Here is a 115,343-nt window from a genome sequence, read left to right on the forward strand (position 1 = left end):
GCGGATCTCCTCCTCGCCCTCGTCCTTCTTCATCAGCAGCACGGCCGCGCCGCCGAGGAAGAGCACGCCCGTGAGCGCGTGCACGATCTGCTGCGGCAGCAGCGTGAGGACGCTGCCGGCGGCCACGGCGAGCGCGACGTGCACGGCGAACGCGGCGGCGACTCCGGCGAAGACGTACGAGGCGCGGTAGCGAGTGCCGAGGACGAGTCCGGCGAGCGCGGTCTTGTCGGGGAGTTCGGCGAGAAAGACGACGCCGAAGACGAGCGCCGTGACACTGAAGCTGATCAAGGTTCCTCAATCGGTCGGGCCGCCCCACCGAGAGAAATCATCCGCTGTCGCGACACCTCGGCACGGCAGCACACGGTCGGCCCGCGCCGGGCGGCACGGACGGTGCACTGCTTGCCGAAGGTCTCGCTGGCGTGGCCCCGGTCATCGGGACCCGCCTCCGGGCGCCGGCTCAGACGAGCTGAGCAGTATGTCGACGGTCCGGCGAAGAGCTACTCCCCTTCTGCGGGGTCCATGGTACGCGGAGCGGCGTCACGGCCCGGGGGCGGGGGCCGACACGGCCCCAGGCCCTGCGGGCCTGAAAGGCGACGGGGCCGCGGCGGACGGAAAGCACGGGGCGCAGCGCCCCGGCCTCTCAGGGGCGCGGGGAACTGCGCGACCAGCCCCCACCGGACCCGCACCCGCCGACGCACGCGCACCCCCGCGTCATCAGGCGCCCGGCCGCAATCACGCCCGTACCAATCACGCCCGCACCCCTTGTCGTGTCATGCGCACGTCATTAACTTCTCACCCGACGCACATCCGCCGGTAACCCCGCGACGCGACCCTTCAAGCGCTCGCATCGCTCGCTCCCCAACACCCCCGGCTCCACAAGGAGTTCACATGCGCAAGTTCTACGCGCGTCGACGAGTCAGCATACTCGCGGCGCTCAGCGGACTGATAGCCTCCGCCGCGCTCTTCAACGCCCCCACGGCCTCCGCCGCCCTCCCCACCCCCGTCAGCGCCGCCACCGCCCGCTCCTACCTCGCCACCCTCACCGTGGCGACCGAGGACCGCACCGGTTACAACCGGGACCTGTTCAACCACTGGATCACCATCAGCGGCACCTGCAACACCCGCGAGACGGTCCTCAAGCGCGACGGCACGAACGTCGTCACCGACTCCGCCTGCGCCTCCACCAGCGGCAGTTGGTACTCCCCGTACGACGGCGCCACCTGGACGCTCGCCTCCGACCTGGACATCGACCACCTCGTGCCGCTGGCAGAGGCCTGGGACTCCGGCGCCGACAGCTGGAGCAGCGCCACCCGTCAGGCCTTCGCCAACGACCTCACCCGCCCGCAGCTCATCGCGGTCACCGACAACGTGAACCAGGCGAAGGGCGACCAGGACCCCGCCACCTGGATGCCGTCGCGCACGGCCTACCGCTGCACGTACGTCCGTGCCTGGGTCCACGTGAAGTACTACTACGACCTCTCGGTCGACTCCGCCGAGAAGAGTGCCCTGACCAACTACCTGGCGAGCTGCTGACACTCACGCGAGAAAGTGGTCCGGAACCTCCCCTTTCCCCTCCGTCGTTCCGTACCGTACGGGGCGACGGAGGAAGGTGATCGCTCATGGCGGGGCTGCGTCTGGGACCACTGCTGAGATATGTGGACGGCTCGTCCGCGACCGTCTGGGTCGAGGCGAGCCGTCCCTGCGTCGCCGAGGTGCGCTGCGCCGGCGGCGGGCGCGGCGAGGCCCGCACCTTCCAGATCGCCGGCCACCACTACGCGCTGGTCCCGGTGACAGGGCTCGCGCCGGGCACGGTCTCGGCGTACGAGGTGCTCCTCGACGGCACGCCCGTGTGGCCCCTGCCCGACTCCCCGCACCCGCCCTCCGAGATCCGCACCCCCGCCGAGGGCGACACCGTCCGGGTCGCCTTCGGCTCCTGCCGCTGGGCCGCCCCGCCCGCCGGGGAGCCGGACCCGGTGGGGCCGGACGCCCTCGACACGCTGGCCGCCCGACTGGCCGCCGAACCGGGCGCGGAGCGCCCCGACGTCCTGCTGCTCCTCGGCGACCAGGTGTACGCGGACGAGACCTCCGACGCCACCCGCCGCTGGCTCGCCGCCCGCCGCGACCTCGCCGACACGCCGGGCGACCAGGTGGCGGACTACGAGGAGTACACCCACCTCTACTACGAGTCCTGGCTCGACCCCGAGATCCGCTGGCTGCTCTCCACCGTCCCCAGCTGCATGATCTTCGACGACCACGACGTCATCGACGACTGGAACACCAGCGAGGCGTGGCTCGCCGACATGCGGGCCACGCCCTGGTGGCGCGAGCGGATCCTGAGCGGTCTGATGTCGTACTGGGTCCACCAGCACCTCGGCAACCTCTCCCCCGCCGAACTGGCCACCGACCCGGTCCACGCCGCCGTACGAGCCACCCCCGACGGTACGGACGCGCTGCGCGCCCACGCTGCCGAGGCCGACCGGGACCCGGCCTCGGTCCGTTGGAGCTACCGGCGGGACTTCGGCCGTGTACGGGTGCTGATGCTCGACTCCCGGGGGGCGCGCGTGCTCGACGAGGGCAACCGCTCGATGCTGAACCCCGGCGAGGCGCGGTGGTTGCGGGACCAGGCGCTGGACGCGCGCGGCTCGTACGACCACCTCCTCATCGGCACCTCGCTGCCCTGGCTACTGCCCCACCTCGTGCACGACGCCGAGTCCTGGAGCGCCGCGCTCTGCCGGGGCGAACGCGGGGACCGCTGGGCGCGGCTCGGGGAGAAGCTGCGCCGGGGCGCCGACCTGGAGCACTGGGCGGCCTTCCCCGCCTCCTTCGAGGCCCTGACCCGGCTGATCGCCGAGACGGGCGGCGGCGCCGACGCCCCGGCGACCGTCCTGGTGCTCTCCGGGGACGTGCACCACGCGTACATCGCCGAACCCTCGTGGCCCGAGGACGAGTCGGGCGGGGCCCGGGGCCCCGACGCCCGGGTGCTCCAGCTCACCTGCTCCCCCGTGCACAACTCCATCCCGCTCTCGATAAAGCTCGGCTTCCGCTTCGGCTGGAGCGGGACGGGGCGGGCGCTCGGCCGGTGGTTCGGGCGGCACGGGCGAGGCGAGCGGCCCTCCATCGACTGGCGCAAGGCGGGCGGCCCGTGGTTCGGCAACCACCTCATGACGCTGACTCTGGACGGCCGTTCGGCGCGTCTGCGACTGGACCGCGCACGGATCCGGCGGGGCGGCAAGGCGCACCTCGAAACGGCGTCCGAGTCGGTACTCACCCCCTAATCCACCTATTGCGCACGGTTGTTGCCCCTGTTGTCCGAGATGCTCGTGAGGCATCCCACACCTGGCGCCCCCGATGAGCCGCAAGGCCCTGTTCCCGTCGCGTACGACGGCATGATGAGGCGGACCGTCCGCTTACCGGCGGGCGGTCCGCCGCACCGCGCCCCACGATGCGCCCCACACGCACGGGAGTTAGTCCTTTGTCCGAACGGCCAGGGATCAGTGACATCGGCATCGCCCTAGTCGGAGCCGGCCCGCGCGGCACCAGCGTCCTGGAACGCCTCTGTGCCTCCGCCCCCGAACTGCTCCGCCCCGGCACCCGTCTGACCGTCCATGTCGTCGACCCCGCCCCGCCGGGCCCCGGCCAGGTCTGGCGCACCGACCAGTCCCCCCACCTGCTGATGAACACCGTGGCGTCCCAGGTCACGCTCTTCACCGACGACAGCGTGGACTGTTCGGGCCCGATACGCCGGGGCCCGAGCCTGTACGAGTGGGCGAGCGGGGGAGCCGGGGAGCCGGGCGGGGCCGGGGAGCCGGGCGGGTTGCGGCCCGGCGAATTGGGGCCGGACGACTATCCGACGCGGGCCCAGTACGGCCGCTACCTGGAGTGGGTCTTCGCCGAGGTGGTGCGTGGCGCGCCGCCCGGGATACGCGTCGAGGTCCACGGCACCCGTGCGGTCCGCCTCGACGAGACCCCCGACGGCGGCCAGCGGCTCACGCTCGCCACCGGCCGCGCCCTCACCGGCCTCGCCGCCGTGGTCCTCACCCAGGGCCACCTCCCCACCCGACCCGACCGGACCGAACGGGACCTGGCCGAGTACGCCGCCCGCCACGGCCTGCGCCACTTCCCGCCCGCCAACCCGGCCGACCTCGACCTCTCCTCGGTCGCCCCCGGCGAACCCGTCCTCCTGCGCGGTCTGGGCCTCAACTTCTTCGACCACATGGCCCTGTTGACGACCGGGCGGGGCGGTCGCTTCGTATACGACCCGGCGACGAAGGGCCTGCGGTACGAGCCGTCCGGCCGGGAGCCCCGGCTGTACGCCGGCTCCCGCCGAGGCGTCCCGTACCAGGCGCGCGGCGACAACGCGAAGGGCCCCTACGGCCGCCACACCCCGCTCGTACTGACCCCGGAAGTCATCGCGGCGTTCCGCAAACGCGCCGACTCCGGCGAGGCACCGGACTTCCTGACGGAGATATGGCCCCTGGTCGCGAAGGAGGTGGAAACGGTCTACTACGAGACCCTGCGCGGCGGTCCGGCGTACGGGCCGCTTCCCGTGCCCTGCTGCGATCTCCTCGGCGGAGCCGCCTCCTTCCGTGACCGTTTCCTCGCCGCTCCCCACCGCTCCCCCCAAGAGGCCGCCGTACTCGACGAGTTCGGGATCGCGGAGGCGGACCGGTGGTCGTGGGAGCGGGTGTCGCGGCCGTACGCGGGGCGGGAGTTCACCAGCCCGGCGGACTGGCGGGGCTGGCTGCTGGAGTATCTGCGGGAGGACGCCGCCGAGGCCGCCCTCGGGAACGTCGAGGGCCCGGTGAAGGCCGCGCTGGACGTGCTCCGGGACCTGCGCAACGAACTGCGGCTGATCGTGGACCACGGCGGACTGGCGGGCGCGTCGCGCCGGGAGCACCTGGACCGCTGGTACACGCCCCTGAACGCGTTCCTGTCGATCGGCCCGCCCCGCAGCCGTATCGAGGAGATGTCCGCGCTGATCGAGGCGGGCATCCTGACCGTGCTGGGCCCACGGTTGGAGGTGTGCCCGCAGGACGGCGTCTGGCGGGCGCACTCGCCCGACGTGCCAGGGTCGGCGGTCCGCGTCACGACGGTCGTCGAGGCGCGCCTCCCGGAGCCGGACCTGCGCAGGACCGCCGACGAGTTGCTCGCCGGCCTGCTGGCGACGGGAGCTTGCCGTCCGCACCGGGTGGACGGCTACGAGACGGGAGGGCTGGACGTCACGCCTCGCCCGTACAACCTGATCGACCGTCAGAACATGGTCCACACAAAGCGGTTCGCGTTCGGCGTCCCGACGGAGGGCGTGCACTGGGTCACGGCGGCGGGGGCCCGACCAGGAGTGGATTCGGTCACACTTTCGGATGCGGACGCCGTGGCGCGAGCGGCTCTACGTGCGACGACACCCGCGCCGGCTCCCCAAGCGCAGGTAAAGAGGTGGCCAGATGTTGAACTTGCAAGCATCGATTAGGTCTGCCTAACGTTGATGACTCACCGGTAATAACCGTCCCCATCGGTCCCACGAGGACCGGGTCACTACCGAAGGAGTCCCCCACCATGACCGGACGCCTCAACAGCGCCCAGCCATACGCCCTCGGTCTCTTCCGCATCGTCGTCGGCCTGCTCTTCGCCAGTCACGGAGCCAAATCCCTCTTCGGCATCCTGGGCGGCGCGGACGGACAGGGCGGCACAGTCGCCGCCGGCACCTGGCCCGGCTGGTACGCGGCCGTCATCCAACTCGTCGGCGGCACCCTGGTACTTCTCGGTCTCGGCACCCGCGTCGCGGCGTTCATCGCCTCGGGCTCCATGGCCTACGCGTACTTCAAGGTCCACCAGCCCGAGGCCCTGTGGCCGCTCGAGAACGGCGGCGAACTCGCGGCCTTCTTCTGCTGGGCCCTGTTCCTGCTGGTCTTCACCGGCTCCGGAGCGCTCGGCCTGGACCAGCTCTTCTCCAAGCGCCAGGCCGCGTCCGCGGACAGGACCTCCACGAACAAGGCCACTGTGACGGCCTGACACACACCGGCGGCCGGCCGCCGCCCTCCTCCTCCCCCTCCCCCGGGGCTCCCCAACAGTCCGAATGAACACGCCATGACGGACACATGAGCCCCTGTGAGCCGTCTGACATACCCGGGGCGTACGCTGTTCGGCTGTCACGGGTCGCCGTGACGCCGGGGGAAAACAGGAGAGTGCTCGGTGCTTGAGAGTCTGGGTTGGCTGGCCGCCGGCCCATGGATCTACGCCGTGGTGGGCGCGTCCATCGTGCTGGACGTGTTCCTCCCGGTCCTCCCGAGCGGTGTCCTGGTCGTCGCGGTGGCCACGGCAGCCGCGGCGGAGACGGCGGCCGGCGCGATGGCCCGCGAGGTCCCCGACATCCTGGTGCTGATGCTCTCGGCGGCGACCGCGTCCGTGCTCGGTGACCTGGTCGCCTACCGGCTCGCCTGGCGCGGCAGCGCACGCCTCGACCGCGCCATCGCCCGCTCGCGCCGTCTGACCACCGCGCAGGAACGTCTCGGCGCCGCGCTCGTCCGTGGTGGCGGGCTCCTGGTCGTCGTCGCCCGCTTCGCCCCCGCCGGCCGCTCGGTCGTCTCCCTCGGCGCGGGCGCCGCGCGCCACCGCGCCCGCGACTTCCTCCCCTGGTCCGCCCTCGCGGGCATCGCCTGGGCCGCCTACAGCGTCGCCCTCGGCTATTTCGGCGCGCAGTGGCTCGGCCCCACGTGGCTCGCGACGGCGGTGTCCCTGGCCGCGCTCTTCGGCGCGGGCGCGGCGGCGGGGTACGTCATGCGCCGCCCCGGCCGACCGGTCCGCCCGGCCCCATGATCAACCGCGGGTCCGGTGGGGGCGGGTCGCGCAGCTCCCCCGCGCCCCTGAAAAGCAGGGGCTGCGCCCCGTGCATTTCGCGCCTGAATGGCCGAAGGCCTTCAAGGGGCGCGGGGAACTGCGCGAGAAGCCCCCACCGAACGGACGCCTGGGGGTCAAAGGGGCGCAGCCCCTTGGTGGGGGCACCTCCCGCTCGCGCGCAGCCGAGAGTGGGAGAGGGACGGGTAGGGGCGGCGGGGGCGAAAAACTACCCGGCCCGCCGCGCGGCTCCCCGCACCTCCAACCCGGCCAACAACTCAGCCGTGGCCTCCGCGATCACCTCCACCGCTCGGTCGAAAACCTCACGATTGTGCGCGGCGGGCGCGCGGAACCCGGAGACCTTCCGGACGTACTGCAGGGCGGCGGCCCTGATGTCGTCCTCGGTGGCCTCTTCGGGAAGGACGGGCGGTCGAAGCGTCTTGATACTGCGGCACATGCCCCCAGTCTCCCGCGTACCCCCGCCCAACCCCAGCCCACGAAGACAGCAGGTCACCAGCGCCTTCACCCAAACCCAAGCAACTCCTTGGGCATCAGCAAGTTCCCCCGAGGATTGACTGCACCTTCCCCCCTTGTGATCATCACCGAAGCCGGCTCGACCCACCCGGCGGAAACGAGGGGACGATGACGAAGGAACGGCTCACGGTGGCGGTGCTGGGCCCCGGCGGCGTGGGCGGACTGCTCGCCGCCCTGCTGGCCCGCGCCGGCCACCGCGTGATCTGCCTGGCCGGCGAAGGGACCGCCGAGACCCTGGAGAAGGACGGCATCCAGGTCAGGAGCGGCCGCTTCGGCGACTTCACCGCCCACGTGGAGACCGCGCCCGAGCTCCACGAAGAGGTCGACGCGGCCCTGATCACCGTCAAGCACACCACCCTGGCGGCCGCACTGGACCGCCTCCCGGCAGCCTCCCTGACCCCCGACACCCTGGTCGTGCCGTTCCTGAACGGCGTGGAACACCCGGCACACCTCCGCACCCACTACGGCGACGCCGTGTCCGTCGCCCCCGCCACCATCCGCGTCGAGTCGACCCGCGTCGCCCCCGGCGTCATCGAACACGGCAGCCCGTTCGCCGAGGTCGACCTGACCGGCGACGGCGTCCCGCGCGACCGCCTCAACTCCCTTGCCGGGGCCCTGGAATGGGCGGGCGTGGGCACCCGCGTCCTCCCGGACGAGACGGCCGTGCTGTGGGCGAAGATGTCCTTCCTGGCCCCGTTCGCCCTGCTGACGACCCGCCACGCCCTGCCCCTCGGCGAGATCCGCACCCGCCACCGCGAGGAGCTGACCGCCCTGGTCGAGGAGACGGCCTCGGTCGCCACGGCGGCCGGCGCCCCCGTCGACCCGGCCGAGACCCTCCGCCGCTACGACGCCTTCCCACCCGCCACCAAGTCGTCCATGCAACGCGACGCCGAGGCCGGCCGCCCCCTCGAACTGGACGCGATCGGCGGCGCGTTGCTCCGTACGGCCGAACGCCACGGCGTACCGGTGCCGGTGGCGACGGATGTGGTGGAGGGGCTGCGGACGTCGGAGGAGCGGCGCACGGCCGGGGAACCCCGACAAGCGGGCCACTGAGCGGGCGAAGCTCCCCAGCGGACCGCTGAACAACGAAGTGCCCCGACCGGCGAACCACCGAACGGACGCCCCGCCAGCCGGAGCCCGGCCGGAACCCGAACCGGAACCCGGCCGGACCGGCGCCTCACCCCTCGACCGCCCGCACCCCGCCCCCCACCCGCACCGCGTGCCGCGCCACCGTGTCGGCGAAGGCGCGGGCCGGTGGTGACAGGGCGTCCCAGCGCCGTACGGCCCACCCGACGGTGAGCGGGGGCAGGTCGGGGACCGGGACGAAGCGGAGCCCGGGGTGGCCGGGGCCCGTCCAGCCCGGGAGCGCGGGGACCACGGCGTGGCCGACGCCGAGCTCGGCGAGCAGGATGGCGGTGTCCCAGTCGGCGACCCCGGCCCCGGAGGAGCTGACGGAGATGCCCAACTCCCGGTAGGCGGCGCTGAGATGGGCGTAGGAGGTGGAGTTCTCCGGCAGCCCGATCAGCCGCATCCCGTCCAGCTCGCGGCCCTCCACCCGCTCCCGCCCGGCGAGTTCGTCGTCGGCGCGCACGGCGAGCACCCAGGGCAGCTCCGCCACGGCCCGCTGTTCGATGCCCCGGACGGCGGGCCCCAGGGTCAGCCAGGAGAGGTCGAGGTCCCGGGAGGGGTCGGCCAGCGCGTCACAGCACCCGGCGCTCGACCGCACGGTCTGGAACTCCAGGCCCACGTCCGGGTACGAGCGCCGGAAGTCGACGATGCCCTGCGTCATGAAGTGCCGCACGGTCGTGCCGCCGGTGGCGATCCGTACGACGCCGCCGTCACCGCGCACCATCTCGGCCAGTCGGCGCAGCGCCAGGTCGAGCCCGGTGATGCCCTCGGCGGCCGCCTCCTGGAGGACCCGGCCGGCCCGGGTGGGCACGACACCGCGGGCCTGCCGCTCCACGAGACCGACCCCGACCTCCCGCTCCAGCCGTCGCACGTGCTGGCTCACCGCCGACTGGGTGCACCCGAGCTCCCGGGCCACCGCGCTGAGGCTTCCGGCCCGGCAGACGGCGACGAAGACACGCAGATCATCGAGGGTCATGACGTGGACGATACCCAAGGTCGAGCTTGGGTTCAGGGGCCCATCCCTCCCGAATCTCTCCCTCCGCAAAATGCCGGAAGGAACTCGCATCCCAAATTCGAACAGGCGTACCATTGCCGTGTGGCTAAGACCTATGACTTCCCAGACGACCTTCTCGCCGGTCAGGAGGAGCTGCATCAGGTCCGGGCCGAGCTCCTGGCACTGCTGAAGCGGCTGCCCTGGTCGGTCGAGCCCCTGGACGGTTTCAGCGACGACAACGGCTGGCGCAAGGTCGAACGCCCCGCGTCCCCGGGCTGGACGCCCGACGAGCAGGCAGAGGTCGAGAAGCTCCGCGAGCGCGAGCGGGAACTGGCGGTCTTCGTCAGCTGCCACCGCTTCTGGTCGGAGGTCGCCACGGAGGAGAGGGTCGAGGCCCGCACCCACCTCAAGCACGCACGGGACTCCTGAGGCACCCGGGCCCCGGAAAACACGAGGACCCCGGCCGTTCACGGCCGGGGTCCTCGTCTCGGTGGGCATGGACGGTTTCGAACCGCCGACATCCTGCTTGTAAGGCAGGCGCTCTACCCCTGAGCTACACGCCCGAGTACGAGTCGACAGCCTACATTGCCCAAGGGCGTGCCCAGCAAACCCGTATCGGGGCCGTCTCGGGGGTTACCCCCACCCCTCATCCGGGAGTGACCCGGATCCCCTGGAACTCCCTTGCTCCGTACGGTCGAAGGACAGCCGAGGACCAGCCCAGGGGAGATCGCCATGACACGCACCGCACGCACCGCACGCCCGGTTCGTAGGACTCGTACGGCTCGTACGGCTCGCCGGAACCATGCGGGTGTGGGGGCGGTCGCCGGTCTCGCCGTCGTGCTCATGGCGTCCGTCGCCGGGTGCGGGGCGGACGCCGGGGAGGACCGGGACCCGGAGCACCGGAGCTTCGCCCTGGCGGGCCGGACGCTCACCGTCGACTCGGACGACTCCGCGCTCGAACTCGTCGCGGCGGACGTGGACGAGGTGGAGGTGACCCGGTGGTTCGAGGGGCGGGTCATGGTCGGCGGGAAACCCCGGGTGACCTGGGAGATGGAGGACGACCGGCTGGAGCTGCGGCTGAAGTGCGACGGTCTGGTCGCCGACTGCGCGGCCAGGCACCGGATCGAGGTTCCGCGCGGGGTCGCGGTCGCCGTGCGCAGCGACGACGGGAGTGTGACCGCGAAGGGGTTCGCCGAGTCTCTGGAGGTCCGGTCGGCCGACGGTGCCGTGCGGGTCGGCGACACCTCCGGGCCGCTGGAGCTGCACACCGACGACGCCTCCGTGCGGGCGCTCGGGGTCGCGTCGCGGAGCGTCAGGGTGAGCACACAGGACGGTTCGGTCAAGCTCGAACTCGGGGTCGTACCGGACCTGGTGGAGTCCCGCAGCGACGACGGTTCGATCAGCATCGGGCTGCCGCGCGACACGTCGTACCGGATCGAGACCGGGAGCGACGACGGCTCCGTGGACGTCTCGGTGCCCCGTGACCAGGGCAGCTCTCATGTGGTGACCGCCCACACCCAGGACGGTTCCGTGACGGTCCGAGGCGTCGACTGACGGGCGGCCGTCAACCTCGAACCGCTCGGCCCGTGTTTTCGTCCTTGACCGGTGGGAGAATGGCACCGGTCAGGGTGGATGACAGCACGGGAGAGGGAAGTGACGGCGACACCAGCAGAGCCGTACACACCGTTTGTGCCGAGCGCACGACAACCCCGGAGCGGTGCACCACGACCGGCCACCGACCCGGCCGCCGCCCCCGCACCCCCACCATCGGCCCCCAGCACCGGCTCCGCCTGCGACGGGCCCGCGCCGCGTTCAACGCCCACTCCCCCGCCGCCGCCCTCCGGCAGCCCCGCACCCAGGCCCTCCGACGGCCCCCCGTCGCAGGCGACGGTCCCGGCCGGGCGGGGGCGCTCCCGGCGGCGGTCGGCCGTCCGGGACGGTGCCGTGCTGCTCGCCCTTCCCCTCGTCGCCGTCCTCGTGCTGCCCGCGGCGTTCGCCGGGGGCGGGACGCGGCGGTGGTTCGGGGGGCGGGCCGAGGGACAGCGAGCGGAGGCACAGGCGGCGAAGGACGCGGCGGCGGCCGCGTTCTACGAGCTGGACACCGCGCAGCGGGATCTGCGGATCTCCATAGAGACGATCACGGCGGTGGACGACTCCCCGGGCGCCCGCCGCGCGGCCGAGGGCTTCGAGGCGCTGGGGCGGCGGATCGACGAGGTCAGCCACCAGTACATCAACGCCGTCGACGCCCATGACCTGGACCGCGACGACCTGGAGGCGTCCGCGGCCGCCCGGGCCCGCACCGAGCTGACGGCCGCCAGGACCGAGCTGGACCGGGTCAAGCAGGAGCTGGAGCGGTTCGCCCAGGGGCTCGGGCCGCTGCTCGGCAAGGCCGAGACCCAGCTGGCCCGCCTGGCCCCGGCGGTGGAGCGCGCCCGGCAGGGTCTGCTCGCCGCCTCCAACGCGTTGGACACCGCACGGGGTTCGGGGCTGAAGGCCGACGATCTCGCCGCCCGCCTCGCGGCGCTCGCCCCCGAGCTGACCAAGCTCAACCAGGGAGCGGGGCAGCACGGCGTCCGGGAGACGCTGGAGCGGGCCGACCGGGTCGTGCGCGAGGCGGAGGCGGTGCGCGCGGAGGCCGAGCGGCTGCCGGAGAGGGCCGCCGAGATCGACCACCGGCTCGTGTCGCTGCGTACCCGCGCGGAGGCGCTGGGCACCCGGGCCGAGCAGGTGCCGCAGGTGCTGAGCGAGCTGCGGCGGCGGTTCGTGGCGGCCTGCTGGCAGGACCTCCAGCAGGTGCCGGACCAGGCCGCGCGGGACGTGGAGCAGGCCCAGCTGAGGCTGCGCGAGGCACGGGCCGCGCGGGACGCCCAGCGCTGGCCGGACGCGACCTCGCTGCTGTCGACCGTGCGGGCGCTGCTGAACCACACCGACGAGGCGGTCTCGGCCGCCGGGGACCGGTTGCGGCGGCTGAACGCCGTGCAGAAGGACTCCCAGCAGGAGATCGACCGGACCCGGTTCGCGATCCGGGACGCGCAGCGGCTGGCCATGGCCGGGCGGTCGACGCCGGATCCGCGGCACGCTCGCCCGCTGGACGACTCCGTGGCACGGCTGGACCGGGCGATCGCCACGCTGGAGGGACGGCACCCGGACTACTGGCACTTCCTGACCGAGACCGAGGCCGTGCGGCAGGCCGTGGCGCGGGTCGTGGACCAGATCCGCAAGGAGCGCGGCGCGGGCGCGATCTGAGACCCCCGCGCTGAGACTCCCGCCCCCGCCCACCCCTGCCGGGACCGAGACGACCCGGGACCGGGACGACCCGGGACCGGGACCCGAGCGGAACCGGGGACCGGGGCACTGGGTTGCCCGGCGGAGCCGCCCGGCGGATGCTGAAGGGGTACGCAGGCCTCCGCGCACGCCCGATGGGAGGCGGACATGGCCACGCACGCCACGCACACACTGCGTCCGGGCAAGGGTCGGCACGCGGGTTCCAAGCGGCGGATCAGGATCGACGAGCACCTGCCCGTCGACCACCGCCTCAGCAGGGTGTACCGGATCGGGGCGGGCCTGATGGGCCTGTTCCTGCTCGTCTTCGGCATCTTCGGGCTCATCGACAAGGTGGGCTGGTTCGACACGAACGGCGACGAGGTCGTGGGGCTGAGCACCAACGGCACGCTGAGCGTCCTGTCGATCGCCGTGGGCCTGCTGCTGCTCGTCGGCATGGTGATCGGCGGCAACTTCGCCTCCACGCTGAACATGACCCTGGGCGTCCTGTTCATCCTGAGCGGCTTCGCGAACATGGCCCTGCTGGACACCGACTCCAACTTCCTGGCGTTCCGCATCCAGAACGTGCTGTTCAGCTTTGTCGTCGGGATTCTGCTGATGACGTTCGGGATGTACGGCAGGGTCGGCACGGCGCTGCCGCACGACAACCCGTACTGGCGGGCCCGGCACCCGGAGGAGGCGGAGCGCGAGACGCGGCGGAGGGCTGGCGTGGGGATGGCCAAGCTGGAACGGGCCGACGCCCTCCCCGACGCCGCGGCGGAGACCGGATCGGACTCGGCCACGGACGGGAAGGGCGCCGGCTGAGGCACCGTGAGGGCTGGGCTCAGGTGCGGTACGCGTAGTAGTTCGCGCCCGGGTACGAGGCGATGATGCTCGCGACCGAACGGCGGTAGGTGTCCGCGTCGTGGTACGTCAGGTACGGGACACCGCTGGAGCTGCGGTAGGTCGTCATCATGGAGTGGTCCTTGGACCCGTCCCTGTTGAAGTCGACCTGGAGCACGTCGCCGATGTCCATCTGGTAGACGTTGGCGAGCGGCGTGGTGCGCTTGGCGGTCTGGGTGAACCAGGACCACTCGTTCACGCCGATCCAGGCGTCCGCGGTGCCGTTGGAGGCGTAGTACCAGGTGTCGTACTCCTCCGGCGTGACCGTGGAGATCTGCTTCCAGCCGCCCGCCAGGAGGCCCTGGCTGAGGTAGTTGGTGCAGTCGCCGCCGGCCGCGTTGTACTTGCGGTACGCCGGGTTGTAGTTCCTCCAGTACTGCTCGGTGTACGTGGCCATCGCCCTGTAGTTGTAGGCGCCGCCCGTGAGCGTCTTCGGCTTGGCCACCGGGTTGGGCGTGGTGGCCGCCTTGGGCGCCTGGATGATGGCCATCGGCGTACGGCTGAGCTTGGTGTCCGCGGTCGCGGCGGCGGGCTCGTTGATCCGCGGGGCGCCGCCGTCCGTGGAGCGCATCGCGGTGAGCTGCCAGGTGCCGTTCGCCTGGGCGGTGAAGGTGAGCACGTGGTGCGCGTCGAAGCCCGTGGAGGCGGGCTCGTCGCCGCGTATCTTCTTGTACTTCAGGGTCGTGGTCTCGGTGACCTTGACCGTAGCCTTCTTGCCCTTGACCTTGGCGCTGTCGACGGTGACCTTCGTGTCGGCCGAGGTGTAGGCCTCGCCCAGGGACGCCAGGCGGGACTTGGTGCCCTTCAGGGCGGACAGCTTGCCGTCCTCGGCCTTCTTCTGGCCGGTGGACAGCTGCACGCCGCCGGTCGGCTTCAGCGACTTGCGCGCGGCCTTGCTGCCGAGCAGCACGGCCGTACGGTCGGTGAGCACGTTGTCCGCGACGCGACCGAAGGCGTCCTTGGTCGCCTTCGTGACCTTGGGTGTCGACGCGGCGGCGTTGGCCGCGGCGACGGGCAGCAGCGCGGAGGCCACGACGGCCGCCGCGAGAGTCGAGCCTGCGAGGCTCAACGTCCTTGATCTCACTGGGAATCTCCTTGACCCCGAGTTGGTCGTACCCCGGGCTCGAATCTTTACATGCCCCCCTCAAGCAAAGTGAGGTCGGGGAGTGTAACAAGTGAGCAACATGGGTATCTGTGGGGCTATTTCACGACCGATGCCCAGTCGGCCGGGGCCTGAGCGGGGTCGAGTCCGCGCAGGTTCGCCAGGGTCTGGGGCGACTGGACGTCCATCCAGTCGGCGAGCTCGTCGAAGGACACGCACTTCACGTCCTTCTTCACGCACACGGTCTTGATGACCTCGTCCACGGCGTTCATGTAGATGCCGCCGTTCCACTGCTCGAAGTGGTTGCCGATGAGCAGGGGCGCCCGGCTGCCGTAGTACACGCGGTTGAAGCCGGCCATGTAGGTGTCGATGGTCTCCTGCTGCCAGGTCGGGTACATGGCCGGATCACCGTCGGTCTTGCCCTCGGACTGGTTGTAGAGGAAGTTGAAGTCCATCGACAGGGCCTGGTACTCGTCGTTGAACGGGAGCATCTGCAGCGGGAAGTCCCAGACGCCGTTCTTCTTGCTGGGCCACACCTGGAAGGCGCCCGGGGAGCTGGCGTCGTAGCGGTAGCCGAAGTCCTTGACGGCCTTCAGGAGGTTGTCCTGGCCCTCCAGGCAGGGCGCGCGGCCGCCCTTGACGGCGTCGACGGTGAAGGGCAGCGGGTCGAGGTCGGTGGCGCCGGTGTTGGTCTTCCAGTTGGCGAGAAAGGAGTTGAACTCCTTGATCTCCTGCTTCCACTCCGCGACGCTCCAGTCGCCGCCGCCCTTGTCCCCGCAGAAGTGGCCGTTGAAGTGGGTGCCTATCTCGTTGCCCTCCTTCCACGCCTCGCCGAGCTCCGTCAGGGTGGTGCGGATGTGCTCGTCGGTGGGGTAGCTGATCGCGGCGGCGCCCTTGTCGTGCTGGGGCGGGTCGTAGAGGTCCCGCTTCTCCTTGGGCAGCAGATAGATGCCGGTGAGGAAGAACGTCATGTGCGCGTCGTACTTCTTCGCCATCTCGCGGTAGTGCTCGAAGAGGTTGTCGTCGCCCGCCAGCGCGCCGTCCCAGGAGAAGACGACGAACTGCGGCGGCTTCTCGCCCTTCTTGAGCGGCACGGCCTTCAACCGGCCTTTCTGCGGGCCGGTGTAGGAGGTGGAGCCGTCACCGATGACCTTGGTCTTGCCGTCCCAGACGAATTCCTTCTTGGTGGCCCCCTTGTCGCTGCCGCCGCCGGCCGACGAAGCGGTCGGCGCGGTGTCGGCCGACCGGTTCAGCACCAGGTAGCCGCCGACCAGAGAGGCCACCACGAGGAGCGCCGCCACCGTCAGGAACTGCGGACGGGTGGTGCGGCGCTGCGGGCGCGCCTTGCGACGGCGGCCCTTGTGCGGCTTGCTGCCAGACTTCATGTACGGCTCATTCTGCGAGGGTGGCGGGTGCGGTTGCTCATCGGTGGTCAGCCGATCCTCATCGCACTGGACCAGATGTCGTAGGGGACCCCGGCGTTGGGTGTTCCGGCGATCCCGTCGAGCGGCAGCGGCTCCAGGCTCTTGGCCAGGTCGATGCGGTAGACGACGACGGCGGTCGACACCGCGTCGGCCGTTCCGACGTACCAGGCGGCCTTGTCGTCCTGGGTGGTCCCGCCCTTGGCGGCCACCTCGAAGGAGGCGGCACCGGGCGAGTCGGGGTGGGCGGTGCGGTAGGCGTCGGTGAGCGCCGAGGTGACCTCGGCGGCCACCTTGCCGCTCATCGCGCGCTTCGGCTTCGGTTTGTTCAGGGCGACCTTGGACCCGTTGTGCGTCACCTTCCGCACGGAGTACGGCTCGGTGTGCTTGCCCAGCGCGGCGAAGGTGCTGTAGCCGCTGGCCATACGGATCGCGCTGGGCGTGGCGCTGCCCACGGACAGCGCCGGCACCTGCGCGCCGAAGCTGGAGGAGAGCAGTCCGGCCGCCTCGGCGGTGCCGCGCACCTTGGCCAGGCCGGTGTCCATGCCGAGCTGCATGAACGGGGTGTTCACCGACCGGACGAGCGCGTCGTGCAGGGTGATCGGGCCCCAGGACTTCTTGCCGTCGTTACGGGCGGAGACCTGGTCGCCGTCGCGGTCCCAGTAGGGCCCCTCGGGGGTGGTCACCGGCACGGCGTTGTTGCCGTCGTAGATCGTCTGCGGGGTGACAGGTGTAGCCCCGCCGCCGCGCTCCTTGACGACACCGTGTTCCAGCCCCGCCGCGTAGACGAAGGGGAGGAAGGCCGAGCCGGCCGGGACGGTGGTCGCGTTCGACTCGTTGAAGCCCTGTCTGCGGTGGTCGGGGCCGCCGTAGACGGCGAGGATCCTGCCGTCGGCGGCGACCGAGGAGGCGCCGAAGTGCGCGGTCCGCGCCTTCTTCGGGTTGTCCTCGCGGACTTCCTTGCGGGCCTTGGTGACGGCGTCGGTCAGCTCGTTCTGCCGGTCCTTGTCGAAGGTGGTGTAGATCTGGTACCCACCCCGGTCGAACTCCTGATCGGTGAGGTTCGCCGCCTTCTTCGCGTACTGGGAGGCCAGCTGCACCAGGTAGTCGCTCTGCTTACCGGTGTCGTACTGGCTCGACTGTTCGATCGGCTCGGGAAACTTCGTGTACTTGGCGCGCTCGGCCTCGGAGAGCTTGCCGATGGCGACCATCCGGTCCAGGATCCACTCCCAGCGCACGACCGCCCGTTCCCGGTTGGCCTTGCTCAGGGTGGGGTCGTAGAGGCCCGCGCCCTTGAGGAGGGAGGCGAGAACCGCGGCCTCGCTGACGTTCAGCTCGCTGACGTCCTTGCCGTAGTACGCCTGGGAGGCGCGCTGGATGCCGTAGGTGCCGCGGCCGAACCAGCTGGTGTTGAGGTAACCCTCCAGGATCTCGTCCTTGCTCATCTGGTTGTCGAGCTTGAGGGCGAGCAGCGCCTCGTCGAACTTGCGGCCGAGCGAGCGGTCCTGGGTCAGATAGACGTTCTTGACGTACTGCTGGGTGATGGTCGAGCCGCCCTGGGTGTCGCCCTCGCCGACGGTGCGCACCAGGGCGCGGGTGATGCCGCTCAGGGAGATGCCGGGGTCGGAGTAGAAGCTCGCGTTCTCCGCCGCGAGGACCGCCCAGCGCACGTCCTGGGGGACGTCCTTCAGGGGCATCGCCTGGCGTCGGACCCAGCCCGTACGGGCCATGGGGGTGCCGTCGGACCAGAAGTACACGTTGTCCTGCTGGGTGGCGAAGGTGTTGAGGTCCTCCGGTATGTCCGTGGCGGCGTAGGCGACGGACAGGAACATGCCGCTGACGCCCACGGCCAGTCCCGCGGCCCCCAGCGACTGCCGCCAGGACGGCACCCAGCGGCGCCAGTCGGCACGGCCCGGACGGGGGTACTGCGGACGCATCCGGCGGGCGAAGGGCGCGAACGGGGCCAGTCGCGCGCCGGCGACCGCGGTGAATCTGGCCAGAACCGACGGCCTGGGCGCCTTGCGTCTGCCGCGTCTGCCCGACGCCGACGGCTCCTGCGGGAGGTCGAACGTCCCCGGCTCCAGCACCCGCAGCTGCATGGTCTCGTCCGCCGGGGCCGGCGGGAGCTTCAGCTGCATGGTGAGGTCGGACTCCTCCGGCACCCCCTCCTCCTGCCCCTTCCCCCTGCTAGCCACGGCGGGCTCCCGTACGCGGACGGCCCGAGCGGTGCCCAGCAATTATTCGGCGGTGCGCGGCAACCTTCCGCCCGCGCACGGCGACTATCCGACCGGGACACGTGTCTCCCGATCGACCAAGGACAGCGGTCATGACTGTCCCCCCTCCCCACTTGGCACCGCCGCGTGGATGGTCACGGCCGCCACACCCGCGGCAGTGGCCCCCTGTTCCCCCGGCCTCCCGGTCTCCACACAGCGACCACAAATTATCAGTCACTTTCACAAACGCTTCTGTCAGGAGCGTGAAAATTTGGCCAGTGTGACCGACCAGGCAGAACGCGGCCCCCTTGCCGCCCCCCGCACTCCCGTTAGCCTGACCCCATGCCTCGCTACGAATACCGCTGCCGGACCTGCGGCGACACCTTCGAACTGAGCCGCCCGATGGCCGAGTCCTCCGCCCCTGCGGACTGCCCCGAGGGCCACTCCGACACGGTCAAACTGCTGTCGACGGTCGCCGTCGGAGGGTCGGCCGCCATGTCCGCCCCTGCGCCCCGGGCGGGCGGCGGTGGTGGTGGTGGTGGTGGTGGTGGTGGCGGCGGGTGCTGCGGTGGCGGCTGCTGCGGTTGATCAACACACCTCGATCAACGGAACCCGCCCCTCGGACGTTCACCCACGCCTCAGGCTCCCTTCAGCTTCGTTCGCCTAGCGTGCCCCCATGACAGCCATGCAAGCGGAGTCGATGAGCGGCGCACCCCTGTGGATCATCGGTCTGATGGATCTGCTGGGGGCGCCGGGCGCGGGCCTCGCCGTCGCGCTGGAGAACCTCTTCCCGCCGATCCCCAGCGAGGTCATTCTCCCCCTCGCCGGCTTCGCCGCGAGCACCGGGCAGATGAACCTCTTCGCCGCCCTGCTGTGGACCACCGCGGGCTCCGTGGTCGGCGCCCTCGCCCTCTACGGCGTCGGCGCCCTGCTCGGCCGCGACCGCACGGTCGCCATCGCCGCGAAGCTCCCCCTGGTCAAGGTATCGGACATCGAGAAGACAGAAGCCTGGTTCCTGAAACACGGCACCAAGGCGATCTTCTTCGGCCGGATGATCCCGGTCTTCCGCAGCCTGATCTCGGTCCCGGCCGGCGTGGAACGCATGCCCCTGCCCGTCTTCACCCTGCTGACCACCCTGGGCAGCGCCATCTGGAACACGGTCTTCGTCCTGGCCGGCTACTTCCTGGGCGCCAACTGGACAGAGGTCACGGCGATCGTCTCGACGTACTCGAAGATCGTCCTCGCCGGAGCGGCCCTGGCCCTGCTGACCTTCATCCTCCTCCGCTTCCTGAAGAGGTCACGCAACAGCAGCCCTGAAGGGGCGCGGGGCGCTGACATATGCGGCTCCGCCGCGCGGGCGCGACAAGCCACAGCGGACCGGCAGCCAGCATCGCACCGCACCCCCACCCCCTGACCGGAACGAGCCGCTCACCCGCGCGGAGCGCCCCGCGAGGCCCGCAAGAACTCCCGAAGAATCCGCTCCCCGGCCAGCACCCCTCGCTCGGGCAGCGCACTCACCCCCGGGCCCACGAACCCCGCCTCCGCCAGCTCCCCGTGCCCGGGCCGCCAGGCCCGGTCCACCGCGAGCAACAGATCGGCGTCGAGCAGGGAGTCCCCCGCGGCCAAGGTCAGCTCGGCCCCCGTCCGCCGGGCGACCTCCCTCATCGCCGCCGACTTGGTGAGCGGCTTCGGCACGGCGTAGAGCTTGCGTCCCTGGAGCGAGACGGTCCACCCGCGGTTCTCGGCCCAGACCGCGAGCTCCTTCACCCACTCCTCGGGGAGCAGCTCACGCTCGACGACGAGATAGACGAACAGCTCCTCGGCGACGCGGTGCTTGCGCACCCACGTCGGGTGCGCCGTGGCCGCCAGATGGTCCCGCACCTCGGCGAGCGGCGCGCACTCCTCGGCGAGCCGGGCCGTCACCCGCTCGTGCCAGGCGACGTCCGTGACGCCGTCCACCAGCAGATGCCCGCCGTTGGCGCAGATCGCGTACGTCGGCTCCGGACCCGGCAGACTGATCCGCTGGTACTGCTTGCGCGTCCGGGTCGTGGTCGGCACGAACACCGCCGTGTCGCCCAGCTCGGCCAGCAGCCCCGCGGCCGTCTCCGTCATGTACGACAGCGGCTTGCTCTCGTGCACCTCGACGGTGAGCAGCCGGGGCGCCCGCGCGTCCGGCATGGTCAGCGCGAGCGCGGCGGAGGAGTAGATGAGCGTACGGTCCAGATCGCTCGCGACGAGAACCCTGGGGCCCGGCATCAGACCGCCACCGCCTTGCCGTCGGCGCCGGTGGCGCCCCGCGTGAACTTCGGGTGGATCAACCCCACGCATGTGTACGGCAGTTCGGCCACCTCTTCCACCGGTACCCCTCTCTGTTCGGCGAGCAGACGTACGTGGTCGAGGTCCGCGCCCGCCCCGGCCCGCGCGAGGATCTTCCACGGTACCCGGCGCAGCAGCACCCGAGTGGTCTCTCCGACACCGGGCTTGACCAGGTTCACGTCGTGGATCCCGTACTCCTCGCTGATCCGCTCGACGGCCGCCCAGCCCTCCCAGGTGGGGGTGCGGTCGGCGGCGAGCAGTTCCTTGGTCCGGACGTCGACCGCGTCCTCGACGTCCGGGAAGCGGGCGGCCACGGCGTCCAGGAAGTCCACCGACACATCGACGCCGGCCAGCTCCCGGTAGAACTTGGCGCCGTGGAAGTCGTCGGGCCCGACGAGGTCCGCGCGCAGCACGGTCCGTGAGATCAGCCCGGAGACGGTGGAGTTGAGGCAGGCGGAGGGGATCAGGAAGTCCTCCCGGGTGCCGTACGTCCGCACGCACGAGCCCGGGTCGGCGAGGACGGCGATCTCGGGGTCGAACCCGGTGATCCCGTCGGACGCCTCGAACTCCTCGATCGCGGCGGCGAGTTCCCGGGTGATCGCGCCCTTGCCGGTCCAGCCGTCGACGAACACGACGTCGGCGGGGTCGTGGCGGTCGGCGAGCCAGCGCAGCGCGTTGGCGTCGATACCGCGGCCCCGCACGATGGACACGGCGTAGTGCGGCACCTCGATGTCGTGGCGGTGCCGCGCCCAACGCCGCATCAGCACGCCCACGGGCGTCCCGGCACGGGCCAGCGACACCAGGACGGGCCGCGCCGACCGCTCGGCCAGCACGGTCTCGGTCACCACGCCCACCGCGACGGCGATGCGCTCGGCGGACGTGTCGAGCGCGCTGTGGAAGAGGGCCTGGTACTGCTCGCTCGGCTGGTACTCGACCGGCAGGGACTCGGCGTAGTGCGCGCCCCCGCTCTGGATGGCCTCCTCCCGCTCCTCGGTGGGCGCCTCCAGCGTCACGTCCGAGAGGTCCTGGAGCAGCCAGCCCACCTCGTCGGCGGCGTAGGAGGAGAAGTCGGGGCCGCGGAGGGGCTCGGAGAGCATGGCTGGCCTTTCGGGAAGGTGCGGGGTCGGGGGCGCCGGCACGGTCGACGGGACGTACGACGGGACCACGGCGAGGAGTACGCCGGGCACGTGGGCGGCGAGGGTGGCCAGCAGGCCGTCGTCGGCGTGCAGCGCGGCCGTGTCGGCGGCCGAGTCGACGACCGCGACCACCGTGTCGAAGCCGCCGCCGGCCACGTTGTAGGCGTACCGCTCCCCCGGCCCGTCCGCCGGGTCGTCGTGGGCCGGGAAGACGAGGCGGCTGCGTATCGCGTAGCCAGGGTCGTCGACGGCGAGGACAGGCGACCGCGTGGTGGTGGAGAAGCGTATCTCCAGCTCTTCCCCGGCCGACTTCTCCAGCTCCCGGGCGAGCGCCAGCGGGGCGTACATCAGCTCCTCGAAACCGAGCACCAGCACTCGGCGGGCCCCCGGGGGCAGGGCCTCGGCGATGCGCGCGGCCATGGCGGGCAACGCGCTCTCCAGCCGTGCGCGATGCGCGGGGGTGAAGCCGTGCCGCCCCCCGTCGGGCACCCCGGCGGGCCAGCCCAACTCGACCCGCGGGACCCCGGCCGCCGAAGTCCCGGCCGCACCGGCACCCCCCGGCGCCGATCCTTCATGTTCCGCCACGAGCGCCTGGCCCTTGGCCAGCACCCCCTCCGGCAGCCGTACGGTTCCTTTCGCCGCGGTCACCAGGTCGACGCGCGCCCCGATCTCCCGGGCGAACGCGGCCAGCCGTCCCTGGTCGTCGGCCGACCGCATGTCGACCAGCGCCACCACGACGTACCGCTCCCGCGGATACCGCTCGTGCAGTGCGCGGATGGTGTTGAGGACCGTGTTCCCGGTCGAGAACTCGTCGTCGACGAGCACCAGCGGCCCCGGCCCCGCGAGCAGGGCGGGGTCCTCCGGCAGCAGCAGGTGCGAGGTGGCGTGGGAGTGGGACTCCTCGAAGCCCCCGGCCTGGGCGACCCCCTCGACGGGACGCCGGGTGGAGTGGAGGTAGGGCGCCTCGCCCACCCCGTCCGCGACGGAGTGTCCGAGCCCGGTGGCGGTCTCGGCGTACCCGAGGACGACCGCGGCCCGCGCCCCGTCCTCCCCCAGCAGCTGTCGCACCCGGCGGCCCAGCGCGAACCCGTGCCCGTGGACGACGGCCGGGGACTGCGGCACATGCTTGCCGAGGACGTTCGACACCAGCAGATGCGCCCGCTTGGGATTGCGCCGCAACGCGAGCCCCAGGAGCCCGGTCAGCTCCTCGTCCCCGACCAGTTCGACCCCGAGCCGTTCACGGACCCAGGCCCCGGACCAGACTCCGCCACGGGCCCCGGTCGTGTCGTTCGCTGCGTTGTTCATCGATTCCTTAGTCGGTACGGCGGTCGGTACGGCGCATGGAGTGGGCGGGCGAGTGCGGGTCAGTCGGGCAGGCCCGCGGCCAGCAGGTCCACGAACCCGATGTCCTCGTTGGCGACACCGAACACCTCGGCACGCTGCAGAACCCTTTCCGCCCAGGCGCGGTGCGGCTTGACCTCGTTCATCTTGTTCCGGGAGGCCGAGCGCAGGACACCGCCGCCGCCCCGCTCGGGCCGCAGGATGTCCTGGGCGTCGCCGTACTCCTCGTGGCTGACCACGGACAGGGCGTGCACCGGCAGCACGTGCGAGGGGTGGATGCAGGTCTTGCCGAGCAACCCGTTGGCGTGGTCCAGGGAGATCTCCCGGAGCAGACCGTCCAGCGAGTGCTCGATCAGCGACTCACGCAGCTCCACGGCCCGGTTCGCCAGGAAGGGGCTGGTGCGCAGCTGCGGCTTGAACATCCGCTCCTGGACCCGGAAGTACTCCCACACCGGCCCGGTCACCGTGAACCCGGTGCCGTCGGCGCGGCCGAGCACGTTCACCACGTCGGCGATCACGGAGGCCACGATCTGGACGTCGTACGCGGTCATGTCCGGTGCCCGGCGCAGCGCGTAGGAGGAGCAGAAGTCGGTGACGCCCAGACGCAGCGCGAGGACGCGGTCGCGGTACTTGTCGACGGTGTGGGCGATGCCCTGGAGCGCCTCTACGCGCGTCTCCCGGTACATCAGCTCGGGCGATTCGAGAACCGGCATCCCGAACAGCCGCCGCCCGCTCGCGGCCTCGGCGGCGGTGAGCGCCTCCAGGAAGGCCACGCCCCGTTCCTCGGTGAACTTGGGGAACACGAAACCGGACAGCAGCCGTACGGCCGGGCCGAACCGGCTGACCAGGTCGGGTATCTGCTCGGGGAGGCGGACTCTGATGAAGAGCAGCGGAAGCTCGACGTCCGGCCGGGCGGCGAGGTCGGTGAACTGCCGGACGAGGTTCTCCTCGGCGCCCACGACCTCGGCGTCGTCGATGGAGTCCTCCAGGCAGAGCACCATGGAGACCACACCGCGCCCGGCCTGCTTGACGATGTCGTCGGCGAGCCGCTCCCGGGTCGCCGGGCTGTAGAGCGTGGCACCGAGCGCGGCGGCGAGCACCCGGGCCGGGGAGTCGGCGTCGAAGACGCCGGGCTCCCGGTAGAACAGACGCCGCCGCTCCTCAGGGGCTATGTGCCCGAAATGACGCATGTGGTTCCCCCGTGCTTGCTCGGCATCCGGTCACGATCGTGGCCGGTAATAGTACGTACAAATGTGTGACATCAGTTCCCGCCGGTCGTGAAGTTCTGGTAACCCGGCGGTGTCGGGCGCTGGACGTTCTCGTCGGCGGTTCGCCGCCCCCGCGTTGTCGTGATCAGGACCGAGAGGGCAGGATGACCGCATGACGCACGCGATGCTGAAGGGGTCGAACGTCCCCGTAGAAGCCACGGCGGTCCGCGCCGTGCTGCGCTGGGCGCCGGGGCAGGACGCCCCGGACGTCGACGCCTCGGCGCTGCTCCTCGGCCCCGACGGCCGCGTACGGTCCGACGAGGACTTCGTCTTCTACAACCAGCCACGCCATCCCTCGGGCAAGGTGTGGCGACTCGGCAAAAAGCGTGTGGCCGAAGGCCTCACCGACACCATCCAGACCGATCTGGCCGGTGTCGAGTCCGCCGTCGGCCAGATTCTCCTCGTGGCCTCCGCCGACGACGCCTCCGGGCAGCCCGTCCCCTTCGGCCGCGTACGGTCCCTGCGCATTCTGCTGTACGACGCCACCGTCGCGGACGCCGAACCGCTGGCGTATTTCGACATCAAGCCGGAGACCGGCGACGAGACCGCCCTGATCTGCGGTGAGCTCTACCGCCGGGGCGGCGGCTGGAAGTTCCGTGCCCTGGGCGAGGGCTACACCAACGGCCTCCAGGGCCTCGCCATGGACTTCGGCATCTCGGTCGACGAGTCGGAGGCGGCGGCCGCGACGGCCGACGAGGACGCCACGACCCAGACCCCGGCCCCGGAGATCTCGGCCCCGCTGCCCCCGGAGCAGCCCCCGACGGGCGTTCCGTCCCAGCCCGCGTACGGCTACCCCCCGGCGGCCCCGACCCAGCTGTCGGCCTACGGCTACCCCCACCCGCAGCCGACGCCCGCCACCACCAACGGCCCGGCCTACGGCTACCCGCAGCCCACGGCGGCGGCCCTGGACCCGAACTTCCGCCTGCCCCCGCAGGGCCCTCAGTTCATCGGCCGCTGAGGGATCACCGCCGAGGGGCGCGGGGAACTGCGCGCCTCGGCCCCCGTCAGCGCTCCGCCTTGGTCTTGTAGCCCCGCCCCCACTGCAGCCCCCACCCGTACAACCGGTCGAGCTCGGCCTGGAAGCCGTAGACGAACTTCACCTCCCGGCGCACGGTGATCTCGCCCTTGACGTTCTCGATCATCACCACCGCACAGGACCGGGCCTGCGGATGCCGCTCGTCCAGGCCTATCTCGATCCGCGGCCCGTTGCTCGGGTACAGCGTCACGATCGCGTGCGTACGGTCGAAGGCCGGCGTCTGGTCGTAGATGTAGACGAAGACCAGCATCCGCTTGAACTGGTCCCGGTGGTCCAGGTTGATGTACATCGTCTCGCCGGACCCGGAGCCGAACCGGTCGTCCCCGCTGAGCCGCATGTAGGGCGCCTCGTTGATGTCGCCGAGGAAGCCGCCCAGGGGCTGGACGACCCCCTTGGTCCCGTCGGCCAGTTCGTAGAGGCAGCCGAGGTCGAGGTCGACGTTCACCATGCTCTGGCTGTGCGCCTGCACCTCCTCCGGCCTGAGGGCCTTGAAGGGGTGCCGCAGCACGCTCTGGCGCTTGGGCGCGCCGATGTCGGAGGTCCGCATCCGCCAGGACAGGTTGACCCGCAGATGGCCGGCGGCCGCGTTCTGCTTGGAGAGGGACACCTTCTGGTGCCGCTTGGTCAGCTCGATCGCGTTGGTCGCCGCGTTGCCCGCGTCGAACTCCGAGGCCCGCCCGCGCCACAGGTTGTCCAGAAAACTCATGCCCGCCCCACACCTGCCGTGTCGTCGCGTCAACCACCGACGGGGCGGCCGACGAGGACGCATCCTCGTCGGCCGCCCCGCTCAGAGCCTGCCCTCACCGCACGGGTGATCACACCCCGGAGGAGACCTCCGCCTTGTCGGCGGCGTCAGCTTTTCCCTCTTCGGCCGCCAGCGCCTTGTTGCGGCGGACGGAGGACCAGAAGGACCAGGCGATCAGGATGACACCGACGGAACCGGTGATGAACTCGTTGATCTCGTACTGGATGGTGACGAGGAGGATCGCGGCGAGCGCGCCGATCGCGTAGTGCGCGCCGTGCTCCAGGTAGACGTAGTCGTCGAGGGTGCCCTGGCGGACCAGGTACACGGTCAGCGACCGGACGTACATCGCGCCGACACCGAGGCCCAGCGCCATCAGGACGATGTCGTTGGTGATGGCGAAGGCACCGATCACGCCGTCGAAGGAGAAGGACGCGTCCAGGACCTCCAGGTAGAGGAACATGAAGAACGCGGCCTTGCCGGCGAGGGCGACGGCCGAACGCGGCTTGCCGGTGCGGGCCGCCTCTTCCTCCTCCTCGTGCTCGCGCTCCTCGTCCTCCTCCAGCTTGTTCTCGAAGTAGCCGGAGAGACCACCGACGATCAGGTAGGTGATGAGGCCCGCGAGGCCGGAGATCAGGACCGTCTGCGCCTTGTCGGCATGGGTGCCGCCGTGCTGGTGGGCGTGGGTCGCGAAGGTCATCGAGGTGATCAGCAGGACGATCATCGCGATGCAGGCCGACAGCATGTCGATCTTGCCGAGCTTGGACAGCGGGCGCTCCAGCCAGCCCAGCCACTTGATGTCCCGGTCCTCGAAGATGAAGTCCAGGAAGATCATCAGCAGGAACATACCGCCGAAGGCCGCGATCGACGGGTGCGCGTCGGTCACGTACTGCTGGTACTGGTCCTTGTCGGTCAGCGCCAGGTCGACGGCCTCGATCGGCCCGAGCTTGGCGCTGATGGCGACGATGACGACGGGGAAGATCAGCCGCATACCGAAGACGGCGATCAGGATGCCGATGGTGAGGAAGATCTTCTGCCAGAAGGCATTCATCTTCTTCACGATCCCGGCGTTGACCACCGCGTTGTCGAACGACAGCGAGATCTCCAGGACGCAGAGGATCGCGACGAGCCCGAGAGCCGTCCATCCGTCGTAGAGAACCGCTGCGACCAAGCCGAGCGCGGTGACCGCGAACGACCAGCCGAAGGTTTTCAGAACCACTGGCTACCCAATCGTGTGTGTACGGGGTTCCCCCGCGCCGCGCGCGGCTTTACGAAACTTTGAACCCGAAGTCTAGTCGGGTACCCCTCGCACCCCACACGGCCCCGGCTTTTGCGCATATAGCGCTACGAGACGTTCACCCCGAAGTCGAGGGCGATGCCCCGCAGGCCGGACGCGTACCCCTGTCCCACCGCGCGGAACTTCCACTCGCCGCCGTAGCGGTAGACCTCGCCGAAGATCATCGCGGTCTCGGTGGAGGCGTCCTCGGAGAGGTCGTAGCGGGCGAGTTCTTGGCCGTCGGCCTGGTTGACCACGCGGATGAAGGCGTTGCTGACCTGCCCGAAGGCCTGGCCGCGGTTCTCGGCGTCATGGATGGAGACCGGGAAGACGATCTTGTCGACGCTGGCCGGCACCCGGGAGAGGTCGATGATCAGCGACTCGTCGTCACCGTCGCCCTCACCGGTGAGGTTGTCGCCGGTGTGCTCGACCGAGCCGTCCGGGCTCTTGAGGTTGTTGTAGAAGACGAACCACTCGTCCCCCAGCACCCGGCCGCCCTGGCACAGCAGCGCGCTGGCGTCGAGGTCGAAGGGGGCTCCGGTGGTGGTCCGGACGTCCCAGCCGAGCCCGACCAACACTTGTGTGAGGTTCGGCGCGGCCTTGGAGAGGGAGACATTGCCTCCCTTGGCGAGTGTGACGCCCATGGTGCTGGTCCTCCCCGATTTTCGAGCTGCAGTTGCTCAACTGTTCAGTTGTCGCGTACGCGCGGGCCGCCCGCCCTCGTCGTACGAGCGCGTCCGGCGCCGCGGTCGGTGTCGACTGCGGCGCCGGACGTGGTGAGTCTGTGGCGCACGGGGATCTTCCCCCGTGCGTCTGTGGCGCACGGGGGTCTTCCCCCGTGACTCAGACGTTCACACCGAAGTCCTGGGCGATACCGCGCAGGCCCGAGGCGTAGCCCTGGCCGATGGCACGGAACTTCCACTCGGCGCCGTGCCGGTAGAGCTCGCCGAAGACCATGGCGGTCTCGGTGGAGGCGTCCTCGGAGAGGTCGTAGCGGGCGATCTCCGCCTCGCCCGCCTGGTTCACCACGCGGATGAAGGCGTTGCGGACCTGGCCGAAGGACTGCTGACGGTTCTCGGCGTCGTAGATCGAGACCGGGAAGACGATCTTCTCGATCTCGGCCGGGACGGTCGCGAGGTTGACCTTGATCTGCTCGTCGTCGCCCTCGCCCTCACCGGTGAGGTTGTCGCCGGTGTGCTCGACCGAGCCGTCCGGGCTCTTCAGGTTGTTGAAGAAGATGAAGTTGGCGTCGCTGCTGACCTTGCCCGACGCGTCGAGCAGCAGGGCACTGGCGTCCAGGTCGAAGTCGGTGCCGGTCGTGGTACGGATGTCCCACCCCAGTCCGATGATGACCGCGGTCAGGCCCGGCGCCTCCTTGGTCAGCGATACGTTGCCGCCCTTGCTGAGGCTGACTCCCACGAAGTCCTCCGTTTGGTTTCAGGGGCGGGGAGCCCCTGCGTTGCGTCTGTGTCGGATCAACGTGTCGATCCTAGTGACGGGTTCCCGTTCCCCGCAGGGTGTGGAACCGAAGAATCACAGGGTGTCGAGGGCCGCGAGGTACTCGTTCAGGTCGCGGGCGTCGGGCAGGGCGTTGACGACCGACCAGCGGACGAGGCCCTCCTTGTCGACGATGAACGTGCCGCGCACCGCGCAGCCCTTGTCCGCGTCGAAGACGCCGTACGCCCGGGAGACCTCGCCGTGCGGCCAGAAGTCCGACAGCAGCGGGTACTCCAGGCCCTCCTGCTCGGCGAAGACCCGCAGGGTGTGGATGGAGTCGTTCGACACGGCCAGCAGCTGCACGTCGTCGTTGACGAACTTCGGCAGGTTGTCCCGCAGCTCGCACAACTCGCCCGTGCACACCCCGGTGAACGCGAACGGGTAGAAGAGCACCACCACGTTCTTCTCGCCCCGGAAGTCCGAGAGCCGCACGGTGGCGCCGTGATTGTCCTTGAGCTCGAAATCGGGGGCCTTGTCACCGACCTGGATCGCCATGATCTACCTGAGTCCCTTCATGGACTGTTCGGGTGACCCAGCCTACGCACGGGAAACGAGGCGCCCCTGGAGGGGTGGCCCCGAAGGGGCCCGCCTCCAGGGGCGCGGGGAACTGCGCGACAAGCCACGACGAACCCGCCGCCGCCGTCACACAGAACCCACCGAGCTCTCAGGCGAACCTGCCGAGCCCAAAGCGGCAGCGTCTACCTCTTGCCGGACTTCGCCGCCTTCGGCGTGACCAGCCGGCTTCCGCTCCAGTCCTTGCCCACGCTGACACTCTTCGACGCGGACAACCCCGCAGTCGTCGCGGCCTCCGAAATGTCGCTGGGCTCCACATAGCCGTCCCGCCCGGTCTTGGGCGTCAGCAGCAGGATCGAGCCACCTTCCTCGATGTACGTGGTGGCGTCCACCAGCACATCCGTCAGGTCGCCGTCGTCGTCTCGGAACCACAGCACGACGGCATCGGCCACGTCGTCGTAGTCCTCGTCGACGAGCTCACTGCCTACGACTTCCTCGATGGACTCGCGGAGCTCCTGGTCGACATCGTCGTCGTAGCCGATCTCCTGGACCACCTGCTCGGGCTGGAACCCCAGCCTCGCGGCAGGGTTCGTCCGCTCCTCCGCGTGGTCCGCGGTCGCGCTCACGGGTTGCCTCCTGATCATGTTCGGGTGGGGTCGCCCCCTGGGGAATCAGCCACGCGCGTGCGCGAAGCATTGGCCGTAGTCCACACGGGCGGGGCGGATCGCGCAAGTACCCAGCCTCGGAGACCGCCGAAACGGTGACGATCCGGGCCGTGTCACCGCAACTCTCTACGCGGATTCACGGCTTCACGTGACACACGCCACACCGTTCTGCCCTTTTTGCGCGTTCGGCAACCATCCGGGGGTACGAGCATCGAATACCTTTACTACCTTTGTCGAGCCAGTGACCGCCCTGGTTACCTCTCGGTAGAGATGACGTTTGCGTTCCCGAGGTACACGATGGGGGGCGGTGCAGGCACCTAGAGAACCCCCAGAAGAACCCCTGCGGAACCCCCAGAAGAACCATTGAAGAGCGGCCCTCTGACAGCTAAGGAACAGCGTGGCTTCCGGATCCGATCGCAATCCGATCATCATTGGCGGCCTTCCGAGTCAGGTCCCTGACTTCGATCCCGAGGAGACCCAGGAGTGGCTCGACTCGCTCGACGCCGCCGTGGACGAGCGCGGCCGTGAGCGCGCGCGCTACCTGATGCTCCGGCTCATCGAGCGGGCCCGCGAGAAGCGCGTGGCCGTGCCCGAGATGCGCAGCACGGACTACGTCAACACCATCCCGACCAAGGCCGAGCCGTTCTTCCCCGGCAACGAGGAGATCGAGCGGAAGATCCTCAACGCGACCCGCTGGAACGCCGCCGTGATGGTCTCGCGCGCCCAGCGGCCCGGGATCGGCGTCGGTGGTCACATCGCGACCTTCGCGTCCTCCGCCTCCCTCTACGACGTGGGCTTCAACCACTTCTTCCGCGGCAAGGACGAGGGCGACGGCGGCGACCAGATCTTCTTCCAGGGCCACGCCTCCCCCGGCATCTACGCCCGCGCCTATCTGCTGGACCGGCTCGACGACCAGCAGCTGGACGCGTTCCGCCAGGAGAAGTCCAAGGCGCCGTACGGCCTGTCCAGCTACCCGCACCCGCGCCTGATGCCGGACTTCTGGGAGTTCCCGACCGTGTCCATGGGCCTCGGCCCGCTGGGCGCGATCTTCCAGGCGCGGATGAACCGCTACATGGAGGCGCGCGGGATCGCGGACACCTCCAAGTCGCACGTCTGGGCCTTCCTCGGCGACGGCGAGATGGACGAGCCGGAGTCGCTCGGCCAGCTCACCCTCGCCGCGCGCGAGGGCCTCGACAACCTGACGTTCGTCGTGAACTGCAACCTCCAGCGCCTCGACGGCCCGGTGCGCGGCAACGGCAAGGTCATCCAGGAGCTGGAGTCGGTCTTCCGGGGCGCCGGCTGGAACGTGATCAAGCTCGTCTGGGACCGCTCCTGGGACCCGCTGCTCGCGCAGGACCGCGACGGTGTGCTGGTCAACCGGATGAACACCACGCCGGACGGCCAGTACCAGACGTACGCCACGGAGACCGGGGCGTACATCCGCGACCACTTCTTCGGTGACGACCACCGGCTGCGCGCGATGGTCGAGAACATGACCGACGACCAGATCCTGCACCTGGGCCGCGGCGGTCACGACCACCGCAAGATCTACGCGGCGTACAAGGCGGCCTACGAGCACAAGGGCCAGCCGACGGTCATCCTGGCGAAGACGGTCAAGGGCTGGACCCTGGGCCCGAACTTCGAGGGCCGCAACGCCACGCACCAGATGAAGAAGCTGACGGTCGACGACCTCAAGCGCTTCCGCGACCGGCTGCACCTGCCGATCTCCGACAAGGAGCTGGAGAGCGGCGCCCCGCCGTACTACCACCCCGGGCGGGACTCCGAGGAGATCCAGTACATGCACGACCGCCGCAAGGGGCTCGGCGGGTACGTCCCGACGCGCATCGTGCGGGCGAAGCCGCTGGCACTGCCGGAGGAGAAGACGTACGCGAGTGTGAAGAAGGGCTCCGGTCAGCAGTCGATCGCCACCACCATGGCGTTCGTCCGACTGCTGAAGGACCTCATGCGGGACAAGGAGATCGGCAAGCGGTTCGTACTGATCGCGCCCGACGAGTACCGCACCTTCGGTATGGACTCGTTCTTCCCGAGCGCGAAGATCTACAACCCGCTCGGCCAGCAGTACGAGGCGGTCGACCGCGATCTGCTGCTCGCGTACAAGGAGTCCCCGACCGGGCAGATGCTGCACGACGGCATCTCGGAGGCGGGCTGCACGGCCTCGCTGATCGCCGCCGGTTCGGCGTACGCCACGCACGGCGAACCGCTCATCCCGGTCTACGTCTTCTACTCGATGTTCGGTTTCCAGCGCACCGGTGACCAGTTCTGGCAGATGTCCGACCAGCTGGCCCGTGGTTTCGTCCTGGGCGCGACCGCCGGCCGTACGACCCTGACCGGTGAGGGGCTGCAGCACGCGGACGGGCACTCGCAGCTGCTGGCGTCCACCAACCCGGGCTGTGTCGCCTACGACCCGGCGTTCGGGTACGAGATCGCGCACATCGTGAAGGACGGTCTGCGCCGGATGTACGGCGAGACCGCGGACGGCAAGCCGGGCGAGGACGTCTTCTACTACCTCACCGTCTACAACGAGCCGATCCAGCACCCGGCCGAGCCGGCGGACGTGGACGTCGAGGGCATCCTCAAGGGCATCCACCGCTACCGGGCCGGCGAGGCGGGCTCGATCCCCGCGCAGATCATCGCCTCCGGTGTCGCGGTGCCGTGGGCGGTCGAGGCGCAGGCGATCCTCGCCGCCGACTGGAACGTGAAGGCGGACGTCTGGTCGGCGACCTCCTGGAACGAGCTGCGCCGTGACGCGGTCGAGGTGGAGCGGCACAACCTGCTGCACCCCGAGGAGGAGCAGCAGGTCCCGTACGTGACGCGGAAGCTGAGCGGCGCCGAGGGGCCGTTCGTGGCCGTCTCCGACTGGATGCGGTCGGTGCCGGACCAGATCTCGCGCTGGGTGCCGGGCACGTACCAGTCGCTGGGCGCGGACGGCTTCGGCTTCGCGGACACCCGGGGCGCGGCCCGGCGCTTCTTCCACATCGACGCGCAGTCGATCGTGGTCGCCGTGCTGACCGAACTGGCGCGTGAGGGCAAGGTGGACCGCTCGGTGCTGAAGCAGGCCATCGACCGCTACCAGCTGCTCGACGTGGCGGCGGCGGACCCGGGGGCCGCGGGCGGCGACGCCTAGCCGCCGCGCTCGGCCGACCTGTTCAGAACGGCCGACGGTGTCAAGGGGTGGTGAACCGGTGGGTTCACCACCCCTTCACGTTTCCTACGATGCGGACATGAAGCAGCGATCGGTCTCGGCACAGGTCCGTTGGGAACAGAACACACAGCGTCCGCTGTTCGGCCTGGCCCTGGCGTTCGCCGTCGCGTACGCCGTGCCGATCGTGCGGCCGGACGCGAGCGACCAGGTGGAGTGGTGGTGCGAGGCCGTCGAGTGGGTCGTGTGGGGCGCCTTCGCGCTCGACTACCTGATCCGGCTGACGCTCGCCGAACACCGCCGGGAGTTCGTCCGGACACGGTGGCTGGACCTGGCGGCCGTGGTGCTGCCGATGATCCAGCCGCTGCGGCTGCTGCGGGTGGTGGCGACACTGCTGCTGGTCGGGCAGCGGGCGCGGATGGCCTCGCAGATAAGGCTCACGACGTATGTCGGCGGGGCGGTCGTCGGGCTGCTGATGTTCGGGTCGCTGGCGGTGCTGTCCGTGGAACGGGAGGCGCCCGGCGGGAACATCCACACCCTGGACGACGCGGTGTGGTGGTCGTTCACGACGATGACGACCGTGGGGTACGGGGACCACGCGCCGACGACCGGGCTGGGGCGGGTGCTGGCGGTCGGGCTGATGCTGTCCGGGATCGCGCTGCTGGGTGTGGTGACCGCGAACATCGCGGCGTGGTTCATAGCTCGGTTCGAGAAGGACGACGCGGAGGAGCGGCGCCAGACGGCCGCGATAGCGGAACTGGCCGAGGAGGTTCGGCTGCTGCGGGCGGAGGTGGCGTCGTTGAAGTCTGTTGAAGGGGTGCCTGAGCAGCGCCGGTGAGAGTGGGCGGTGCCGGTTGCGTCGGCGGGTACGGGTGGGTGGGCCGCACGGTCAGACGAGACCCGTTCCCGGCCCTGTCACGCCCGCCAGCCAGATGATCGCCAGGATCGTGTCGATCGCACCCAGAACGACCGCGATGATCGCGGGAACGGGGCGGGCGCCGGACCAGGTGCGGTTCATGGCCAGCCAGCCGCAGAGGACCGCCACGGGTCCCAGGACGATGCCCAGGACGAAGAATCCGGCGACGGCGCAGATGACTCCGATGATCCCGAGGGTCGCGCGATCCGGCCCGCTCCGTGACCACGTCCGGCCACGTGAGCGAGGGTGCCTGCGCGAACTGTGTCCGAAGCCCGCCATAGTCAACAACTCCCTGAACCTCGCGGTCAGTTCGAGTACGAGATGGCGAGTACCCCGGCGGAGTGGTTGAAACCGGCGAAGTTGGCGGAGCCGCCTGCGCGCGCTGCCCCCCTCCGGCAGCGCGCCGCAGACCCCCGGATCGCTCCGCGGTCGAACGACTATGCCGTGCGGAGGACTTGACCCACTGTGACCTGCGGCGCGCACCGGGTGGAAGCGATCTTCAGCGTTGTCACCCTGATAGGCGAACGCGGGCGGAAACCCGCGCGTGAAGCAGCGGCGGAGCTGTTAGATGTGCGCCGCTCCGGCACCCGCCTCGGCGTTCGCGCCGCGCTTGGTCAGGAACGCCACGAGGACGGCGACCGCGGCCACCCCGGCGGCGACCAGGGACGCCAGGCTCATGCCGGAGATGAACGTGTCGTGCGCGACCGTGGTGATCTTCGCTGCGATCTCCGCCGGGGTGCCCTCGGCGACGGGGGCCGCGCCCTGCTGGACGGCCTGCTTGGCCTGGGCGAGCTGCGCCTCGTCGAGCGGCGGGAGCCCCGCGTCCTTCCAGTTGCCCGCGAAGTCGCTGTCCACCTTGGACGTCATCACGGCGCCCAGCACGGCCGTACCGAGGCTGCCGCCGATCTGCATCGCGGCCTGCTGGAGACCGCCGGCGACACCGGACAGCTCCAGGGGCGCGTTGCCGACGATGACCTCGGTGGCGCCGACCATCACCGGGGCGAGGCCGAGGCCGAGGAGGGCGAACCAGAGGGACATCACGGCGCTGCCGGTGTCCGTCTCCAGGGTCGACATGCCGTACATGGCGATCGCGGTGCAGGCCATACCGCCCGCCAGCGGGACACGCGGTCCCGCCCTGGTGATCAGCGCGCCGGCCAGGGGCGAGCCGACGATCATCATGCCGGTGAGCGGGAGCAGGTGCAGACCCGCGTCGATGGGGCTCATGCCATGCACGTTCTGGAGGTAGAACGTCACGAAGAACAGGCCGCCCATGAAGGCGATGGCCATCAGGACCATCAGCACGACACCCGCCGAGAGCGGTACGGAACGGAAGAGGGCCAGCGGGATGAGCGGCTCCTTCACCTTCGTCTCCCAGAGGGCGAAGAGCGCGAAGCCGACGACGGAGACGACCAGGAAGGTCCAGGTCTGGGCGTCGCCCCAGCCCCACTCCGGCGCCTTGATGAGCGCCCAGACCAGGCAGAACATGGCTCCGGACAGCAGGGCGATGCCCAGGACGTCGAAGGAGCGCGGGGCGTTCTCGGCGCGGTGGTCCAGCAGGATCCAGGCGCCCAGGGCCGCGGCGAGGACGCCGACCGGGACGTTGATCCAGAAGACCGACTGCCAGCTGACGTTCTCCACCAGGAAGCCGCCGAGGATCGGGCCGCCCGCGGTGGAGGCGCCGATGACCATGCCCCAGATGCCGATCGCCATGTTCAGCTTCTCGGCGGGGAACGTGGCGCGCAGCAGACCGAGCGCGGCGGGCATCAGCAGCGCGCCGAACAGGCCCTGGAAGACACGGAAGGTCACCACGAAGGCGACCGAGTTCGACAGGCCGATGGCGCCGGAGGCGGCGGCGAAGCCGACCACGCCTATGAGGAAGGTCTGGCGGTGGCCGAAGCGGTCGCCCAGCTTGCCCGCGGTGATGAGCGTGACGGCGAGGGCGAGGAAGTACGCGTTGGTGATCCACTGGACATCGGTCCAGGTGGCACCCAGATCCTTGGCGATGGCCGGGTTGGCGATCGCCACGATGGTGCCGTCGAGGGCGACCATCATGACGCCGACGGCCACGGTGAGGAGGGTGAACCAGGGATGGCCGCGCAGGCCCCGGCCCTGGTTCGTCGTCGGGTCCGACGGGACGTCTGGCGCCTTGTCCCCCGGGCCCGTCTTGTCGACAGTGGTCTGACTAGTCATGCGTGCGAGGCTAATGACAGCCACTGACAGTTGACAAACCAATTCACAAGTCGGTAACTGTCACGTCACTCGCCGCAGGGGCGGGTGGAGACGAGGGTTCATGGAGACTGCGGCGGCGACGGCGGACGAGCGGCCCGGGCTGCGCGAGCGGAAGAAGCAGCGCACCCATGACGCGCTGCTGCGGGCGGCTCTGGAGCTGTTCACCACGCGGGGGTACGAGGCGACGACCGTCGACGAGATCGCCGAGGCCGTCGACGTGTCGCAGCGCACCTTCTTCCGCTACTTCGCGGGCAAGGAGGAGGCCGCGCTCGCGGTCACGGGCCTCACCCACGAGCACTTCCTGGCGGCGGTGCGCGCCCGGCCGGCGCACGAGGCCCCGCTGGAGGCGATGCGCAACGCCGTCCTGGAGGGCTGGGACTCCTTCGGCGCGGCTGTCGGCCAGGTCGTTCCGCTCGACCTCCACCTGCGCGCGTACGGCATGGTCGAGTCGACCCCGGCGCTGCTGGCCGCGCATCTGCGCCGGGCGGACGAGGTGGGCCGGCAGATCGAACGGATCATCGCCGAGCGCGAGGGGCTCGATGTGGAGACCGATCCCCGGCCGCGTGTCGCGGTGGCGGTGTTCGCCGGTGTCATGCGTGTCACAGAACGGCTGTGGGCACTGGGCGGCGACCTCAGCATGGAGGCGATGCGCGAGCTGACCGCCGCGCATCTGGACGCCCTGCGCCCGTCGTTGGCCGAAAAGTGGCGTACTGACTGAAAAACGCCAGCAAGGGAATCAACGGGACCTTCTCTGCGCACCGCACGGAACGGGCGTGATCGAAACGTGATCCCCCTCACTCGGTTAACGCGAGACCCTTCCGTTCTCTTAGTGTGTCCTTTCAGTGACTTCCTTCGACTCCTCCCCGCAACTGAACGTCTGGCGCGCACTGCTGGCGCTGGCCGTGGTTTTCGTGATGCTGGCGACCACCGGCTGGACCGCGATCCGCAGCCACCGAGAGAAGTCGCCGCTCCAGGCGTCGCTCTCCGCGTGGCAGAGCGGACACCTCGACGGCCGTGAACTGCCGGACGCCGAATCGCCCCCGCACCGCCTGGCGGCCTTCTTCGCCTCGCTCACCGCACCCCAGCGCACCCGGCTCGCCCACCGCTATCCACTCGCCGTCGGCAACATGAACGGCGCACCCGTGGAACTGCGGTACCGGGCCAACCGCATCGCGCTCAAGCAGCAGAGCCGGCACGAACGGGAACGCACGCACGACAAGCGGCTCTCCGCGACCGGCCGGTACGAGGCCGGCCGCCGGATGCACCGCTTCGACATGCTGGCCGTGAAGAAACGGCACATCCTCGCGTTCGACCCCGAGGGCAACGGCCGGGTCGCCGAGGTCTTCGGCGATCTCGACAAGGCCGAGCGCGTCTCCGTCGTCGTCCCCGGCGTCGACACCAACGTGATCAACTTCCAGCGCACCAACCGCCGGTACTCCGCCCCCGTCGGCATGGCCGAGTCGCTCTACGACGCGGAGCGCGCGGCGAGCCGCGGGACGCCTGCGGCCGTCATCGCCTGGGCCGACTACACCGCACCCGACGGCCTGGGCCTGGACTCGGCGACCGCGCTGCGGGCCGAACAGGGCTCGGTCCGGCTGAACGCGCTGGTGCGGAGCCTGCCCGGCAGCTCCACCGTCGCGCTGGTGTGCCACAGCTACGGCTCCGTGGTGTGCGGGGTCGCCGCGCGCTCGCTGCCGTCGCGGGTCACCGACATCGCGGTCGCGGGCAGCCCCGGGATGCGCGCCGATTCGGTCCGGCAACTGCGGACGGAGGCCCGGGTGTGGGCCATGCGGGACGCCGACGACTGGGTCCAGGACGTGCCCTACCTGGAGGTCGGCGGGCTCGGCCACGGCGCGGACCCGGTCTCCACGGAGTTCGGGGCGCGCATCCTGTCGGCGGCCGACGCCAAGGGCCACAGCGGCTATTTCGAGCCGGGCACCGAGAGCCTGCACAACTTCGCCGAGATCGGCATCGGCGCGTACGAGTCGGTGCGGTGCGCGCCGGAGAACGACGCGTGTCTGACAGGTCTGTCCGACAGCGCTGCGGCCTGACGCGCGTAGAGGAGGGTAAAAGTGCGGTTCGCCTCGGTCGGGACTTCCCCGCGTCGCCCGCATACGATGAGCCGCATGGGTGACGTACTGGCCGGATTTCAAGCCGCCTGGGAGTTCGAGTCCGACTCCGTCCTCATCCGCTTCGAACGGGGGATTCGTACGCCGAAGCTCTTCCAGGCGCTCGGTGAACGGCGCATCCCCCTGGAGGCGATCGCGGGGGTTTCACTGACACCCGGGAAGCGGGGCACCGTCGTCCTGCGTGCCGTGCCGCGGCCGGGCGCCGATCCGCTGATGGAGGCTGCGGCGGACCAGCTCAAGGAGGGCTCCGACCCGTACCGGCTGGTGCTGCCGGCCGAGCGGGAGACGCTCGCGGAGTACTACGCCGACGAGCTGCGGTCCCGGCTGACCGAGACCGGGCCGGCGGAACGGTTCCTGGTGACCGCGCCCGAGGCGCCGTTGCAGTTCAAGGCGTACGACGGGAAGGCGTCGTTCGACGGGCGCTCGGTGTCGTTCCGGTGGTTCTGGACGGGTGCGTCGTCGGCGAAGTGGAAGGCAGGGGACCAGAGTTTCCCGGTGAGTGCGCTCGGTGGGGTCGAGTGGCGGTCGCCGGAGATCTTCGACGGATACCTGCGGCTGCTGCCGCGCGAGGCGTCCGGGGAGCGTCCGGCTCAGCCGGACCACGATCCCGCCTCGGTCGTGTTCGGGCTGGGGTACGGGCCGGTGCACGAGTCGTTGCCGTTCGCCGCGGCGGTGTTGGCGGCGGTTCGCTCCGCAGGGGGTGCGGGTTCGGGGGTGGCCCCCGCTGATGCCGGGCCTCGGCGGGATCCGGCCGACATCGCCGACCGGATCCGGCACCTCGGGGAGTTGCATGAGGCGGGGCTGGTCACTGATGAGGAGTTCAGTGTGAAGAAGGCGGAGTTGTTGGCTGAGCTTTAGCGGACCGCGGTTCGGGGAGAGCGCCGTTCGTGGGGAGCGCCGTTCGGCACTGACGGTGCGTCGTGGCTGGTCGCGCAGTTCCCCGCGCCCCTTTGGGGCGCGCTGCCCTACTCCCTGCCTGCGGAAGCGAAGCGCATGTCCGCGTAGCGGTCGCCCGCCACCTTGGCCGCTATCGGTTCCAGCAGGGCCATGTCCTCCTCGCCCAGGACGATCCTCGTCGCCGCCGTGTTCTCCTCCACCCTTGCCGGCTTGCGGGTGCCCGGGATCGGGATGACCGGGAGGCCGTGCATCGCCGACTGCTGGTGGACCCAGGCCAGGGCCGTCTGGCCGAGGGAGGCGCCGTGGGCGGCGGCGACCTCGCGGATCGGGGTCAGGAGGGCCGCGTTGGCCTCGGCGTTGTCGCCGGTGAAACGGGGCTGCTGGCGGCGGAAGTCGTCGGCGGTGAGGTCCTCCGCCTTGGCGAAGGCACCGGTGAGGAAGCCCCGGCCGAGCGGGGAGTAGGCGACGAGGGCGACATCGAGCTCGCGGGCCGTGGGGACCACGTTCGCCTCGATGTCACGGCTGAAGAGCGACCACTCGGACTGGAGAGCGGCGATGGGGTGCTCGGTGTGGGCGGTGCGCAGCTCGGCGGCCGTGACCTCGCTCAGGCCCAGCTGCTTGACCTTGCCCTCGCGGACCAGTTCGGCCATCACGCCGACGGTCTCCTCGATGGGCACGCTCACGTCGCGCCGGTGCATGTAGTAGAGGTCGATCACGTCGACGTCGAGACGGCGCAGGCTCCCCTCGACGGACTCCCGGATGTGGGCGGCGTCGTTGCGGATGATCCGCTTCGTCGGGTCGTCGGGGTCGATCGCCAGGCCGAACTTGGTGGCGACGACGACCTCGTCACGGTGTGCTTTGAAGAACGGGGAGAGGAACCTCTCGTTCTCCCCGGCGCCGTACGCGTGGGCCGTGTCGTACAGCGTGACGCCCAGTTCCAGCGCGCGCTCCAGGGTGGCCCTGGACTCCGCCGCGTCCGAGGGGCCGTACGCGAAGCTCATGCCCATGCAGCCGAGGCCCTGTACGCCGACCTCGGGGCCGCCCGCGCCCAGCCGCGCCGTCGCGATCGTGCCGTTCGTCCCGCGGTTCGTCATGAGGCCCTCTCCGACGCCAGGGCGCGCCCGGCGTCAGCGTAGAAGTTGATCTTGCGGTCGAGCACGTTCAGGGTGTCCTGGAGTTCGGCTATCCGGGACAGGACGTCGTCCCGGGTCGACTTGAGCAGGTCGAAGCGCTCGGTGTAGGTGTGGTCGCCCTCGCGCACCAGCTCGGCGTAGCGGACCATGTCGGCCACCGGCATACCGGTGAGCCGGAGCTTGCCCACGAGGTCGAGCCAGTCGAGGTCGCGGTTGCGGTAGCGGCGCTGACCGGTGTGGGAGCGGTCGATGTGCGGCATCAGCCCGATCCGCTCGTACCAGCGCAGGGTGTGCGCCGTCAGCCCGGTGAGGTCGACCACCTCGCTGATCGTGTATCTGTCCTGCCCGTCCGGCCGACGCGGCTTGAGCGGCGGACCGGCGCAACTGTCGGCACCGGCAGCACCGTCGGCACTCTCGACACTCGTCGTACTCGTGGTCTCCATCACCGTCATGACCACCACGCTAAAACCCTGGAGTGCGCTCGAAGCAAGCGAATCCGGTGAGAAAACACCGGGACATCACGTCGACCCGCTGGCTAGCGTGCGGACATGAGTCCCGTACGACGCGCCACGGCCGAGGACGCGGTCGAAGTGCTCCGGCTGCGCCAGGTGATGCTCGACTCGATGGCGCCCCCGGGAACGGGCGCGCCGACCGACTGGCACACCCAGTCCCTGCCGGTCCTGCGCCGCCGACTCGACGGCCCCGACGGGGAGTTCGCGGCCTTCGTCGTCGACCATCCGGAGCGCCCGGACGCGCTGGCGGCGCTGGTGGTGGGGACGGTCGACTACCGGATCGGAAAGCCCGGCAACCCGCGCGGCGCGGTCGGCCACGTCTTCAGCGTGGCCACCGACCCGGACTGCCGGCGCCGGGGTTACGCGCGCGCCTGCATGGAGGCCCTCGTCGAGTGGTTCCGCGAGGCCGGCGCCGGACACGTCCATCTGACGGCCTCCCCCGAGGCCGAGCCCCTGTACGCGTCGATGGGGTTCCGGCGCAGGCCCGACCCTCTGATGCAGCTGAACCTCTGAGCCGCTCCCGAACGACAGGCTCTACGCTCGTGGGCATGTCACTGCAGAGCCTCGCCCTGATCGAGAACTGGCCGGTTCCCACCGCCGCCGCCGCTGTCGTGCGGGCGGACGGCACCGTCCTCGGGACCCATGGGCCCCTCGGCCACCGCTTCACGCTGGCCTCGGTCACCAAGCCGCTCGCCGCGTACGCCGTGCTGGTCGCCTACGAGGAGGGGGCCGTCGAGCTGGACGAGCCGGCGGGCCCGGCGGGGTCCACCGTGCGGCACCTGCTGGCGCACACCTCGGGGCTGGCCTTCGACGAGCACCGGGTGACGGCGGAGCCCGGGGTGCGGCGGCTGTACTCCAACGCCGGGTTCGAGGTGCTCGGGGACCATGTGGCCAAGGCGGCGGACATCCCGTTCGCGGAGTACGCGCGGCAGGCGGTGCTGGAGCCGCTGGGTATGACGTCCACCACGCTCGACGGCTCCCCGGCGAAGGACGGCGTGTCGACCGTCGAGGACCTGGTGCGGTTCGCCGCCGAGGTCCAGGCGCCCCGGCTGCTGGACCCGCGTACGGTCGCGGCGGCGATGACCGTGCAGTACCCGGGCACGAAGGGCGTCCTGCCGGGCTACGGGCACCAGAACCCCAACGACTGGGGGCTCGGCTTCGAGATCCGGGACTCCAAGTCGCCGCACTGGACGGGCACGTCGTCGTCGCCGGGGACCTTCGGGCACTTCGGCCAGTCGGGGACGTTCCTGTGGATCGACCCGGTCGCCGGGCTGGCGTGCGTCGCGTTGACGGACCGGGCGTTCGGGCCGTGGGCGGTCGAGGCCTGGACCCCGTTCACGGACGCGGTGCTCGCGGAGGTCGGGAACGGGGTCTGATGCGCGTAGGAGGCGGCGACGGAGGAACCACCGAGAACTGACGTCCCGTCACCCGCCGAGCTCCCACACCAGCACCTCCGCCGGGGCCGCGACGGCGACCAGCTCCAGCCCCTTCTCGTCCTCGGCCCGCACCGCGTCCCCGGGCTCCAGCTCGTGCGGCCCGAGGCGCACCGAGCCCCGGACGACGTGCACGTACGTCCGCGCCGCGTCCGGCACCGCGGTCCGCTCCCCCGCCGTGCCCAGCCGCCGGACATGCAGCATGGCCCCGGCCTCGGGGACGGCGTACGGGGTGGAGTCGGCGATGCCGCGCACGATCTCGTACGCGGGGTCGCCGCCCGGGTCCAGCGGGGCCAGCCACATCTGCACGAAGGTCAGCGGCGCGGAGCCGTCGTTGCGCTCGACGTGCCGTACGCCGCCCGCCGAGCTCAGCCGCTGGACGTCACCGGGGCGCACGACCGTCTCGTGGCCCGTGGTGTCGCGGTGCGTCAGCTCGCCCTCGACGACCCAGGTGACGATCTCGGTGTGGCTGTGCGGGTGCTCGTCGAACCCGGCGCCGGGCGCGAGCCGCTCCTCGTTGCAGGCGATGACCGCGCCGAACCGCAGGTTGTCCGGGTCGTAGTGCGCCCCGAAGGAGAAGGCGTGCAGCGAGGCGATCCCCGCCTCCGGGTCACCGCCGGGGTAGCGCGTGCCGGCACGCCGTAGGTCCATCACGTACTCCACGGTAGCGACCCGCGCCGCATGCGAGTGTCCTGATGAGGCAGTCTTGTCCCGTGCCCGAACCCGAAACCAGCGAATCCGCAACCGCACCGTACGCCCATCCGCACTCCGCGACGCTGAGGCGGCTGGAGAAGTCGTCCGGAAGCCTCGCCGCGCAGGCCATCGCGCGGATGGACGAGACGTTGCCCTGGTACCGGGCGATGCCACCGGAGAACCGGTCGTGGATCGGGCTGGTCGCCCAGGCCGGTATCGCCGCCTTCACGGAGTGGTTCCGGCATCCGGACGCCCCGCAGGCCATCTCGACGGACGTCTTCGGGACCGCGCCGCGTGAACTGACCCGGGCGATCACGCTCCGGCAGACCGTGGAGATGGTGCGCACGACCATCGAGGTCATGGAGTCCGCCATCGACGAGGTGGCCGCCCCGGGCGACGAGAGCGTGCTCCGCGAGGCCCTGCTCGTCTACGCGCGGGAGATCGCCTTCGCCACCGCGCAGGTGTACGCGCAGGCCGCCGAGGCCCGCGGCGCCTGGGACGCCCGGCTGGAGTCCCTGGTGGTCAACGCGGTGCTCAGCGGCGAGGCCGACGAGGGCGCCGTGAGCAGGGCCGCCGCGCTCGGCTGGAATTCCCCCGACCATGTCTGCGTGGTACTCGGCACCGCCCCGGACGGGGACAGCGAGCTGACCGTGGAGGCCATCCGGCGTGCCGCCCGGCACGCCAAGCTCCAGGTGCTCACCGGGGTGCTGGGCGACCGCCTCGTGGTGATCGCCGGCGGGAACAACGACCCGCTGCAGGTGGCGAAGTCGCTGATCGGGCCGTACGCGGCGGGGCCCGTGGTGGCCGGGCCGATCGTGCCCGACCTGCTGGCCGCGACCCGGTCCGCGCAGGCCGCCGCCGCCGGACTCAAGGCGTGCTCGGCGTGGCAGGACGCACCGCGACCCGTTCTGGCGGACGATCTGCTTCCGGAGCGCGCGATCGCCGGTGATCCCAGTGCGCGCGAGCAACTGGTGGAGGAGATCTACAGACCGCTTGAAGAAGCCGGCTCGGCTCTCTTGGAAACGCTAAGTGTCTACCTCGAACAAGCCTCGAGCCTCGAGGGCGCGGCCCGGATGCTGTTCGTCCACCCCAACACCGTGCGCTACCGGCTCCGACGTGTGACTGACGTCACCGGTTGGTCGCCCTCCGATGTACGCTCGGCCTTCACCCTGAGGATCGCGCTGATCCTGGGGCGTCTGGTGGATGGGGATCCGCAGCTCTAGGGTTTTGTCGGAGGGCTACAAAACCCCTTCGTGTTCTTCGTCCCTGTCCCCACGGGCGGCCTGAGCCGTCCCCAAGAGAGAGTGTGAGAGTGCTCGTACTCGTCGCTCCCGGCCAGGGCGCCCAGACGCCCGGCTTCCTGACTCCTTGGCTCGACCTCCCCGGTGCCGCCGACCGCCTCGGCGCGTGGTCGGACGCCATCGGGCTGGACCTCGCCCACTACGGCACCGAGGCCGACGCCGACGCGATCCGCGACACCGCCGTGGCCCAGCCGCTGCTCGTGGCGGCCGGACTGCTGTCCGCCGCCGCCCTGGGAGAGGTGACGCCCGGCGCGGTCGCGGGCCACAGCGTCGGTGAGATCACCGCCGCCGCGTTCGCCGGTGTCCTCGACGACACCGCCGCGCTGTCCCTCGTCCGCAAGCGGGGCCTGGCCATGGCCGAGGCCGCCGCGATCACCGAGACCGGGATGTCGGCGCTGCTCGGCGGCGACCCCGAGGTGACGATCCCGCACCTGGAGAGGCTGGGCCTGACCCCGGCCAACGTGAACGGCGCGGGCCAGATCGTCGCCGCCGGCACCCTGGAGCAGCTGGCCGCGCTGACGGCCGAGAAGCCCGAGGGCGTCCGTCGCGTGGTGCCCCTGAAGGTCGCGGGCGCCTTCCACACGCACCACATGGCCCCCGCCGTGGACAGCCTCGCCAAGGCCGCCGAGGAGATCGCCCCCGGGGACCCGAAGCTCACCTACGTCTCCAACAAGGACGGGCAGACCGTCGCCACCGGCGCCGAGGTGCTCTCCCGTCTCGTCGGCCAGGTCGCCAACCCGGTCCGCTGGGACCTGTGCATGGAGACGTTCCAGGAGCTGGGCGTGACCGCGCTCATCGAGGTGTGCCCCGGCGGCACGCTCACCGGACTCGCCAAGCGCGCGCTGCCGGGTGTCGCGACGGTGGCGCTGAAGACACCGGACGACCTCGACGCCGCTCGCGCGCTCATCGCCGAGCACCAGAACTAGGAGCCCCGGAGCTATGTCGAAGATCAGGCCTGGCAAGGGCGCTCCGTACGCGCGCATCCTCGGCGTGGGTGGCTACCGCCCGGTCCGGGTGGTGCCCAACGACGTGATCCTGGAGAAGATCGACTCGTCCGACGAGTGGATCCGCTCCCGCTCCGGCATCGAGACCCGGCACTGGGCGAACGACGAGGAGACCGTCGCCGCCATGTCGGTCGAGGCGTCCGGCAAGGCGATCGCCGACGCCGGGATCTCCGCCGAGCAGATCGGCGCGGTCGTCGTCTCGACCGTCTCGCACTTCAGCCAGACCCCGGCCGTCGCCACCGAGATCGCCGACAAGCTGGGCACGGCCAAGGCCGCCGCCTTCGACATCTCGGCCGGCTGCGCGGGCTTCGGCTACGGCCTCACCCTCGCCAAGGGCATGATCGTCGAGGGTTCGGCCGAGTACGTCCTCGTCATCGGGGTCGAGCGGTTGTCCGACCTGACCGACCTGGAGGACCGGGCCACGGCCTTCCTCTTCGGTGACGGCGCCGGCGCGGTCGTCGTCGGCCCCTCCCAGGAGCCGCACATCGGCCCGACGGTGTGGGGTTCCGAGGGCGACAAGGCCGGCACGATCAAGCAGACGGTCCCGTGGAACGAGTACCGGATCGGTGACCTGGAGAAGCTCCCGCTCGACAGCGAGGGCAACGTCAAGTTCCCCGCGATCACGCAGGAGGGCCAGGCGGTGTTCCGCTGGGCCGTGTTCGAGATGGCGAAGGTCGCTCAGCAAGCGCTGGACGCGGCCGGGATCAGCTCGGACGACCTGGACGTCTTCATTCCGCACCAGGCCAACGAGCGGATCATCGACTCGATGGTGAAGACACTCAAGCTGCCGGAGCACGTCACGGTCGCGCGTGACGTGCGGACCACCGGCAACACCTCGGCCGCCTCGATCCCGCTCGCGATGGAGCGGCTCCTGGCGACCGGCGAGGCGAAGAGCGGCGACACCGCGCTCGTCATCGGCTTCGGGGCGGGTCTCGTGTACGCCGCGACGGTCGTTACCCTCCCCTAGGCACCCGAGCCGGATCTTGTGGTCCGGCGCGGGAACAGCACAACCTGCCGCTGACGCGGCGGGCCGCCCCACCCTCTCGAAACAGTCTGAAATCTACGAAGGAGCGCCTGACATGGCCGCCACCCAGGAAGAGATCGTCGCCGGTCTCGCCGACATCGTGAACGAGATCGCCGGCATCCCGGTCGAGGACGTCCAGCTGGACAAGTCCTTCACCGACGACCTGGACGTCGACTCGCTGTCCATGGTCGAGGTCGTCGTAGCCGCCGAAGAGCGCTTCGACGTCAAGATCCCGGACGACGACGTCAAGAACCTCAAGACGGTCGGCGACGCGACCGAGTACATCCTCAAGCACCAGGGCTGATCCGGCGGATCGGGTCCGCCCCGATCCCCCGCGGAGCAGTCCGATTGCCCCGCCACCCGGCGGTGGCGCCGCTGAATCCTCGTAACCGTTGGAGAACATTCCCGTGAGCTCGACCAATCGCACCGTGGTCGTCACCGGTATCGGCGCAACCACACCGCTGGGTGGCGACGCGACTTCCACCTGGGAGGGGCTGGTCGCCGGCAAGTCCGGTGTCGGTCCCCTGGAGCAGGAGTGGGCCGCCGACCAGGCGGTCCGCATCGCCGCGCAGATCGCCGTGGAGCCGACCGAGGTCATCCCCCGGCCGCAGGCCCGCCGACTGGACCGCTCGGCGCAGTTCGCGCTGATCGCGGCCAAGGAGGCGTGGGCCGATGCCGGTTACTCGGAGACCTCGGCCGACGACGGCACCGTCGACGCGGACCGCGTCGGCGCGGTCATCGCCTCCGGCATCGGTGGTGTGACGACCCTGCTGGACCAGTACGACGTGCTGAAGGAGAAGGGCGTACGCCGCGTCTCCCCGCACACCGTGCCGATGCTGATGCCCAACGGCCCGTCGGCCAACGTCGGTCTGTACGTCGGCGCGCGCGCCGGTGTGCACACCCCGGTCTCCGCCTGCGCGTCGGGCGCCGAGGCCATCGGCTACGCCATCGAGATGATCCGCACCGGCCGCGCCGACGTCGTGATCGCCGGTGGTACCGAGGCCGCCATCCACCCGCTGCCGATCGCCGCGTTCGGCAACATGATGGCGATGTCCAAGAACAACGAGGACCCGCAGGGCGCGTCCCGTCCCTACGACACCGGCCGTGACGGCTTCGTCCTCGGCGAGGGCGCCGGCGTCGTCGTCCTGGAGTCGGCGGAGCACGCGGCGGCGCGGGGCGCGCGGGTCTACGCCGAGGCCGTGGGCCAGGGCATCTCCGCCGACGGCCACGACATCGTGCAGCCGGAGCCGGAGGGGCGGGGCATCGCCCACGCCCTGCAGAACCTGCTGGACAGCACCGACCTGGACCCGGCGGAGATCGTGCACGTCAACGCGCACGGGACGTCGACGCCGGCCGGTGACATCGCGGAGCTGAAGGCGCTGCGGAAGGTGTTCGGCGACGACACCGACCACTTCGCGGTGTCGGCGACGAAGTCGATGACCGGGCATCTGCTGGGCGGCGCCGGTGGTGTCGAGACGGTGGCGACGGTGCTCGCGCTGTACCACCGGGTGGCTCCGCCGACGATCAATGTGAACGACCTGGACCCCGAGGCGGAGGCCAACGCCGACATCGTGCGGGGTGAGGCTCGCAAGCTGCCGGTCGAGGGTCGTATCGCCGCCCTCAACGACTCGTTCGGGTTCGGTGGGCACAACGTGGTGCTGGCGTTCCGGACGGTTTGATCGTTCGCTGACGCGCGTGTGGCCCGGGTCCCTTTCAGGGATTCGGGCCACTCGTCGTTGTGTTGTGCGTTGTCGGCCTGTGCGGGTCGGTGGGGCTTCTCTCGCCCGCGCGGCGGAGCCGCATATCGAAACAGCCCCGCGCCCCTGAAAGCAAAAGAACCGCGCTCGCCCCTGACGCTGGAAGGGCGCCGTTACACCACCTGGTGCAGCCAGCGGACCGGGGCGCCCTCGCCCGCGTATCTGAACGGCTCCAACTCGTCGTCCCAGGGCTTGCCGAGGAGCTTGGAGAGCTCGGCCTCCAGGTCGGTCTCGCCTCGTTGGCTGCGGAGCAGCGCCGCGCGCAGGCGGTCCTCGGGGATGAGGATGTCGCCGTGGATGCCGGTGACGGCGTGGAAGATGCCGAGATCGGGTGTGCAGCTGTAGCGCTCGCCCTCGGCGGTGGCACAGGGCTCGGCGGTGACCTCGAAGCGCAGGAGGTGCCAGCCGCGCAGTGCGGACGCCAGCTTGGAGGCGGTGCCGGCCTGGCCCTGCCAGGAGAACTCCGAGCGCCAGGTGCCCGGGGCGGCCGGCTGGCGGATCCAGTCGAGGTTCACGCGGGTCCCGAGGACACCGGCGACGGCCCACTCGACGTGCGGGCACAGCGCACGTGGCGCGGAGTGCACGTACAGGACTCCACGTGTCGTCACCGGGGCCTCCACAGAGCAGGGCATCTTGTCTTCTGACGGAACGGCAGTGGCAGGGCGGCCACGTGGCGAGGCTACCGTGCGGCGGGGCAAGGAGTGTGACGTACCGTCGGAGCCGACGCCAGGACGCGGCGGTGTTTCACCCAGGGGGACGCGTGTGCGGTACGGAACAGTTGCACCTTTCGCCGCATCGTTCACGCCGGTCTCCCGTGTCGGGAACTCCCGGGCGTTGTCATGAGTGGGAACTTGCACGTGTAGGACCGACGAGGGGACCAGGGGATGCGGAAGCGACGCCACCGATCGAGGGCGGTGTGGGGCGCGGTCTCGGTCGCGGTCCTGCTGGCCGTGACCGGGTGCGACGCCACCGGTGGCGACTCCCCCGGCCCCGAGGGGACGGGCCCGCGTGCCGCCGCGTCGCCCACGCCCACACCCGCCTGGGACAGCACCCCCGAGTCGCTGGTCGCCGTGGGGGATTCGATCACCCGGGGCTTCGACGCGTGCAAGGTGCTCTCCGACTGCCCCGAGGTGTCCTGGGCGACGGGCACCGACGTCTCCGTCGACAGTCTCGCCGTACGGCTGCTGGGGCGCTCCGGCGCGCTGGAGCGGAGCTGGAACTACGCGGTCACCGGGGCCCGGATGGCCGACCTGCCGAACCAGGTGGCCCGGGCGGTGACCCGTGAGCCCGAGCTGGTCACGGTGATGGTCGGCGCGAACGACGCGTGCCGCGCGACCGTCGACGCCATGACGCCGGTGGCCGACTTCCGCGCGGACTTCGAGGACTCGATGGCGACGCTGCGGGACGCCCTGCCCAAGGCGCAGGTGTTCGTGGCGAGCGTGCCGGACCTGAAGCGGCTGTGGTCCGAGGGCCGTACCAGCCAGGTCGGCAAGCAGGTGTGGAAGCTGGGCATCTGCCCGTCGATGCTGGCCGACCCGGACGCCCTCACCGCGGCGGCCGGGCAGCGGCGCGACGCCGTCCAGGACCGGGTGGAGGCGTACAACGACGTGCTGCGCGAGGTCTGCGCGAAGGACCGCCACTGCCGGTACGACGGGGACGCCGTCTTCGACTACCGCTTCGGGCGGGCCCAGCTCAGCCAGTGGGACTGGTTCCATCCGAGCGTGGACGGGCAGGCGCGGCTGGCGGAGATCGCGTACCGGATCGTCAGCGCCAAGGAGTCGTGACCTAGGGTTTCGCTCATGAGCGAACCTTTCGGCACACTTCCCGACGGCACGGCCGTGCAGCGGTGGACGCTGGAGCGGGGCGGGACGCGGGTGCGCGTCCTGACGTACGGCGGGATCGTGCAGTCGGTGGAGATACCCGACCGGGACGGGCGGACCGCCGACGTGGTGCTGGGGTTCGCCGGCCTCGACGGGTACCTGCGCCATCAGGGGCCGTTCTTCGGGGCGCTCATCGGCCGGTACGCCAATCGGATCGCCGGCGGGCGGTTCACCCTCGACGGGCGGGTGTACGAGCTGGCGCGCAACAACCCGCCGAACTCCCTGCACGGCGGTCCGCTCGGCTTCGACAAGCGGGTGTGGGAGGCGGAGGGCGTCGCGGGCGGGGCCGGGGTGCGGCTGTCGCGGGTGAGCCCGGACGGGGAGGAGGGGTTCCCCGGGCGGCTGGAGGTCTCCGCCACGTACACGCTGGCGGAGGACGGGAGCGCGCTGCGGATCGCCTACGAGGCGGTCACGGACGCGCCGACCGTGGTGAACCTGACCAATCACTCGTACTGGAACCTGGGCGGGGCGACGTCGGGGCCTGCCGGTGGGCATGAGCTGCGGATCGACGCTTCGCGGGTGACGCCGGTCGACGCGGACCTGATTCCGACCGGCGAGCCGGCGGACGTCGACGGGACCCGGTTCGACTTCCGGGTGGCGCGGAAGGTGGGGAGCGGGTACGACCACAACTTCGTGCTCGACAAGGGGGTCACGGAGAGCGCCGAGCCCGTCGCCGAGCTGTGGGAGCCGGGGTCGGGGCGGGTGTTGGGCGTGGCCACGACCGAGCCGGGGATGCAGCTCTACACGGCGGATCATCTGGAGGGGCCGTTCGGGCCCGGGGACGGGATCGCGCTGGAGACCCAGCACTTCCCCGACTCGCCGAACCGGCCGCGGTTCCCGAGCACGGAACTGCGGCCGGGCGGCGTCTATCGGTCGGAGACGGTTTATGGGTTCGGGGTGCGTTCGTAGTGTGTTTCGTAGTGTGTTCGGGCGCGGGTGGGTGGGGCCGGTCGCGCAGTTCCCCGGGCCCCTAGGGGGTCGCCCTACGCCTCCAGCGGAGCCGTGACGCGGCGGTCAGCCAGAGAGCGGCCTGCCGCCAGCTCGTACGAACCCCTCACATGTGTCCATGAGTCGGTCGTCTCGTCCCAGATCTCGAAGGCGCGGCGCGGGATGCGGACGACGGCTTCCGCCGTCTCGCCCGGGGCCGCCTCCACCGTCGCGAAGCCCGCCAGCCAGCGGGTCGGGCGGTTCTCGTCCGGGGTCGTGGGGGCCAGGTAGAGCTGGATGGTCTCCCGGCCCTCGCGGGTGCCCGAGTTGCGTACCCGTACCGTCGCCGTGGTGCCGCTGACGTCGAGGGACTCGTACGTCCAGTCGGTGTAGCCGAGGCCGTGGCCGAAGGGGTACGTGGGGGTCCTGTTCTCCTTGTCCCAGGCCCGGTAGCCGATGAAGACGCCCTCGTCGTAGGTGAGTTCGCCGGACGTGGGGGTGACCTGGGTGACGGGGGCCGAGGACAGGTCGCCCCAGGTGGTGGGGAGGCGGCCGCCGGGCTCGTGGGTGCCGGTGAGGACGTCGGCGAGGGCGGCGCCGCCCTCCTGGCCGGGGAACCAGGTGAGCAGGACGGCGGCCACCTCGTCGCGCCACGGGAGTTCCACCGGGGAGCCCGCGTTGACGACCACCACCGTGGCGGGGTTGGCGGCGGCCACCGCGCGGACCAGGTCGTCCTGGCGGCCGGGCAGGCGGAGGTCCTTGCGGTCGAAGCCCTCGGACTCGACGCGCTCGGTGGTGGCGACCACGACGACGGCCGTGTCGGCGGCGCGGGCGGCCCGGGCGGCCTCGGCGATCAGCTCGTCGGGGTCGCGCCGCGGGCCCTGGTGGCAGAGCGAGAAGGCGAGCATCGTGAGGGGGGCGTCGGGGGCGAGCTCCACGACGTGGGTGAGGGAGACCCGCACCGGGGCGCCCTCCGTCAGGTCGACCCGGGCCAGGGGGACGGGGGCGCCGAAGAACGACACGAAGGGGTCGTCGGTGTCGGTGGTCCGGACGCCGTCGTAGTGGGTGGTGCCGTCGACGGTGAGGGTGTAGCTGCCGAGGCCCTTGACGCCGAAGGTCTGCGTGCCGGTCTCGCGCGGGGTGAAGGTGCCGGTGACCTCGACGGTGTGCAGGGTGGTGGGGGTGACGCCGTCGGGGAGGTCCGAACCCGTCCACTGGATGTGGCCGTTGGGGACGGAGCGGGTGCCGATGACCGTGCCGGAGGCGTCACGGCAGACGGCCCGCAGGGTGAACCCCTGGTCGGCGAAGGCCAGTTCCTCGTTGGGGTCCGCGCCCACGGAGTAGGTCAGCGCACCCTCGGGGAGGGCGGCGGTGAGGCCGTCGAGCGGGGAGACGACGTGGGAGGGGAAGACGGTGGCCGAGCCGCCGCCGAGGACGCGGGCGTCACGGGCCGCGGCACCGCTGAGGGCGACCGTCGAGCCCGGCGCGAGGGGGAGGGCCGGCCGAGCGTCCGTCCGGCCGGCCGGTGCGTCGTTGCGGACGAGGACGAAGGAGCGGCGGGCGATCTCGCGGCTGAGGGCCTCGCCGTCGACGGGGGCGGGGAGTTCGGTGACCACCGGGTCGGCGCCTTCCAGGATGCCGACGCGGGCGGCCAGGCGCAGGACGCGGCGGACCGCCTCGTCGAGTGCGGCCTCCGTGGCCTCGCCGGCGCGGACGGCGGCGGCCAGGGGCGCGCCGTAGACGGTCCTCGGGCCGGGCATGGCGACGTCGAGGCCGCCGGTGAGGGCGTCGGTCGTCGAGCGTGCGGCCAGCCAGTCGGAGACGTTGAAGCCGTCGAAGCCCCACTCACCGCGCAGGACCTCGTTCACGAGGTGGCGGTGCTCGGTCATGGTGGTGCCGTTGACCTGGTTGTAGGCGGTCATGATGCCCCAGGGGCGGGCGCCCGCCACGATCGCCTCGAACGGGGCCAGGTACAGCTCGCGCAGGGCGCGTGCGGAGACCAGGTTGTCCACCGTGAAGCGGTCGGTCTCGGCGTCGTTGGCGACGAAGTGCTTGACCGTGGTGCCGACGCCGCCGGACTGCACGCCCGTCACATAGCCCGAGCCGATCTCGCCGGTGAGGTACGGGTCCTCGCTGTACGCCTCGAAGTGGCGGCCGCCCAGCGGTGAGCGGTGCAGGTTGACCGTGGGGGCGAGCAGGACGTGGACGCCCTTGCGGCGGGCCTCCTGGGCCAGCAACACACCGGCGCGGCGTGCGAGTTCGGGGTCCCAGGTGGCGGCCAGGGCGGTCGGGGAGGGCAGCGCGACGGACGGGTCGTCGGCTGTCCAGCGCACTCCTCGGACGCCGATGGGGCCGTCGGACATCACCAGCGAGGGCAGGCCGATCTCGGGGAGCGCGGGCAGTGTCCACATGTCCTGGCCGGAGAGGAGCCTCGCCTTGGCGTCCAGGTCCAGCCTGGCGAGGGCCTTCTCCACGGCCGCTTCGCGGGCCTCGTCGGCCGGGGTGGGGCGGGTGCCCGGGGTTGCCGCCATCGCGGTGCCTCCTCTTCGAGACCGGTGCTGTCCCCGCCATCGTGCACGCATCACCTGTAGATCGGTAGGTTCCGTTATTTTGCCGTTATATTCAGCCCGGTCCGGTGGGTCCTGATGCCGTACGGTGACGGCATGAGCGGCACCAGGGGAACCAGGAGCGTCAGGGGTGAGGAGCGGCGCGCGGAGATCGTGCTGGCGGCGCTGGAGGTGATCGCCGAGCGCGGCTACCGGGGCGCGAGCATGGCCGCGGTCGCCGAACGCGTCGGGCTCACCCAGCAGGGGCTGCTGCACTACTTCCCCACCAAGGAGGCGCTGCTCGTCGCCGTCCTGCGGGAGCGGGACCGGTGGGACGCCGTGCCCGACAGCCCGCTGCGCCTCGATCTGCTGGGCTCCCTGGTCGAGTACAACGCCATGCGGCCCGGGATCGTGCAGACCTTCTCCGCGCTGCTCGGCGAGAGCGTCACCGAGGGGCATCCCGCGCGTGAGTTCTTCACCGAGCGGTACGGGCGGGTGCGGGGCTCCATGGCCGAGGTGCTGCGCGCCGAGTACGGCGACCGCCTCCCGAGCGGCCTGACCCCGGAGCGTGCGGCGCCGCTGCTGGTGGCCGTGATGGACGGCCTGCAGTACCAGTGGCTGCTGGACCCGGGCACGGTGGACATGCCGGCGGCGTTCCGGGACTTCCTGGCGCTGCTGGGCGAGGACGCCGGCTGAGGCGCCCGGCGCGCCGGGCATGGCGTGCGCCCCTTCCGTCACGCGATACTTCCGCCGTCCGGAGCGACACCCCCACGGCACCGAACAGTGACGGAAGGACCCGAACTCCCTTGACTTCCCTACCGACTTACCGGCGTGCACGCGGAGCGACGACAGTGCTGGCAGCCCTGCTCGCCGGGCTGGGCGCCCCCACCGCCGCCTCCGCCTCGCCCTCGACGCCGGCAGCGGTCTCCGCGGCCTCTGCCCCCACCGTCGAGGAGCTGCGGCTCGACCGGGCAGTGCCCCAGGAGATCCTGCGGCGGTCCGGATTCGACACCGTGGCACCGGAGTTCACGCGGGCCCTGGACGGGGCTCGGTCGTACGGGCAGGCCGAGCGGATCGTCGCGCGGCAGGGCGAACGGCTGTGGACCCGGGCCGTGGAGCGGGCCCAGGGGCGGGGGCCGGCGGGCGGCGATCTGAGCCGGGACGACGACCGGCCGCTGTACTGGGCGCGGCTCGGCATGACACGGGAAGTGCGCGGCTGGGAGCCGTCGTTCGAGTTGAGTGACCGTCAGAGGGCGCGGCTGCTGGACACGTTGGAGAGGACTTCGCGCGGGCAGGACTCCCTGCGCTTTCCGCACGGCGGCAAGGGGGTGAAGCGGGTTCTCGTCACCGGATTCGATCCCTTCACCCTGGACCGGGACGTCCGCATCTCCAACCCGTCCGGGGCGACGGCGCTCGCCCTGGACGGGACGGTGATCCGGACCGCCGAGGGGCTCGCCCGCGTCGAGACGGCCGTCTTCCCCGTCCGCTGGCAGGACTTCGCGGACGGGACGGTGGAGCGCACGCTGCGGGACCGGTTGCCACGCGTGGATCTCTTCGCGACCGTCAGCCAGGGCCGGGTGGGCCGTTTCGACATCGAGCGGACCAACGGGGCCTGGCGCGGAGGCTTCGCCGACAACGACACCGTCGGCGTGACCGGAACCATCCCGGTGACCGACCCCGCCACGCAGCCCCAGTGGACGACGACGACCCTGCCGTACGCGGACATCGTCGCCGCGCGGACCGGGCGCTTCCCCGTCTACGACAACACGAGCGTGACCGAGATACCGGCCGGCGGCACGGCGGCGGTGGTCCGCCCGAACGGGCCGACGCCGGGCTCGACCGCGCGGGCCGGGGGCGGCGGCGACTACCTCTCCAACGAGATCGCCTACCGGGCGACGCTCCTGCGCGACCGGCTGGGCCTCGGCTCCTCGCTGCCGGGCGGGCATGTGCACACGCCCGTCCTGCAGTTCGGGACCGGCAACACCGACCCGGCGACCGGGACGGTGACCGATCCCGACTTCGTACGGAACCGGTTGGACATCATCGCCCAGGTGCGGGAGATCGTGCGGGTGGCCCTGGACGCCTCGGTGGATTCCGGGGCGGGTACCTCGGCGGACGCTTCCGTCGCCGACGCTTCCGTCAGTGCGACGGGGCGAACGCGAGGCTGATGCCGAGACCGGCCAGGACGGAGCCGATGGCCTTGTTCAGGACCTTCTGGCCGCGCAGCATCACGGCACGCATCCGGTCGTGCGAGAAGAACGCGGCGACGACGCCGAACCACAGCAGGTGGGCGAGGGCCATGAACAGGCCGTAGCCCGCCTGTTGGACCAGCGGTGTGCCGGGGCTGACGACCTGGGCGAACGTCGAGACGACGAAGAGGGTCGTCTTGGGGTTGAGGACGTTCGTCAGGAAGCCGGAGCGCAGGGCGGCGAGCGGGGTCACGGCCGCGGTCGGCTGTGCCAGGTCCACGGTGACCTCGTCGCGGGTGCGGAAGGTGCGGACGCCGATGTAGACGAGGTACGCCGCGCCGACCAGCTTGATCACCGTGAACAGGAAGGTGGAGGAGGCGATCAGCAGGCCCACGCCGAGCATCGTGTACGTGACGTGCACGAGAACGCCGGCCGCGACGCCGGTCGCGGAGAGCAGTCCGGTCATGCGGCCGTGGAGATAGCTGTTGCGGATGACCATGGCGAAGTCGGCGCCGGGGGCGATGACCGCGAGGACGGTGATGACGGCGACGGCGAGGATCTCGTTCACGCGCCGACCTCCGGCTTGCGGAACCCGGGCGGGGTGGCGGGGTGGCCGGCGGCGGGGACACGGTTGCGCTCGTCCTCGTCGGTCGTCTCCTCGCCCAGCAGGTCACGGGCCATGAGGGTGGCGCCCGCGACCGCGCCCGGCATCAGGAAGACGGCGACGAACGGCACCACGAAAGCCAGGCCCAGCGGGGTGCCGAAGCCCCAGATGAGGGTCTTGCGGGAGCGCAGCAGGGCGAAGCGGTCGCGGAGTTCGACGCCTCGGCGCTGGAGGGCGACGGCGGTCAGCTCCTCGGTGAGGAAGAAGCCGGTGACGAAGAAGCCGATCACCGGGACCACCGTCTGGCCGATGAACGGGACGAAGCCGAGGGCGAAGAGCAGGATCGCCCAGGCGAGCGCCCGCAGGAGGACCCGGAGGCTGTCCCGGGCCGAGATCCACAGCTCGCGCCAGAGCGGCAGGCCGGACTCCGGAGCGGTGCCGTCCGGTGAGACGTCCCGGTCGACCTTCTCCGAGAGGTTCTCGTAGAAGGGCTGGCCGATGAGGAGGGTCACGGCGGTGAAGGTGATGACCGCGAGGGCCAGGGCCAGGGCGAACAGGACGGCCGTGAGAAAGCCGCGGAAGAGCCCCGGCCAGGGGCTGGACCAGTCGTCGGCGAAGGGCGAGGCCCAGGTGACGAAGTCGGGGCCCCAGACGGCGAGTGCCACCAGGGCGGCTATGTAGAGGACCAGGGTGATGAGGCCCGGGATCAGGCCGAAGCCGTACTGCTTCCCGTGCCTGGCCACCCAGCGTTGGCCCTGGACGAGGTACTGGAAACCCACCCCTAGATCGCGCATGGGGCGAACTTTATCGTTCGGTTCGTTTGCGCAGGAGAGCAGGAGAGCTCGGGGGTGGGGTGCGTCGGCGACTGCGGGTTGTGTGTGGTTGCCCGCGCCCACGCGGCGGAGCCGCACATCGATGCAGTCCCGCGCCCCTATGAGGGCCTGCGGCCCATCAGGGCGCGAATGCACCCTTTGCCGTGAAGGCCAGGTCCGCGAAGCGTTCTCCGATCAGGTGGTGGGTCTCCGCGTCCGGGTGCAGGTCGTCCGGGAGCGGGAGCGCGGTGGCGTCCTGCTCGCCGTAGAGGGTGAGGCCGTCGAGGTAGTGGAGGTGGGGGTCCTCCGGGGTGCGGTGGGCCACGATCGCCGCGAGTTCGTCGCGGATGACGCGGAGGGTGAGCCTGCCGGGGGTGAGGTCCTCCGGGTCACCCATGGGGCGGAAGCGGAGGCGGCCCTCGGCGAGGCCGGTGAGGTCGGGGGCGCTGGGTCCGGGGGTGTCCTCGTGGATGGGGCACAGGATCGGGGAGACGACGAGGAGCGGGGTGGTGGGGTGGCCGTCGCGGATCGTGTCGAGGAAGCCGTGCACGGCCGGGGTGAAGGCGCGCAGCCGCATCACGTCGTGGTTGACCAGGTTGATGCCGATCTTGACGCTGATCAGGTCGGCCGGGGTGTCCCGGATGGCGCGGGCGACGAAGGGGTCGAGGAGGGCGCTGCCGCCGAAACCCAGGTTGACGAGTTCGACTCCGGCCAGCCGGGCGGCGTGGGCGGGCCAGATGCCGATGGGGCTCGCGGCGTCGGAGCCGTGGCTGATGGAGCTGCCGTGGTGCAGCCAGACCCGGCGGTCCGGGGCGGGGGCGGGCTCGACGGGGGCGTCGGTACGCAGGGCGACGAGTTCGGTGGTCTCGTTGTGCGGGAGCCAGATCTCGATCGTCTTGAGGCCGTCGGGGAGGCCGGAGAAGGCGACCGTGCCGGGTCGGCCCGGCCGGTGTTCTTCCGCGCCGGTGGTCATGTCGATGGTCAGGGTGTTGCCGTCCGGCACACTCCCCCGGGCCGTGGGGCGGCCGTCGACGACCAGGTCGTACAGGCCGTCCGGGCGGGGTGGGGCGCCCACGTAGGTCCGCTTGGTGCGCAGGGCGTCGAGTTCGACGGCGGTGGCGCGGGTGCGGAAGACCAGGCGTACGCCGGAGGGCTGGGCCTCGACCATGGCCAGCTGCGGATCGGCGCACTGGGCGCGGGCCCGGGCGGGCAACCGGTGCGGCAGGACGCCGTGTTCGGTGCGTTCGAGCTCCAGGGCGCCGCGCAGGAGGTCGGCGGTGACGGGGGTGGTGATCCAGGGGGAGGTCATGGCGCAACCTGACGATCGGCGGGGGGAGGGTGGGTTCGGCGGTGGTCTGCGGCGGGGCGACCGCTGTCGGGAAGGCGGGGCGCCCGGAGGTCAATCGGGCCGTGGGGGTGGCCAGTTGCGCAGCAGGGCGTCGAGGGCGTCCAGGACGCGTTCCCAGCTCTCCTGCGAGCCGGGGGCGCTGTGGCTGAAGCCGCCGGCCGCCTCCAGGCTGACGTAGCCGTGGAAGACGCTGCCGAGGAGCCGGACGGCGTGGGTCTGGTCCGGCTCGGTGAGGTCGTAGCCGCGCAGGATCGCCCTGGTCATCTGTGCGTGGCGGCCGCCTGCGCTCGCCGCGGCCGCCTCGGGGTCCAGTCGGAGTTGTGCCGCCGCGTACCGGCCGGGGTGCGCGCGGGCGTAGTCGCGGTACACGTCGCCCAGGGCCGCCAGCGCGTCCTTCCCCGCGCGGCCGGCGAGCGCGGTGGCGCCCCGGTCCGCCATCTCCTCCAGGGCGAGGAGCGCGATCCGGGTCTTGAGGTCATGGGAGTTGCGTACGTGCGAGTACAGGCTCGCGACCTTCACGTCGAAGCGGCGGGCCAACTCCGAGACGGTCACCTCGTCGAAGCCGATCTCGTCGGCCAACTCGGCGCCCGCCAGGGCGAGACGTTCCGGGCTGAGCCCCGCGCGTGCCATGCCCTGACCCCGTCCTTCCGATCCGTTCGACGGCGACGATTATGCATTTGCCTAAAGATTTTAGGCAAGCAGGAAGGATTTCTAGGTTACGAAGGTTTCCCGAGTGCCCGTGTCGCCTGTGCCCTCTTGTTGCCCGTGAGTCGAACATGTAGACCACCTGTGGTCGACCGGCCCGTGGCCGGCCGTTCGTCGTCACCCGCACCGGCACGTCGTAGGAACCGCTCCAGAAGGAACCCCACTCCAGGAGGTTGCGTGCGTCCGCCGAGACCCGGCCCGAGATCCGCACTGTTCAGCGTCGCCGCCGTCACCGTCACCGCGGGATCCCTGCTCGTCGCCCCGCATCCAGCGGGCGCCGACCCCAAGCCGCCGGTCCGCGAGGGCTCGGCCCTGTCGCCGGGCGCCGCCCAGGCCCCGGCGAGCGCGACCCTGCGGGCCCTGACCCAACCGGTCGCCGACCTAGCCGACACGGCAGGCTCCAGCCACGGTTACCCCCGCGAGCAGGTGCTCTCTCCCGACCCGGAGAACCCCTCCGACAAGTCCCTCAAGCTGGGGCTCACCCCGTACCACGCCATCGCCCCGAAGCTGAACGCCCTCCAGCGGCTCGGCGACCGGGTGAGCGTGGAGATCGCGGGCCGGTCGGCCGGCGGCCACCGGCTCTACCTCGTCACCGTGACCGCCCCCGAGACCGCGCGCCAGGCCCGCGCCCAGGCGCGGATGCGTGAACTCATCGAGTCCGCGCCCCGGTCGGCCGCCAGGAGCCCGGAGATCAGGAAGACGTACAAGGCGCCCGTCTTCTTCAACAACAACATCCACGGCAACGAGTGGGAGGGCACCGACGCGTCCCTGAAGCTCATCGAGCGGCTGGCGACCGCGACCGACGCCGGGACGAAGGACCTCCTGGCCCACTCCCGGCTGTACTTCAACATCACCGCCAACCCGGACGGCCGGATCGCGGGCACCCGCGCCAACGCCGTCGGCTTCGACATGAACCGGGACTTCGTCACCGCGTCGCAGCCCGAGGTGCGGGCGATGCGCCGGATCCAGATCGACAAGCAGCCCGTCGTCATGCTCGACGTGCACGGGTACGTCAACGGCACGCTCATCGAGCCGACCACTCCCCCGCACGGCGAGAACTACGAGTACGACCTCTTCCTGAAGAACACCTACGCGAACGCGCTCCGCATGGAGTCCGCCGTCAACGGCCTCGGCCACACCCCCGCCAAGGACGGCGTCGAACCGGTCCAGATCCCGTTCCGCGACTCGGAGGAGGGGTGGGACGACTGGCCGCCGATCTTCACCCCGCAGTACGCGGCCTTCCACGGCGCGGTCGCCGCGCACACCGTGGAGATCCCGCTCCAGGTGAACAACGCGGCGTACGAGTCGCTGCCGGTCGAGGAACTCCGCCGCAGGTCCGCGATCAACGTCGACGTGGCGGGCGCGGCGCTGCGCGCGACCCTCGACTTCGTACGGGAGCGGCGGACTTCGCTGGTCGCCGACCAGATCGAGGTGTTCCGGCGCGGTGCGACGGGCGCCGCCCAGGTCCCGGTCTCGGCGGAGACCGTCCCCGGCGTGCCCGGCATCGGCCCCGAGGACGTCTACACGACCCGCTTCCCGCGCGCCTACGTCGTCCCCGCGGGCGGCGGGCAGCGCTCCGCCACGGCCGCCGCCCGGCTCGTCGACCATCTGCTCGCCAACGACGTCCGGGTGACCCGCGCGACCCGTGCCTTCCGGCTCGACGGCCGGTCGTACGCGAAGGGGTCGTACGTCGTCGACCTGCGTCAGCCCAAGCGCGGCATGGCCAATGTGCTGCTCGCCGACGGCACCGACATCAGCGGCAAGGTCTCGGCGATGTACGACATCTCCGGCTGGAGCCTGGGACGGCTGTGGGGCGCCACCGTGGTGGCGGCGCACAGCGGTCGGCCGTCCGCCGTGCCGGACCGGCCCGTGACGTCCGCCGCCCGCGTCGGTCAGGTCGCACCACGCGGCGCCCTGCGCCTGCGGCTCGACTCCCCGCAGGAGATCGCCGCCCTCAACTCGCTTCTGCGGGACGGTGTCCCGGTACGCCGGGCGGCCGACGGCAGCGCGCTCGTGCCGTCCTCGGCGCGGCGGAAGGCCCAGGCGCTCGCCCGGTCCCACGACGTGGTCTTCGAGGCGGCCAAGGGCGCGTCGAAGGGCACGCCCCTGCGTCCGGTCCGGGTGGCCGCCGCCGTCACGGCGGGCGAGTTGTTCGCGCTGCGCGAGATGAACTTCGACGTGGTCCCGGTGTCCACGGCCGTCCTCAACGCGGGCTTCGACTGGTCCCGGGCCGACGTGCTGTTCGTGTCGTCGGGGCTGTCGTACGGCGCTCTGAACGAGTCCGCCCGTGCGGGCCTCACCGGCTTCCTCTCCGGGCACGGGCTGGTCGGCCGGGGCGCGGCCGGCGCGGCGCTCGCCACGGCCACCGGGCGGCTGAAGGCCACGGCGGTCCAGGGCAACGGGGACGCCAACGGCGTGGTGCGCGTGGTGAACACGGGCGGCGCGGTGACCGGCGGCGCCCCGGACCACAGCTTCGTCTACGCCCCCGTGTGGTTCACCGGGCTGGGCGACGGGGTGCGCGTCGAGCAGTCGTACGGCGGCGGGAACCCGCTGGTGTCCGGGCACTGGCGGCCGTCGGAGGACGGCTCCGGCGGCCCGGCGGCAGCGGCGGGCCGGGCGTCCGTGGTCAGCGGGCCGCACGCGGTCCTGTTCGGTACCGAACCACTGTTCCGCGCCCACCCGAAGGGGGAATTCCCGCAGGTGGGCCGGGCGTTGCTGACGATGAGCAAGTAGCGGGCGTCAAGGAAACGGGAGCGTGCATGACCGAGGGAACCCGGACGGCGGCCGTCCACGGCACGGCAGCGGTCCACGGCACGGTCGCCGACGGCTTCGAGGCGGTGCGCGAGGAGTTCGCCGCGTTCGTGGCCGGTGAACGGGGCGACTATGAGGGCCAGTTGACCGCGTACGTGCATGGGCGGCGGGTCGTCGACCTGTGGGCGGGTCCCGCGGAGGAGGCGACGACGGGCGGCGACACGCTGCACGGGGTGTTCTCCTCCACCAAGGGCGCCGCCCATCTGGTCGTCGCGCTCCTCGTCCAGGACGGGGTGCTGGAGCTGGACCGCGAAGTCGCCCACTACTGGCCGGAGTTCGCGGCCGAGGGCAAGGGGGCGGTGACCCTGCGGGAGCTGATCTCGCACCGGGCGGGGCTCGTCGGCACCGATGCCGGGTTCACCCTGGAGGAGCTGGCGGACGACCGTGTCGTCGCCGAGCGCCTCGCCGGGCAGCGCCCGTACTGGCGCCCCGGAGCCGCCTTCGGCTACCACGCGCTGGTCATCGGGGCGCTCACCGGCGAGGTCGTACGGCGGGCGACTGGCCGTACGCTCCAGGAGGTGTACGAGGAGCGGGTCCGTGCCCCCTACGGGCTCGATCTCTTCCTGGGGCTGCCGGCCGAGCACGAGCCCCGCTTCCGGACCGTCCTGCCGATGACGCCGACGCCCGCGCAGCAGGCCGAGCTGGACGCTGTGCCGCAGGGCCCGCACACGCTGGCGTCGATCGCGTTCAACAACCAGGTGCCGGAGCCGGGTGAGCTGACGGACTTCCCGAACGCGCGGATCGTGCGGGCGAGCGGGCAGTCGTCGGCGGGCGGTGTCGGCTCGGCTCGGGGGCTCGCCGGGATGTACGCGGCGGCCATCAGCCCGGTGGACGGCCGGCCGCCGCTGCTGAAGCCCGACACGGTCGCCGAGATCGGCCAGGTCCACTCCTTCGGCCACGACCTCGTCGCCCGCGCCCCGAAGGCGTTCGGGCTCGGCTTCCAGGCCACCGCCGAGCTGGTCCACCCGTTCCTCGGCGCGGGCACCTTCGGCCACAGCGGGGCCGGCGGCTCCCAGGCCTTCGCCGATCCCCGCAGCGGTCTCGCCTACGGCTACACCCGCCGCCGCATGGCCTTCCCGGGCGGGGCGGCGCCGGAGAACGCGGGACTGGTACGGGCGGTGCACACGGCGGCCCTGGCGCTCTGATCCCGCCCGAACCGGCGGGGCCGCACACGACGGAGTCCGCACCCCACGTCCAGGGGTGCGGACTCCGCGCTGTGCAACGACCGTGGACGGGCGACCGTCACGGGGCGGGACCTCAGAGCTTGACGATCATCTTGCCCGTGTTGTCGCCGCGCAGGACGCCGAGGAAGGCCTCCAGGTTGTTCTCGATGCCCTCGACGACCGTCTCGCGGTACTTGAGCTCGCCCGAGGCGACCCAGGGGCCGACTTCCTGGACGAACTGCGACTGGAGGTCGTAGTGGTCGCCGACGAGGACGCCCTCGACGCGGAGACGGTTCTGCAGGATCTTGACCATGTTGCGCGGGCCGGGGGTCGGCTCCGTCGAGTTGTACTGGGAGATCATGCCGCAGATCACGGCCCGGCCGCGCAGGTTGAGCGCGCCGATCGCGGCCTCCAGGTGCTCGCCGCCGACGTTGTCGAAGTACACGTCGATGCCGTCGGGGGCCGCCTCCTTGAGCTGCTCCCACACCGGGCCGTTCTTGTAGTTGAAGGCGGCGTCGAAGCCGTACTCCTCGACGAGGAGCTTGACCTTGTCGTCGGAGCCGGCCGAGCCGATGACGCGCGAGGCGCCCTTGAGCTTGGCGATCTGGCCGACCTGGCTGCCGACGGCACCGGCGGCACCGGAGACGAAGACGGCGTCGCCCTCCTTGAAGGCGCCGACCCGCAGCAGACCCGCGTAGGCGGTGAGGCCGGTCATGCCGAGGACGCCGAGGTAGGTGGAGAGCGGCGCGGCGTCCGGGTCGACCTTCACGGCCTGCTTGGCGTCGAAGGTGGCGTACTCGCGCCAGCCGCCGAAGTGCAGCACGTGGTCGCCCACGGCGATGCCGTCGGCCGCCGAGGCGACGACCTCGCCGACCGCACCGCCCTGCATGACCTTGCCCAGCTCGAACGGGGCGACGTAGGACTTCGCGTCGCTCATGCGGCCACGCATGTACGGGTCCACGGAGAGGTACTTGTTCCGCACGAGGACCTCACCCGCGCCGGGCTGCCGGATCTCCGCCTCGACCAGGGCGAAGTCCTCGTCCTTGGGCCAGCCGACGGGGCGGCTCAGCAGGTGCCATTCACGGCTGGTGGCGGGGAGGGCGGGGGTGTCGGACATGGGGGTCGGCCTTTCTGCGCTGCGAGGGGCATGCCGTGGTGCGTACATACCGTGCGGTTACTTCAGCATCTGAAACAACCATGCTCCTGGATATTTCATGTTGTCAAGTAAAGGGGTACCCTCGGCGTCATGCCCACGCAGAGGACGACCCCCCGCATCGACCCGTTGACCATGGAGGTCGTCGAGCTCATCGGCGCGGTGGTGGCCCGCTACCACGAGGAGTACGAGGACGCCGCCGCCGAACACAGCCTCACCGGCGCCCAGGCCCGTCTCCTCGGCCTGCTTTCCCTGGAGCCGCTGCCCATGCGTCGCCTCGCCCAGAAACTTCGCTGCGAGCCGTCGAACGTGACCGGCATCGTGGACCGCCTGGAGACGCGGGGCCTGGTGGAGCGCCGCCCCGACCCCCATGACCGCCGGGTGAAACTGGCGGCCGCCACCGCCGAGGGCCGCCGGGTGGCCGGCAGCCTCCGGAACTCCCTGGACTTCGCCCGCGAGCCACTGGCGGGCCTGAGCGCGACCGAGCGGGAGACGCTGCGGGAGCTGTTGCGGCGGATGCTGGAGGCGTGAACGCGCGGGCGTAGGCGTACGGTTCCGGTTCCCGCTGCGCGACGAGCGCGAAGCCGGGGCACTGTCGAACGTACGGTCGATGCGTCACCGACACCGCGCCGACCGACTGACGGTCGCTCAGCCGATCACCGTCAGCCGGCCGTCGGTCGTTCCCGGTCGTGCGGGCACGCTCGGCGTCAGGCGCACCACCACAGGAACTTCTCGCACGTCTCCGAGGGCGACGGCTCGGGGGCCGGGTCGTCGGGGGTGGGGTCGGCGGTGGGTTTCGTCGTCGGGTCGGGGCCGGCCGTGGCGGCCGGGCCGGTGGGGGACGGGGCGGGGCGGGAGCCCCCATTCGCGGACTGGCCCTCGCGGTCCTTCTCCTGCTCGGCCTCGTCCTCGTCCTTGTCGTCCTTCTCCGACTCAGAGGCGGACGGGGAGGCCGACTTGGAGGGCGAGGCGGACGGGGAGGCGTCCTCGCCCGAGCCGTCGGCCGTGCCGTCCCGCTCGGCCGACCCGCCGTCGGGAGAGGCCGAGGAACCGCCCGCGGACTCGTCGTCGGCCGCGTTGGTCGTCGTACCGGAGCCGGGGGACTCGATACCCAGCTCCGCCAGGCTCAGCGCCCCGACGGCCAGCAGCAGCCCGGAGCCGATCAGCAGGACGCGCTTGCGGCGGCGCCGGTGGGCGGCGGCCTTGCGGTCGCGGCGGTTGGAGCGTGTCCCCGAGGCGCGCTCCCGGCCGGCCCGGCGGCGCGAGGCGCGGGGGCCGGGCTCGCCCTCGGGCGCCGGGGAGGTCTCCTCAACTTCCTCGGCGTGTGCGTCGGCGTCGTCCGCGTACGCGGGGAGCTCTTCGACGGGGGTGCCGCAGCCCGGGCAGGCGAGGGCGCCGTTGAGGTGCCGTCGGCACGGGTGGCAGTAGTCCATGACGCGGGAAGACTAGATTCCGCACGGGGGGCGTTCCTAGGGTCTCCTGTGAAGGTTGTGTGCGGAACTTGTCTTTCCGGTTTGCCCAGTTGAGGTCGAGCCCCACCATTCGCCCCGATGCCGGCGCACGCCGAGTGGTCCGCCGCACGCCGGGTGCGACGGACCACAGGGCCGAGGGGCCGGGAACTGCTCGGTTCAGGTCTGTTTCCGGGCCGTCATCGCCCGCTGGATCAGGATGAACGCGCCCAGCAGCACACCCGTGGCGATCTTCGTCCACCAGGAGCTGAGCGTGCCTTCGAACTGGATGATGGTCTTGATCAGGCCCAGTACGAGGACGCCGAACAGGGTGCCCAGGACGTAACCGGAGCCGCCCGTCAGCAGCGTGCCGCCGATGACGACCGCGGCGATCGCGTCGAGTTCCATGCCGATGGCGTGCAGCGGGTCACCGGACTGGATGTACAGCATGAACAGCAGGCCGGCCAGCGCCGAGCAGAAGCCGCTCACCGTGTACACGGCGATCTTCGTGCCGCCCAGCGGAAGCCCCATCAGCAGCGTCGACTGCTCGTTGCCACCGACGGCGTACACCCGGCGGCCGAAGCGCGTGTAGTGGAGTATGTAGAAGGCGGCGGCGATGACAACCAGGGAGACGACGGCGCCTATGGACAGCTCGCCCAGTCCGAGCGGCACCCGGGTCTGGGCCAAACTGCTCACGGTGGAGTCGCTGATGGAGATGGACTCCTTGTTGATGACCAGGCAGAGGCCTCGGAAGAGGAAGAGACCGGCGAGGGTCACGATGAACGGCTGGATCTCGAAGTTGTGGATCACATAGCCCATGAGGAAGCCGCCGAAAGCGCCCACCCCGAGGGCGAGCGGGATGACCAGCAACAGCGGCAGTCCCTGACGCTCCACCATCCAGGCCGTGAACATGGTGGTGAAGCCGATCACCGAGCCCACGGACAGGTCGATGCCGCCGGACATGATGACGAAGGTGGCACCGACGGCGGCGACCAGCAGATAGCCGTTGTCGATGAACAGGTTGAGGAACACCTGCGGTTCGCCGAACCCGTAGTTCTGGTAGCGGCTCAGACCGGTGATGTACATCGCCAGGAACAGGGCGGCCGTGACCAGGACCGGCAGCCGCCGGTCGCCGAGCAGGCGGGTGACCAGGGACGCCTGGGAGGCGGTACGGCCTTCCGGCACCGTGGGGGTCTTGGTGGTCGCGCTCATCGCGACACCTCCATCTTCGGGGCGGCGTCGGCGGCGGGAGTGGCCGGGGCCGGGGTGGCGGCCGGTCCGCGTCCCTTGGCGCCGAAGACCTTGGCCCGGAACTTCGGGGACTGCAGCAGGCAGACGACGATGACGACGGCGGCCTTGAAGACCAGGTTGGTCTGGGTGGGCATGCCGATGGTGTAGATCGTGGTGGTCAGGGTCTGGATGACGAGGGCGCCGACGACGGTGCCGCCGATGGAGAACCGGCCGCCCAGCAGCGAGGTGCCGCCGATGACGACCGCGAGGATCGCGTCCAGCTCGATCCACAGACCGGCGTTGTTGCCGTCCGCGGCCGAGGTGTTGGAGCTGATCATCAGGCCGGCGATGCCCGCGCACAGGGCGCAGAACATGTACACCATGATCTTGATGCGCCGGGAGCGGATGCCGACCAGACGGCTGGCCTCGGCGTTGCCGCCGACCGACTCGACGAGCAGGCCGAGCGCCGTACGGCGGGTCAGGGCCACGGTGACGGCCACGACGGCGGCGACGACGAAGATGGAGAAGGGCAGGGTCAGCCAGTAGCCGCCGCCGATCAGCTTGTACGGCTCGCTGTTGATGGTGATGATCTGGCCGTCGGTGATCAGCTGGGCGATACCGCGTCCGGCGACCATGATGATGAGGGTCGCGATGATGGGCTGGATGCCCATCCGGGCGACCAGGAAGCCGTTCCACAGGCCGCAGACCACGGCCGCCACCAGGCCGATGCCCATGGCGAGGAAGACCCCCGCCAGCGCGTTCTGGTCGGCCTGGTCGCTGATGTACGAACAGCTCAGGGCGGCGGTGATGGCGACCACGGCGCCGACGGAGAGGTCGATGCCGCCGGTGGCGATGACCAGGGTCATGCCGACCGCCACCAGGATCAGCGGCGAGGCGAACAGCACGATCGAGACGAGGCTGCCGTAGAGGTGGCCGTCGGTCATCCTGATCGCGAAGAAGTCGGGTGTGAAGGGGACGTTGACGAGCAGCAGGGCGATCAGGACCGCGACCGGCCAGAACAGGTGGTGGTGCGTCAGTGCTCGCCAGCGGGAGGGGGTGGTCACTGCCGGGGTACTCACTGGTGCTCTCCGCTCGCGATGGTCTCCAGGATCTTGCTGGTGGTGATCTCCGGCCCGTTGGTCAGTTGTGCCACGAGCTTGCGGTCGCGCAGCACCCCGATGGTGTGGCTGAGCCGGAGCACCTCCTCCAGTTCGGCGGCGATGTACAGCACGGACATGCCGTCCTCGGAGAGCGAGACCACGAGCTTCTGGATCTCCGCCTTGGCGCCGACGTCGATGCCGCGCGTCGGCTCGTCGAGGATCAGCAGCTTCGGCTGGGTGATCAGCCAGCGTGCGAGCAGCACCTTCTGCTGGTTGCCGCCGCTCAGCTGGCCGACGCGGGCCTCGGGGTTGGCGGGGCGGATGTCGAGGGCCTTGATGTACTTGGCGACGAGTTCGTCGCGCTGGGAGGCCGGGATGGGCCGGGTCCAGCCGCGGGATGCCTGGAGGGCGAGGATGATGTTCTCGCGCACCGTGAGGTCGGGGACGAGACCCTCGGTCTTGCGGTTCTCCGAGCAGAACGCGACACCGGCGTCGATGGCGTCGTTGGGGGCGCTCATCGAGATCTGCTTGCCGGCGACGGTCACCTTGCCGCTGTCGGGCTGGTCGGCGCCGAACAGCAGCCGGGCCAGTTCGGTGCGGCCCGAGCCGAGCAGTCCGGCGAGGCCGAGCACCTCGCCCTTCTTGATCTCCAGGTCGAAGGGGGCGATACCGCCGGTGCGGCCGAGGCCCTCGGCCTTGACGAGCGTCTCGCCGACGTCGGAGCGCAGCTGGTGCTCGTGGAGCTCCTCCAGCTGGTCCAGGGCCTTGCCGATCATCAGCTCGATCAGCCCGACCTGGTCGAGGTCGGCCACCATGTGCTCGCCGACCAGGGTGCCGTTGCGCAGCACCGTCATCCGGTCGCAGATCTCGTAGATCTGGTCGAGGAAGTGCGACACGAAGAGGATCGCGACGCCCTCGTCCCGCAGCCGCCGCATCAGGCGGAACAGTTCGAGGACCTCGTCGCGGTCGAGGCTGGAGGTGGGCTCGTCCAGGACGAGCACCTTGGTGCCGGAGCCCTGGCCGTCGCTGTCGCCGTGGCCCACCGACCGTACGATCGCGACCAGTTGCTGCACGGCCAGCGGGTACGAGGACAGCGGTGCCGTCACGTCGATGTCGAGGCCGAGCCGGTCGACCATCTCCGCGGCCTGCTTGCGTATCTGCTTCCACTGGATGCGGCCCGCGCGGGTGGGTTCACGGCCGATGAAGATGTTCTCCGCCACCGAGAGGTTGGGGCAGAGGTTGACCTCCTGGTAGACCGTGCTGATGCCGGCGTGCTGGGCCTCCAGCGGGCTGCCGATCCGCACGGCCTTGCCGTCGAGGGTGATGGTCCCGCCGTCGAGGGGGTGGACCCCGGTCAGCACCTTGATGAGGGTGGACTTCCCGGCCCCGTTCTCGCCCATGAGGGCGTGGATCTCGCCGGGGAAGAGCCGGAAGTCGACGCCCGACAGAGCCCGTACCCCCGGAAACTCTTTGACAATGCCCGTCATCTCCAGGACGGGCCGCGGCTCTGCCATGAGCAGCGCTCCTCTTGACATGGGTTCAGGCCCGCGGGGAGCCTCCGGGACCTGGGCGAACCCGGGTCCCCTGGAGGCTCCCTGCCGGTGCGGAAGGGTCAGTACTTACGGGTGGGGAGCGCGTCCTTGGCCTGGTCCTGCATGAAGTCGCTCTCCTTGGTCTTGATCCAGCGCTCGACCTTCTCGCCGGCGGCGACCTTCTTCACGACATCCATCAGCTGGGGGCCGAGCAGCGGGTTGCACTCGACGATCGCGTTGATCTTGCCTTCGGACATGGCGATGAAGCCGTCCTTCACACCGTCGACCGTGACGATGAGAATGTCCTTGCCGGGCTTCTTGCCGGCCGCCTCGATGGCCTGGATGGCGCCGAGACCCATGTCGTCGTTGTGCGCGTAGAGGACGTTGATGTCCGGGTTGGACTGCAGGAAGGCCTCCATGACCTGCTTGCCGCCGTCCCGCGTGAAGTTGCCGGTCTGGCTGGCGACGATCTCCCAGTCGCCCTTGTGCTCGGCGTCCATGACCTCCTTGAAGCCCTTGGCGCGCTCGATCGCGGGGGCGGCACCGGCGGTGCCCTCCAGCTGGGCGATCTTCACCTTGCCCTTGTGGCCGGCCTTCTCCAGAACCTTCTCAAGGATCTTGGCGGCGCGGCGGCCCTCGTCCGTGAAGTCGGAGCCCACGAGGGTCACAAAGAGGGACTCGTCGGAGGTCTCGATGGAGCGGTCGGTGAGGACCACGGGGATCTTCTTGGCCTTGGCCTCCTTCAGCACCGCGTCCCAGCCCTTGACGACGATCGGCGAGAAGGCTATGACGTCGACACCCTGGGCGATGTAGCTGCGGACCGCGGAGATCTGGTTCTCCGGCTTCCCCTGGGCGTCGGAGAACTTGAGGTTGATACCGGCCTCCGGCGCGGACGCCTTCACCGATTCGGTGTTGGCGGTGCGCCAGCCGCTCTCGGAGCCGGTCTGGGCGAAGCCGAGGGTGATCTTCTTGTCGCCGCCGCCGGAGTTGCCGCCGGAGCCCTCGTCCTCCTTGGCACAGGCCGCCAGGGTGCCCGCAGCCGCCACGCCGATCGCCGCGGTCAGGAAGTTCCGTCTGTTGAGCATGTTTCTTCTCCTTTGAAGGGCCGGTCCGGGAAAGGACCGTTGGTACTCAGGGGCGGCCGCACCGCGTCCAACCTGTCGATCATTGTTCGAAATGTCGGCCATGCTGATGAAGGAATGACGTTTGCTTGTTCGGTGCCGCGTCAGCCCGGAGCGGTCCCCGCCAGGGGGACGTACGGGAAGGTGCTGGCGCGGACGACGAGCTGGGGTTCGATGGCGACCCGGGAGACCGTGGGGGTCCGGCCCTCGATGAGGTCCAGCAGGAGAGCGATGCTCCGCTGCCCCACCGTGGCGAAGTCCTGTCGGACGGTGGTGAGCGGCGGGGCGAAGAACTCCGACTCCGGGATGTCGTCGAAGCCGACCACCGCCACGTCCTGGGGGGTCCGGACGCCTGCCTCGCGCAGGGCTCGCAACACCCCCAGCGCCATCTGGTCGTTGGCGACGAAGACAGCGGTCAGACCGCGGCCCACCCAGCCGGCCAGTTCCTGGCCCGCGCGGTAGCCCGAGAGCGGACTCCAGTCCCCCCGCAGCGGCTGCGGCGGTTCGACGCCGGCCTCCTCCAGGGTGGCCCGCCAGCCGGCGATCCGGTCGGCGGCCTCCTGCCAGTACTCGGGTCCGGCGAGGTGCCAGACCTTGCGGTGACCGGCGGCGAGCAGATGGCCGGTGGCCAGCCGCGCACCCAGGTGCTGGTCGACGTTGACGCTGGGGATCTCCGCGCCGGAGCCGGTGCCCACGGCCACCACCGGGAAGGGGTGGCGCAGTTCGCCGAGGGCGGCGACCGCCGAGCGCTGCGGAGCGAGGGCGATCACTCCCTCCACCCCGCCATCGCTGAGACGGTCCAGGGCCTCGGAGAGTGCCTCCACGGTCAGCTCCCGCAGACTGACCGTCGAGACGAGGTATCCCTCGGCCCGTGCCGCCTCCTCCAGTGCGAAGAGGGTGCTGGCCGGGCCGTAGAGCGTGGTGTTGGAGGCGACCACGCCCAGGGTCTGGGTGCGCCTGGTCGCCAGGGCCCGAGCGGAGAAGTTTCGGCGGTAGCCCATCTCCTCGATCGCGCGGAGCACCTTGGCCCGGGTCTCGTCCCGCACGTTGGGGTGGTCCCCCAGCACCCGGGAGACGGTCTGGTGGGAGACCCCGGCCTGGCGGGCGACGTCGGCCATGGTGGGCGGTCGCAGCTGCGAGGACGTCACGGCCGCACCTCCTTGGCGGTCGTTTGCCGATAAGACCCGTCGTACGGGAGCGGGCTCCCGCGTCGGCGGTTTCATACCAAAATTCCGGAACGCTCCAGGACATCCGACGGTAAGGCGAGTTGGCGCGAGTCCGACACGACGCTCACACCTCCTTGGATGTTGCCGGGTGATGAATGGTGCGTTGCGGAGGTCATTGTGAGCGCTAACAATTCCCGCCGGTCAAGAGGGCTGCAGCAGGGAAGGCGGTCACGTTTGAGTAACGCGGCGGGCGGCGCGGGTCACGACGAGGACGTTCGGTGGCGCCGACCGGCCGTCAACGGCCTTGCGGCCCGAAGGTGTTGACGCGAGCCACCTCGCGGCTCCGCGTCGACTTCGGCGCTCGATGCGATTCTCCCTGGCGGGGGCCACCTTCCGGCACGACGACCGGGTCGACAGCGGGCCGGCCCCGCCGTCCCCGGCAAGTCCGGAACTCGCCGCACGGCGCCCAACTCACCCTGGACGCAACGGACATCACGCCCGCCACCAGGGGCCTCTTGGACATCCGCACCCTCGCCAAGGACATCGCTCACATCCGTGCGCCGCGGGCCGCGTTCGCCCTCGCCCGAATCACCACGTACCGTTCCCGGGACGCGGGCCGCGCGGGTCGCTCTGGACACTTGTGTGTTCGACCCATTGACACTCAGACCGGGTCGTCCTTACTGTCGCGACCAGCATTTCGAACGAGCGACGAAATTTCGAACAGACTACAGAGGGCAGGGAGTACCGTGCGCATCACGGGAATCAGCACGCACGTGGTCGGGACGCCGTGGCGAAACCTGACCTACGTCCTCGTGCACACCGACGAGGGTCTCACCGGCGTCGGCGAGACCCGCATGCTGGGCCACACCGACGCGCTGCTCGGCTATCTGCACGAGGCGAAGACCAACCACATTCTCGGCTCCGACCCGTTCGCTGTCGAGGATCTGGTCAAGCGCATGAAGTACGGCGACTACGGGCGCGCCGGCGAGATCGTGATGTCCGGCATCGCCGTCATCGAGATGGCCTGCTGGGACATCAAGGGCAAGGCCCTCGGCGTGCCGGTCTGGCAGCTGCTGGGCGGCAAGGTCACCGACAAGGTCAAGGCGTACGCCAACGGCTGGTACACCACCGAGCGCACGCCCGAGGCGTACCACAAGGCGGCGCGCGGGGTGATGGAGCGCGGGTACAAGGCGCTCAAGATCGACCCCTTCGGGACCGGCCACTTCGAGCTGGACCACCAGCAGAGCCTGTACGCCGTCTCGCTGATCGAGGCCGTGCGTGACGCCATCGGACCGGACGCCGAGCTGATGCTGGAGATGCACGGCCGGTTCTCGCCCTCGACCGCCGTGCGGCTCGCCAAGGACCTGGCACCCTTCAAGCCCGCGTGGCTGGAGGAGCCGGTGCCGCCGGAGAACCTGAAGGCGCTGGAGAAGGTGGCCGCCAAGGTCGACATGCCGGTGGCCACGGGTGAGCGCATCCACGACCGGATCGAGTTCCGGGAGCTCTTCGAGAGCCAGGCCGTGGACATCATCCAGCCGGACGTCGGCCACATCGGCGGCATCTGGGAGACCCGCAAGCTGGCCGCGACCGCCGAGACCCACTACATGCTGGTCGCACCGCACAACGTGGGCGGCCCGGTGCTGACGGCGGCCTCCCTCCAGGTCGGCTTCACCGCCCCGAACTTCAAGATCCTCGAGCACTTCAACGACTTCGCGGACGCGGACATCAAGAAGGTCGTCTCGGGCGCCCCGGAGGTCGTGGACGGCTACTTCCACCTCTCCGACAAGCCCGGCCTCGGGGTCGAGCTGGACGTGGACGCGGCGGCGGAGTTCCCGCAGCAGCAGGCGCGCTTCGACCTGTGGGCCGAGGGCTGGGAGCAGCGCAAGCCCAAGGGGACCAAGTGAGTTCTTCCCCCGACGCGGCAGCCGCCGTCGTCATCGAGGCGCCGGGCGAGCACCGTCTCGTCCCGCACGAGGCCAGGCCGCCGGAGGCCGGCGAGGCCCTGGTCCGGGTGCACGCCTCCGGGATCTGCGGCAGCGACCGCGAAGTCTTCCAGGGCAACCGGCCGGAGGGGTACGTCCGCTACCCGCTCACCCCGGGCCACGAGTGGTCCGGGACGGTCGTCGAGGTCGGCGCCGGGGTTCCTTCAACTCTTGTAGGGCGCAAGGTAGTTGGCGAGGGTTTCCGTAACTGCCAGGTGTGCGACCGCTGCCACGCGGGCGAGACCACACTGTGCTCCGCGGGGTACGAGGAGACCGGGTTCACCCAGCCCGGCGCGATGGCCACGACCCTCACCCTGCCCGCCCGTCTGCTGCACGTCCTGCCGGACGACGCGGATCTGTCGGCGGCGGCGCTGCTGGAGCCGGCCGCGTGCATCGCGGCAGCCGCGCTCAAGGCGAACGCCGTTCCGGGTGAGCGGGTCGCCGTGGTGGGGACCGGGACGCTCGGGATGTTCGCCGTTCAGTTCTTGAAGGCGGCCTCCCCTGCCGAGCTGCTCGTCGTGGGCACCCGGCCGGACCGCGCGGAGCTGTCGAAGCGCTTCGGCGCGACCGACTTCCGCACCAAGGACCAGGACTTGCCGGGCGACTTCGACGTGGTCATCGAGACCGCCGGATCGGCCGACGCGGCGCGCACGGCCGCCGCCCTGCTGCGGCGCGGCGGCCGGCTGGTCCTGACGGGCATCCCTGCGCCGGGCGCCGACGGGCTCGACCCGACGGACCTCGTCGTACGGCAGCTGGAGGTGCACACGGTGTTCGGCGCGGCGCCGGACGCGTGGGCGCACACGGTGCGGGTCTTCGGAGCCGGGCTCCTGGACCCGCTGCCGCTCGTCACGCACGAGCTTCCACTGGCGGAGTTCTCGCAGGCCATCGAGTTGGTGGGGTCCGGCGACCCGACGGTCGGAAAGGTCCTGCTGCGGCCATGACACACCCCTGAGCCGTACGCCGGTACGGGGTACCTGATGACTTCGTACCGGCGTACACCCAAGAGTTTTGTGCACCAAGAGCCGCGAACCTCGTCCGAAATACCGAACATGAAGGACAGCTTGTGACCGACACCACCGCTCCGGCCCCGCGCCGACCCGGCGAGCAGGCCCTCGCCGCGCTCGGGCTCGACGCCCCCGCCCTCGACCCGTCCGACGCCTCACCGCACACCTTCCCCGGTGGCGGCCGCTGGCGCACCGAGGTGCCCTCCGTGGAGGGGCCCGAGGCGCTCGCCGTGGTCCTCAAGGAGGCCTCGCGGCTCGACGTCCCGATCCACCGGATCAGCCAGGGCAGCGGTGTGTGGATGCTCACCGACGCCGAGATCACCGAGATGGTGGAGGCGACGGCCGAGCGCGACATCGAGCTGTGCCTGTTCACCGGCCCGCGCGGCACCTGGGACATCGGCGGCTCCACCCGCACCGACTCCAAGGGCGGCGGTCTGCGCGCCCGGGGCCACGACGCGGTCGCCGGCTGCGTGGAGGACGCCGTGCGCGCGACCGAGCTGGGCGTGAAATGCCTGCTGGTCGCCGACGAGGGCGTGCTGTGGACGCTGCACAAGGCGCGGGTGGCGGGGATCCTGCCGGCCGACACGACGTTCAAGGTGTCGGCGCTGATCGGACCGGTGAACCCGACCGCGTACGCCGTGTACGAGAACCTCGGCGGCGACTCGATCAACGTGCCGAGCGACCTCACGCTCGACCACCTCACGGAGATCCGGCGGGTGTCCGGCGCCCCCATGGACATGTACATCGAGGCGCCCGACGACCTCGGCGGCTACGTCCGGATGTACGAGGTCGCCGAACTGATCCGGCGCGGCGCGCCGATCTATCTGAAGTTCGGCCTGTCGAAGGCCCCCGGGATCTACCCCTACGGGCACCACATGCGGGACCTCACGCTGTCCACGGCCAAGGAACGCGTACGGCGCGGCCGACTGGCCCTGGATCTGCTCGCACGGCACGGAGCGGACGGCGACATGGCCGCGCTCGGCTCCCGCCTGCCGGGCGAACTGAAGCGGTTCGGAATTCCCTCATAACGAACCGGACAACTGTCTTCACAGAAGAAGACGCGGTCACACAGAATCCCCCACATCCTCTCCGGCAGCGTTCGGCTCATGAAGCGCCGACCCCGCCAGAACGATCCAGGCCTTCAAGACATCAAGGATGATGATCATGCGCACTCGCCGAGCCGCACTCGCCGCCATAGCCTCCGCCGCCTCGCTGGCCCTCACCCTCTCCGCCTGTGGCCAGAGCGGCGAGGGTGGCAGCAAGGACGAGGGCGGCAGCACGAAGGGCGCCACCATCGGCATCTCGATGCCGACCAAGTCCTCCGAGCGCTGGATCGCCGACGGCGACAACGTGGTCAAGGACCTCAAGTCCAAGGGCTACAAGACCCAGCTGGTCTTCGGCGAGGACGACCCCGCCAAGCAGGTCTCCCAGATCGAGAACATGATCACGCAGGGCGTGAAGGCCCTGATCGTCGCGGCGATCGACAACAAGTCGATGAACAACGTGCTCCAGCAGGCCAAGGACGCGAACATCCCGGTCATCTCCTACGACCGCCTGATCCTCGGCACCGAGAACGTCGACTACTACGCCTCCTTCGACAACGAGAAGGTCGGCGAGCTCCAGGCCAACTACATCGTCGAGAAGCTCGGCCTCAAGGACGGCTCCAAGAAGGGCCCGTTCAACATCGAGCTCTTCGCCGGCTCCAACGACGACAACAACACCCGCTACTTCTTCAACGGTGCGATGAACGTCCTCAAGCCGTACATCGACAAGAAGCAGCTGGTCGTGAAGTCCGGCGAGACCGACATCACCAAGGTCACCACGCTGCGCTGGGACGGCGCCACCGCCCAGCGCCGTATGGACGACATCCTCACCAAGGACTACAAGAGCGGCAAGGTCGACGCCGTCCTCTCGCCCTACGACGGCATCTCCATCGGCATCCTCTCGGCGCTGAAGTCCGACGGCTACGGCTCCAAGGACAAGCCGCTGCCGATCGTCACCGGCCAGGACGCCGAGGTCGCCTCGGTGAAGTCGATCATCGCGGACGAGCAGTCGATGACCGTCTACAAGGACACCCGCGAGCTCGCCAAGGTCGCCTCGAACATGGTCGACGCGCTGCTGAACGACAAGAAGCCCGAGACCAACGACACCGAGACCTACGACAACGGGTCCAAGGTCGTCCCGGCCTACCTGCTTGAGCCGGTCGCCGTCGACAAGACCAACTACCAGAAGGTCGTCGTCGACTCCGGCTACATCAAGGCCGGCGACCTCAAGTAACCGCCGGCACCAACGGATTGGAAGGCACGACCATGGCGGGACCCGTCCTGGAAATGCGCTCGATCGTCAAGACCTTTCCCGGCGTCAAAGCGCTGTCGGACGTCACCCTGACCGTCCGCCAGGGCGAGGTCCACGCCATCTGCGGTGAGAACGGCGCCGGAAAGTCCACCTTGATGAAGGTGCTCTCCGGCGTCCATCCGCACGGCAGCTACGAGGGCGAGATCCTCTTCGAGGGAGAGGTCTGCGAGTTCAAGGACATCCGCGCGAGCGAGCAGCGCGGCATCGTCATCATCCACCAGGAGCTGGCGCTCTCGCCGTACCTCTCCCTGGCGGAGAACATCTTCCTCGGCAACGAGCACGCCAAGGGCGGGTTCATCGACTGGCGGGAGACCCTGCGGCACGCCAGCCAACTGCTGCGCAGGGTCGGCCTCGACGACCACCCGGAGACCCGGGTCACCGACATCGGTGTGGGCAAGCAGCAGCTGGTGGAGATCGCCAAGGCGCTGTCCAAGAAGGTGAAGCTGCTCATCCTGGACGAGCCGACCGCCGCCCTGAACGACGAGGACAGCGGCAAACTCCTCGATCTCATCCTGGAGTTGAAGAAGCAGGGCATCACCTCGATCATCATCTCCCACAAGCTCAACGAGATCCGCAAGGTCGCCGACTCGGTGACGATCATCCGCGACGGGAAGTCGATCGAGACCCTCGACGTCAAGGCCGAGGAGACCACCGAGGACCGGATCATCAGCGGCATGGTGGGCCGCGACCTCGACAACCGCTTCCCCGACCGCACCCCGCACGAGCCGGAGGTGGGCGCGGCACCGGCCCTGGAGATCCGGGACTGGACCGTGCTCCACCCCATCGACCAGCAGCGCAAGGTCGTCGACAACGTGTCGATCAGCGTGCGGCGCGGGGAGATCGTCGGGATCGCGGGCCTCATGGGCGCCGGCCGCACGGAGCTCGCGATGAGCGTCTTCGGCCGGACCTACGGCCGTTACGCGGGCGGCACGGTCCTCAAGGACGGCACCGAGATCCGTACGAAGTCGGTCGCCGAGGCGGTCAAGCACGGCATCGCGTACGTGACCGAGGACCGCAAGCACTACGGCCTCAACCTGATCGACACGATCAACCGGAACATCTCGCTGACCGCCCTGAACAAGGTCGCCAAGCGGGGCGTCGTCGACGAGCACGAGGAACGCCAGGTCGCCGAGCGCTACCGCAAGACCATGAACATCAAGGCCCCGACGGTGTTCGAGCCGGTGGGCAAGCTGTCCGGCGGCAACCAGCAGAAGGTCGTCCTCAGCAAGTGGATCTTCGCCGGTCCGGACGTGCTGATCCTGGACGAGCCGACGCGCGGCATCGACGTCGGCGCGAAGTACGAGATCTACACGGTGATCGACAAGCTGGCCGCCGAGGGCAAGGCGGTCGTCTTCATCTCCTCCGAGCTGCCGGAGCTCCTCGGGATGTGCGACCGCATCTACACGATGGCCGCGGGCCGGCTGACAGGCGAGTTCTCGCGTGCCGAGGCCACGCAGGAATCGCTGATGCGCCAGATGACGAAGGACAAAGAGGTAACCCGATGAGCACGGATGTGACCGCCAAGAGCCCGGCCCCGGCGCCGCCGGGCGGCACCGGATCGGCCACGGGCGGCAACCTGTTGCAGCTGATGCTGGACGGTATGCGCCGCAACATGCGGCAGTACGGCATGCTGATCGCCCTCGGCCTGATCGTCGCCTTCTTCGCGATCCTGACCGGTGGCGACCTGCTGCTGCCGCGCAACGTCTCCAACCTGGTCCTGCAGAACAGCTACATCCTGATCCTCGCGATCGGCATGATGCTGGTGATCGTCGCGGGCCACATCGACCTGTCGGTCGGTTCGCTCACGGCCTTCGTGGGCGCCTTCGCGGCGGTGCTGACGGTGCAGCACGACATACCGTGGCCGCTCGCCGTGGTGCTCTGCCTGATGGCGGGCGCGGCCGCGGGCGCGGCCCAAGGGTTCTTCATCGCGTATTTGGGCATACCGTCGTTCATCGTCACTCTCGCCGGCATGCTCGTCTTCCGCGGTGTCACGGAGATCCTGCTGGAGGGCCAGACCCTCGGACCCTTCCCCAAGGGTCTGGAGAAGATGGGCAACGGCTTCCTGCCCGAGGTCGGCCCCACCACGAACTACCACAACATCACGCTGCTGCTGGGCTTCACGCTGATCGCCTTCGTGGTCCTCCAGGAGGTGCGTGACCGCAAGCGCCAGCAGGAGTTCGCCCTGGAGGTCGCTCCGCGCAACATCTTCGTGCTCAAGCTGGTCGCCATCTCGGCCGCGCTGCTCACGGTCACGCTGCTGCTCGCCAGCTTCCGCGGCGCGCCGATCATCCTGCTGGTCCTGGGCGCGCTGGTGGTCGGCTACGGCTATGTGATGCGCAACTCCGTCTTCGGCCGGCACATCTACGCGATCGGCGGCAACCTGCCGGCCGCGAAGCTCTCCGGTGTCAAGGACAAGAAGGTCACCTTCCTGGTCTTCGTCAACATGGGCGTGCTCGCGGCCCTGGCGGGTCTGGCGATCGCCGCCCGGCTCAACGCGGCCTCGCCGAAGGCGGGTCTGAGCTACGAACTGGAGGCCATCGCCTCGGCGTTCATCGGCGGCGCGTCCATGAGCGGCGGTGTCGGCACCGTCCTCGGCGCGATCATCGGCGGTCTCGTCCTCGGCGTGCTGAACAACGGCATGAACCTCCTGAGCATCGGCACCGACTGGCAGCAGGTCATCAAGGGCCTGGCCCTGCTGGCGGCCGTCGGCTTCGACGTGTGGAACAAGCGCAAGAGCGGTTCCTGACACAGCGTGAGGGGGCCTCGCCGAAAGGCGGGGCCCCTTTTTTTCATGGACAGACATGAACAGGCATGAACAGGAAAGTGGGGCGTCACCCGTGAAGGAAGTCTTCGGCAAGCTCGCCGACGGGACCGAGATCCACCGCTGGTCGCTGGAGAACGGCGGGACGAGGCTGAAGGTCCTGTCGTACGGCGGGATCGTGCAGTCGCTGGAGGTCCCTGACGCCGAGGGCCGGTACGCGAACGTCTCCCTCGGGTTCGCCACCGTCGAGGAGTACGCCGCCGACTCCCCGTACTTCGGCGCGCTGATCGGCCGGTACGGCAACCGTCTCGGCGAGGGCCGCTTCACGCTGGACGGCACGACGTACGAGCTGTCCGTCAACGACGGTGCCAACAGCCTGCACGGCGGTGCCGGGGGCTTCGACAAGGTCGTGTGGGACGTCGAGCCGTTCGAGCGGGACTCGGAGGTCGGGCTGTACCTGACCCACACGAGCGCGGACGGCGACATGGGCTACCCGGGCACGCTCGACGTGAAGGTGACGTACACGCTCACGGCGCGGGGCGAGTGGCGTATCGACTACGAGGCCACCACCGACCGGGCCACCGTCGTCAACCTCACCAACCACGTGTACTGGAACCTCTCCGGCGAGGGCAGCGGCTCGGTCGGCGACCACCGGCTGACCATCGCCGCCGGTCGCTACACGCCCGTCGACCCCGGTCTGATCCCCACCGGTGAGCCTGCGGCGGTCGAGGGCACCCCCTTCGACTTCCGGACGGGCAAGACGATCGCCGAGGACCTCCGCGCGGCCGACCCCCAGCTGCTGTACGCCAAGGGCTTCGACCACAACTGGGTGCTCGACAAGGGCGTCACGGCGGAGCCGGAGTGGGCCGCCACCCTCACCGACCCGGCGTCCGGCCGCACCCTGACGGTCTCCACGACCGAGCCGGGGCTGCAGTTCTACTCCGGGAACTTCCTCGACGGCACGCTCGTCGGCCCCTCCGGGAGGATCTACCGGCAAGGGGACGCACTGTGCCTGGAGACGCAGCACTTCCCCGACTCGCCGAACAAGCCCTCGTACCCGTCGACGGTGCTGCGGCCCGGTGAGACCTACCGGTCGACGACCGTGCACGCATTTTCGTGACGCGAACATGACGCAGATTCTTCGGTAAGATCTTCACAGCGCGCTCACAATTTCCCACGGGGCTCCCTGTGGTTGAACAGCGCCACCCCAGCACGCGTATGTAGGGGCGGCCCGTGCTCCCCCGCGCGGGCCGCCCTTAGTCGTCGGGCCCGGTCGTCCCCAACGGGTCCGCCCCCTACGGAGGTTCCATGGCCGACAACGTCACCTCGTTGTTCCGCAGCACTGCGGCGCACAGCCCCTCGATGGCTGCGCTGACACGTGAGGGCGGCGACGGGGTGGGTCCGGTGGACTTCTGTATCCCCTGCAACCCCTACTTCCCCACCCCGGCCATGTTCGACGACATGGCCGGCAAGCTGCGCGACATCATCACGTACTACCCGAGCAGCGCCGACACCATCACGGCCGAGCTGTGCAACCTGCTCCAACTGCCGCCGCAGTGCGTGGCGATGGGCAACGGGTCGACCGAACTCATCACCTGGATCGACCATCTGCTCGTCCGGGAGTCCCTCGCCGTCCCCGTCCCCACCTTCGGCCGCTGGACCGACCAGCCCATGGAGACCGGCAAGCGGGTCGACATGTTCCCGCTCCAGGAGTCCAGCGGCTTCGCCCTCGACCTCGCGCAGTACGCCGAGTTCATCCGGGCCCGGGGCACCAGGGTCGCCGTCATCTGCAACCCCAACAACCCCGACGGCGGCTTCCTCCACCGGCACGCGCTGGTGCAGTTCATGGACGCGATGGCCGACCTGGACCTGATCGTCATCGACGAGTCGTTCCTGGAGTTCGCCGACGCCGAGTCCGAGCCGTCCACGGTCCAGGACGCGGTCATGCGGCCCAACGTGGTCGTGCTGCGCAGCCTCGGCAAGAACTTCGGCCTGCACGGCATCCGCTTCGGCTACCTGGTCGCCAACCCGGCGCTCGCCGGGAAGATCCGTTCGATGCTGCCGAAGTGGAACCTCAACTCCTTCGCCGAGCACGTGGTGTTCATGCTGAAGAACCACGGCGCCGAGTACATGGAGAGCCTGCACCAGGTCCGCCGGGACCGGCTGGACATGGCCCGCCAGCTCTCCGCCCTCCCCGGGCTGACGGTCTACCCGTCGCAGGGGAACTTCCTCTTCGTGCGTCTGCCCGTGGGCGCCGAGGGCACCGTGGTCCGCGACCGGCTGCTCACCGAGCACCGGATCCTGGTCCGCGAGTGCGGCAACAAGGTCGGCTCGTCCAGTCGCTTCCTGCGACTCGTGGTCCGGCCCCAGGTCGACGTGCGTCGCCTGGTGTCCGGCCTGGAGTCGGTTCTCTACGGGTCCAGGAGGGGAGCCGCCGTACCCGAGCTGAGCACCGGGACCAGCTACAGCTCGGGTACGGCGGCCGTGGACCGGCTGATGGGCGAGACCAGCGGGACCGGCATGCAGAACCTCGCCGCGCAGGCCATGAGCATGCCGACCCCGGCCCCCGCGTCCTCCATGCAGTTCGCGTCCCCGGCGCCCGCACCCGCACCCGCACCCGCACCCGCACCGGCGCCGATACCTGCACCGGCGCCGATACCCGCCGCCTCCCCGCAGTTCCCGTCCCCGGCGCCCGCCCCCATGCAGTTCCCGTCCCCGGTGCCCGCGCCGGCTCCCATGCCGACGCCGGTGCCCGCGCCGGCCCCGATGCCCGCCGCACCGGCGGCCTCCATGCCGGCCCCCGGGCTCCAGCCCGTCGCCCAGACCGGTATGCCGGGTCTCGCGACCGCCGCGCAGGGCCGCCGCAGCATGGGCGCGGCCCAGGGCCTCACCGCCGCCCAGGTACGCGGCCGCACCCAGCCGGAGCCCCTGGAGGAGCCGCAGGGGTGGCCGGCGGCGGGAGCGGTCTACAACCAGGTGGGGTGAGGCTCTCCCCTCCGCCGCTCGGCGCGGATCAGCACAGCCCAGCGCATCGCAGGAGCCGACGCCCCCAACGGGCCCCGCACGGGCCGCCGTTGGGGGCGTCGGCCTGTCGTGGCGTGCCCAGTGAACGGCCATGGCGCCGATTCCGTACTTCCTGTCGGCGAGAGGACATCTCGGTCGTTCCTGGTCGCCGTCACGCCGTCGGAATCAAAACGCAACGCCCTCGGCCCCGTACACACCGGTACGCACCATACGATCAAGCCCGATCACGACTCCTGTAGGAAGCTGGAAGTGGGTGGACCGTGCGCCACAACGCCCGGACGATCGTGGCGGTCACGGCCGCACTGGGACTCGCGGCCGGGCTGTCCGGCTGCGGCGGCGACGCGGGCGCGGAGTCGGGGACGGTCTCCCTGACGGTCGTCGCGACCAACTACGGCGACAGCGTGCGCAAGAACTCCGAGGGCTACTGGGACCGGGTGGCCCTCGCCTTCGGCGCCGAGCACCCGGGCATCGAGGTGGACGTCAAGGTCTACGAACCGGACGAGGTCGACGAGAAGGTCGCGGAACTCGTCGAGCGCGGCGAGGCACCGGACATCGTGCAGACGGACAGCTACTCCGAGTACGCCTCGCGCGACCTCCTCTACAGCGCCGACGAGGTGCTCTCGGTCCCGGTCCAGGCGTCCTTCGTACGGAGCCTCGCGAACGCCGGGGAGATGGACCGCGCCCAGTACGGCATGCCCTTCACGGCGAGCACCCGGCTGCTCTACTACAACAAGGACCTGTTCGCGGCGGCGGGCCTGGAGCCGCCGACGACGTGGGACGAACTCGTCGACGCCGCACGGGTGTTGAAGGCGCGGGGCGTGAAGTACCCGATCGCCGTGCCGCTCGGCCCGGAGGAGGCGGAGGCCGAGACGCTGACGTGGCTGCTGGCCGGCGACGGCGGCTACACCGATTCCACCAACCGCTACGACATCGCGTCCGCCGCCAATGTGGCGACGCTGACCTGGCTGAAGGAGAACCTGATCGGCGAGGGCCTCACCGGCCCGGTCCCGCCCGGCGAACTGAACCGGGCCGAGGCGGCCGACGCGTTCCTCACCGGAGAGGCGGCCATGGTCAACGCGCCGCTGTCGCTGATCCGCCAGATCGAGGACTCCTCCGACTCCGTCCCCTACGGTGCCGTACCGCCGCCGAGCCGTGACGGCGCCACGACGCCGACCATGGGCACGGCGGACTGGGTCGTCGCCTTCCGCAACGACGACCACCGGGCCGCCATCGGCGAGTTCCTCGACTTCCTCTACTCCGACAAGTACGTGATCGAACAGGCCGCCCAGTACGAACTGCTGCCCGTCACCACGTCCGCCGCCGACGCGATGCGCGCCGACAAGGCCCACAAGCCCCTGTGGAACGGCCTGGACACCCTCCAGAACCTCCGCCTCTACCCCGTCGCCGAGACCAACTGGTCCGAGGTGGCCACGGAGATCCGCCGCCGCATCGGCAAGGCGGTGGCCCCGGGCGGTAACCCCCGGGAGGCCCTGGAGTCGATCGCGCAGACGGCACGATGAGGGACCACGGGCGGTGATCGAAGCCGTGGGCCCGTACGTCGGCGCTGCCAGAAGGGGGCGCGAGTCGTCCTGGTGGAGAGGCGGTTCATCACATGGCACCCGGTGCAGTGACGCGGGAGCGGTTGGCTGGTGCGGCGCGGGCCGCGCTCGGCGGCGGACGGCGGCTGGAGGGGGTCGAGCGCGTCGCGGGCGGCAGCAAGAAAGGCGTGTACCGCCTGGTGATGGACGACTCGACGACCGCGATCGCCTACCTGTGGGACGACGCCGAGAACTACTGGCCGGCGGCCGAGGGGGACGAGGACCTCGCCGACCCGTTCTCCCCCGGCCTCGGGCTCGATCTGTTCGAGGCCGCTCACACCCGGCTGGACGCACTCGGCGTCCGCGTTCCGGCGATCCGTCTCCTCGACCGTGAGGGCGTCCACCGCCCGGCCGACCTCGCGATCGTCGAGGACCTCCGGGGCGAGACCCTGGAGGAGTTGCTCGCGCGCGACCGGCACGCGGCGGCCCCGGTCATGGCCCGGCTGGCGGAGTCGCTGGAGGCGATGCGGGACCACCGGGCGCCGACGTACGGCAAGGTCGCCGTGGTCGACGAGGGCGGGACCTCGCGGGGCACGTCGTGCGAGGGCGTGGTGCTCGACCGTGCGCTGCGGGACCTCTCCGAGGCGGCCTCGCGCGATAGGCGGATGGCGGCCGCCCGCGACCGGCTGGAGGAGCGGCTGCTGGGCCTGGCGGCGGCGGTGCGGCCGCGCGCGGAGTACGCGGTCGTGCACGGCGAACTCGGGCCCGACCATGTGCGGGTGGACGCGGACGGGAACCCCGTGGTGATCGACATCGAGGGCACGATGTACTTCGACGTCGAGTGGGAGCACGTGTTCCTGCGGATCCGCCTGCACGACGCCTACCGGCCGCTGAGGGTGGCCGGGCTGGACGAGGACCGGCTCGCGCTGTACATGCTCGCGCAGCGGCTCTCGCTGACGGCGGGGCCGCTGCGGCTGCTCGACGGGGACTTCCCCGACCGGGCCTTCATGGCGGGCATCGCCGAGCACAACCTGCGGCAGGCGCTGAAACTGGTCCGCGTCTGAATCCCCGGCCCGACCGTTCACGAGGGAAGCAGGCGATCCGGGTACGCGTTGCACTGTCGCATGAGCCTGCGATTTTCGCTGACGGGTCCGGTGCGAGCATGGCGCGACGAGAAGGAGATCGAACTGGGGCCACGCCAACAGCGGGCGGTGCTGGCGGCGTTGCTGCTGAACAACGGTGTCCGGGTGAGTATCGACCAGCTGATCGACATGGTCTGGGACGACCCGACGCCGAGCGCGGTCATGGCGTTGCGGACGTACGTGTACAAGATCCGCAAGATGCTCCCGGAGCTGGACCTGACGTCGCGGGACGGCGGGTACACCGCCCGCGCGGAGATCGTCGACGACTGCGGCGGCGAGCCGCTGGAGGGCCTCCGGGGCACCTACTTCGACGCCCAGCGGGCACGGCTCGGCGACCACCGGCTCAAGTTGCGCGAGGACTGCCTCGAACGCGAACTGGACGCGCTGAAACTGCAGGCCCACGTCGCCGCCTTCCCCCTCAGGGAGCGTCCCCGCGCCCTTCTGATGAGCGCGCTCTACCTGGAGGGCAGGCAGGGCGAAGCGCTCGACCACTATCACCGGGCGCGCGCCCTCCTCGGCGAGGAACTCGGCCTGGAACCGGGGCCGGAGCTGCGCAGGGTCCACGCGCAGATCCTCAGCGGCGACCTCACCGCGCCGCGCAGGCCGGAGCAGCTGCCTCCGGACCTCATCGACTTCACCGGCCGCGCCGAGGAGATCGCGCAGGCGCTGCGGACGCTGCCGGGCACCGTGGGCATCACCGGTATGCGGGGCAGCGGCAAGACCGTGCTGGCCACCCGGGTCGGCCACCTCGTCAAGGGCCGCTTCCCGGACGGGCAGATCGTCGTCAGGGGCCGGGACGTCGCCGGTGAGCTGTTGCGGGCGGTCGGGGTGGAGAACCCTGTGGGCGACAAGGCCGCGCTGTGGAGGGAGAAGGCGCGCGGCAAGCGCTTCCTCGTCGTGGTCGACAACGTGCGGGACGCGGCCTCCGTACGCGATCTGGCCACGCCCGGCTCGGCGATGATCCTCACGAGTGTCCGCCGGTTGCACGAGCTGCCCGGCGTGACCTGGGTAGCGGTCGCCGGGCTGACCGAGGGGGAGGCGCGGGAGTTCTTGCGCCGGAGCATCGGACCGGCACGCGCGGACGCGGAACCCGAGCAGGTCGGGGCGCTGCTGGAACACTTCTCGCGGCTGCCGGCCCCGATCAGGGTGGTCGCCGGCACGCTCGACTCACGCCCCGACTGGACGATCGGGATGTTCCTGTCGCAGTTGGAGCGGGAGAAGAAGCCCACCGGCGCTCTCCCCTCCGACTGCGTCGCGATGCTGGCACCGATGATCGCCGCCGATCAGGAGCTGAGCGACCCGGAGCGGCACCTGCTCCTCTGCTTCGCGCGCCAGGACGCCGAGGTGATCGACTCCCATGAGGCGGCGCGGATGTCCGGGGCCGACCCCGGCGAGATCGAGCGGATGCTGGAGTCGCTCGCGGGGGTCCATCTCATCGAGCCGCTCGTGCTCGGCCGCTACCGGCTGCCGCGGTTCGTGCGCCTCTACTTCATGCTGCGCACGCCGACGCTGACCGGCTGAGGTTCGTGCTGACGCCCTTGACCAGGCGGTATATACGGAATTTATGCGCCGACGATCCGGCGGAGCCACCGTTGCGGGCATGTCGACCAACGAACTTCAGGGCAAGAAGGCACTCGTCACCGGCGCCACGTCGGGCATCGGCCGCGCGATCGCGGTCAAGCTCGCGGAGGCGGGTGCCACCGTCTACGGGACCGGGCGCAGGGCCGAACTGGGCAAGGAGACAGTCGAGCTGATCGAGCGGGCAGGCGGCACGGGCCACTTCGTCGTCGCGGACGTCGCGAACCTCGACGAGGTCCGCAGGCTCGCCGAGGAGGTCGGCGACGTGGACGTGCTCGTGAACAACGCGGGCGTCTTCCCGTTCTCGCCGACCCCTGAGCAGTCGCTCCACGAATACGAGAAGATATTCGACGTCAACGTCCGCGCGACCTATTTCCTGACGGCCGCGCTCGTGCCGGCCATGGTGGCGAGGAAGAAGGGCGCGATCGTCAACGTGTCGTCGATCGCCGGGCAGGTCGGCACCGCGGTGGGCTCCGTGTACAACGCCTCCAAGGCCGCGATGGACGCGCTGACCCGGTCGTGGGCCGTCGAGTTCGGCGCGGCGGGTGTGCGCGTCAACTCCGTGGCACCCGGTCCGATCCGTACCGACATGGCCGTCGACACGGTGGGCGAGATCTTCGAGGCGTTCAGCCAGAACACTCCGCTCACCCGGGCCGGCGAGCCCGAGGAGATCGCCGAGGCGGTGGCGTTCCTGGCCTCCGACAGGGCCGCGTACATCACCGGTGCGGTGCTCGCCGCCGACGGCGGCTACGTCGCGACCTGACGGTCGACCGGATCGGCGGCTCAGCCGTCGTAGACATCGTCGCCCTCGTCGTCTCGTCGCCCTCGTCGTCTCGTCGGCCCCCTCCCGGAACGTGCGGGAGGGGGCCGACGAACGTGCGGGAAGGCCGACGCCGCGTCGCAGGCTCCCTCGACCGATCGAGGGACGGAAAGCGATCAACCGAGGTCGGGCGAGTTCGATCACCATCCGATCGAATTCACACGGTTATGACCTGGCGTGATGTCCTCTCGATCCACTGGGTACTCATCGGGCGAGCACGGCTAGCGTGGGCGATGTGCGGCAGTTCGCCTTTGACTCCCGGCGCCCCGTGCCCGTACCCATCGACACCCATCGAGAGGAGGCGGCCGTGATGCCGGGCGGGAAGAGAAACGGCGGAGCCCTCACGACGGGCGGAGCGAGCGGCGACGCCCCCGCCCTTCCTCGCGCGACGCCGCTGTTGAAACGCCATTTCACCGGAGAGAACCTGCCCCAGGTGCGGGCCCAGGTCGAGGACACGGCCGCTGCGGCCGGCCTGGGCGGCGTACGGCTCGGCGAGTTCACCCTCGCGGTCAGCGAGATCGCGGCCAACGCGGTCGAGCACGCCGGCGGTCAGGGTCGCCTCGAACTGCGCCTGCTCCCACACGAGTTGGAGTGCCGCATCACCGACGACGGCCCCGGCTTCACCCCCGCCATCCCGGAACTCCCCGGCCTCACCGGCACCTGCCCCGGCCGCGGCCTCTGGCTCGCCCACCTGGTCACCGACCGCCTGACGGTCAGGACGGACACGACGGGGGCGGGGGCGGGGGCCGAGGTGACACTGGCTATGCGGCTGGGTTGAGTGCCGACAGGCCTCCTCCAGCCTGCGGACCGTGTGAACCGTGTGCACCACCGACGGTGGATACGGTCGGTCCATGCAGTGGATCACCCTGATCAGCACGATGGTCGGCGCGGCGATCGCCACGGGATCCGCCCTGCTCCTGGACCGTCAACGCTGGAAACGAGAGAGCTCGGAACGAGAGACGCAAGCGCGTCGCGCTCTGTACGGGGAGTACCTGGCCACCCTGTCCGAGGCCCGGCACGCGTGCGGGAACGTGGCCCGGGACCCCGACATGGAATCGCCGGCGCGCCGCACCACCGCCCGCCAGGCCTTCGGGCCGTGCATCGGGCTCAGGTACCAGATGACCATCAGTGCGCCCGGCCGCGTCGTGGACGCCTCTGAGGACGCCTTCCGCCGCCTGCGCGACCTCCGCGACCTCGTGATGGAGGGAGTACTCGCCGACGAGCCCGTGTACGTGGCGGGGCGCCTGGCCTACGACGACGCCCTTGCCGTACTCCGCAGGCGCATGCGAGGGGACCTGCACGTCGACGGGGCGGACGCCGGGCCCTGAGCTTGTGCCGCACGCCGGAACCCATCCGTCACTCGGCCTCCCCGGCAGGCCCGCCGAGGGTTCCTGCCGGGGATGCGACCGAGATACGGCCCTACGTCCAGGAGCCGGGCGCTACGCCCGCCCGATGATGTGTGCCGATCCGGGCGAGGCCTGGACCGACTGGCGGCAGTCGGGCGCTGCCGGAGGCGTCGGCTCACCGTCGAGCGCGCGGCACAGTGCGGCGTGCAGGTGTTCGGCCTCGGCGAGGGTGAGGGTCAGTTCGGTGTCCGTGGCGTGGCCGTCGGTGAGGGACAGGCGTAGGGGTACGGCGAGGCGATTGCAGCGGTTCGGCGTACGGGCCGACCCGGTGGGCGTTCGATGGTCCAGGTCATGGCGCCGTCTCCTTTCCGATGCGTGCGAGGCGGTACGCACCCCAGAGTCGCCGTCCGTCCTCGCAACCGTCCTGGGCCTTGGGCGTGCCCTTGCAGCCGACGCCGCACGTACGGGTGTGCTCGAACCGGCCGACGGTTCTGTACGTCGGTCACAGGCTCGCCTCCTCCGCCAACCGTGCTGCGGCGCGCGCGTGTTGGTGCACTTCGGGTGGAAGGAGGTAGAGGCCGACGAGGCGGCTGGTGATGTCGGCGGCGGTGATCGCGGGCAGTTGACCGGACGGCCAGAGGTGTGGGGCTCTGCGGCGGCGGGCGCTGGCGAGGATCGCGGCCCAGATCTCGGGGGATGCAGGGGGCGCGGGTGGACTTGCCGCAGGTTGCCAAGTCGCGACACAGGAGGTGCGGCTGGTTTCGGGTGGGCCGAAGGGCCGCGCCCTCACCCATGTGAGTACGCGTGTGACGAGGTGCATCGTCGGTCTCCTAGCAGGTCGGTCGAGCCACGCAGTCGTTCCGCGCTCGCCACGTCGTGCGTGCCCGGTCGGCTTGTCGCGTCACCGTCCAGGCAACCAGCAGCCGAAGAGCGACTGCGATGCAGGAGCAATGCAAGAACGATGAAAGTCGTCCGGGAGGGGGTGAATCGACGCCAAGGGCGGGGCAGACCTGACGTGGGAGCAGTACTGTCGCCGGATTCGTCGCCTCGGACCCCGCCCGGAGCCTGTATGGCTGATCGCCGCAAGATTCCCAACCCGCGACTGCGCGCAGTACGCGAGGGCGACTTCCAGATGTCGCGCCAGGAGTTCGCACACCTGATCGTCGCTACCGGCGAGGAGGTCGGGGAGGTGGTCGCCTGCAGTTCACGCCTGGTGGCAGCGTGGGAGGACGGCGAGGTCCGACTGCCGCGAGGGGTCTACCGACGCATCCTCACCCGGCTGACCGGGCGTACCATGCAGGACTTGGGATTCCGCCTCGAGGACTCGACACAGCGCGTCGCATCGCCTGTCGCAGTCACGGGGGCGACACGGCAAAGCCTGGTGGACCGCCGCGAATTCCTCACCGACAGTGCTGGGGCAGCGCTGTCACTCCTCCCCCTCGCCTTCGCCGACAGTCTCAAGAATCCCCAGGGGAGGATCGGGGAAGGTGACGTCCAGCGCCTCCACCGAACAGTCGCCACGATCTATGCGCACGATCACGACCACGGCTCCTCCGCCCGGCCGCGCGGTGACGCCGGTACAGCACTGGACACGGCCTACAACTGGCTGCAGAGCGGATCGTTCACCGAGACGACGGGGCGGAGGTTGCGCTCCACCAGCGGGCACCTGTCCATCGCCGCCGGGTGGCTCAGCTACGACTCCGGTCGTGCCGCTGACGCCCGCTCGCTCTACAGCGAAGCCCTGGCCGCCGCGAGGCTGGCGGACGACCCAGCTCTGGAAGGACATGCGTTCGGTTGCCTTTCCCTGCTCGCCAAGGCCAGCGGGCGACCCAGGGAAGCCGTATCCGCCGCTCAGGGCGCGCAGAACGCGGTCCGTACGTACGGCTCTGCCCGGATTCTCAGCCTTTTCTCGATGCGCGAAGCAGGTGGCTGGGCCCTCCTCGGCGACGCCGGAGCAGCAGATCGGGCCATTGTCCGCGCCCACGATCTCTACGCCAAGGGGCCTGCCGAGGCGGACCCGGACTGGCTGGAGTTCTACACCCCGGCCGAACTCGCCGGACTGGAGGCACTTGCCCGTGCCGACCTCGATCAGCACGAACGGGCTGCTGCCGGAGCCGAACAGGCCGTCATACTGCACGGCGACCGGTTCACCCGGAACAAGGCCCTGTACACAGCCGACGTCGCGGTCCAACACGCAGTGGGCAACCGGCCGGAGCCAGAGGCCGTGGCCGAAGCAGCCCAGCGAGTGCTCGCATATGTGCCCCAGGTACGTTCCGACCGTCTGCTCCAGCAGTTGCACACCGTCGAGAGCGCGCTCCAGCGGCACTCGAAACTACCTGCGGTCGCCGAGTGGCTGGAGGAGTACCGCACCATCGCTCGCACTGGCTGAGGAGGAGACGGTGAGCACCCCAAGCATGGACCGGCCGCCCCGCACCGAGGTGGTGATCCGGCCCTACGGCCCGGGTCAGGTCCCACCCCTGGTGGACGTCGTCGCCGACATCTGGGCCGACGCACACCCGGAGTTGGTCGACAAACCAGGTGCCGAAGCCCTCGGGCTTTCCGTCCCCGCGCTTCACCACCAGCTCTCCGGGCACCTCAAACACGCCGGCTTCACTCTGGTCGTCGCCTACGCCGCCGGCACGGCGGTCGGGTTCGGATACGCCTTCCCGTGTGACGCGGAGTACTGGTTCGGCGCAGACCTGATCGATCAAGTGCCCGAGGGCGCGCGGACCGAGCGGCTGATGGGACTGTGCGAACTCGCCGTACGTCCGCCCTGGCAGTCCCGGGGCATCGGCTCCCAACTCCACGCCGAACTCGTCAAGGCCATCGCTCCGGCCTGGTCGTCCCTCCTCGCTCTGCCCACCAACAGTCGCGGTCAGGACCTGTACAGCCGACTCGGCTACGAGTACGCGGGCCCGTACCGCAACACCCCTGACGGCCCCGAGTTCGACCTGCTGCTCCTGCACGTGGGACACGACTGGACCCATGACACTCGGTTCCGGCTCCAGAACCGGGGGGTCAAAATGAGGGTCCGAATACCTTCCTTGGGAGCGAATGTGACGGTGTATCTGGCCGAGGACGACGGGCGATGGGTCACACACTCCGGAGAAGCGGGGCACTACGGAACGGAATGGGGCCCTGCGGACCTGGAACGCGCCGCCGTCTTTCTGAGTGAAGTGGCTCCGCAGGCTCTGCATGTGTTCGAGTATCTGCTGCGCAACCCCGGCCGGAAGATCCACTGCACAGAACTCGTGGACAAGGCTCTGGGTGGAGCTGACGGTGTCGATCCGGCGCGCCGGATCGCGGGTGTGCTGTCCGGGATGAGCAAGGCCCATGACAACAGCGAACGGCGCTATCCGTTCGTGTGGTGGGAGGCCTCTCAGGGGCGTGCGGGTGCGACCTACGCGGTCAGGCCCTCGGTGGCGGCGGTGTTCCTGGCCGCTCGGCTCCGTCTGTGACACCAATGGGCTGCCGGCCTTGACCGCGCTGGGGAGCAGCATGTCCCCGCGAACTTGATGCAGGGAGGGTGTATGGAGCCATCGGAGCTCCGCCGCGCGGTCGATGTGGGACGGGTGACCGCTTCGGGCCTGGGACTTCAGGTCGACGACGTGGTCGTCGTCCACGACTCGGACCGCGTCGCGCTGCGTCTGACTCCTTGCGATGTGCTGGTTCGGATCGCGCCTGTGGGGCAGCTGGCCGATTCCGAGTTCGAAGTGGAGGTTGCTCGCCGTCTCACCGACGCCGGAGCGCCGGTGGCGGAGCTCGAGCCCAGGGTCGAGCCACGGGTCCATGTGCGTGAGGCCTTCGCCATCTCGCTCTGGACCTACTACGAACCGGTGGGACCGGAGATCGCTTCGGCCGACTACGCAGACGCGTTCCTGCGGCATCATGCCGCCCTGCGCCGGATCGCTCTGGACGCGCCGCATGTCACTGATCGAGTCGCCGCAGCGCTCAGAGAGGTGAACGACCGGGAGCGTTCCCCCGAGCTGCCCGATTCCGGCCGGGAACTCCTCAGCGACACACTCAGGGGGTTGAGTACCGCGATCAGCGTCGAGAAGGCCGGCGAACAGCTCCTGCACGGCGAGCCTCATCCGGGCAACATCCTCAACACGAGGCAAGGCCCGCTCTTCGTGGACCTCGCCACGTGTTGCCGTGGGCCGGTCGAGTTCGACCTCGCCCACGCGCCCGAGGACGTGGCGCAGCACTACCCAGGGGCCGACCATGACCTGATCCACCGGTGCCGCGCCCTGAACTGGGCGATGTTCTCGGCCTGGCGATGGCGCCGGGACGACCAGATGCCCGACCGGGGCCACTGGAGGGTTGAGGGCCTCAGCCGGCTTCGCGCCGCACTCGGTCGCTGCGGTTAAGGGTTCTCCCACGCCGTCGGCTCGGCCGCCAGGTCCTTGACCGGGCCGGGGAGCGCGCCGGACGCGAGGTCGGCCATGGTGACGCCCTCCAGGATGCGGCGGCCGTTGGCCCGCAGCGCGATCCACAGCGGCAGCAGCGGCTCTGCCGACCCGGTCTAGGTCAGACCGGTCGGCCGCTCCCCCGGACCGCGACCTCCGGTACCGCGCGTACGGCGTAGTCCGCCCGTGCCGAGATCCTCAAGGACACATGGTGGGCCACCGGACACCCGGTGGCCACGCGGCCCCTCAGCCGAGCCGGATCACATTCCACGACAGGGGTTCGAGGACGACGCTCAGCACGCCGTCCTCCAGCGACGCCCCCTCCACCGTCCGCGGAGCGACCCGCTCGGGCTCCGCCAGCGTGTTGCGCGCGTCCGGGTCCGCGTCGGCCAGCACGCTGTGCTCGACGACCCGGGTCAGGTCCAGCCCGTTCAGGGCGACTTCCAGCGGCAGCGCCGCCGTACGGCCCCGGTTGACCGCGAACACGGTCACCGACCCGTCCTCGGCCCGCACCGCCGTCGCGTGCAGCAGATCCGCCTCGCCGTACTTCTTCGTCTCGTACGTCGGCGAGTCCACCCGTACGTCGAGCACCTCGCCCCGCCCGTACTTGGAGGCCTGGGCGAACGGGAAGAACGTCGTCTGCCGCCAGGCCGGTCCGCCGGGCTCGGTCATGATCGGGGCGATGACGTTGACGAGTTGGGCGAGGCAGGCGACGGTGACCCGGTCGGCGTGCCGGAGGAGGGCGATGAGGAGGGAGCCGAAGACGACCGCGTCGGTGACGCTGTAGTTGTCCTCCAGCAGGCGGGGGGCCACCGCCCAGTCCCGTGCGCCGGAGTTCTCGATCGCGTGCCACTCCGAGATGTACCAGACGTTCCACTCGTCGAAGGAGAGATTGATCTTCTTCTTGGACTTGAGCTTCGCGCCCACGTGGTCGGCGGTGGCGACCACGTTCTCGATGAAGGACTCCATGTCGACCGCGGAGGCCAGGAAGGAGTCGATGTCGCCGTTCTCCGGCTGGTAGTAGGCGTGCAGGGAGATGTGGTCGACGAGGTCGTACGTCTCCGTCAGGACCGTCGCCTCCCACTCGGCGAACGTCGGCATGGACTGGCTGGAGGAGCCGCAGGCGACGAGTTCGACGTTCGGGTCGATCTGGCGCATCGCGCGAGCCGTCTCGGCGGCGACACGGCCGTACTCCGTCGCCGTCTTGTGGCCGGTCTGCCAGGGGCCGTCCATCTCGTTGCCGAGGCACCACAGCTTGATGCCGAAGGGGTCCTTGTCGCCGTGGGCGGCGCGGAGGTCGGAGAGGGCGGTGCCGGCGGGGTGGTTGGCGTACTCCTGGAGTTCGAGGGCCTCGGCGACGCCGCGGGTGCCGAGGTTGAGGGCCATCATCGGCTCGGCCTGGGGCCCGATCTTCTTCAGGAAGGCAATGTACTCGGACAGGCCGAAGCGGTTGGTCTCGGTGGAGCGCCAGGCGAGGTCGAGGCGGGTGGGGCGGTCCTCGGCGGGGCCGACGGAGTCCTCCCACTTGTAGCCGGAGACGAAGTTGCCGCCGGGGTAGCGGATGGTGGTGACGCCGAGTTCGCGGACCAGGTCCAGGACGTCGGTGCGCAGGCCCGCCTCGTCGGCGGCGGGGTGATCCGGTTCGAAGATGCCGGTGTAGACGCAGCGGCCGAGGTGTTCGACGAAAGAGCCGAAGAGGCGGGGGTTGACCTCGCCGACCTTGAAAGCGGGGTCGAGGGTGAAACGGGCGGTGCGGGTCATCGAGGGCGGCCCCTTCGGTGTTCGGTATTACGGATGGTGATCGTCGAGCCGAACGGGACGCTATGGTCGAAGGAGGGGCAAGTCAATGGGGCGGGGTGACTGCGCCGGGGGCTCCGCTGTCCGCCGGGGGAGCCCTGCGCCTCACCGTCTGCCGCGGTGGGCCCTGCGCCTCACCGTCCGCCGGGGTGGGCCCTGCGCCTCACCGTCCGCCGGGCGCGCCCGTCGGGCGGGGGCGGGTGGTTTGTGGTTGCTCGCGCAGTTCCCCGCGCCCCTGGTGGGGCTGCCCCTGCGCCCCTGGCGGACAGTGCAACCATCGTTCTGTCGAAATTCAACGATCGTTGGAAGTTGATGGTGCCGACGGTCGGGGCCACGTAGGGTCGGCGCGTGCCTTCGCTGCCCGATGCCCTTGCCGAGACCCTGACCCGACTCGACGTCCGCATCGCGGAGACCCGTGCCGACCGGGACCGACTGCTCGACGCGGCGGCCCTGGCGGACCGTACGGCCCTCGCCGAGGACGAGGTGCGGGCCCTGCTCGACGGGGGCGCGCGGGAGACGGACCGGGTCGACGACCGGGTGCGCCGACGGGTGCGGGCGGTGCACGAGGCGTATGTCGCGCGGAGCGGGAAGCGGGCCGGGGAGGTCGGCAGAGAGGTCGCGGAGCGGCTCTCGATCAGTCCCGAGTGGGCCCGGCAGCTGCTGCTCGGCAGAAAGATGCCGAACGTGCCCGATCTGACCGAACTCGCGGATTTCTTCGGGATCGAGGAGGGCGTCCGGTTCTTCACCGACCCGGCGGCGACCGTGCTGAACCGGGAGCTCGGCCGTGTCCTGGCGGGACTTGAGGAGGACGGGGACGCCGAGGGCCCGTTGGTCGATTTCGCCACCCGGCACGGGGTCGTCACGCTCGCGCTGCGCGGGCAACGGCTCACCCGTCGCCAGCAGGAGGCGCTCGCCGTCATGCTCGAAGGACTGCTCGGCATCGACGACGAGGAGACCCGGCGATGAGCCGGGGCGAACGCAGCGGAGCCGGTGGGCTGCGCGGAGTCCTCGGCAGGGTGCGGGGCGCGCTGGTGCCGTCGCGGTCCGCCGCCGAGATGCGGAAGCTGACGGCCGGACTCAGCAAGGCGGTGCGGAGCAGGCTCGACGCGCCCGTCGACGTACGGGAGTTGGGTGCGGCGCTCTGTGCGGAGATGAGCGCGCGGCGCGGCGGGCGGCCCGTGAACCTGCGGTTCGAGCGGTTCCCGGACGGGATCGGGGTGACCGGACTGTGGATGGAGTTCCCCGACTTCGACCTGGTGATCGTCGAGGAGCGGGCCGAGACCGTGCAGCAACTGGTCATCCTGGGACATGAGTTGTGGCACATGCACGCCGGGCACTGCCATCACCATCTGCCGGGGACGGACGCCGCGGCACTCGCGTCAGCGGAGCCGGGCGGAACAGGCAGGCCGGGCGGACCGGGCGGGCACGCGTCCGCCTTGCCGCCGCTCTCCCCCGAGTTGTCGGCCGCCCTGGGGCAGGGCGGTACCCCCATCGCGGCCCGCAACGGCTCGCACGAGTCGGACGAGCAGGAGGCCGAGGACTTCGGCCACCGGCTGGCGACCGCCTTCCGCTCCTGGGTGGACACCGGGCCGAGCGGATCGGCCGGGGCCGCCGGGCCGGCCGGCGCCGACGACCCCGTCGGGCGGGCCATCCAGGCCTCCCTGGGCTATCGCCGGCACGGGAGATGAGGGGGACGGCCGTGCCCGCGACAACCGGGACCCTCCACTCCACCGGCCCCGCCGACTTCTTCGGCGAGCTGTACATCTCGTTCTGGATCCCCACGGCCGTCCTGACCGCCGCCCTGGTGATCAAACTGCCCAGCATCGTCAAGCTCTGGCGGGACTCGCTGCTGCGCGCGGTCGGCGGACTGCTGCTGCTCGCCTGCTGCGTGTTCGTGTTCGCGGTGCCCTCGGTCATCGCCTGGACCAACCGGGTCGTGGGCGTGCCGAACGTCGCCGCGCCCTGGGTGTACTCCCTGATCACCGCGTTCTGCGCGTGCTGTCTGCTGATGATCGTCGCCTTGCGCAACGGCCCCGCCGACCGCTCCCCGGCGACCCGTCGGCTCACACGGTGGGTGGTCGCCGTCTACGCGGCGGTGATCGTCGTCCTGTGGGTGCTGTTCGCGCTGGCGGACGTCCCCCGCGAGCGGCTGCGCGACCTGGACACGTACTACGCCACCACGCCCTTCATGCGCGAGGAGATCCTGCTCTACCTCGTCGCGCACACGGCGGCCTGTCTGATCACCTACCGGCTGATCCGGAACTGGGTCCGCGCGGAGAGCCTGGACGTGTGGCTGCGCGGCGGTCTGCAGGCGCTGGTCCTGGGCTGCGCTCTCAACCTGGTGTTCGACGCCGCGAAGCTCACGGCGGTGGTCGCGCGCTGGACCGGGCACGACCTGGACTGGCTGAGCACGGACGTGGCGCCGCCGGCCGCCGCCCTGGCGGCCATCTGCATAGCGGTGGGCTTCATCCTGCCGCACAGCGGTCAGTATCTGCAGGACCGCTGGCGGGTGCGCACCAGCCATCGGCGGCTGCGGCCGCTGTATCTGCTGACCCGGACCGTCGACGACTCCCGCGTCCCCTTCGCGCTGCGCGCCACACCGGAGTTGCGGCTCACCCGCCGGGAGACGTTCATCCGGGACGCCCTGCTCCGGCTCACCCGTCACCTCGACGAGGATCTGCGGCGCCGCGCGTACGACGCAGCGCTGGACCTCGGGCACGAGGCCGACCGGGCGAAGGCCCTCGCGGCCGCCGTGGCGATCCAGGACGCGGTGGCGACGCGGCGGAGGTCGCCGGAGAGCCGCGTGACGGCCACGCTCGTCACGGGCCCGCTGGTCTTCCCCGGCCTCGGCACCGGCACGGGCTCGGCCGGGGGCTCAGGTGGGGGCTCAGGATCGGGTGTGGGTGTGGGTGCGGGTTCGGGTGCGGGTGACACGACGGGGGCGCCCGCGCGGACGGCCTACCCCGCGTTCACGGTCTCCTCCGATCCCACCGATCTGCTGAAGGACATCGAGGCCGTGTCACTGGCGCTGCGCGAGCCGACCGAGATCGAGGCCGTACGGGCACTCGCCGCCTCCCCGGCCAGGAGCGGCTCACCCGCGCAGGAGTGAGCCACTGGCGTCGAGGACCCGGCCCGTGGGCTCAGCCGGCGAACGGAGGCTGGGCGAGGCCCTTGCCCGCGCCCGGGATCACCAGCAGGGAGCCCGAGAGGGGGTGCGGGGTGTCCGTTCCCGTACGGGCCGTGGTGACGTAGAGATCGGTGAGGTCGGGGCCGGCGAAGGCACAGGCCGTGGGGCGGGGGGTGGGCAGGGTGATGACGCGGTCGAGGGTGCCGGCCGGGGTGTAGCGGCGGACCGCGCTCCCTTCCCAGAGGGCGACCCAGACACAGCCCTCGGCGTCGACGGTGAGGCCGTCGGGGAAGCCGCCGCCGTCCTCGATGGTGACGAACGGGCGCCGGTCGACGGGCAGGGGGACGCCGTCACCGGTCTCCACGTAGTCGAAGACGTCGATCCGGCGGGTCGGCGAGTCGATGTAGTACATGAGCCGGCCGTCCGGGCTCCAGCCCGTGCCGTTGCTCACGGCGACGTCGTCGAGGACGGTCGTGGTGAGGCCCTCGGCGGTGAAGCGGGCCAGGGTGCCGCCGCCCGGGGCCTCGTCGTAGCGCATGGTGCCGGCGAAGAGGGAGCCGTCGGGGGCGACGGCGGCGTCGTTGGCGCGTCGGCCGGGGACCGGCTCGTGGTGCAGCCACCGGAAGGTGCCGTCGGGGTCGGTCAGGCCGACGCCGTCCCGCAGGTTCAGCACGAGGCCGCCGCCGACGCGGGGCTTGACCGCGCCGACGTGCTGCTCGGTGGCGAGGACCGAGCGGCGGCCGGAGGCCGGGTCGTAGGTGTGGACCCGGGAGCCGAGGATGTCGATCCAGATCAGGCGCTGGGCGGCGGGGTCCCAGGTGGGGCCCTCACCGAGGGCCGCGTACTCGCGGACCGCGACCTCGTACCCCGATTGACTTGCGTGACTCGTGTGACTCGGGTGGGCGCTCATGCCACGCTCCGGTGGCCGAGGCGCTCGGACAGTTCCGCGGCACCCTTGGCGGCGAGCTGCTCCAGCTCGATCCGGCGCTCTTCGCTCCAGCGGATCATGGGGACGGAGATGGAGAGCGCGGCGACGACCTTGCCCGCGCGGTCGCGGACCGGCGCGGCGACGCAGGAGACGTCCGGGTTGGACTCGCGGTTCTCCACGGCGAGACCCCGCTCACGGATCCGGGCCAGGGCCTCGCGCAGAGCGGCCGGGTCGGTGATGCTGTTGGGGGTCATGGCGAGCAGGTCGGCGTCGTCCGGGATGCGGGCGTTCAGCTCGGCCTCGGGAAGGGAGGCGAGGAGCATCTTGCCGACGGAGGTGCAGTGCGCCGGGAGGCGGCGGCCCGCGGCGGAGACCATGCGCACGGCGTGCGTGGAGTCGACCTTGGCGATGTAGATGACGTCGGTGTACTCCAGGATCGCCACGTGCACCGTCTCGTCGCAGGTCTCGGCGACGGACCGGGCCACCTGCTGGCCCTCGGCGGCGAGGTCCAGCTGCTCGGCGTAGCGGCTGCCGAGCTGGTACGGGCGGACGCCGAGGCGGTAGCGGCCGGGCTGGCCCTGCACCTGGACGATGTAGCCGCGGGCGGCGAGCGTGGTGACCAGCTCGTGCACCGTGGTGCGGGGCAGCTGGAGTCTGCGCACGATGTCGGGGGCGGACAGCGTGCCGTCCCCGTCCAGGAAGAGCTCCAATATGTCGAGCGCCCGGGTCACGGCAGGTACGAGGCGTCCCACGGCCGGCCCCCTTCCTCTGTCAGTCGGTTCGTGTCTGCGGCGGAGTGTTCGAAATTTCAACGGTCGATCGGCATGACGAACACAGGCTAGTCATAGTGCGTTGACCGGGCAATAACCGCGGACGATCGAGCGAGGGGGAGGGGCGGGGGTGCGGCCGGGGGTACGTCGTCGGGTGCGGGTGAGTGGGGGTTGCTCGCGCAGTTCCCCGCGCCCCTGAAAAGCCGGGGCTGCGCCCCGTGCTTTTCAGGCCCGCAGGGCCTGTCTTTCAGGGGCGCGGGAAACTGCGCGAGAAGCCCCACCGAGCCCGCACCCCCGAGCCATCAGGCGCCCCCGCTCACCTCCGCCCGCGCGGATCCCCCAGCTCCCCCCGCAACCTCTGCGCCCGAAGCACCAGCTCCAGCTCGAAGCGGCGGTCGGGATCATCGATCTCGTCACCCCAGAGCTCACGTATCTGCCGAAGGCGATACCGTACGGTTTGCGGATGCACACCAAGCCGCGTAGCGATCTCCGGGGCCCCGCCCCGGGTCTCCAGCCACGCCAGCAACGTCTCCGCGAGCCGGCGGCCGTGCGTGGGACCGCAGTGCGCCAGCGGCGCCAGGCACCGCAGCGCGAGGTCGTCGATCAGCTCCTCGGGCTGGAGGAGGACGAGGGCCTCGGTGTGCTCGGTGCAGTGCAGCACCTCGCCGGCGGGCAGCAGCCGGCGTTCCATCAACCGCACCGCCGCCTCCGCCCAACGCAGCGACTTCGCGGCGTCGGCCAGCGGCACCGGCGGGCCGATCGCGCCGGACCAGCCGGTCAGCGCGCGGTGCAGCAGCTCGGGGCGGCCGGCCGCATCCGGTTCGGGGACGACCATGCGCGGCTGCTCGTACTCCATGTCGAGCAGGACGCTCTGGCCGACGGCGGGCGCCATGGCCTCGCGGGCCGGGCGTAACAGGACCCCGACCGCGACCTTCTCCGGGAGGCTCCAGCCGATCCGGGCCGCGCGTTCGGCGAGCGCGTCGGCCGGGTCACCCCGATGGTGCTCGGCGAGCAGCAACTCCATCAACCGGCGTTGCAGTCGCAGACGCTCGCCCGCCTGCCGGGCCGCCGCCTCCGCGTAGCCGCGCACCGACTGGTCCACCAGGCCGTCCAGATACTCGTACCCGGCGTCGACGAGCTCGTACATCGCGGGCGGCGGGATCTGTACGCGCTGGCCGATCTCCGCGAAGCGCCGCCAGGCGAGGCGTACGCCGAGGCGGTAGATCGCCTGGAGCGAGTCGAGGCTGCGGCCGTGCAGGCCCTCGCCGCGACCGAACTCCTGGAAGACGCCGGGAGGGACGCGCGGGCGGCCCTCGGCGGTCTCCAGGTGCTGCACGAAGACCTCGATCGCGCGGCGGATGCCGATGAGGGCCATCGGTTCGCCGGAGTCGTCGAGGACGACGGGCAGATGCGGGTACTCGCGGCGGATCTCGCCCAGGATCTCCTCGGCGAGGGCGGGGGCCTCGGCCATGGCGATCGCGGCGAACTCGCGCACCTGGAGCCTCGGCACGTCGTGCCAGGCGGAGCGGACGGTGACGGTTCCCGGGGTTCCGGTCACCCCTCAGCGCTCCCGACCGGCGTTCTCATAGGTGATGAGTGGCGTGTTCGGCTGGTCCGGCGTCGCGTCGAGCAGCGCGACGACGCCGAGCGCGGCCCCCACGGCGAGAGCGGCGGCGGCCGCCATGGTCAGCACGGCGGCGAGCAGTCTGGACATCGCAGGGCAGCCTCTCGGTCGACAGGTCGTCCCCACCCAGGGCACCCCGCACGCGCACGTCGACGGGACCGACGGGCGGTCCCACGGCCGACACCCCGTCCAGGCCGTCGGCTCCGGCCCAGTGTCAGCAATGCATTGACACTGCGTCAAGACTCCGCCTACGGTTCCCGGCCCATACGCAACCCGTCGGTAGCACGATGCGCAGCCCATGCCCCGCCCTCTGCTCCGCCCCCTCTCCGCACGCGCACGTTCCCCGGGCGTGGCCTCCGCCCCGCGCCTGCCCGAGCCGCACCTCCCAACGCCAACTGGAGTGCCCGGATGCGCCGTACAGCCTCACCATCGTCCCTGGTCCTGCTGGGCCTCGGCACCTTCCTGCTGGTACTCGCGCCGCTGCTCGCGTGGTACGTGCAGCCGCGGGCCGCCGTGAATCCGATCGACATCGACACGACCGCCGTCTACACCGGCACGGGCAGCGTGTTCGACGTGGAGCAGGTGAAGACCGTGCCGGACCAGAAGATCACCGTGACCCAGCGGGTACGCGGCGATGTGGCCGAAAGCGAGCGCAGCGGGGCCGCGGTGTGGGACGTGATCACCTCGGTCGACACCGACAAGTCACTGCCGGCGGCCGACCCGCACGACGCGCTGGACTTCACCCCGCACCGCTGGGTCAGCGACCGGAAGACCAACCGGCCGGTGCACTGCTGCGACGAGAAGCCGTACATCGAGGGCGAGGCGTACCTGAAGTTCCCCTTCGACGTGCAGGAACGCTCCTACCGCTGGTGGGACAACACCCTCGGCGCGACGGTGACCCTCCACTACGAGGGCCGGAAGAAGATCCGGGGCTACGAGGGGCTGCGCTTCACGGCGAAGGTTCCGGCCACCAGGACCGGCACGCGGCTGGTCCCCGGCGCCCTCGTCGACGAGCCGAGCCGGCCGCAGGTGCTCGCCGAGGAGTGGTACGCCAACCACGGTCTCGAACTCGTCGTCGACCAGAGCACGGGCCGTGTGCTCTACGCGCAGACCGGGCCGCGCCGGACCCTGCGGGCACCCGGCGGCGACGAGGACGCGGCGGTGCTGCTCGACAGCCGGAAGCTCGCGTTCACCCCGGCGACGCAGAAGTTCGCGGTGGACCAGGCGGAGAAGGACAGCGGACTGCTGCGACTGGTGGGGCGCACGGTGCCGATCGGTACCGCTGTGCTCGGTTTCGTCCTCGCCGCGACGGGTGCCGTTTTGGTCGTCCGCGGCAGGCGGCGCCCCGATACGCCCGAGTCGCCCCAGGCTCCGATCACGATGTGACAGGGCGTCAGTTCAATAAACCCCGGAAATTGTCACGCCGGTGAGTAGCAGCTTCGTACCGCTGGGCGAAAACTGTCCAACCCACCCGAGCACAGCCCACCCACATCCCGCGTACAAGCAACATCCCGCCTACAAGCCCCGCCCCGCGAACAAGCGACGTCCGACATCTCCACCGGACAAGAGACCCGCCCGACCCGCCCGACCCATCCGGACCCCCCGCCCACCGGAACATCCCCCACAGCGAACGTCCTTCTCCCCGCTGAGTTCCGCACCCCGAGACGAGTTGGAGCACCCATGCCCCAGCACGTGCCGTTCTCGCTGGTCGAGGTGTTTCCGCGCCTGGACCAGCACCGTTCGGCAGGCTCCCCACAGCCGCGCCGGATCGTCTTTCTCGCCCGCCGTGACCTCGGCAATCCAGCGGCGGGGGGCTCCGAGCTCCTCGTCGACCGGCTCGCCGACGGACTGACCAGACTCGGCCACCAGGTCACCCTGCTGTGCGGCGGCCCCGCCGCCTACCGCGGCTACCGGGTCGTCTCCGCCGGGGGCGACCTGAGCCACCATCTGCGCGCCCGGTCGACCTTCGCCCGTCAGGTCGGCGACTGCGACCTCCTCGTCGAGGTCTGCAACGGCATGCCCTACCTCGCGCCGCTCTGGCACCACGGGCCGACGATGTGCCTGGTCAACCATGTGCACACGGATCTGTGGAAGCAGCGGTTCGGCGGCCCGCTGGCGCCCGCCGCCCGGCTCGGCCGAAGACTGGAACACTGGTCGCTGACGGCCGCGCAACGCCGGAACCTGCTGGTCGCCGTCTCCTCGTCCACGGCCACCGCGCTCCGCTCGATCGGCGTGGAGCGGGAGCGGATACGGGTCGTGCACAACGGCGTCGAGGAACCCGGGCCGCGTGCCGACCGCTCGCCCGAACCGCTGTTCGTGGCGGTGGGCAGGCTGGTCGAGTACAAGCGGATCGACCTGCTGCTGCGGCTCTGGGAACGGGTGCGGCCGGTCACGGGCGGACGGCTCGTGATCGTCGGCGACGGACCCGAACGGGCGCGGCTGGAGGCGATGGCCGGAGCCGGTGTCGAGTTCGCCGGACACGTCACCGAGGAGGAGAAGCACCGGTTGCTGTGCGCGGCCTGGCTGCTGCTGCATCCGTCGTCGGTGGAGGGGTGGGGGCTGGTCGTCACGGAGGCCGCCGTGCGGGAGACCCCCTCGGTCGCCTTCGACGTGCCCGGGCTGCGGGACTCCGTGGTGGACGGGCAGACCGGGGTGCTCGCCCGGGGGGAGTCGTCGTTCGCGGCGGCCTGGTGCGCGCTGGCGCTGTCGACCGATCGGCGGGTGCTGATGGGGAAGGCGGCGCGGGAGCGCGCCGCGCATTTTCGGTGGGATCGCACGGTGCGGCAGTTCAGGGCGGTGGCCTCCGAGGCGGTGAGGGGTTGGGCCCCGTGAAGGCGGAAGGCGGCGCCAAATGGGTTGCGTCGACCGGCCGTTGGCGACTGCGGAGTCGTCGTGGCTGGTCGGGCGGTTCCCCGCGCCCCTATCGGGGCGCGGCAGTCGAGCGACCTTTCAAGGACCCCTCCTTTCGGCGCTCCCTCACCCTCTTCCGGGCCTTCATGCGGGAGCAGGACGATCCCGAGTACTGCTACTCCCTGCTCGCCCGGGATGCCGTCGACCAGGTGGAGGCGTACGGCGGGAGGGCCGTCGACGGGCTCACCGTGGTCGATGTCGGCGGTGGGAGCGGGTACTTCACCGAGGAGTTCCGGCGGCGCGGCGCGCAGGCGTATCTCTTCGAGCCGGATCTGCGGGAGCTGGGGACGAAGCCGCCCGACGGGGCGGTCGTCGCCGACGGGTATCTGCTGCCGCTGGCCGACGGGGTCGCGGACGTCACCTTCACCTCCAACGTGCTGGAGCACGTCGCCGATCCGCCGACCTTCGTCAGCGAGCTCGTCCGGGTCACCCGGCCCGGCGGGCTGATCTACGTGTCGTTCACGAACTGGCTGTCCCCGTGGGGCGGTCACGAGTGGGCGCCCTGGCACTACCTGGGGGCGGAGCGGGCACGGGCCCGCTATCGGCGCCGTACGGGTAAGGACGCCAAGCACACCCTCGGCGAGAACCTCTTCGCCGTGCACATCGGACGCACTCTGCGGCAGGTGCGCGGCCGGGACGACGTGACGGTCGTGTCGGCGCGCTCCCGCTACTGGCCGTTCCTCGCGGAGACCGTCGTGAAGGCGCCGGGCCTGCGTGAGTTCGCCACCTGGAACCTTCTCCTCATCCTCCGGCGGTGTCCACCATGACGAGCACGGTCCAGGCTCCACCTCCCGCGCCGGTACGGCCGCCGGGCACGACCGAGGGGCCCCCTCCCGGGGGACCTCGGTCGCGGCGCTGGCTGCTGGGGTTCTGGGCCGTGGTGTTCGTGCTGCTGGTCGCGGCGCAGCCGGGGCGGCAGACCTTCGACACCAAGCTCGGGGTCACCACCGATCCCTGGCAGTTCGTCTCCGACCTGGGCCAGTTGTGGCACGACCGGGGCGGGTTCGGCGGGATCCAGGACCAGTACGTCGGTTACCTGTGGCCGATGCTGCCGTACTACGGGCTGACCGATGTGGTCGGCCTGCCGGTGTGGCTGGCGGAGCGGCTGTGGCTGTCGCTCATCGTGTCGGTGGCCTTCTGGGGTGCGCTGCGGCTGGCCGAACGGCTGGATGTCGGCAGTTCCGCGTCCCGTCTCCTGGCCGCCGGCGCCTATGCGCTGTGGCCGGTGTTCACCACGGTCGTGGGGTCGACCTCGGCCGCCGCGCTGCCCGGGGCCTTCCTGCCGTGGGTTCTGCTGCCGCTGACGGACGAGCGGTACAGCCCACGGGTGGCGGCGCTGCGGTCGGCGCTGGTCATCCCCTTCATGGGCGGCGTCAACGCCTCGGCGACCCTGGCCTCGCTGCTGCCCGTCGGCCTGTATCTGCTCACCCGGACACCGGGGCCCAGACAGCGCGGGCTCATCGCCTGGTGGGTGCCGGGGGTGATCCTGGCGACCGCCTGGTGGGTGGTGCCGTTGCTGCTGCTCGGCTTCTACGGGGAGAACTTCCTTCCGTACGTCGAGAGTTCGCAGACCACGACGGCCACGATGTCCGCCACCGAGGCGCTGCGGGGTGCCGGGAACTGGGTGGCGTATCTGAACTTCGGTGAGCCCTGGCTGCCGGCCGGCTGGTCGGTCGCCGCCTCCGTGCTGGTGATCCTGTCGTCGGCGCTGGCGGCCGGGCTGGGTCTGGCCGGGCTCGCCCGGCGGGACATGCCGGAGCGGCGCTGGCTGGTGCTGACCGTGCTGGTGGTCGCGCTGGTCACGCTCGCCGGGTACGGCGGCGCCTTCGGGGCGCCGTTCCACGGGGTGGTGCAGGACTGGCTGAACGGGGGCCTCGCGCCCTTCCGGAACATCTACAAGTTCCAGACCGGGCTGGCGCTGGCGCTGGTGCTCGGGCTAGCGCACCTCGTGGGAGTGGCCACGCAGGCGCGCGGGGCCCGCCCGGTGCGGGGGCGGCGGTTCGCACCTCTGGTCGCGACCGTGCTCGTCGTACCCGGTCTGCTGTGGCCGTACCTCAACGGGACCGTGCTGCAGCCCGGTTCGTTCCAGGAGCTGCCCAAGTACTGGCAGGCGACCGCCGATTGGCTGGAGAAGTACTCACCGGACTCGCGGGCACTGGTGGTGCCGGCCACCGCGCACGGCATCCACACCTGGGGCACCACCGTCGACCAGCCCCTGGACGTGCTCGCCGAGTCCCGCTGGGCGCAGCGCGACTACGTGCCGTTCGGCACCCCCGGCAACCGGCGCGCGATGGACGCGGTCGAGCAGGCTCTGCTGACGGGCGCCGAAGTGCCCGGTCTCGCGGACTACTTGAGCCGGGCGGGCCTGTACTACGTCGTCGTCCGCAACGACCTGGACCCCGACCAGATCGGTGCCGTGCCGACCACGACCGTGAAGCGGACCCTGGAGCAGTCGGGGTACGAGCGGGTCACCGGGCTCGGGCCGGTCATGACCGGCGGGCGGATCGCCGAGGGCACCCCGCTCCAGGTCGAGGGCCTGTACGCGCGGCAGCGGGCCGTGGAGATCTACCGGCCCGCCGAGGACGTGCCGCGTCCCGGGCAGGCCGGGCTGAAGGCGATCGCGGACACCGCCGTCGTCTCCGGCGGCCCTGAGTCGCTGCTGCCGCTGGCCGCCGACCCGGAGCTGCGCGACCGGGCCACCGTGCTGACCGGCGACAACCATCCCGGTCTCGGCACCCCGGCCGTCCAGGTGGTCGGGGACGGGCTGCGCCGGGCGGACACCCGGTTCGGCCTGGTCAACGCCAACACGTCGTACACGTACACGGCGGACGAGCGGAACCCGAGCGGGAGCGTGCAGGACGCCGGTGAGCAGCCGAAGCAGATCCTGCCGGTGTCGGGGCTCGACCGTCAGACGGTGGCCGAGCTGCGCGGCGCCAAGTCCGTGACCGCCTCGACCAGCGGCAACTGGCTGTTCCACCTGCCGCAGTACGACCCGGTGAACGCCTTCGACGGCGACCGGGACACCGCCTGGGCGGAGGGCGCGGCCGGTTCGGCGAACGGGCAGTGGCTGCGGATCGACTTCGAGGAGGCCCAGGACATCCCGGAGACCTTCGAGGTCACCCCGCTGCCGCAGGACGGGGTGCGGTCGGCGCCGACCCGGATCAAGGTGGAGACCGAGCGGGGCTCACGCTCCACCAACCTCCAGGCCGACGGATCCACCCAGAGCGTCAACGCCCGCCCCGGCGAGACACGTTGGCTGAAGATCACGATTCTCGACTCGGCGGAGCGGCACACCGGCCTGGTCGGCGCGGGCTTCGCCGAGGTCGACATCCCGGGCGTCAAGGTCACCCGCATGCTGCGGCTGCCGACCGACGCCCAGGCCGCCGAGGGCACGGCCGCCTCCGCCGAGGTGGTCTCGCTCCAGCGGGCCGCCGACCCGACGGGCCTCTCCCCCACGGGCACCGAGCCCGGCCTGCACCGCACCTTCGCCACCGGCACGGCGGGGACGTACGAGCTGAAGGCGACGGCCGTGCCCGTGCCGGGTGACGAGCTGGACAAGCTGCTGTACGAGGTCGCCCCCGACCAGCAGACCCGGATGACCGCGACGGCCGACTCCACCGCCTCGCTCGGGGCAGGACTGTCACCCCGTAACCTCACCGACGGCGACCTGACCACGGCGTGGATCGCGGGCGACGAGCCGACGATCCATCTGAGCTGGAAGGACAAGTGGCCGGTCGGCTCGCTCGTCCTGGCCCCGGCGGGCGGGCTGTCGGCCCGGCCCACCCAGGTCGAGATCAGCTCCCCGGACGGCGCGGTCGTCGCCGGGGTCGACGAGAACGGCTGGGTGCGCTTCGACCCGATCAACACCGACCAGCTCGACATCACCGTCACCGAGACGGCCCCGATGACCGTCCACAACCCCGTCGCCGACGACGACCTGCAACTCCCGGTCGGGCTCACCGAGGCCTACGTCCCGGCCCTCGACCAGTACCGCACCCCGCAGCCCGCCCCGACCCGCGACTTCGAGCTGCCGTGCGGCGAGGGACCGACGCTCGACGTCGACGGGACCCTGTACGAGACGAGCGCGCGGGTGACCGTACGGGACCTGGTGGAGCGCCGCCCGGTCGACCTGACGCTCTGCCAGAACAGCCGCGCAGGCGGCGGGTTGGAGCTCGACGCCGCCGACCGGCACACCTTCGAGTCCGAGGACACGGGCGCGCTGGCCGTCACGACCGTCACGCTCACCCGGGGCACGGTCACCGAACCGGCCTCCGCCGGACGGGAGTTGGACATCAAGGACTGGCTCGGCGACCGCCGCGCGGTCTCGGTCGGCGACGGTGCGGCCTCCTACCTGACGACGTACGAGAACTTCAACGACGGGTGGAAGGCCACGCTGAACGGCCGCGAGCTGACCCCGGTCAGGCTCGACGGCTGGCAGCAGGGCTGGCGCGTCCCCGGCGGCGCGGGCGGCACGGTCAAGCTGTCGTACGAGCCGTCCGTGACGTACGAGGCGGGGCTGATCGGGGCGGGGGTCGGCCTCGCGGCCCTCGTCGGGCTGGCCCTCTGGCGCCGGCGGGAGCCCAACCCGGACGCACCGCAGCCGACGCCGCCGGGCCCCGGCCTCTGGCTCGGCACGGTCGCGCTCACCCTCGTCGGCATCGTCATCGCGGGCTTCTTCGCCCTCCTCGTGCCGCTGCTGGCCCTGCTCGCCTGGAAACGGCACACCCTGCTTGTGCCGATCGCCTTCCTGGCGCTGGCGGGTGCGGGGATCGCGGCCGCGTTCGGGGCGGGCGAGCCGGTGGCGGCCGACACGGGCGCGTTCGGTCCGGTGGCCCAACTCCTCGCCCTCATCGGCCTGTTCGCGGCGCTGGTGAGTGTGGGCGCGGATGTCGCGACCGCGCCGGAACGGCCCGGCGCCACGCGGGAGTTCGAGCGTCCGCCGGGGGCGGAGGCGGCGACGGAGCCGTTGCCGCAGCGGCGAAGGATCGGCAAGACGCTGAACGGCGGGCCGGCCGGCGAAGGGGGCGGCGCGGAAAGCGGAGGCGGAGGCGGCGGACCCGTCGCGAGCCCGACGATCTCCGCACGCGGCCCTGCCGCCCTGCAGGGAGACCCCGACACCCCGACCCGTCGCATCCCCTTCACGAAGCGGAGGCCGAGCACGACACCGGCGGAGGACGGGGACGGCGGGGGTGCCGGCGGTGCGGGAAAGGGGGAGCCGGGATGACGGCGTTGGACCGGCCCGCACGGGACGAGGCCGCGCCGGGGCCCGTGCGGATCCCCTTCCCGGTGGTGGACGAGGTGTCCCGCCACTGCCTCCAGGAAGCGGAGCCCGAGACCGTCCACATCGAGGTCCACCTCCCGGGCCGGCTCGACCCCGACCGCCTCCGCACCGCCTTCCTCGCCGCGCTCCACCGCCACCCCCGCATCCTCATGCGCGAGGCCCCGGGCCCCTGGTACCGGCGCCGCTACGAGTGGGAGCTGACGGAGGAGCCGGAGGTCGAGGTGGTGACCTTCCTGCCGGCCGGACCGCACGCGTTGCGGGACGCCCGGACCAGGGCCCTGATGGAGGCACCCCCGCTGACCCTCTCCCCACCGATCCGCCTGGAGGTGGTGGAGGGCGCGGGCCCAGCAGTGGGCAGCGAGGCGTCGGACGCGGTAGGCCTGGCCACGGGCAGTCACGCCCCGACATCCCCCCGCCCACCCGGGGCCGCCTCCCTCGCCCACTCAGCTGCGGGCAATCGTGCCGCTGGGGCGATGGGGGTCCCCCCGCTCGAGCGAAGCCGAGAGTGGGGGAGGGCGGGCGCAGCGGCACCTCGCGCCGCCGAGCAGCGGACCCGACCTCCGGCCGACACCACCCCCGGGCACCCCGAAAACTCCGGCACCGACACCGCCCCCACCTCCACCCCCAGCGGCACAAAAGACCCCGGCACCGTCCTCTTCCTCACCATCAACCACACCGCCCTGGACGGCCCCGCCTGCCTCCGTATCCTCGCCACCGCCGCGCAGCTCTACGGCGGACAGGACAACGCCCCCACCGCCCCACCCGTCCGCCCCACCCCCGCCCAGGACGAACCACCCCAGGCCGAGACGACGCCCCCCTCCAACTGGGCCCGCCCCGCCCGCGTGGCCCCCGGCGCCCCCGAACCCTCCCCCGGCAACGGCCTGCTCGTCACCGAGCTGCCCGTCCCCCGCCGCCCCAAGTCCGCCCCCTACACCGTGAACGACCAGCTCATGGTCACCACGGCCCTGATGCTCGCCCACTGGAACCGGGAGCACGGCGCCCACCCCCGCCCCCTGCGCATCACCATGCCGGTGGACGACCGCCCCAGGGACACGGACATGCCGATAGGCAACGGCACCCGCCTGGTCGAAGTCACCTTCTCCCCTGATGAGTTGAGCCGGAACCACACCCCGCTCGCCACTCTCCTGCGCCGCACGGCGGACCGCACCCGCGCCCTGAAGTCCCTCCCGTGCCCCCAACTGGGCCACGGCGCATCTCTGTTGACGGCGCCGGTGGTCCCCGTGTCCTGGCGCGCCGCCCTCACCAAGGGCCTGCGCCGGGCCGCCGCGCCCTGGACGTCCACCACCCTGCTCAGCAACATCGGCCGCGTCCCGTACGCGCTGGACTTCGGCGAGGAGGCGGGGCGCGCCCACGCGGTCTGGTTCTCGGCCCCCGCCCGTATGCCGCGCGGCCTCACCGTCACGACCGCCTCCACGGCGGGCCGCCTCCACCTGGCCCTGCGCTGGTCCCGGTCCCTGCTCAGCCACGGCGACGGCGCCCACCTCCGCGACCTCTTCGAGCACTACCTGCACGCGACGGAAGAGGACATCGAGTGATGCCGACCACCTCACCCACCACCACGACAACAGCGCACCGGGTCAAGGGACTTCGCGACTTCTACGAGGACCCGTCCGTCCCGGTCGCCTCCGGCACCCCCCGCAGCCTCGCCCAGGCCCGCATGCTGGCGGCCGCCCTGGGCCCGGCGGCCCGTACCGGCCCCCGCACGATCCTCGACATCGGCTGCGGCGACGGCACGGCCGCGGCCACCGCCGCGCCCCTCCTCCCGGGTCACCGCATCATCGGCGTCGACTGGTCCCAGGACGCCCTCCGCCGCGCCCGCACCCGCGTCCCGTACGCGATCCGGGGCGAACTGGCCGACGGCGGCCTGCCGTTGCGTTCGGAGTCCGCCGACGCCGTCCTGTTCAGCGAGGTCATCGAGCACCTCGTCGACCCGGACGCGGCCCTCGACGAGATCCGCCGCGTCCTGCGACCGGGCGGCCATCTGATGCTGTCGACCCCCAACCTGGCCGCCTGGTACAACCGCGCCCTGCTCCTCGCGGGCGTGCAGCCGGTGTTCTCCGAGGTGAGCCTGCGCGGCATCCACGGCCGCCCGGGGACGGAGGTCGTGGGCCATCTGCGGCTCTACACCGCCCGCGCGCTCAGGGAGTTCGTGGCCGCGTCCGGATTCGAGGTGGTCCGGCTGCGCGGGGCGCCCTTCCACGGCGTACCGCGTCCGCTGCGTCCACTGGACCGGCTGGCCTGCGCGGCCCCTTCGGCGGCGTCGATCCTGCTGCTGCACGCGCGAAGGACGTAGGCGATGTGGTGGGGAGTGGCCGCGGCCCTGTTGGCGAACGCGCTGTACAGCACGGGATTCGTCCTGGAGAAACGGGCCCTCACCGCGATGCCCCAGGTGACGGTCCGCGAGCCGTTCAAACTGCTGCGTCTGGTCGTCGGCAGTCCGCTGTGGATCGCGGGCTCCCTGTCGCTGGCCGCCGGGTTCGCCGCCCAGCTCGTCGTCTACCGGACCCTGCCGATCGCCGCAGCCCAGGGCATCTTCGTCTCGGGCCTGGTGCTGCTGGTCCTGCTGTCGGCGCGGCTGCTCGGGGAGGAGACGAGCAGCCGGGAGCGGTACGCCCTCGGGGCCATCCTCGCCGCCCTGCTGATGGTGGTGCTGTCCCTGGACGAGGGCACCGACACGGTCAGCCGCGAGGCGCCGTACGCGCTGGTCCTCACGATCTGTCTGCCCGCGCTGGCGGCGGGCGTCGGGCTGTACCGGTCCGCCGAGCGGCGCGCCCGGCACCGGCACCGACTGCCGACCACGGGCGTCGAGTACGGCGTGGCCGTGGGCCTGCTGTACGGCGTCAGCTCGCTCGCGATCAAGGGCGTGTCGAGCTACCTGACGACCGGTGCTCTCGGCGAGGCGGTCGTCGGCCTGCTGCGCTCCCCGTACCCGTACCTCCTGCTGTTCACCGGCGCGTTCGGCCTGGTGCTGTCGCAGGCGGCGCTCCAGCGCTGCCGGGCCTCGCTGATCGTGCCGGTCTGTACGACGGTGACCTGTCTGTTCACGGCCGTGCTCGGCACGCTGTCGTTCGGCGAGTCGCTGCCCGACGATCCGCTGCGGCTGACGCTGCGGCTCTCGGGCACGGTCCTCGCGGTCGGTGTGCTGCTGAGCATGCCCAAGCACGACAGTCCCCCGCCGACGTCCCCATCCCCCGCACCTGCCAAGGAGTTGACCCCGCCTTGAACCCCGACGACCCGTTGCTCCAGATCCTGGCGTGCCCGCTGGACAAGGGGCCGCTGCATCTGGTGGTCCACGAGGAGGAGCGCCCCGGCGGCTCCGGTGCCGAGGCCGATGCCGATGCCGGCTCCGACGCCTCCCGGGCCCCGGAGTCGCTCTACAACCCCCGGCTGCACCGCCGTTACCCGATCGTCGATGGCATTCCGCAACTGCTGCCGTCGTCGGGCGAGCAGGTGACGGAGGACGAACACGAGGCATTGCTCCGAAAGCTGGACTCATGACCACACTGGCCGCGCGGCTCGCGCCGCTCCTCCCGGACCCGTTGGTCGCCGCGACCGCCCGGCTCGTCTACCCGCGCTTCGAGCCGGAGCTGGCCCGGCTCGACGAGCTGTGCCCGCCGGGGTGCGGCACGGCCGTGGACGTGGGCGGCTGGTACGGCCCCTGGACGCGCCGGCTGGCGGCACGCGCCGGGCGGGTGGTGACCGTGGAGCCGGTGCCCCGGCTGGCCCGGCTGCTCGTCTCGTCGGCCCCCGCCAACGTCCGTGTCGTCCAGGCCGCCGCCTCGGACCGGCCGGGCACGGCCCGGCTCTGGCTGCCGCCGGGCGACGACGGGGAGCGCGGCGTGTCCTCGCTGGTCCGCCGGGACATCCACGGCCGTGCCCTGGACGTCCGCTGTGTGACCCTCGACGATCTCGGTCTGACCGACGTCGGCTTCGTCAAGATCGACGTCGACGGAAACGAACTGGCCGTCCTGCGCGGCGCGACCGGCCTCCTCGTCCGCGACCGCCCGGCGCTCTTCGTCGAGCTGGAGTGCCGTATCCAGCCGATCACCCCGGTCGTCGACCTGCTCGCGGGCCTCGGCTACGCCGGCTGGGTCCTGCCCGCGAAGACGTGGCGTCGGCTGGACCCGGCCACCCTGGAGGCCCACCAGGCGCGTACGTCGCACCGGGCGTCCAGGGGGCTGCTGCGGCGGGTCCTGCCGTTCGCCGGGCGGTACGTCAACTCGGTGCTGTTCCTGCCGGACGGGCGCCGCCCGGGTGAGGCGCCCGTCGCGTCCGGCGCCGTACGCGACCATGGGGCGCATGTCCTCCGCGAAGCGCCCCGGGCCGGATAGGCCCTCCGGTCCATTCACCCCGCTCGACTTCCAGCTCGTGCTGCTGCGCCGGATGGCCGACCACAACCCGGGGCTCGTCGAGGACGCCCGGCGCGAGCTGGGCGTCTCGATCACCGAGATGCGTGAGGCGAACCGACGGTGGCAGGCCATGGTGCGCTCGCCCCGGGCCCGGGGGTCGGCGTCGCGGTACCGGTCGGTCCTGGGCGCGCCCGAGTCCGTGACCGTGCGCCGTATCGGGGACCTGGAGTGCGAGGCGTGGCTGTGGCCGGTGCCGCTGTGGGACGACCTCCGGTTCGAGGTGCTGCTGGCGCCGAACGGAGCGGTGTGGAACGAGTGGCTGGTGCGCGCGCCCGGGGCGGCCGGGCCCGAGCTGCGCGCTCTGGAGGATCTGGTGCCGTGGTCCTGCACGGTGGACGAGGTGGCACGGGCGTTCGCGCCGGCCAGGCCGCTGGAGGGGACGGCGCCCACGCGGTGGGGGCTGCGCTTCGTCGCGCCGGG

The 115,343-nt window shown here is 71.0% G+C and carries 101 protein-coding genes, 1 tRNA gene and 1 pseudogene (2 of these 103 running past the window's edge); 62 read left to right on the forward strand and 41 right to left on the reverse strand.

Translation table 11 applies throughout. The features are described 5' to 3' along the window. Positions 1–288 carry the 5' end (the start) of a TMEM165/GDT1 family protein gene (locus tag GWK25_RS32670; RefSeq protein WP_215455162.1) on the reverse strand. 294 nt of this gene lie to the left of the window's left edge, so the window shows 288 of its 582 coding nt (coding positions 1–288); it begins with the start codon at positions 286–288; its stop codon lies off the left edge, out of view. 600 nt (positions 289–888) lie between these two features. On the opposite strand from GWK25_RS32670, the gene GWK25_RS32675 reads away from it, so the two are divergent. From GWK25_RS32675 to GWK25_RS32695, 5 genes are all read left to right on the forward strand, one after another. Then, entirely contained in the window at positions 889–1,533 is a 645-nt protein-coding gene (locus GWK25_RS32675; protein WP_215455163.1) for an HNH endonuclease family protein, read from the forward strand. 86 nt (positions 1,534–1,619) lie between these two features. Beyond that, entirely contained in the window at positions 1,620–3,275 is a 1,656-nt protein-coding gene (locus GWK25_RS32680; RefSeq protein ID WP_215455164.1) for an alkaline phosphatase D family protein, read from the forward strand. A 167-nt stretch (positions 3,276–3,442) separates the two neighbouring features. Further along, the gene (locus GWK25_RS32685) at positions 3,443–5,467 is read left to right on the forward strand and encodes an FAD/NAD(P)-binding protein (protein ID WP_215455165.1); all 2,025 of its coding nucleotides are present in this window, start codon (positions 3,443–3,445) and stop codon (positions 5,465–5,467) included. An 86-nt stretch (positions 5,468–5,553) separates the two neighbouring features. Next, entirely contained in the window at positions 5,554–6,009 is a 456-nt protein-coding gene (locus GWK25_RS32690) for a DoxX family protein (RefSeq protein WP_215455166.1), read from the forward strand. A gap of 180 nt (positions 6,010–6,189) precedes the next feature. Next, the gene (locus tag GWK25_RS32695; RefSeq protein WP_215455167.1) at positions 6,190–6,813 is read left to right on the forward strand and encodes a DedA family protein; all 624 of its coding nucleotides are present in this window, start codon (positions 6,190–6,192) and stop codon (positions 6,811–6,813) included. A 247-nt stretch (positions 6,814–7,060) separates the two neighbouring features. Here the strand turns inward: GWK25_RS32695 and GWK25_RS32700 are convergent, their stop codons facing one another. Then, positions 7,061–7,288: a DUF2277 domain-containing protein gene (locus GWK25_RS32700; RefSeq protein WP_215455168.1), complete on the reverse strand. Its 228-nt coding sequence runs from the start codon at positions 7,286–7,288 to the stop codon at positions 7,061–7,063. Between the two features lie 185 nt (positions 7,289–7,473). Between GWK25_RS32700 and GWK25_RS32705 the strand changes: the two genes are divergently transcribed. Next, positions 7,474–8,418, forward strand: a complete 945-nt coding sequence (locus GWK25_RS32705) for a ketopantoate reductase family protein (RefSeq protein WP_215455169.1) — start codon at positions 7,474–7,476, stop codon at positions 8,416–8,418. 124 nt (positions 8,419–8,542) lie between these two features. On the opposite strand, the gene GWK25_RS32710 is transcribed toward GWK25_RS32705, so the two are convergent. Next, on the reverse strand, positions 8,543–9,469 hold the full coding sequence (locus tag GWK25_RS32710) for a LysR family transcriptional regulator (RefSeq protein ID WP_215455170.1): 927 nt from the start codon (positions 9,467–9,469) through the stop codon (positions 8,543–8,545). A gap of 120 nt (positions 9,470–9,589) precedes the next feature. Between GWK25_RS32710 and GWK25_RS32715 the strand changes: the two genes are divergently transcribed. After that, on the forward strand, positions 9,590–9,916 hold the full coding sequence (locus GWK25_RS32715) for a hypothetical protein (protein ID WP_184894696.1): 327 nt from the start codon (positions 9,590–9,592) through the stop codon (positions 9,914–9,916). Positions 9,917–9,978: 62 nt separating this feature from the next. On the opposite strand, the gene GWK25_RS32720 is transcribed toward GWK25_RS32715, so the two are convergent. Next, a tRNA-Val gene (locus GWK25_RS32720) sits at positions 9,979–10,050 on the reverse strand. Positions 10,051–10,219: 169 nt separating this feature from the next. On the opposite strand from GWK25_RS32720, the gene GWK25_RS32725 reads away from it, so the two are divergent. The 3 genes from GWK25_RS32725 to GWK25_RS32735 all read left to right on the forward strand — a co-directional run bounded on the left by GWK25_RS32725 (position 10,220) and on the right by GWK25_RS32735 (position 13,573). Further along, positions 10,220–11,041 (forward strand): DUF4097 family beta strand repeat-containing protein, encoded by an 822-nt coding sequence (locus GWK25_RS32725; protein WP_215455171.1) that lies wholly within the window; start codon positions 10,220–10,222, stop codon positions 11,039–11,041. Between the two features lie 390 nt (positions 11,042–11,431). Beyond that, positions 11,432–12,733, forward strand: a complete 1,302-nt coding sequence (locus tag GWK25_RS32730; protein ID WP_215455172.1) for a hypothetical protein — start codon at positions 11,432–11,434, stop codon at positions 12,731–12,733. Between the two features lie 186 nt (positions 12,734–12,919). Next, on the forward strand, positions 12,920–13,573 hold the full coding sequence (locus GWK25_RS32735) for a DUF4383 domain-containing protein (RefSeq protein ID WP_215455173.1): 654 nt from the start codon (positions 12,920–12,922) through the stop codon (positions 13,571–13,573). A gap of 19 nt (positions 13,574–13,592) precedes the next feature. Here GWK25_RS32735 and GWK25_RS32740 read toward each other — a convergent pair whose 3' ends face one another. The 3 genes from GWK25_RS32740 to GWK25_RS32750 all read right to left on the reverse strand — a co-directional run bounded on the left by GWK25_RS32740 (position 13,593) and on the right by GWK25_RS32750 (position 18,312). After that, positions 13,593–14,735, reverse strand: coding sequence for an amidase domain-containing protein (locus GWK25_RS32740; protein ID WP_215455174.1), 1,143 nt, complete (start codon positions 14,733–14,735; stop codon positions 13,593–13,595). Positions 14,736–14,851: 116 nt separating this feature from the next. Then, positions 14,852–16,138: a hypothetical protein gene (locus tag GWK25_RS32745; RefSeq protein WP_215455175.1), complete on the reverse strand. Its 1,287-nt coding sequence runs from the start codon at positions 16,136–16,138 to the stop codon at positions 14,852–14,854. Positions 16,139–16,185: 47 nt separating this feature from the next. Further along, on the reverse strand, positions 16,186–18,312 hold the full coding sequence (locus tag GWK25_RS32750) for a transglycosylase domain-containing protein (protein WP_215457769.1): 2,127 nt from the start codon (positions 18,310–18,312) through the stop codon (positions 16,186–16,188). Positions 18,313–18,729: 417 nt separating this feature from the next. Here GWK25_RS32750 and GWK25_RS32755 point away from each other — a divergent pair, with 417 nt between their 5' ends. Then, a complete protein-coding gene (locus tag GWK25_RS32755) occupies positions 18,730–18,975 on the forward strand; it encodes a zinc ribbon domain-containing protein (RefSeq protein WP_215455176.1) in 246 nt (81 codons plus the stop codon). Positions 18,976–19,072: 97 nt separating this feature from the next. Then, complete coding sequence (locus tag GWK25_RS32760) at positions 19,073–19,801, forward strand: DedA family protein (RefSeq protein WP_374200703.1); 729 nt, start codon at positions 19,073–19,075, stop codon at positions 19,799–19,801. 14 nt (positions 19,802–19,815) lie between these two features. On the opposite strand, the gene GWK25_RS32765 is transcribed toward GWK25_RS32760, so the two are convergent. Genes GWK25_RS32765 through GWK25_RS32775 form a run of 3 tightly spaced genes read right to left on the reverse strand, consistent with a single transcriptional unit; the run spans position 19,816 to position 24,370 of the window. Further along, positions 19,816–20,643, reverse strand: a complete 828-nt coding sequence (locus tag GWK25_RS32765; protein WP_215455178.1) for an HAD family hydrolase — start codon at positions 20,641–20,643, stop codon at positions 19,816–19,818. Further along, positions 20,643–23,144 carry a phosphoribosyltransferase gene (locus tag GWK25_RS32770; RefSeq protein WP_215455179.1) on the reverse strand — a complete coding sequence of 834 codons (2,502 nt, stop codon included), beginning with the start codon at positions 23,142–23,144 and terminating at the stop codon, positions 20,643–20,645. The genes GWK25_RS32765 and GWK25_RS32770 overlap by 1 nt, the downstream gene beginning before the upstream one ends. 59 nt (positions 23,145–23,203) lie before the next feature. Beyond that, positions 23,204–24,370, reverse strand: a complete 1,167-nt coding sequence (locus GWK25_RS32775; protein ID WP_215455180.1) for an HpcH/HpaI aldolase/citrate lyase family protein — start codon at positions 24,368–24,370, stop codon at positions 23,204–23,206. Positions 24,371–24,560: 190 nt separating this feature from the next. Here GWK25_RS32775 and GWK25_RS32780 point away from each other — a divergent pair, with 190 nt between their 5' ends. Beyond that, complete coding sequence (locus tag GWK25_RS32780) at positions 24,561–25,406, forward strand: TerD family protein (RefSeq protein ID WP_215455181.1); 846 nt, start codon at positions 24,561–24,563, stop codon at positions 25,404–25,406. 46 nt (positions 25,407–25,452) lie between these two features. Here the strand turns inward: GWK25_RS32780 and GWK25_RS32785 are convergent, their stop codons facing one another. The 6 genes from GWK25_RS32785 to GWK25_RS32810 all read right to left on the reverse strand — a co-directional run bounded on the left by GWK25_RS32785 (position 25,453) and on the right by GWK25_RS32810 (position 30,138). Then, positions 25,453–26,190 carry a Tellurium resistance gene (locus tag GWK25_RS32785; RefSeq protein WP_215455182.1) on the reverse strand — a complete coding sequence of 246 codons (738 nt, stop codon included), beginning with the start codon at positions 26,188–26,190 and terminating at the stop codon, positions 25,453–25,455. 109 nt (positions 26,191–26,299) lie between these two features. Beyond that, positions 26,300–27,445 (reverse strand): DUF475 domain-containing protein, encoded by a 1,146-nt coding sequence (locus GWK25_RS32790; protein WP_215455183.1) that lies wholly within the window; start codon positions 27,443–27,445, stop codon positions 26,300–26,302. Positions 27,446–27,570: 125 nt separating this feature from the next. Then, positions 27,571–28,146 carry a TerD family protein gene (locus tag GWK25_RS32795; RefSeq protein ID WP_215455184.1) on the reverse strand — a complete coding sequence of 192 codons (576 nt, stop codon included), beginning with the start codon at positions 28,144–28,146 and terminating at the stop codon, positions 27,571–27,573. A 199-nt stretch (positions 28,147–28,345) separates the two neighbouring features. Next, positions 28,346–28,921, reverse strand: coding sequence for a calcium homeostasis/redox stress adaptation protein (locus tag GWK25_RS32800; protein ID WP_005478762.1), 576 nt, complete (start codon positions 28,919–28,921; stop codon positions 28,346–28,348). A 114-nt stretch (positions 28,922–29,035) separates the two neighbouring features. Continuing rightward, on the reverse strand, positions 29,036–29,494 hold the full coding sequence (locus GWK25_RS32805; RefSeq protein ID WP_215455185.1) for a peroxiredoxin: 459 nt from the start codon (positions 29,492–29,494) through the stop codon (positions 29,036–29,038). Positions 29,495–29,697: 203 nt separating this feature from the next. Continuing rightward, positions 29,698–30,138, reverse strand: coding sequence for a DUF3052 domain-containing protein (locus GWK25_RS32810; protein WP_033527287.1), 441 nt, complete (start codon positions 30,136–30,138; stop codon positions 29,698–29,700). Positions 30,139–30,574: 436 nt separating this feature from the next. Here GWK25_RS32810 and aceE point away from each other — a divergent pair, with 436 nt between their 5' ends. Together aceE and GWK25_RS32820 are read left to right on the forward strand one after the other, a co-directional pair. Next, positions 30,575–33,322 (forward strand): pyruvate dehydrogenase (acetyl-transferring), homodimeric type, encoded by a 2,748-nt coding sequence (gene aceE, locus GWK25_RS32815; protein ID WP_215455186.1) that lies wholly within the window; start codon positions 30,575–30,577, stop codon positions 33,320–33,322. A 97-nt stretch (positions 33,323–33,419) separates the two neighbouring features. Next, complete coding sequence (locus tag GWK25_RS32820; RefSeq protein WP_215455187.1) at positions 33,420–34,175, forward strand: potassium channel family protein; 756 nt, start codon at positions 33,420–33,422, stop codon at positions 34,173–34,175. A 51-nt stretch (positions 34,176–34,226) separates the two neighbouring features. Here the strand turns inward: GWK25_RS32820 and GWK25_RS32825 are convergent, their stop codons facing one another. Next, positions 34,227–34,532 carry a small hydrophobic protein gene (locus tag GWK25_RS32825; protein ID WP_215455188.1) on the reverse strand — a complete coding sequence of 102 codons (306 nt, stop codon included), beginning with the start codon at positions 34,530–34,532 and terminating at the stop codon, positions 34,227–34,229. Between the two features lie 285 nt (positions 34,533–34,817). Next, positions 34,818–36,443 (reverse strand): MFS transporter, encoded by a 1,626-nt coding sequence (locus GWK25_RS32830; protein WP_215455189.1) that lies wholly within the window; start codon positions 36,441–36,443, stop codon positions 34,818–34,820. A 100-nt stretch (positions 36,444–36,543) separates the two neighbouring features. Here GWK25_RS32830 and GWK25_RS32835 point away from each other — a divergent pair, with 100 nt between their 5' ends. The 3 genes from GWK25_RS32835 (at position 36,544) to GWK25_RS32845 (ending at position 39,469) form a co-directional block, all read left to right on the forward strand. After that, complete coding sequence (locus GWK25_RS32835; RefSeq protein WP_215455190.1) at positions 36,544–37,200, forward strand: TetR family transcriptional regulator; 657 nt, start codon at positions 36,544–36,546, stop codon at positions 37,198–37,200. A 124-nt stretch (positions 37,201–37,324) separates the two neighbouring features. Beyond that, a complete protein-coding gene (locus GWK25_RS32840; RefSeq protein ID WP_215455191.1) occupies positions 37,325–38,533 on the forward strand; it encodes an alpha/beta hydrolase in 1,209 nt (402 codons plus the stop codon). 75 nt (positions 38,534–38,608) lie between these two features. After that, a complete protein-coding gene (locus GWK25_RS32845; protein ID WP_215455192.1) occupies positions 38,609–39,469 on the forward strand; it encodes a DUF4429 domain-containing protein in 861 nt (286 codons plus the stop codon). 107 nt (positions 39,470–39,576) lie between these two features. Here GWK25_RS32845 and GWK25_RS32850 read toward each other — a convergent pair whose 3' ends face one another. Beyond that, positions 39,577–40,602 (reverse strand): aldo/keto reductase, encoded by a 1,026-nt coding sequence (locus tag GWK25_RS32850; RefSeq protein ID WP_215455193.1) that lies wholly within the window; start codon positions 40,600–40,602, stop codon positions 39,577–39,579. Then, positions 40,599–41,093: a MerR family transcriptional regulator gene (locus GWK25_RS32855; protein WP_215455194.1), complete on the reverse strand. Its 495-nt coding sequence runs from the start codon at positions 41,091–41,093 to the stop codon at positions 40,599–40,601. The genes GWK25_RS32850 and GWK25_RS32855 overlap by 4 nt, the downstream gene beginning before the upstream one ends. 96 nt (positions 41,094–41,189) lie before the next feature. Here GWK25_RS32855 and GWK25_RS32860 point away from each other — a divergent pair, with 96 nt between their 5' ends. Together GWK25_RS32860 and GWK25_RS32865 are read left to right on the forward strand one after the other, a co-directional pair. Next, positions 41,190–41,666 carry a GNAT family N-acetyltransferase gene (locus GWK25_RS32860; RefSeq protein ID WP_215455195.1) on the forward strand — a complete coding sequence of 159 codons (477 nt, stop codon included), beginning with the start codon at positions 41,190–41,192 and terminating at the stop codon, positions 41,664–41,666. Between the two features lie 35 nt (positions 41,667–41,701). Continuing rightward, positions 41,702–42,529, forward strand: coding sequence for a serine hydrolase (locus GWK25_RS32865; RefSeq protein WP_215455196.1), 828 nt, complete (start codon positions 41,702–41,704; stop codon positions 42,527–42,529). A gap of 48 nt (positions 42,530–42,577) precedes the next feature. On the opposite strand, the gene GWK25_RS32870 is transcribed toward GWK25_RS32865, so the two are convergent. Beyond that, positions 42,578–43,237, reverse strand: a complete 660-nt coding sequence (locus GWK25_RS32870) for a pirin family protein (RefSeq protein WP_215455197.1) — start codon at positions 43,235–43,237, stop codon at positions 42,578–42,580. Positions 43,238–43,299: 62 nt separating this feature from the next. Between GWK25_RS32870 and fasR the strand changes: the two genes are divergently transcribed. From fasR to fabF, 5 genes are all read left to right on the forward strand, one after another. After that, a complete protein-coding gene (gene fasR / locus GWK25_RS32875; RefSeq protein ID WP_374105801.1) occupies positions 43,300–44,502 on the forward strand; it encodes a fatty acid biosynthesis transcriptional regulator FasR in 1,203 nt (400 codons plus the stop codon). 89 nt (positions 44,503–44,591) lie between these two features. After that, positions 44,592–45,506: an ACP S-malonyltransferase gene (locus GWK25_RS32880; RefSeq protein ID WP_215455199.1), complete on the forward strand. Its 915-nt coding sequence runs from the start codon at positions 44,592–44,594 to the stop codon at positions 45,504–45,506. A 13-nt stretch (positions 45,507–45,519) separates the two neighbouring features. Beyond that, positions 45,520–46,551, forward strand: coding sequence for a ketoacyl-ACP synthase III (locus tag GWK25_RS32885; RefSeq protein ID WP_215455200.1), 1,032 nt, complete (start codon positions 45,520–45,522; stop codon positions 46,549–46,551). A 112-nt stretch (positions 46,552–46,663) separates the two neighbouring features. Next, positions 46,664–46,912 (forward strand): acyl carrier protein, encoded by a 249-nt coding sequence (locus GWK25_RS32890; protein WP_152775753.1) that lies wholly within the window; start codon positions 46,664–46,666, stop codon positions 46,910–46,912. 103 nt (positions 46,913–47,015) lie between these two features. Next, positions 47,016–48,287, forward strand: a complete 1,272-nt coding sequence (gene fabF / locus GWK25_RS32895; RefSeq protein ID WP_184894639.1) for a beta-ketoacyl-ACP synthase II — start codon at positions 47,016–47,018, stop codon at positions 48,285–48,287. A 191-nt stretch (positions 48,288–48,478) separates the two neighbouring features. Here the strand turns inward: fabF and GWK25_RS32900 are convergent, their stop codons facing one another. Beyond that, positions 48,479–48,973 carry a DUF3145 domain-containing protein gene (locus GWK25_RS32900; protein ID WP_215455201.1) on the reverse strand — a complete coding sequence of 165 codons (495 nt, stop codon included), beginning with the start codon at positions 48,971–48,973 and terminating at the stop codon, positions 48,479–48,481. 276 nt (positions 48,974–49,249) lie between these two features. Between GWK25_RS32900 and GWK25_RS32905 the strand changes: the two genes are divergently transcribed. Continuing rightward, a complete protein-coding gene (locus GWK25_RS32905) occupies positions 49,250–50,149 on the forward strand; it encodes an SGNH/GDSL hydrolase family protein (RefSeq protein ID WP_215455202.1) in 900 nt (299 codons plus the stop codon). Positions 50,150–50,164: 15 nt separating this feature from the next. After that, a complete protein-coding gene (locus tag GWK25_RS32910; protein WP_215455203.1) occupies positions 50,165–51,154 on the forward strand; it encodes an aldose epimerase family protein in 990 nt (329 codons plus the stop codon). A gap of 74 nt (positions 51,155–51,228) precedes the next feature. On the opposite strand, the gene GWK25_RS32915 is transcribed toward GWK25_RS32910, so the two are convergent. Continuing rightward, positions 51,229–53,703 (reverse strand): glycoside hydrolase family 3 protein, encoded by a 2,475-nt coding sequence (locus GWK25_RS32915; protein ID WP_215455204.1) that lies wholly within the window; start codon positions 53,701–53,703, stop codon positions 51,229–51,231. 114 nt (positions 53,704–53,817) lie between these two features. On the opposite strand from GWK25_RS32915, the gene GWK25_RS32920 reads away from it, so the two are divergent. Both GWK25_RS32920 and GWK25_RS32925 read left to right on the forward strand, forming a co-directional pair. Next, on the forward strand, positions 53,818–54,414 hold the full coding sequence (locus tag GWK25_RS32920) for a TetR/AcrR family transcriptional regulator (protein WP_215455205.1): 597 nt from the start codon (positions 53,818–53,820) through the stop codon (positions 54,412–54,414). Positions 54,415–54,569: 155 nt separating this feature from the next. After that, on the forward strand, positions 54,570–55,886 hold the full coding sequence (locus GWK25_RS32925) for a pyroglutamyl peptidase (RefSeq protein WP_215455206.1): 1,317 nt from the start codon (positions 54,570–54,572) through the stop codon (positions 55,884–55,886). Here the strand turns inward: GWK25_RS32925 and GWK25_RS32930 are convergent. The 4 genes from GWK25_RS32930 to GWK25_RS32945 form a co-directional block, all read right to left on the reverse strand. Next, positions 55,858–56,475 (reverse strand): LysE family transporter, encoded by a 618-nt coding sequence (locus tag GWK25_RS32930; RefSeq protein WP_215455207.1) that lies wholly within the window; start codon positions 56,473–56,475, stop codon positions 55,858–55,860. The two genes, GWK25_RS32925 and GWK25_RS32930, sit on opposite strands and share 29 nt — an antisense overlap. After that, positions 56,472–57,305, reverse strand: coding sequence for an EI24 domain-containing protein (locus GWK25_RS32935; RefSeq protein WP_215455208.1), 834 nt, complete (start codon positions 57,303–57,305; stop codon positions 56,472–56,474). Before GWK25_RS32935 ends, GWK25_RS32930 begins: the two co-directional genes overlap by 4 nt. A 157-nt stretch (positions 57,306–57,462) precedes the next feature. Beyond that, entirely contained in the window at positions 57,463–58,632 is a 1,170-nt protein-coding gene (locus tag GWK25_RS32940; protein WP_215455209.1) for a GDSL-type esterase/lipase family protein, read from the reverse strand. A gap of 90 nt (positions 58,633–58,722) precedes the next feature. Further along, positions 58,723–59,301: a TetR/AcrR family transcriptional regulator gene (locus tag GWK25_RS32945; protein WP_215455210.1), complete on the reverse strand. Its 579-nt coding sequence runs from the start codon at positions 59,299–59,301 to the stop codon at positions 58,723–58,725. Positions 59,302–59,553: 252 nt separating this feature from the next. Here GWK25_RS32945 and GWK25_RS32950 point away from each other — a divergent pair, with 252 nt between their 5' ends. After that, positions 59,554–62,109, forward strand: coding sequence for a M14 family zinc carboxypeptidase (locus GWK25_RS32950; RefSeq protein WP_215455211.1), 2,556 nt, complete (start codon positions 59,554–59,556; stop codon positions 62,107–62,109). Between the two features lie 26 nt (positions 62,110–62,135). Next, entirely contained in the window at positions 62,136–63,332 is a 1,197-nt protein-coding gene (locus GWK25_RS32955) for a serine hydrolase domain-containing protein (protein WP_215455212.1), read from the forward strand. A 112-nt stretch (positions 63,333–63,444) separates the two neighbouring features. On the opposite strand, the gene GWK25_RS32960 is transcribed toward GWK25_RS32955, so the two are convergent. Next, complete coding sequence (locus GWK25_RS32960; protein WP_215455213.1) at positions 63,445–64,467, reverse strand: NADP-dependent oxidoreductase; 1,023 nt, start codon at positions 64,465–64,467, stop codon at positions 63,445–63,447. Between the two features lie 129 nt (positions 64,468–64,596). Here GWK25_RS32960 and GWK25_RS32965 point away from each other — a divergent pair, with 129 nt between their 5' ends. Next, positions 64,597–65,034, forward strand: coding sequence for a MarR family winged helix-turn-helix transcriptional regulator (locus tag GWK25_RS32965; RefSeq protein WP_215455214.1), 438 nt, complete (start codon positions 64,597–64,599; stop codon positions 65,032–65,034). A gap of 176 nt (positions 65,035–65,210) precedes the next feature. On the opposite strand, the gene GWK25_RS32970 is transcribed toward GWK25_RS32965, so the two are convergent. The 6 genes from GWK25_RS32970 to GWK25_RS32995 form a co-directional block, all read right to left on the reverse strand. After that, positions 65,211–65,936: a hypothetical protein gene (locus tag GWK25_RS32970; protein ID WP_215455215.1), complete on the reverse strand. Its 726-nt coding sequence runs from the start codon at positions 65,934–65,936 to the stop codon at positions 65,211–65,213. Positions 65,937–66,131: 195 nt separating this feature from the next. Further along, on the reverse strand, positions 66,132–67,163 hold the full coding sequence (gene yjfF / locus GWK25_RS32975; protein WP_215455216.1) for a galactofuranose ABC transporter, permease protein YjfF: 1,032 nt from the start codon (positions 67,161–67,163) through the stop codon (positions 66,132–66,134). Continuing rightward, complete coding sequence (locus GWK25_RS32980; RefSeq protein WP_308010690.1) at positions 67,160–68,260, reverse strand: ABC transporter permease; 1,101 nt, start codon at positions 68,258–68,260, stop codon at positions 67,160–67,162. Before GWK25_RS32980 ends, yjfF begins: the two co-directional genes overlap by 4 nt. Continuing rightward, positions 68,257–69,795 carry a sugar ABC transporter ATP-binding protein gene (locus GWK25_RS32985; RefSeq protein ID WP_215455217.1) on the reverse strand — a complete coding sequence of 513 codons (1,539 nt, stop codon included), beginning with the start codon at positions 69,793–69,795 and terminating at the stop codon, positions 68,257–68,259. Before GWK25_RS32985 ends, GWK25_RS32980 begins: the two co-directional genes overlap by 4 nt. Before the next feature lie 98 nt (positions 69,796–69,893). Beyond that, on the reverse strand, positions 69,894–70,898 hold the full coding sequence (locus GWK25_RS32990) for an ABC transporter substrate-binding protein (RefSeq protein ID WP_215455218.1): 1,005 nt from the start codon (positions 70,896–70,898) through the stop codon (positions 69,894–69,896). A 140-nt stretch (positions 70,899–71,038) separates the two neighbouring features. Then, complete coding sequence (locus GWK25_RS32995; protein ID WP_215455219.1) at positions 71,039–72,082, reverse strand: LacI family DNA-binding transcriptional regulator; 1,044 nt, start codon at positions 72,080–72,082, stop codon at positions 71,039–71,041. A 764-nt stretch (positions 72,083–72,846) separates the two neighbouring features. Between GWK25_RS32995 and GWK25_RS33000 the strand changes: the two genes are divergently transcribed. From GWK25_RS33000 to GWK25_RS33065, 14 genes are all read left to right on the forward strand, one after another. Next, on the forward strand, positions 72,847–74,004 hold the full coding sequence (locus tag GWK25_RS33000) for a mandelate racemase/muconate lactonizing enzyme family protein (protein ID WP_215455220.1): 1,158 nt from the start codon (positions 72,847–72,849) through the stop codon (positions 74,002–74,004). Then, a complete protein-coding gene (locus tag GWK25_RS33005; RefSeq protein WP_215455221.1) occupies positions 74,001–75,023 on the forward strand; it encodes an alcohol dehydrogenase catalytic domain-containing protein in 1,023 nt (340 codons plus the stop codon). The genes GWK25_RS33000 and GWK25_RS33005 overlap by 4 nt, the downstream gene beginning before the upstream one ends. Before the next feature lie 122 nt (positions 75,024–75,145). Further along, complete coding sequence (locus GWK25_RS33010; RefSeq protein ID WP_215455222.1) at positions 75,146–76,114, forward strand: hypothetical protein; 969 nt, start codon at positions 75,146–75,148, stop codon at positions 76,112–76,114. 136 nt (positions 76,115–76,250) lie between these two features. Then, a complete protein-coding gene (chvE, locus tag GWK25_RS33015) occupies positions 76,251–77,363 on the forward strand; it encodes a multiple monosaccharide ABC transporter substrate-binding protein (protein ID WP_215455223.1) in 1,113 nt (370 codons plus the stop codon). A 32-nt stretch (positions 77,364–77,395) separates the two neighbouring features. Further along, entirely contained in the window at positions 77,396–78,946 is a 1,551-nt protein-coding gene (gene mmsA, locus GWK25_RS33020) for a multiple monosaccharide ABC transporter ATP-binding protein (RefSeq protein WP_215455224.1), read from the forward strand. Then, positions 78,943–80,187, forward strand: coding sequence for a multiple monosaccharide ABC transporter permease (gene mmsB, locus GWK25_RS33025; RefSeq protein ID WP_215455225.1), 1,245 nt, complete (start codon positions 78,943–78,945; stop codon positions 80,185–80,187). Before mmsA ends, mmsB begins: the two co-directional genes overlap by 4 nt. A 55-nt stretch (positions 80,188–80,242) precedes the next feature. Continuing rightward, complete coding sequence (locus GWK25_RS33030) at positions 80,243–81,322, forward strand: aldose epimerase family protein (protein WP_215455226.1); 1,080 nt, start codon at positions 80,243–80,245, stop codon at positions 81,320–81,322. Positions 81,323–81,510: 188 nt separating this feature from the next. After that, positions 81,511–83,187, forward strand: a complete 1,677-nt coding sequence (locus GWK25_RS33035) for a histidinol-phosphate transaminase (RefSeq protein WP_215455227.1) — start codon at positions 81,511–81,513, stop codon at positions 83,185–83,187. Between the two features lie 299 nt (positions 83,188–83,486). Continuing rightward, the gene (locus GWK25_RS33040; protein ID WP_215455228.1) at positions 83,487–84,746 is read left to right on the forward strand and encodes an ABC transporter substrate-binding protein; all 1,260 of its coding nucleotides are present in this window, start codon (positions 83,487–83,489) and stop codon (positions 84,744–84,746) included. 92 nt (positions 84,747–84,838) lie between these two features. Then, a complete protein-coding gene (locus GWK25_RS33045; protein ID WP_215455229.1) occupies positions 84,839–85,828 on the forward strand; it encodes a phosphotransferase family protein in 990 nt (329 codons plus the stop codon). A gap of 60 nt (positions 85,829–85,888) precedes the next feature. Next, positions 85,889–87,427 carry a BTAD domain-containing putative transcriptional regulator gene (locus tag GWK25_RS33050; protein WP_215455230.1) on the forward strand — a complete coding sequence of 513 codons (1,539 nt, stop codon included), beginning with the start codon at positions 85,889–85,891 and terminating at the stop codon, positions 87,425–87,427. A 79-nt stretch (positions 87,428–87,506) separates the two neighbouring features. Continuing rightward, positions 87,507–88,247 carry an SDR family NAD(P)-dependent oxidoreductase gene (locus GWK25_RS33055; protein WP_215455231.1) on the forward strand — a complete coding sequence of 247 codons (741 nt, stop codon included), beginning with the start codon at positions 87,507–87,509 and terminating at the stop codon, positions 88,245–88,247. A 325-nt stretch (positions 88,248–88,572) separates the two neighbouring features. Beyond that, positions 88,573–89,082, forward strand: a complete 510-nt coding sequence (locus tag GWK25_RS33060; protein ID WP_308404372.1) for an ATP-binding protein — start codon at positions 88,573–88,575, stop codon at positions 89,080–89,082. Positions 89,083–89,155: 73 nt separating this feature from the next. Beyond that, on the forward strand, positions 89,156–89,632 hold the full coding sequence (locus GWK25_RS33065; protein ID WP_215455232.1) for a hypothetical protein: 477 nt from the start codon (positions 89,156–89,158) through the stop codon (positions 89,630–89,632). Positions 89,633–89,743: 111 nt separating this feature from the next. Here the strand turns inward: GWK25_RS33065 and GWK25_RS33070 are convergent, their stop codons facing one another. Continuing rightward, positions 89,744–90,043, reverse strand: coding sequence for a hypothetical protein (locus tag GWK25_RS33070; RefSeq protein ID WP_251829142.1), 300 nt, complete (start codon positions 90,041–90,043; stop codon positions 89,744–89,746). Positions 90,044–90,719: 676 nt separating this feature from the next. On the opposite strand from GWK25_RS33070, the gene GWK25_RS33075 reads away from it, so the two are divergent. From GWK25_RS33075 to GWK25_RS33090, 3 genes are all read left to right on the forward strand, one after another. Beyond that, on the forward strand, positions 90,720–92,039 hold the full coding sequence (locus tag GWK25_RS33075) for a hypothetical protein (protein WP_215455233.1): 1,320 nt from the start codon (positions 90,720–90,722) through the stop codon (positions 92,037–92,039). Between the two features lie 10 nt (positions 92,040–92,049). Further along, positions 92,050–93,108, forward strand: a complete 1,059-nt coding sequence (locus GWK25_RS43945; RefSeq protein ID WP_308404373.1) for a GNAT family N-acetyltransferase — start codon at positions 92,050–92,052, stop codon at positions 93,106–93,108. A gap of 72 nt (positions 93,109–93,180) precedes the next feature. Then, on the forward strand, positions 93,181–94,017 hold the full coding sequence (locus GWK25_RS33090; protein ID WP_215455234.1) for a phosphotransferase: 837 nt from the start codon (positions 93,181–93,183) through the stop codon (positions 94,015–94,017). On the opposite strand, the pseudogene GWK25_RS43950 reads toward GWK25_RS33090, so the two are convergent. Together GWK25_RS43950 and GWK25_RS33095 are read right to left on the reverse strand one after the other, a co-directional pair. Further along, positions 94,014–94,199: pseudogene (locus GWK25_RS43950) on the reverse strand (transcriptional regulator); the annotation flags it as partial. The gene GWK25_RS33090 and the pseudogene GWK25_RS43950 overlap by 4 nt on opposite strands. 103 nt (positions 94,200–94,302) lie before the next feature. Further along, positions 94,303–95,817, reverse strand: coding sequence for an alpha-N-arabinofuranosidase (locus GWK25_RS33095; RefSeq protein WP_215455235.1), 1,515 nt, complete (start codon positions 95,815–95,817; stop codon positions 94,303–94,305). A 384-nt stretch (positions 95,818–96,201) separates the two neighbouring features. Between GWK25_RS33095 and GWK25_RS33100 the strand changes: the two genes are divergently transcribed. Genes GWK25_RS33100 through GWK25_RS33110 form a run of 3 tightly spaced genes read left to right on the forward strand, consistent with a single transcriptional unit; the run spans position 96,202 to position 98,962 of the window. Next, entirely contained in the window at positions 96,202–96,819 is a 618-nt protein-coding gene (locus GWK25_RS33100; RefSeq protein WP_215455236.1) for a transcriptional regulator, read from the forward strand. After that, a complete protein-coding gene (locus GWK25_RS33105; protein WP_251829143.1) occupies positions 96,816–97,541 on the forward strand; it encodes a toxin-antitoxin system, toxin component in 726 nt (241 codons plus the stop codon). The genes GWK25_RS33100 and GWK25_RS33105 overlap by 4 nt, the downstream gene beginning before the upstream one ends. Further along, positions 97,538–98,962, forward strand: coding sequence for an MAB_1171c family putative transporter (locus GWK25_RS33110; protein WP_215455237.1), 1,425 nt, complete (start codon positions 97,538–97,540; stop codon positions 98,960–98,962). The genes GWK25_RS33105 and GWK25_RS33110 overlap by 4 nt, the downstream gene beginning before the upstream one ends. A 31-nt stretch (positions 98,963–98,993) precedes the next feature. Here the strand turns inward: GWK25_RS33110 and GWK25_RS33115 are convergent, their stop codons facing one another. From GWK25_RS33115 to GWK25_RS33130, 4 genes are all read right to left on the reverse strand, one after another. Further along, the gene (locus GWK25_RS33115; RefSeq protein ID WP_215455238.1) at positions 98,994–99,890 is read right to left on the reverse strand and encodes an SMP-30/gluconolactonase/LRE family protein; all 897 of its coding nucleotides are present in this window, start codon (positions 99,888–99,890) and stop codon (positions 98,994–98,996) included. Continuing rightward, the gene (locus GWK25_RS33120; protein ID WP_215455239.1) at positions 99,887–100,660 is read right to left on the reverse strand and encodes an IclR family transcriptional regulator; all 774 of its coding nucleotides are present in this window, start codon (positions 100,658–100,660) and stop codon (positions 99,887–99,889) included. Before GWK25_RS33120 ends, GWK25_RS33115 begins: the two co-directional genes overlap by 4 nt. A 334-nt stretch (positions 100,661–100,994) precedes the next feature. After that, complete coding sequence (locus GWK25_RS33125; RefSeq protein ID WP_215455240.1) at positions 100,995–102,236, reverse strand: helix-turn-helix domain-containing protein; 1,242 nt, start codon at positions 102,234–102,236, stop codon at positions 100,995–100,997. A 3-nt stretch (positions 102,237–102,239) separates the two neighbouring features. Beyond that, positions 102,240–102,392: a hypothetical protein gene (locus tag GWK25_RS33130; RefSeq protein WP_184894552.1), complete on the reverse strand. Its 153-nt coding sequence runs from the start codon at positions 102,390–102,392 to the stop codon at positions 102,240–102,242. 318 nt (positions 102,393–102,710) lie between these two features. Between GWK25_RS33130 and GWK25_RS33135 the strand changes: the two genes are divergently transcribed. The 10 genes from GWK25_RS33135 to GWK25_RS33180 form a co-directional block, all read left to right on the forward strand. Next, on the forward strand, positions 102,711–103,688 hold the full coding sequence (locus GWK25_RS33135) for a DUF3068 domain-containing protein (protein WP_215455241.1): 978 nt from the start codon (positions 102,711–102,713) through the stop codon (positions 103,686–103,688). Positions 103,689–103,982: 294 nt separating this feature from the next. Continuing rightward, complete coding sequence (locus tag GWK25_RS33140) at positions 103,983–105,134, forward strand: glycosyltransferase family 4 protein (protein WP_215455242.1); 1,152 nt, start codon at positions 103,983–103,985, stop codon at positions 105,132–105,134. Between the two features lie 164 nt (positions 105,135–105,298). Next, complete coding sequence (locus GWK25_RS33145; protein ID WP_215455243.1) at positions 105,299–105,979, forward strand: bifunctional 2-polyprenyl-6-hydroxyphenol methylase/3-demethylubiquinol 3-O-methyltransferase UbiG; 681 nt, start codon at positions 105,299–105,301, stop codon at positions 105,977–105,979. Next, a complete protein-coding gene (locus GWK25_RS33150) occupies positions 105,976–110,436 on the forward strand; it encodes an alpha-(1->3)-arabinofuranosyltransferase (RefSeq protein WP_215457778.1) in 4,461 nt (1,486 codons plus the stop codon). The genes GWK25_RS33145 and GWK25_RS33150 overlap by 4 nt, the downstream gene beginning before the upstream one ends. After that, positions 110,433–112,049, forward strand: coding sequence for a condensation protein (locus tag GWK25_RS33155; protein ID WP_215455244.1), 1,617 nt, complete (start codon positions 110,433–110,435; stop codon positions 112,047–112,049). The genes GWK25_RS33150 and GWK25_RS33155 overlap by 4 nt, the downstream gene beginning before the upstream one ends. Continuing rightward, positions 112,049–112,807, forward strand: coding sequence for a bifunctional 2-polyprenyl-6-hydroxyphenol methylase/3-demethylubiquinol 3-O-methyltransferase UbiG (locus tag GWK25_RS33160; protein WP_215455245.1), 759 nt, complete (start codon positions 112,049–112,051; stop codon positions 112,805–112,807). Before GWK25_RS33155 ends, GWK25_RS33160 begins: the two co-directional genes overlap by 1 nt. A 15-nt stretch (positions 112,808–112,822) precedes the next feature. After that, positions 112,823–113,737, forward strand: coding sequence for a hypothetical protein (locus GWK25_RS33165; RefSeq protein ID WP_215457779.1), 915 nt, complete (start codon positions 112,823–112,825; stop codon positions 113,735–113,737). Continuing rightward, on the forward strand, positions 113,734–114,012 hold the full coding sequence (locus tag GWK25_RS33170; RefSeq protein ID WP_215455246.1) for a Trm112 family protein: 279 nt from the start codon (positions 113,734–113,736) through the stop codon (positions 114,010–114,012). Before GWK25_RS33165 ends, GWK25_RS33170 begins: the two co-directional genes overlap by 4 nt. Further along, complete coding sequence (locus GWK25_RS33175) at positions 114,009–114,845, forward strand: FkbM family methyltransferase (RefSeq protein ID WP_215455247.1); 837 nt, start codon at positions 114,009–114,011, stop codon at positions 114,843–114,845. The genes GWK25_RS33170 and GWK25_RS33175 overlap by 4 nt, the downstream gene beginning before the upstream one ends. Further along, positions 114,805–115,343 carry the 5' portion of a hypothetical protein gene (locus GWK25_RS33180; protein WP_215455248.1) on the forward strand. It continues 67 nt past the right edge of the window, so only the first 539 of its 606 coding nucleotides appear in the window; it begins with the start codon at positions 114,805–114,807; the stop codon falls past the right edge of the window. The genes GWK25_RS33175 and GWK25_RS33180 overlap by 41 nt, the downstream gene beginning before the upstream one ends.

This window comes from Streptomyces sp. ATCC 21386 (assembly GCF_018728545.1).
Classification (GTDB): domain Bacteria; phylum Actinomycetota; class Actinomycetes; order Streptomycetales; family Streptomycetaceae; genus Streptomyces.

Bases quoted from the DNA above. Each gene is read 5' to 3' on its own strand.
- GWK25_RS32675 (WP_215455163.1), top strand. From the start codon at position 889: ATGCGCAAGTTCTACGCGCGTCGACGAGTCAGCATACTCGCGGCGCTC.
- GWK25_RS32680 (WP_215455164.1), top strand. From the start codon at position 1,620: ATGGCGGGGCTGCGTCTGGGACCACTGCTGAGATATGTGGACGGCTCG.
- GWK25_RS32685 (WP_215455165.1), top strand. From the start codon at position 3,443: ATGCGCCCCACACGCACGGGAGTTAGTCCTTTGTCCGAACGGCCAGGG.
- GWK25_RS32690 (WP_215455166.1), top strand. From the start codon at position 5,554: ATGACCGGACGCCTCAACAGCGCCCAGCCATACGCCCTCGGTCTCTTC.
- GWK25_RS32700 (WP_215455168.1), bottom strand. From the start codon at position 7,288: ATGTGCCGCAGTATCAAGACGCTTCGACCGCCCGTCCTTCCCGAAGAG.
- GWK25_RS32705 (WP_215455169.1), top strand. From the start codon at position 7,474: ATGACGAAGGAACGGCTCACGGTGGCGGTGCTGGGCCCCGGCGGCGTG.
- GWK25_RS32710 (WP_215455170.1), bottom strand. From the start codon at position 9,469: ATGACCCTCGATGATCTGCGTGTCTTCGTCGCCGTCTGCCGGGCCGGA.
- GWK25_RS32725 (WP_215455171.1), top strand. From the start codon at position 10,220: ATGACACGCACCGCACGCACCGCACGCCCGGTTCGTAGGACTCGTACG.
- GWK25_RS32735 (WP_215455173.1), top strand. From the start codon at position 12,920: ATGGCCACGCACGCCACGCACACACTGCGTCCGGGCAAGGGTCGGCAC.
- GWK25_RS32745 (WP_215455175.1), bottom strand. From the start codon at position 16,138: ATGAAGTCTGGCAGCAAGCCGCACAAGGGCCGCCGTCGCAAGGCGCGC.
- GWK25_RS32750 (WP_215457769.1), bottom strand. From the start codon at position 18,312: ATGCAGCTGAAGCTCCCGCCGGCCCCGGCGGACGAGACCATGCAGCTG.
- GWK25_RS32755 (WP_215455176.1), top strand. From the start codon at position 18,730: ATGCCTCGCTACGAATACCGCTGCCGGACCTGCGGCGACACCTTCGAA.
- GWK25_RS32760 (WP_374200703.1), top strand. From the start codon at position 19,073: ATGCAAGCGGAGTCGATGAGCGGCGCACCCCTGTGGATCATCGGTCTG.
- GWK25_RS32765 (WP_215455178.1), bottom strand. From the start codon at position 20,643: ATGCCGGGCCCCAGGGTTCTCGTCGCGAGCGATCTGGACCGTACGCTC.
- GWK25_RS32770 (WP_215455179.1), bottom strand. From the start codon at position 23,144: ATGAACAACGCAGCGAACGACACGACCGGGGCCCGTGGCGGAGTCTGG.
- GWK25_RS32775 (WP_215455180.1), bottom strand. From the start codon at position 24,370: ATGCGTCATTTCGGGCACATAGCCCCTGAGGAGCGGCGGCGTCTGTTC.
- GWK25_RS32780 (WP_215455181.1), top strand. From the start codon at position 24,561: ATGACGCACGCGATGCTGAAGGGGTCGAACGTCCCCGTAGAAGCCACG.
- GWK25_RS32785 (WP_215455182.1), bottom strand. From the start codon at position 26,190: ATGAGTTTTCTGGACAACCTGTGGCGCGGGCGGGCCTCGGAGTTCGAC.
- GWK25_RS32795 (WP_215455184.1), bottom strand. From the start codon at position 28,146: ATGGGCGTCACACTCGCCAAGGGAGGCAATGTCTCCCTCTCCAAGGCC.
- GWK25_RS32805 (WP_215455185.1), bottom strand. From the start codon at position 29,494: ATGGCGATCCAGGTCGGTGACAAGGCCCCCGATTTCGAGCTCAAGGAC.
- GWK25_RS32820 (WP_215455187.1), top strand. From the start codon at position 33,420: ATGAAGCAGCGATCGGTCTCGGCACAGGTCCGTTGGGAACAGAACACA.
- GWK25_RS32825 (WP_215455188.1), bottom strand. From the start codon at position 34,532: ATGGCGGGCTTCGGACACAGTTCGCGCAGGCACCCTCGCTCACGTGGC.
- GWK25_RS32830 (WP_215455189.1), bottom strand. From the start codon at position 36,443: ATGACTAGTCAGACCACTGTCGACAAGACGGGCCCGGGGGACAAGGCG.
- GWK25_RS32835 (WP_215455190.1), top strand. From the start codon at position 36,544: ATGGAGACTGCGGCGGCGACGGCGGACGAGCGGCCCGGGCTGCGCGAG.
- GWK25_RS32845 (WP_215455192.1), top strand. From the start codon at position 38,609: ATGGGTGACGTACTGGCCGGATTTCAAGCCGCCTGGGAGTTCGAGTCC.
- GWK25_RS32850 (WP_215455193.1), bottom strand. From the start codon at position 40,602: ATGACGAACCGCGGGACGAACGGCACGATCGCGACGGCGCGGCTGGGC.
- GWK25_RS32855 (WP_215455194.1), bottom strand. From the start codon at position 41,093: ATGACGGTGATGGAGACCACGAGTACGACGAGTGTCGAGAGTGCCGAC.
- GWK25_RS32860 (WP_215455195.1), top strand. From the start codon at position 41,190: ATGAGTCCCGTACGACGCGCCACGGCCGAGGACGCGGTCGAAGTGCTC.
- GWK25_RS32865 (WP_215455196.1), top strand. From the start codon at position 41,702: ATGTCACTGCAGAGCCTCGCCCTGATCGAGAACTGGCCGGTTCCCACC.
- GWK25_RS32870 (WP_215455197.1), bottom strand. From the start codon at position 43,237: ATGGACCTACGGCGTGCCGGCACGCGCTACCCCGGCGGTGACCCGGAG.
- GWK25_RS32885 (WP_215455200.1), top strand. From the start codon at position 45,520: ATGTCGAAGATCAGGCCTGGCAAGGGCGCTCCGTACGCGCGCATCCTC.
- GWK25_RS32890 (WP_152775753.1), top strand. From the start codon at position 46,664: ATGGCCGCCACCCAGGAAGAGATCGTCGCCGGTCTCGCCGACATCGTG.
- GWK25_RS32905 (WP_215455202.1), top strand. From the start codon at position 49,250: ATGCGGAAGCGACGCCACCGATCGAGGGCGGTGTGGGGCGCGGTCTCG.
- GWK25_RS32910 (WP_215455203.1), top strand. From the start codon at position 50,165: ATGAGCGAACCTTTCGGCACACTTCCCGACGGCACGGCCGTGCAGCGG.
- GWK25_RS32915 (WP_215455204.1), bottom strand. From the start codon at position 53,703: ATGGCGGCAACCCCGGGCACCCGCCCCACCCCGGCCGACGAGGCCCGC.
- GWK25_RS32920 (WP_215455205.1), top strand. From the start codon at position 53,818: ATGCCGTACGGTGACGGCATGAGCGGCACCAGGGGAACCAGGAGCGTC.
- GWK25_RS32935 (WP_215455208.1), bottom strand. From the start codon at position 57,305: ATGCGCGATCTAGGGGTGGGTTTCCAGTACCTCGTCCAGGGCCAACGC.
- GWK25_RS32940 (WP_215455209.1), bottom strand. From the start codon at position 58,632: ATGACCTCCCCCTGGATCACCACCCCCGTCACCGCCGACCTCCTGCGC.
- GWK25_RS32945 (WP_215455210.1), bottom strand. From the start codon at position 59,301: ATGGCACGCGCGGGGCTCAGCCCGGAACGTCTCGCCCTGGCGGGCGCC.
- GWK25_RS32955 (WP_215455212.1), top strand. From the start codon at position 62,136: ATGACCGAGGGAACCCGGACGGCGGCCGTCCACGGCACGGCAGCGGTC.
- GWK25_RS32960 (WP_215455213.1), bottom strand. From the start codon at position 64,467: ATGTCCGACACCCCCGCCCTCCCCGCCACCAGCCGTGAATGGCACCTG.
- GWK25_RS32965 (WP_215455214.1), top strand. From the start codon at position 64,597: ATGCCCACGCAGAGGACGACCCCCCGCATCGACCCGTTGACCATGGAG.
- GWK25_RS32970 (WP_215455215.1), bottom strand. From the start codon at position 65,936: ATGGACTACTGCCACCCGTGCCGACGGCACCTCAACGGCGCCCTCGCC.
- yjfF (WP_215455216.1), bottom strand. From the start codon at position 67,163: ATGAGCGCGACCACCAAGACCCCCACGGTGCCGGAAGGCCGTACCGCC.
- GWK25_RS32985 (WP_215455217.1), bottom strand. From the start codon at position 69,795: ATGGCAGAGCCGCGGCCCGTCCTGGAGATGACGGGCATTGTCAAAGAG.
- GWK25_RS32990 (WP_215455218.1), bottom strand. From the start codon at position 70,898: ATGCTCAACAGACGGAACTTCCTGACCGCGGCGATCGGCGTGGCGGCT.
- chvE (WP_215455223.1), top strand. From the start codon at position 76,251: ATGCGCACTCGCCGAGCCGCACTCGCCGCCATAGCCTCCGCCGCCTCG.
- mmsA (WP_215455224.1), top strand. From the start codon at position 77,396: ATGGCGGGACCCGTCCTGGAAATGCGCTCGATCGTCAAGACCTTTCCC.
- mmsB (WP_215455225.1), top strand. From the start codon at position 78,943: ATGAGCACGGATGTGACCGCCAAGAGCCCGGCCCCGGCGCCGCCGGGC.
- GWK25_RS33030 (WP_215455226.1), top strand. From the start codon at position 80,243: ATGAACAGGCATGAACAGGAAAGTGGGGCGTCACCCGTGAAGGAAGTC.
- GWK25_RS33035 (WP_215455227.1), top strand. From the start codon at position 81,511: ATGGCCGACAACGTCACCTCGTTGTTCCGCAGCACTGCGGCGCACAGC.
- GWK25_RS33045 (WP_215455229.1), top strand. From the start codon at position 84,839: ATGGCACCCGGTGCAGTGACGCGGGAGCGGTTGGCTGGTGCGGCGCGG.
- GWK25_RS33050 (WP_215455230.1), top strand. From the start codon at position 85,889: ATGAGCCTGCGATTTTCGCTGACGGGTCCGGTGCGAGCATGGCGCGAC.
- GWK25_RS33055 (WP_215455231.1), top strand. From the start codon at position 87,507: ATGTCGACCAACGAACTTCAGGGCAAGAAGGCACTCGTCACCGGCGCC.
- GWK25_RS33065 (WP_215455232.1), top strand. From the start codon at position 89,156: ATGCAGTGGATCACCCTGATCAGCACGATGGTCGGCGCGGCGATCGCC.
- GWK25_RS33075 (WP_215455233.1), top strand. From the start codon at position 90,720: ATGGCTGATCGCCGCAAGATTCCCAACCCGCGACTGCGCGCAGTACGC.
- GWK25_RS33090 (WP_215455234.1), top strand. From the start codon at position 93,181: ATGGAGCCATCGGAGCTCCGCCGCGCGGTCGATGTGGGACGGGTGACC.
- GWK25_RS33095 (WP_215455235.1), bottom strand. From the start codon at position 95,817: ATGACCCGCACCGCCCGTTTCACCCTCGACCCCGCTTTCAAGGTCGGC.
- GWK25_RS33105 (WP_251829143.1), top strand. From the start codon at position 96,816: ATGAGCCGGGGCGAACGCAGCGGAGCCGGTGGGCTGCGCGGAGTCCTC.
- GWK25_RS33110 (WP_215455237.1), top strand. From the start codon at position 97,538: ATGAGGGGGACGGCCGTGCCCGCGACAACCGGGACCCTCCACTCCACC.
- GWK25_RS33115 (WP_215455238.1), bottom strand. From the start codon at position 99,890: ATGAGCGCCCACCCGAGTCACACGAGTCACGCAAGTCAATCGGGGTAC.
- GWK25_RS33130 (WP_184894552.1), bottom strand. From the start codon at position 102,392: ATGTCCAGACTGCTCGCCGCCGTGCTGACCATGGCGGCCGCCGCCGCT.
- GWK25_RS33135 (WP_215455241.1), top strand. From the start codon at position 102,711: ATGCGCCGTACAGCCTCACCATCGTCCCTGGTCCTGCTGGGCCTCGGC.
- GWK25_RS33140 (WP_215455242.1), top strand. From the start codon at position 103,983: ATGCCCCAGCACGTGCCGTTCTCGCTGGTCGAGGTGTTTCCGCGCCTG.
- GWK25_RS33145 (WP_215455243.1), top strand. From the start codon at position 105,299: ATGCGGGAGCAGGACGATCCCGAGTACTGCTACTCCCTGCTCGCCCGG.
- GWK25_RS33150 (WP_215457778.1), top strand. From the start codon at position 105,976: ATGACGAGCACGGTCCAGGCTCCACCTCCCGCGCCGGTACGGCCGCCG.
- GWK25_RS33155 (WP_215455244.1), top strand. From the start codon at position 110,433: ATGACGGCGTTGGACCGGCCCGCACGGGACGAGGCCGCGCCGGGGCCC.
- GWK25_RS33160 (WP_215455245.1), top strand. From the start codon at position 112,049: ATGCCGACCACCTCACCCACCACCACGACAACAGCGCACCGGGTCAAG.
- GWK25_RS33175 (WP_215455247.1), top strand. From the start codon at position 114,009: ATGACCACACTGGCCGCGCGGCTCGCGCCGCTCCTCCCGGACCCGTTG.